The following is a 113027-nucleotide window of genomic DNA, read 5'->3' as shown; positions in this document are numbered from 1 at the left end:
ACGGCGGGACGGAGTCGGGGGCGAGCACGGCGGCCGTGTTCGGCGAGGTGCTGCGGCACTTCCGGGAGGCGGCGCTGCTCACGCAGGAGGGTTTGGCGCGGCAGATCCCGTGCGACCGCTCGCACGTGGCGCGGGTGGAGGCCGGTACGCGGGTGCCGCAGGACTCCTTCGCGAAGGCGTGCGACGAACTCCTCGGCACGGGTGGGGTGTTGGCGCGACTGTGGACCAGGATCGACTGGTATCCGCGGGTGGAGCATCCCGACTGGTTCCGGCGGCGGGCCGAGATGGATGAGGAGGCGGTCGCTCTCCGGGAGTACCAGGAGCGTGTCATGCCGGGCTTGTTGCAGACGGCGGACTACGCCCGTGCGTTGTTCTCCTTGCTCGTCAGCGGGGAGGAGGTGGAGGAGCGAGTGCGTGCCCGACTGAGCCGCCAGCAGCGCTTCTTGGCGGATGGGGGCCCGCTCTACATCGTCGTCCTGGATGAGAGCTGCCTGCGCAACATGATCGGCAGCTCGGCCGTGATGCGGGACCAGTGTGCGCACTTGCTCAGCGTCGGAAAGCGACCCAACATCCGCGTCCAGGTCGCCCCGGCGGGCCGCCTCGGCCTGTTTCGCCCCAGCGGATCCATGTCCCTCATCAGGCTTCCCGACGGGCACGAGTGGGTCTACTCGGAATCGCTGGACCAGGGCCATTTCAACGACAATCCAGCCCTCATCGCGAGGCACAGCCACACCTATGATGTGCTCAGGGCGGACGCCCTGTCGGCTTCCCAGTCCGCCGCTCTCATCCGCGAGACGATGGAGAGGTACGAGCAGCATGGACCGGAACGAGCTCACCTGGGTCAAGAGCAGCTACAGCGACGCCAACGGCGGCAACTGCATAGAAATAGCCCCCGGTTACGACGAAACCGTCCCCGTCCGCGACAGCAAGAACCCTGACGGGCCGGTCCTGGTCGTCACCCGGTCCGCCTGGTCCGCGTTCACAGCCGCTCTCTAGCCCTACGGCTCGTCCCGCTTGGGATCCTCGTCCCGCTTCTCGTCGTCGAGCGACTTCAGGAAGTCGGGGTTGTCGTCCGGCGCGACCCACTGCTGCCGCGCGCGGGCGCTCCGGACGCCGGACCAGCCCTCGGCGGCCGGGCTGCGCTTCTTTCCGGCGATCAGCCAGGAGATCGAGCCGACGAGCGGGAACAGCAGCACGAGGATCGCCCACAGCGGCTTGGGCATGTGACGGATGTCGTCGTCCTTGGTGCTGATGCAGTCGATGAACGCGTACACGCTCAGTGCCAGCGGCACGAGGAACATCAGTACCCGGAGCATGCGCGGCCTCTCAGCAAAGCGGTGGGTGGTTCCAGGCCAGCGTAGCCGCTCGGGGATACTGGACCCCATGGCTTACGACGATCTTCGCTCCCTGCTCAGGGCGCTGGAGCGCGAGGGCGACCTCAAGCGCATCAAGGCCGAGGTGGATCCGTACCTGGAGGTCGGGGAGATCGTCGACCGGGTGCAGAAGGCCGGCGGCCCGGCGCTGCTCTTCGAGAACGTGCGCGGTTCGCGCATGCCGCTCGCGATGAACGTGTACGGCACCGACCGGCGGCTGCTGAAGGCCCTGGGCCTGAAGTCGTACGCGGAGATCTCCGAGCGGATCGGCGGGTTGCTGAAGCCCGAGCTGCCGCACGGGTTCGTCGGCGTGCGCGAGGCCTTCGGCAAGCTCGGCGCGATGACGCACGTGCCGCCGAAGAAGGTGAAGGACGGCCCGGTGCAGGAGGTCGTCCTGACCGGGGACGACGTCGACCTCGACCAGCTGCCCGCCCTCTTCACCTGGCCCAAGGACGGCGGGTCCTTCTTCAACCTCGGGCTGACCCACACCAAGGACCCGGAGAGCGGCGTCCGCAACCTCGGGCTGTACCGGCTCCAGCGGCACGACAAGCGCACCATCGGCATGCACTGGCAGATCCACAAGGACAGCCGGAACCACTACCAGGTGGCCGCGCGCCGGGGCGAGCGGCTGCCGGTCGCCATCGCCTTCGGCTGCCCGCCCGCCGTGACGTACGCCTCCACCGCGCCGCTGCCGGGGGACATCGACGAGTACCTGTTCGCCGGGTTCCTCGCGGGCAAGCGGATCGAGATGGTCGACTGCAAGACCGTTCCGCTCCAGGTGCCCGCGCAGGCGGAGGTCGTGATCGAGGGCTGGCTGGAGCCGGGCGAGATGCTGCCCGAGGGGCCGTTCGGCGACCACACCGGCTTCTACACGCCGCAGGAGCCGTTCCCGGCGCTGAGGATCGACTGCGTGACGATGCGCAAGCGGCCGCTGCTCCAGTCGATCGTCGTGGGCCGGCCGCCGACGGAGGACGGGCCGCTGGGCCGGGCGACGGAACGCTTCTTCCTGCCGCTGCTGAAGATCATCGTGCCGGACATCGTGGACTACCACCTGCCGGAGGCGGGCGGCTTCCACAACTGCGCGATCGTCTCGATCGACAAGAAGTACCCGAAGCACGCGCAGAAGGTCATGCACGCCATCTGGGGCGCGCACATGATGTCGCTCACCAAGCTGATCGTGGTCGTCGACTCCGACTGCGACGTGCACGACCTGCACGAGGTGGCCTGGCGGGCGCTCGGCAACACGGACTACGCCCGGGACCTGAGCATCGTCGAAGGCCCCGTCGACCATCTGGACCACGCCTCCTACCAGCAGTTCTGGGGCGGCAAGGCCGGGATCGACGCGACGAAGAAGTGGCCCGAGGAGGGCTACACGCGCGACGGCGGCTGGCCCGACATGGTCGAGTCGGACCCGGAGACGGCGGCGAAGGTGGACCGCCGCTGGAAGGAGTACGGGCTGTGACCTCCGCCTCCGCCGCGATCCCGCAGCCGGGACGGACCAAGGCGTTCCTGCGGCTGGTGATGATCGAGCACTCGGTCTTCGCGCTGCCCTTCGCGTACATCGCCTCGCTCACGGCGATGTACCAGTGGGACAAGAACATCCACTGGGGGCGGCTGCTGCTGGTCACCGTCTGCATGGTCGGCCTGCGGACCTTCGCGATGGCGGTCAACCGGATCATCGACCGGGAGATCGACGCGCGGAACCCGCGCACCGCGCACCGCGAGCTGGTGACCGGCGCGATGTCGGTGAAGCACGCCTGGACGGGCGCGCTGATCGCCCTGGCGGTCTTCCTGGGCGCGGCGGCCCTGCTGAACCCGCTCTGCCTGGCCCTGGCCCCCATCGCGGTGATCCCGATGGTGGTCTACCCCTACGGCAAGCGGTTCACGAACTTCCCCCAGGCCATCCTCGGTCTCGCCCAGGCGATGGGCCCGATCGGCGGCTGGCTGGCCGTCTCGGGCTCCTGGTCCTGGGACGCCGTGATACTGGGTCTCGCCGTGGGCGTCTGGATCGGCGGTTTCGACCTGATCTACGCCTGCCAGGACGTGGATGCCGACCGTGAGATCGGCGTCATGTCCGTCCCGGCGCGCTTCGGCGTCCCGGCGGCGATCTGGGGCGCCCGGGTCTGCCACGCCGTGACGACGGCCCTGTTCGTCTGGTACGCCCTGGTCACCGGCGCGGGCGCCTTCTTCTGGCTGGGCCTGCTGATCGTCGCCGCCGCGTTCCTCTACGAGCACTCCATCGTCCGCCCCCACGACCTCTCCCGTGTGAACAGGGCGTTCTTCAGCGTCAACGGCTTCATCGGCATCGCCCTGTTCGTGTGCGCGCTGCTGGATCTGCTCGTGCGGGGTCTGACCGTGTAGTTACGGTGCGGCCTACCATCGGGTGCAGGATCCCAAGGAGGCCGCCATGACCGTCTCGGACATCGACCGCCTGCACTCGCAGCTCAGCAAGCTGGAGGACCTGTTCCCCGGCTATCTGACGGAGATTGTCGAGGGCAGCATCGTGATGAACCCGGTCAGGCCGTTCCACGGGAAGACCATCCAGCGGCTGTGGAACATCGTCGAGGGACAGCTGCCTGCCGAGTGGGCCCTGGTGAGCGACGTCGCCTTTCCGTTCGACGACGCCAACGAGTTCTGCCCCGACCTCGCCGTCATCCCTGCGGAGGCGGAAGACGAGAACCACAGCGCTTACCCGGCGGACTTGATCGAGCTCGTGGCCGAAGTGGTGTCACCGGAGAGCATTCGCCGCGACTACGAGGTGAAGCCTCGCTGGTACGCCTCCCGCGGCATCGCCAACTACCTGGTCCTCGACCCGCTCCAAGGGCACCTCGTGACCATGTGGAACCCCGGCCCCGACGGCTACCGCGGGCGGGACACCCTTCCGTACGGTCACGAACTGACCCTTGACTCCCCACTCGGCAAGCTGATCATCCCCACCACCCACCTTCCGGTCGACCGCAAGGCGCGCGACCGCGGCTAGGGGCGTTCCTCCCAGGTGAGGGCTCGGCTCGCGGCCCGGCGGCGGAAGGCGAACGCCGCCCCCACCCCCGCCAGCAACCCCAGCAGGTGGCCCTGCCAGCTGATGCCGGTCTGGGTCGGGGCCAGGCCCGACAGGATCGAGCCGCCCCAGATCGCGGCGACCAGGATGCCCGCCAGGATGCCCCAGGGGCGGCGCTCCACGAAGCCGGTGACCAGGAGGAAGCCGAAGAGGCCGAAGACCAGGCCCGAGGCGCCCGCCGTGTTCGTGTGCGCCGGGGATAGGAGCCATACGCCCAGGCCGTCGACGAGGACGATCAGCGCGCAGACCACGAGGAAGCGGCGCAGACCGGACAGGGCTGCCAGGAAGCCGAGGACCAGCAGCGGCAGCGTGTTCGACAGCAGATGCGCGAAGCCGAAGTGGACGAAGGCCGACGGGACGACGTCGACCAGCTCCGACGGCTCGCGCGGCGTGACGCCGAAGCGGTCCAGGGCGTGACCCGTCGCCACGTCGGCCACTTCCAGCAGCCACAGCAGCGCCACCCAGGCCAGCATCAGCTTGCCCGCGGCCAGCGCCCGGTCCCCCGTCGACCACCCTTCTCGCGGACCCGGCATGGCGACCCCCAGTGCTCGCTCGTCCCCTCCGTGCAACGGCCCGCCCCCCTTGGCCGGTTCCCACCCCGCGCCGCCGGATAGGCTCGGAGTCGTGAACCCAGTCAAGCCAGGCGAGACGCCGCGTACGCCTTGGATCGTAGGGGTGTCCGGCGCCTCCGGCACCCCGTATGCCGCTGCCGTGCTGCGGGCCCTGCTCGCCGCCGGCGAGAGCGTCGACCTCGTGGTGTCCCGGGCCTCCCGGCTCACCCTCCTCGACGAGACGGGGATCGCGTTCCGGGACGCCCACTGGCGCGACGACCTGCGCGCATGGCTCGCCCGGGGCGCCGACGGCAAGCCGGACACCTTCTCCGCCGACCTCGACGCCGTACGGTACTGGAGCGCCGGCGACCTGGCCGCCGGTCCCTCCTCGGGGTCGTACCCCACCAAGGGCATGCTCGTCGTGCCCGCCTCGACGGCGAGCGTGGCCGGGGTCGCGCTCGGGTTGTCGAAGGACCTGTTGCAGCGGGCGGCGAGCGTGACCCTCAAGGAGGGACGCAAGCTGATCGTGGCCGTACGGGAGACCCCGCTGAACGGCCAGACCCTGCGCCACCTGGTCACCCTCGACGACGCGGGCGCGACGGTCGTGCCCGCCTCACCCGCCTTCTACGCGGGCGCGACGCACATCCAGGACCTGGTGGACTTCGTCGCCGGACGCGTACTCGACGCGGCGGGCGTGCCGCACACGCTCTACCGCCGTTGGCAAGGTGAGCTCGGCGGCGGGGCACACCGCCCCGACTGAGCGGGCACACCGGAACTCATCGGACCCACAGACAACTTCAGCGGAAGGCTTCGATCGCAATGGACGCGGTGGACAGGCAGCTCATCCAGGCCCTGAGGGAGAACGGCCGGGCCTCCTACGCGGAGCTGGGACGCCTCGTCGGCCTGTCGGGACCCAGCGTCACCGACCGCATCAACCGGCTGGAGGCGGCCGGCGTCATCACCGGCTACCGGGCCACCGTCGACGCGGCCTCGCTCGGCCTCGGCGTCACCGCCCTCATCGGCATCTCCCTGTCCGACGCCACGGACCACGAGGACGTGGCGCAGCGGCTGCGGGACCTCTCGGAGATCGAGGACTGCTGGTTCATCGCGGGGGACGACTCGTACATGCTCAAGGTGCGGGCGGCGGACGTGGACGGCCTGGAGAAGATCATCCGGCGGCTCAGCGGGACCAAGGGCGTGTCCCGGACCCGTACCACCATCGTGCTCTCCACGAAGTGGGAGAACCGGGTCGGGGAACTGCCGGAAGAGGTCTAGTCGTACGGTGGGGACGTCTCCGTAGAAAGGTGTGGGCATGGATCTCGGGCTCAAGCGCGAGCTGGAGGAGAAGGTCAGGGCCGGTGAGCGCCTGACCCGTGAGGACGGCATCGCGCTGTACGAGTCGGACGACCTGGCCTGGCTCGGCGGCCTCGCGCACGAGGTGCGCACCCGCAAGAACGGCGACGTCGTGCACTTCAACGTCAACCGTCACCTCAACATGACGAACGTGTGCACGGCCTCCTGCGCGTACTGCTCCTTCCAGCGCAAGCCGGGGGAGAAGGACGCGTACACGATGCGCATCGAGGAGGCCGTCAAGCTCGCCAAGGCGATGGAGTCGGAGAACCTCACCGAGCTGCACATCGTCAACGGGCTGCACCCGAACCTGCCGTGGCGGTACTACCCGCGGTCGCTGCGGGAGCTGAAGGCCGCCCTGCCGAACGTGTCGCTGAAGGCCTTCACGGCCACGGAGATCCACCACTTCGAGACGATCTCCGGCATGAGCGCCTCCGAGATCCTGGACGAGCTGATCGACGCGGGTCTGGAGTCGCTGACCGGCGGCGGCGCGGAGATCTTCGACTGGGAGGTCCGGCAGCACATCGTGGACCACCGGACGCACTGGGAGGACTGGTCCCGCATCCACCGGCTGGCGCACGAGAAGGGCCTGAAGACCCCGTGCACGATGCTGTACGGGCACATCGAGGAGCCGCGCCACCGGGTGGACCACGTGCTGCGGCTGCGCGAGCTGCAGGACGAGACCGGCGGCTTCCAGGTCTTCATCCCGCTGCGCTACCAGCACGACTTCGTGGACATGAAGGACGGCAAGGTCCGCAACCGCCTCCAGGCGCGCACGCAGATGGCGACGGGCGCGGAGGCGCTGAAGACCTTCGCGGTGTCGCGGCTGCTGTTCGACAACGTGCCGCACGTGAAGGTCTTCTGGGTGATGCACGGCGTGCAGACCGCCCAGCTGGCGCTGCAGCACGGTGCCGACGACATGGACGGGTCGGTCGTCGAGTACAAGATCACACACGACGCGGACAACTTCGGGACGCCGAACAAGCTGACGCGGGAGGACCTGCTGGACCTGATCCGTGACGCCGGGTTCCGGCCCGTGGAGCGGAACACGCGGTACGAGATCATCCGGGAGTACGAGGGGCCTGACCCGGAGCGTCGCGAATCGCCCCAGCCGATGCGGGTGTGATCGTTTTCCGGTGCGGGTGCGTGGGGGCTGGCCGCGCGGTTCCCCGCGCCCCCGAGGTGGGTACCCGGCCGGCATGGTCGCCACCGGGGCGCCGGAAGACGCCTATACCGCCGAGCCCTTCGTTCCCGGTCGGGGCGGGCTTTCCGCCCTGCGCCGGGCCGCCGCCGGCTGCCGTGGGTGCCCGTTGCACCGGGACGCCACCCAGACCGTCTTCGGGGACGGGGACAAGGACGCCCGGGTGATGCTCGTGGGGGAGCAGCCCGGGGACCAGGAGGACCGGCAGGGGAAGCCGTTCGTGGGGCCCGCGGGCAAGCTGCTCGACCGGGCCCTCGCGGAAGCCGGCATCGACCCCGGCGAGGCCTACGTCACCAATGCCGTGAAGCACTTCAAGTTCACGCGGGCCGAGCCGCGCAAGCGGCGGATCCACAAGGCGCCGACCCTGCGCGAGATGACCGCGTGCGGGCCCTGGCTCGCCGCGGAGCTGGCCGTCGTGGAGCCGGAGCTGATCGTGGTGCTGGGGGCCACCGCCGGGAAGGCGCTGCTGGGGTCCTCCTTCCGGGTGACGCAGGTGCGCGGGACGGTGCTGGAGGAGGAGATCCACGGGCGGCCGGAGCGGCTGGTGCCCACCGTGCATCCCTCGGCGGTGCTGCGGGCCGACGACCGGGAGGCGGCCTACCAGGGGCTGGTCGCGGATCTGAAGGTGGCGGCGAGAGCCCTGTCGTAATAGCTACAATCCAGGCATGCCCCTTACCTTCACGCTGGATCCGGCCGTCACCCCGGAACTTCGCGACGGCATCCTCGACCTGTGGACCGACGTCTCCAACGCCGGCGGGGCCGTCGGCTTCGTGCCCCCGGTGACCCGCGAGGACATCCGGCCGCAGCTGGTCGCGCACTTCGCGTCCATGGCCGAGGGGCGGGTCCGGCTGCTCGTCGGGCACGACGAGGACGGACGGGTCGCGGCGACCGCGTTCCTCACCTTCAACACGCACCACCTGATGACGCACTGGCTGTGGCTGTACACCGTGATGGTGCACCCGCGGCACCAGGGCCGGGGGCACGGCCGCGAGCTGCTGGCCGCGGCCGCCGACGCCGCCCGCGGGATCGACGGGATCGAGGCGATCCGGCTGACCTGCCGCGGCGGACTCGGCCTGGAGCGGTTCTACGCCTCGTGCGGCTACAAGGAGGTCGGCCGGATCCCCGGCGCCATCCGGGTCGCGCCGGGCGACGACCGCGACGACGTGATCATGCTCCTCCCGCTGCACTGACCCCCCTGCGAGACCGGCCGTCCGGCGTGCTTCACTGGACGGTGCCCCTTTGGGTGTGTTCGTTCCGGCCGTTCGAAACGGAAGAGTGGATTGAGATGCTCCGCTACACGCTGATGCGCCTCGGTGTCTTCGTGGGCTGCCTCGTGGTCGTCTGGGGCGCCGTCTACTCGGGCCTCGCCCCGCGCGGCCTCGGCGACAGCAACGGCCTGTGGGTCGTGCTGCTCGCCCTGCTGATCTCCGCGCCGATCAGCTTCGTCGTGCTGCGCAAGGAGCGCGACCGCGCCTCCATCCAGGTCGCCCAGCGGGTCGACCGGATGAAGGCCAGCCTGGACGCCAACCGCAACCAGGAGGACGTCGCCGACGACACGGCCCGGGCCCAGGGGCAGACCTCGTAGGAGCCCTCTCGCAGGTGGGCAGCGCCCCGTTTCCGCACATGCGCGGACACGGGGCGCTTTGCCTTGTATGGGTGTGTGTGACCCGTCACCTGTCAAAGCCAGGCTTTGGGGTCCTCAAAGCTCCGGTGTTAAGGTCTGTGTATGAAGTCAGCAGTCGTGCCCCATTCGCCCCTGAGCGCTCCGCTCGTGGCGCGGCTGCACGTGGATCTCTGTCGGTGCGCGTCCGCTTTCTGTCGTCCCTGACGTAACGCAACCCCCGTCGTCTCCCACGTCAGTCCCCCCGTTACGCGTCCCCCCAACGGAGTCAGTCGCGTGTCCTCACACACGAAGTCCTTCAAGGTGCCCTTCTGGGCCCAGATACTCACCGGTCTCCTCCTGGGTGTGCTGCTCGGCTGGCTCGCCCGCAGCCAGGACCTGTCCTGGCTGGTCACGACCCTGGAGAAGGTCGGCGACACCTTCATCGGCCTGCTGAAGCTGGCCGTCGCACCGCTCGTCTTCTTCGCGATCCTGGTCTCGATCACCAACCTGCGGAAGGTCAACAACGCGGCCCGTCTGGCCTCGCGCACCCTCCTGTGGTTCATGATCACGTCGCTGATCGCGGTGAGCATCGGCCTCGTCATCGGCCTGGTGACCAACCCCGGCTCCGGCACCGGCCTCACGCCCAAGGACGGCGCGAAGCCCGAGACCACCGGCTCCTGGATCGACTTCCTGACCGGCATCGTGCCGACGGACGTCATCACGCCGTTCACCGAGCTGAACGTCCTGCAGATTGTCTTCATGGCCGCCGTCGCCGGTATCGCCGCCCTGCAGCTCGGCGAGAAGGCCCAGCCGATCCTCACCCTGAGCGAGTCCGTCCTCAGCCTGCTGCAGAAGGCCCTGTGGTGGGTCATCCGGCTCGCCCCGCTCGGCACGATCGGCCTGATCGGCCACGCCATCGCCACCTACGGCTGGGACCTGATCGGCAAGTACGCGACGTTCACCGCCGACATCTACGTCGGCTGCCTCATCGTGATGTTCGGCGTCTACCCGACGCTGCTCGCGGCCGTCGCCAAGGTCAACCCGGTCCAGTTCTTCAAGGGCGCCTGGCCCGCGATCCAGCTGGCCTTCGTCTCCCGCTCGTCCGTCGGCACCATGCCGCTGACGCAGAAGGTCACCGAGCGGCTCGGCGTGCCGAAGGAGTACGCGTCCTTCGCGGTGCCGTTCGGCGCCACGACCAAGATGGACGGCTGCGCCGCGATCTACCCGGCCATCGCCGCGATCTTCGTCGCGCAGATCTTCGACATCCAGCTGGGCGTCGGCGACTACCTGCTGATCGCGTTCGTCTCGGTGGTCGGCTCCGCCGCCACGGCCGGTCTCACCGGCGCGACGGTCATGCTGACCCTCACCCTGTCCACCCTCGGCCTGCCGATGGAGGGCGTGGGCCTGCTCCTCGCGATCGACCCGATCCTGGACATGATCCGCACCGCGACCAACGTCGCCGGGCAGGCGCTCATCCCGGTCCTGGTCTCCGCCCGCGAGAACCTGCTCGACCGGGACGCCTACGCCACGGCCGACGGTTCGGACCTCGCGCTGGACGACGAGCCGCGTGACGCGCGGCCCGAGCGGGTGCCCGCCGCCGCCTGACGCGCCGGACGCACTGACGCCACGGGCCCCCGGCCGCCCCTCCTCCGGTTCTTCCGGCGGAGGGGCGGCCTTTCGCGGCGGAGGGCCGGCTCTTTCCGGCGGAGGGCCGGCCGGGGGCCCGTACGCTAAGCGGTATGGGTGCCGTGAAGACGAAGCGGATGCCGCGTGCGGTCCGTGAGCAGCAGATGCTGGACGCCGCCGTGCGCATCTTCGGCCAACGCGGCTACATGGCCGCGTCGATGGACGAGATCGCCGAACTGGCGGGCGTGTCCAAGCCGTTGGTCTACCTGTACCTGAACTCCAAGGAAGACCTCTTCACCGCCTGCATCCGCCGGGAGGCCAAGGCCCTCGTCGAGGCGGTGCGCGCCGGTGTCCGCCGTGACCTGCCCGCCGACCGGCAACTGTGGGAAGGCCTGGGCGCGTTCTTCGCGCACACCGCCGAGAACCCCGACGCCTGGTCGATCCTGCACCTCCAGGCCCGTACGCACGGCGAGCCCTTCGCCGCCGAAGTCGCCGCGATGCGCGAGGAGATCGTCGCGTTCGTGACGCAGCTGATCCTCGCCGGGGCCCGCGAGGCCCACCGCGACCCGGACCTGCCCGAACGCGAGGTCGCCGGGCTCGCCGAGGCCCTGGTCGGCGCCGCCGAGTCCCTGGCGGCCTGGGCCAACGCCACCGACGGCGTCACGGCCCGCCAGGCCGCCGCCACCCTGATGAACTTCGCCTGGGCCGGGCTCGGCGACCTCATGGAGGGACGGCCCTGGTCGCCTCCGGAGGACGGGGCGGACGCCGGGACCGGGTAGGCGGGCGGCCAGCCCTTCCTCAGCAGGGGAGGACCTCTCCGCTCACGTGCACCCGGTCGCCCCCGCCCCGCAGTTCGAAGCGGGTGTCCTCCGCCGCGTAGGTCACCGTCCCCGGCAGCGGCACCGGTGCCCTGAAGTCCGCCCGGACGTGGCAGGAGTCCGGCGTGCCGTGCGCGGCGAGGCAGCGGGCCGCCGTCCACATGCCGTGCGCGATGGCCCGGGGGAAGCCGAACAGCCGGGCGGTGAGCGGGTGGAGGTGGATGGGGTTGCGGTCCCCGGACGCGGCCCCGTAGCGGCGCCCGACGTCCCCGGCGAGCCGCCACTCGGCGACGGCGGGCAGCGGCCTGCGCGCCTCCTCCGCCGCACGGGTCCCGGCGGGGCGCCCGGCGCCGTGGCGGGCGAGGTACGTGCTGCTCGACTCCCACACCAGGTCACCGCCGTCGCGTACCTCGGTGACGACCGTCGCCTGCGTGCCGCGCCGGTGCGGGGCCAGTCCCTCGACGTGGACGGCCAGTTCGTACGTGCCGGTGGCGGGCATCGCCGCGTGCCGCGTGATCGTGACCGACGTGTGGACGAGACCCAGCAGCGGCAGCGGGAAGTCCCGCCCGCTCATCAGCCGCATGGCCAGCGGGAAGCCCAGCACGTGCGGATAGGTCACCGGCAGGGCGTCCTCGCCGGTGGGGAAACCGCACACCCGCTCGTACGCCGCCAGCCGCGCGAGGTCGACGCGCAGGCCGGGCAGGACGAGCCGGGCGCGCGCGAACCGGGCGTCGGGCGACGGCCGTTTGAAGGGCGACAGCACGGCGCCGCGGGCCAGGAGCGGGGCGAGCGAAGGGGGCCCGGTGAGCACGACGGTGGCGCCGGTCATCAGGCCCCCAGCAGGCTCTGGCCGCAGACGCGCACGACCTGGCCGTTGACCGCGCCCGAGGCGGGATGGGCGAGCCAGGCGGTCGTCTCGGCGACGTCGGCCGGAAGACCGCCCTGCGCGAGGGAGTTCATGCGGCGGCCCGCCTCGCGGATGAACAGCGGGATCGCGGCCGTCATCGTCGTCTCGATGAAGCCGGGTGCCACCGCGTTCACCGTCACGCCGTGCTCGTCGAGCGCGCGCGGGGCGAGGGAGCGGACCAGGCCGACGACGCCCGCCTTGCTCGCCCCGTAGTTCGTCTGGCCCGCGTTCCCGGCGAGACCGGCGATCGAGGCCGTCGCCACGACGGAGCCGCCGCGCTTGAGCGTCCCCGCCTTCAGCAGGGCGTCGGTGGTGCGCAGCACGCTCGCCAGGTTCACCTCCAGCACCGAGGCCCAGCGCTCGGCCGGCATGTTCACCAGCCGCCGGTCGCGGGTGATGCCCGCGTTGTGGACCAGCAGGTCCAGGCCGTCCGGGAGGGCCTCGGCGATCCGCGCGCCCGCGTCGGCGGTGGTGATGTCGAGCGGCAGGGCGGTACCGCCGATCCGGTCGGCGACGCGCCGGGCGTCCTGCTCGGCCTGCGGCACGTCGAGGACGACGACCCGGGCCCCGTCCCGCGCGAGCGTCCCGGCGACGGCCTCACCGATGCCCCGGGCACCGCCGGTGACCAGGGCGGTGCGACCGGCCAGGGGACGGTCCCAGTCCAGGTCCGCGGGGGCCCGGTGGGCCGGTCCGACCTCGATCGCCTGGCCGCTGACGTAGGCGGACCTGGGCGACAGCAGGAACCGGAGCGTGGACTCGGCGGCGGCCGCGTCCGTCAGCCGGACCAGGTTCACCGTCCTGCCCCGGCCGATCTCCTTGCCGAGCGAGCGCGTGAAGCCCTCCAGGGCCTGCTGGGCCGCGGCCTGGTGGTGGTCGGCCGGGTCGAGCGGGGCGCCGAGCACGAGCACGCGCCCGCTCGGGACGACCGACCGCACGACGGGGTGCAGCGCCGCGTGCACCTCGGCCAGGCCCTCGACGTCCCGCACGCCGGTCGCGTCCAGCACGACGGCCGCCGCCCGGTCCGGCCCGGCCGGTCCGAGTCCCGTCCGGGCGAGGAGGGGGGCCAGGTCCAGTCGGGACGTCCCGGCGGTCAGGTGGCGCAGGCCGCCGTCCAGGGCGGGGTGCTCGGGGGACCAGCGGGCCAGCGCCGCGGGCTGCGGCAGCCCGAGCCGGCGGGTGAGGAAGCGGCCGGGCGCGGTACCCGTGAAGCGTAGATAGCGGTCGGCCATGCCAACTCCTGGTTCCGGCGAAGCAGTGGGCGGGGGCAAAGGTGCTTACTCTGGAGTAAGGTTACCGGAGGTAAGGCTATGTCACGGACGAGGAGCGGGTCGAGATGAGCTCTCAGCAGCTGTCGCCGTCGGTACGGCGCGTGGCGATCGTCGGCGGAGCCCGCATCCCCTTCGCCCGCTCCGACGGCCCGTACGCCACCGCCTCCAACCAGCAGATGCTCACCGCCGCCCTAAACGGCCTCGTCGAGCGGTACGGCCTGGACGGACCGGGCGCGGTCGGCGAGTTCGTCGCCGGCGCGGTCCTCAAGCACAGCCGCGACTTCAACCTCGCCCGCGAAACCGTCCTCGCCTCCAGGCTCCACCCGCGCACCCCCGCCTATGACATCCAGCAGGCCTGCGGCACCGGCCTCCAGGCCGTCATCGCCGCCGCCAACAAGATCGCCCTGGGCCAGACCGACGCGGCGATCGCGGGCGGCGCCGACACCGCCAGCGACGCGCCCCTCGGCGTCAACGACTCCCTGCGCCGCGTCCTGCTGGAGGCCCGCCGGGCGAAGACGCTCGGCGGACGGATGAAGGCCCTGGCGAAGGTCCGCCCGGGTCACCTCGTCCCCGACATCCCGCGCAACGCCGAGCCGCGCACCGGCCTGTCCATGGGCGAGCACGCCGCCGTCACCGCCCGCGCCTGGGGCATCGGCCGCGCCGCGCAGGACGAACTCGCCGCGACCAGCCACCAGCGGCTGGCGGCGGCGTACGAACGCGGCTTCTTCCAGGACCTCGTGGTGCCCTTCCGCGGGCTCGCCCGCGACCAGAACCTGCGCCCCGGCTCGACGGTGGAGAAACTCGCCACCCTCAAGCCGGTGTTCGGCCTCGACCAGCCCGAACCGACCATGACGGCGGGGAACTCGACGCCGCTGACGGACGGCGCGGCGACCGTGCTGCTGGCCAGCGAGGAGTGGGCCCGTGAGCGCGGGCTGGAACCGCTGGCGTACCTCACCGCGTACGAGACCGCGGCCGTCGACTTCGCCGGCGGGGACGTCGCGGGCGGCGAGGACGGCCTGCTCATGGCACCGGCCTACGCGGTGCCGCGCATGCTGGAGCGGGCCGGCCTCGGCCTCGACGACTTCGAACTCGTCGAGATCCACGAGGCGTTCGCCTCCCAGGTGCTGGCCACGCTCGCCGCCTGGGAGAAGCGGGGCCTCGGCACGGTCGACCGGGCGCGGCTGAACGTCGCGGGCTCCTCCCTCGCCACCGGGCACCCCTTCGCCGCCACCGGCGCCCGAATCGTGGCCACGCTGGCCAAGCTGCTCACCGAACGGGACGCGCCCGCACGGGGGTTGATCTCCATCTGCGCGGCGGGCGGCCAGGGCGTGACGGCGATCCTGGAACGTGCCTGAGCCCGCGGCGCGCGGCACGTGACGGCGATCGCGGAACGCGCCCGAGCCCGCCGCGTACAGAACCTGAAGGACCCTCACGTAACCTCCGAGCATGCACAGGCCTGGCCCCGGACCATCCCCGAACCCGCACAAGGTCACCACGTGAGCGCCGTACGATCCCGTTCCTACCGGCAGTAACCCCTTTCTGGGGGTTCGCCGGTTGAGCGCCTCGGCGTGCGAGGCACGTACGTCATGCAGCAAGCAGTCCTTCGCTGCACGCCCCAGGAGCCGCCCGTGTCCACTGCCTATCCACCCTCCGCCCACGGCGACGTGTACGGCGGACCGGTCCTGGTCGAGCCCGAGGTCAAGCGGCTCGACGGGGCGGTCCGGGAGGCGTCCGTGCCGCCGCTGGCACCGCCCTGGACGTACGGATCGCTCGCCGACCTGCCCTTCGACAACGCCGCCGCGTCTCCGGACGCCGTGGCGCTCAGCCGCAAGGACGCCGACGGGCGCTGGAGGGACGTCACCGCCGCGGAGTTCGCCGGGCAGGTCATGGCCGTGGCGAAGGGAATGATCGCCGAAGGGCTGGCGCCGGGCGACCGGGTCGCGGTGATGGCCCGCACGATCTACGAGTGGACCGTCCTGGACTTCGCCGCCTGGGCCGCCGGACTGGTCACCGTCCCGGTCTACCCCACCTCCTCCGTCTTCCAGGCCCGCTGGATCCTCCAGGACTCCGGCGCCGTCGCGCTCCTCACCGAGACGACGGCACAGGCCGCCGCCCTCGGCCCCGAACGCGAACGCCTGCCCGACCTCAAGCACCTGTGGGTCGTGGAGAAGGGCCACGTGGACCGGCTCGCGGAGGCCGGGGCGCAGCTGACCGACCAGGAGGTCGAGGTGCGGCGCGGCATGCTCGGGCCGGACACCCTCGCCACCCTCATCTACACCTCCGGCACCACCGGCCGCCCCAAGGGCTGCGCGCTCACCCACGGCAACTTCTTCGCCGAGGTCGACAACGCCATCGAGCTGCTCTACCCCGTCTTCAGGGCCAGGACCAGCGAAGAGGCCTCCGTCCTGCTGTTCCTGCCCATGTCCCACGTCTTCGGCCGCATGGTCGCGATCGCCTGCGTCCGGGCCCGCGTCCGGCTCGGGCACGCGCCGAGCATCAAGGCCGACGACCTGCTCCCGGACCTGGCCGGCTTCCGGCCGACCTGCCTGCTGGCCATCCCGTACATGCTGGAGAAGGTCTTCAACTCCGCCCGCGCCAAGGCGGAGGCGGCCGGCCGGGCGACGTCGTTCGACCGTGCGGTGGCCGTGGCGCAGCGCTACGGGGAGGCGATGGAGGCCCGGCAGACCGGCACCGGCCCCGGCCCGTCCCGCGCCCTGAAGGCCGCCCGGGCCTTCTACGACCCGCTGGTCTACCGCCGCATCCGCGGCGCCATGGGCGGCCGGGTCCGCTACGCGATCTGCGGCGGCTCCCCGCTCGGCCGCCGCCTCGCCGCGTTCTACGCCGGCGCCGGCATCGAGATATTCGAGGGCTACGGGCTGACGGAGACCACCGGCGCGACGACCGTCACCCCGCCCCTGAAACCCCGCCTCGGCACGGTCGGCTGGCCCCTGCCCGGCACCCGCGTCCGGATCGCCGCCGACGGGGAGATCCTCGTCGCCGGCGACCACGTGCTGCGCGGCTACTGGGACCCGGGGGCCGGCGGTGTGGTCCCCGCCGCGCCCGACGGCTGGCTCGCCACCGGCGACATCGGCGAACTCGACGACGAGGGCTACCTGACCATCACCGGCCGCAAGAAGGAACTCCTGATCACCGCGGGCGGCAAGTCCGTCGCCCCGGCCCCCCTGGAGAACTGGCTGCGTTCCCACCCCCTGATCTCCCAGTGCATGGTCCTGGGCGACGGCCGCCCCTACATCACCGCGCTGATCACCCTCGACGAGGCGGGCATCACCCACTGGCGCCGCATGCACGGCAAACACCCCGTGCCACCCGCCCTCCTCGTCGACGACGAGGAACTCCGCGCGGTCCTGCAACGCGCCGTCGACGAGGCGAACAAGCTCGTCTCCCGCCCCGAGTCCATCCGCCGCTTCACGGTCCTCCCCCAGGACTTCACGGAGGAGGAGGGCCACCTGACCCCGTCGATGAAACTCCGCCGCGAGACGGTGCTGCGCGCGTTCGCGACGCAGGTGGAGGCCCTGTACACGCGATGAGGCACCTTTGCGAGGTCTTCACACCTGGTCCTTGACGACGCACGGTGCCTCCCCGTTGGCTTTCTGCCACCTCGTCGCGATGCATCCCCATCGGAAGGCACCACCAGTGAAAGCGCGTAACACCCGCCGGGCCACCGTGCGTCATCTCTCCATAGGCCTGGCGGTCGCCGTGTCGGCCCTGTCCCTCGCCGCGTGCGGTGACGGCGGAAGCGACGACCCGGCCGGCGGGAAGAAGGGCAACGACATCACGGTCGGCCTGCTGCTGCCCGACCGGGACACGGCACGCTTCGAGAGGTTCGACTACCCGCTCATCAAGCAGGAGGTCGCCTCCCTCACCGAGAACAAGGGCAAGGTCCGCTACGCCAACGCCGAGGCGAGCGTCACCAGACAGAGCGAGCAGTTCCGGCAGATGATCGCCGACAAGGTCGACGTCGTCCTCGTCGACGCGCTGGACTCCAAGGCCATCGCCCCGGACGTGCGCAGGGCCAAGGACGCGGGCATCCCGGTCGTCGCCTACGACCGGCTCGCCGAGGGCCCCATCGACGCCTACGTCTCCCACGACAACGAACTCGTCGGTCAGGTGCAGGGCCGCGCCATCGTCGGCGAACTCGGCGGGAAGGCCGAAAGCAGCAAGGTCGTCATGATGAACGGCGACCCCGCCGACCCCAACACCGCACGGTTCAAGAGCGGCGCGCTGGGCGAACTCCAGGGCCAGGTCGACATCGTCCAGCAGTACGACACCAAGGAGTGGAAGCCCGCGATCGCCAAGGCCAACATGGAGAAGGCGATCAGGGCGGTCGGGCTGAACAACATCGCCGCCGTCTACTCGGCCAACGACGGCATGGCCGGTGCCGTCATCGAGGCGCTGGAGGAGGCGGGCGCCACGAAGATGCCGCCGGTGACCGGGCAGGACGCCAACCTGGACGCGGTGCAGCGGGTGGTGTCGGGGGAGCAGTACATGACCGTGTACAAGTCCTTCCTGCTGGAGGCGACCAACGCCGCGAAGATCGCCGTGGCCAAGGTGCAGGGACGCTCCATCGAGTTCGCCGCGCTGACCCGCGAGACGGTCGACAGCCCGACGCAGAAGAACATCCCGGCGATGCTCGTGCCGGTGGTCGCCCTCACCCGGGACAACATCAAGGAGACCGTCATCGCCGACGGCGTGTACACGGTGAAGGACATCTGCACCGCGAAGTACCGGGCGGACTGCAGGGCCATCGGCCTCCAATAGGCCGAGCCCCGCCCCGCACACGGGCCTTGACTTCTCCGGCCCGTCGCGCGACAGTCCCCTCCCTTCGTGTTCCTCGCCGGGCGGGAGCGGCCATGACCACCAGCGCGAACGAGGCAGGGACGGCCGGTGCCCCGTCCCGGAGACGACTGCTGACCGGGGCGGCGGGAGCCGGGCTCACGGTCGCCGCGGGAGCGCGGCAGCGTGCGCGAGCGGCGGACCTCCAGCCGCTCGGCACGTACGACGTCGTCGTCATCGGCTCCGGCGCCGCCGGGATGACCGCCGCGCTGACCGTGGCACGGCAGGGCCTGAGCTGCGTCGTCCTGGAGAAGGCGCCGGCCTTCGGCGGCTCGGCCGCCCGCTCCGGCGCCGGGATCTGGATCCCCAACAACGAGGTGATCCTGGCGGCCGGCGTCCCCGACACCCCCGCCAAGGCCGCCGCCTACCTCGCCGCCGTCGTCGGCCCGGACGTCCCCGCCGACCGGCAGCGCGCCTTCCTCGCCCACGGCCCGGCGATGCTCTCCTCCGTGATGGCCGGCAGCCCGCTCCGCTTCCGCTGGATGGAGGGCTACAGCGACTACTACCCGGAGCTGCCCGGCGGTCTGCCGGGCGGCCGCTCCATCGAGCCCGACCAGCTCGACGGCACCGTCCTCGGCCCCGAGCTGGAGCGGCTGAACCCGCCGTACCTGGACGTCCCGGCCGGCATGGTCGTCTTCAGCGCCGACTACAAGTGGCTCGCCCTGGCCGCCGTGCACCCCCGGGGCGCCGCGGTCGCCGCCCAGTGCCTGGCCCGCGGCGCGAAGGCGGCGCTGCTCGGCCAGCGGCCCCTGACCATGGGGCAGGCCCTGGCGGCCGGGCTGCGCGCGGGGCTGCGGTCCGCCGGAGTACCGGTGTGGCTGAACACACCACTGACCGATCTGCACGCCGAGAACGGCACGGTCACCGGAGCCGTCGTCACCCGCGGCGGCGCACCGGGCCTGGTCCGCGCCCGCCGGGCCGTCATCGTCGGCTCCGGCGGCTTCGAGCACGACGCGGCGATGCGCGACCGCTACCAGCGGCAGCCCATCGGGACCGACTGGACGGTCGGCGCGAAGGAGAACACCGGCGACGGCATCCGGGCCGGGCAGCGGCTCGGCGCGGCCCTCGACCTGATGGACGACGCCTGGTGGGGCCCGGCGATCCCCCTGCCCGGACAGCCGTACTTCTGCCTCGCCGAGCGCACCCTGCCCGGCGGGCTGCTGGTGAACGGGGCGGGCCGCCGCTTCGTCAACGAGGCCGCGCCCTACAGCGACGTCGTCCACACCATGTACGACGTCCACGGCACCGACCCGGCCATCCCGTGCTGGCTGGTCGTCGACCAGAACTACCGCAACCGGTACCTCTTCAAGGACATCGCCCCGGCCCTGCCGCTGCCCGGCGACTGGTACGACTCCGGCGCCGCCCACAAGGCCTGGACGCTGGACGCCCTGGCCACGTCGATCGGCGTCCCGCCCGCGGCCCTGCGCACCACGGTCGACCGCTTCAACACCCTCGCCCTGCGCGGCCGGGACACCGACCACCACCGCGGCGACAGCGCCTACGACCACTACTACACGGACCCCTCGGTCCTCCCGAACTCCTGCCTCGCCCCCCTCCGCCTGCCGCCCTACCACGCCTTCCGCATCGTCCCCGGCGACCTGGGCACCAAGGGCGGCCTCCGCACGGACGCCCGTGCCCGCGTGCTGCGCGAGGACGGCACGGTGATCCGCGGCCTGTACGCGGCGGGCAACGCGAGCGCGGCGGTCATGGGCCGCAGTTACGCGGGCGCGGGGTCGACGATCGGGCCCGCGATGACGTTCGGGTACGTCGCGGGGAGGGACGCGGCGGGGGTGCTGTGAGGGTGCCCGGGCATCAGGGCAGCGACGTTCCCCAGGCGCTCGGCTCACGGGACGCGCCGGGTTCGCCAGGCTCGCCGGGCCCGCCAGGCTCGCTGGGCCCGGCGGGCTCGCGGGGCTTGCGGGCCACCAGGGCCGCCTGGGGGACGGGCTCCCCGCGCTCCTCGTCCGCCTCCCGCACCGTCCGCGACCGGACGGTGAAACCGGCCCCCTCCACCAGCGCGGCCATCCGCTCGGGCCGGCGGCGGTGGAAGCTCAGGGACACCCGGTGGCCGAAGGCCTCCTCGTAGCGGCGGGGCTCCTCGCCGCACTGGAAGCCGAGGAGCAGGTGCCCGCCCGGGCGCAGGACCCGGTGGAAGCCGGTGAAGAGGGCGGGCAGGTGCTCCAGGGGCGTGTGGATGGTGGAGTACCAGGCCACGACGCCGTCCAGCGAGCTGTCCGGCAGGTCCAGGTCCAGCATCGAGCCCCGCTCGAACCGCAGCCCGGGATGCTCGCGCCGGGCGATCGCCAGCATCGACTCCGACAGGTCCAGCCCGAAGACCGACAGCCCCCGGGACGCCAGGTACGCCGTCACCCGCCCCGGCCCGCACCCCAGGTCGGCGACCTCGCCGCCCTCGCCCACGAGCTCCGCGAACCCGTACAGCAGACCCAGGTCCAGCGGTGTGGTGGCGTCCCGGAAGTGCTCGGCGTAGTCCTCGGCCACGGCGTCGTAGAAGGTGCGGGTCTCGCTCAGGAAGGCGGCGTCGGTCATGGGCCGTGACCCTACTGCGCAGCATTGACACCGCAGCGGCCCGTCCGGGTCTCCGCCGGTGGTCGGGCGGGCCGCGTGGCCTGCCGCCCGGCCGTTCACGGAGGGTGGTGCCGAGGGAACGGCCCCATCGCCGTGCCGAGGAAGGGCCGAGCCGCAGCCGGAGCGGCAGCCGGAGCGACGGCCCGGATGACAACCCGGATGACAACCCGAGAGGCGGGCCCGTCGCCGGGTGCCTGCGGCGGAGGCCGTACCGCATCCTCCCCGGTGTTCTCCTGATCTTTCCCCATCGGCCCGTCCTCGCACGGGCGGTATTCATCCCGAATTCATTCGGCGAAAGGGCCCGAAAAGGGCAGGAGCCCCGTCGCCTGGCGGCGCGGGGCTCCTTGGGTACTACTGATCAGACCGGCGTGACGTTCTCAGCCTGCGGGCCCTTCGGACCCTGCGTGACGTCGAAAGACACCTGCTGGTTCTCCTCCAGGGACCGGAATCCCTGCGCATTGATCGCGGAGTAGTGGACGAAGACGTCGGGGCCGCCGCCCTCCTGGGCGATGAAACCAAAGCCCTTTTCGGCGTTGAACCACTTCACGGTTCCGGTAGCCATAAGCCCTCCTTGGGCTCAAAAGGGTTGCCCTGCTCCAGAACCAGCAAGTGTGAAGAGTGAATTCTGCACAAGTGCGTATGTCTGAGAATGACGAGAGCCCGCGGTCACATGCTCCGCAGGCTCTGTACTGCAAGGGAAACCAAACTGCAACTTGCGACGAGCCTAGCACGCGGACCCCGGAATGCAATAGGGGTCAAGATCACGTCACCCGAATGTTTGAACATCCTGCGGCCGACCGGCGGTGTGGCCGTGACCGGCGGCCCGAGCGGCCGCGGCGGGGGCGGACGCGGGCCCGAACGCCGCGAGGGCTAGCCTCACGACGTGGACAATCCTCGCACCCGGCCGCGTGTCGGCCACATCCAGTTCCTGAACTGCCTGCCCCTGTACTGGGGGCTCGCCAGAACGGGCACGCTCCTCGACTTCGAGCTCACCAAGGACACCCCTGAGAAGCTCAGCGAGAAGCTGGTGCAGGGCGATCTCGACATCGGTCCGGTCACCCTGGTCGAGTTCCTCAAGCACGCCGACGACCTGGTCGCCTTCCCCGACATCGCCGTCGGCTGCGACGGCCCGGTCATGTCCTGCGTGATCGTCTCGCAGGTCCCCCTGGACCGGCTGGACGGCGCCCGGGTCGCCCTCGGCTCGACCTCGCGCACCTCCGTCCGCCTCGCCCAGCTGCTCCTCGCCGAGCGCTACGGCGTCCAGCCGGACTACTACACCTGCCCGCCCGACCTGAGCCTGATGATGAGGGAGGCGGAGGCGGCCGTCCTCATCGGCGACGCCGCGCTGCGCGCGAACATGCTCGACGGGCCCCGCTTCGGCCTGGACGTCCACGACCTGGGCACGCTGTGGAAGGAGTGGACGGGCCTGCCGTTCGTCTTCGCCGTGTGGGCGGCGCGCCGCGACTACGCCGAGCGCGAGCCCGTCATCACGCGCAAGGTGCACGAGGCCTTCCTCGCCTCCCGCAACCTCTCCCTGGAGGAGGTCGGCAAGGTCGCCGAGCAGGCCGCCCGCTGGGAGGCCTTCGACGAGGAGACCCTCGCCCGCTACTTCACCACCCTCGACTTCCGCTTCGGCGGGCCCCAGCTGGAGGCGGTCGCCGAGTTCGCCCGGCGGGTCGGCCCGACGACCGGCTTCCCGGCCGACGTGAAGGTGGACCTGCTCCGGGCGTGAGCGGGGCCCGCACGAAGAGGGGCCCGTTCCGGCCGTGAGTCCGGCGGCGGTCCGGCACTACTCTGCTGGGAGGTGCGGGCGTGCGGGCCGGGGAGCGCCCCCGCGCGCCCACGGGGGAGGGGTGACGCCATGCGGCCGCTCGACGTCGACGAACCCACGGCCGTGGGTCCCTACCGGCTGCTCGGCCGGCTGGGCTCCGGCGGTATGGGCCGGGTCTACCTGGGCCGCAGCGCCGGCGGCCGTACGGTCGCGGTGAAGATCGTGCATCCGCACTTCGCGCTGGACGAGGAGTTCCGGGCGCGGTTCCGGCGCGAGGTCGAGGCCGCGCGCCGGGTGGGCGGCGCCTGGACCGCGCCCGTCCTGGACGCGGACCCGGACGCGCGGGTGCCGTGGGTGGCGACGGCGTACGCCGCCGGTCCGTCACTGTCCGCCGCGGTCGCCGACGGCGGACCCCTGCCGGCCCACACCGTACGGACGCTCGGGGCGGGGCTCGCCGAGGCGCTGGCGGCGGTGCACGAGCTGGGGCTCGTCCACCGCGACGTGAAGCCGTCGAACGTCCTGCTCACCCTGGACGGCCCGCTGCTGATCGACTTCGGCATCGCCCGGGCCACCGACGGCACGGCGTCCCTGACCTCCACCGGTGTCTCCGTCGGCTCGCCCGGTTACATGTCGCCCGAGCAGGTCCTGGGCAAGGGCGTTACGGGCGCGGCGGACGTCTTCTCCCTGGGAGCGGTCCTCGCGTACGCGGCGACCGGCGAACCGCCCTTCCCCGGTGACTCCTCGGCGGCGCTGCTCTACAAGGTGGTGCACGAGGAGCCGGAACTGGGGCTGCTGGACGGGGAGTTGCGCTCCCTGACGGCGGCCTGCCTGGCCAAGGACCCGGACGCGCGGCCGGCCCCCGCCGACGTGGCCCGGCGGCTCGCTCCCGAGGGCGCGGCCCGGCTGGTGGCGGGCGGGTGGCTGCCGGGGCCGCTGGTGGAGCAGGTGAGCCGCGGTGCCGTGCGGCTGCTCAACCTGGAGGCGACGGGGGCGGGGGCGCCCTCGGGGCCGGTGGGGTTCAGCAGTCCGTCGGTGGGGGAGCCGGAGGCGGGCGGGGCGGCGCGGGCCGCGGGGGCCGGCGGGGCGGCGGAGGACAGGGGGGTGTTCGGGGCGGCCGAGGCCGTTGGGGTGTTCGGGGCGCCGCCGGTCATGGACGGCCCGTCGGCGGTACCTGCGCCAGCCGCACCGGCGTCGGCCGCACCTGCGCCAGCGGCACCGGCGTCGGCCGCACCGGCGTCGGCCGCACCGGCGTCGGCCGCACCGGCGTCCGTCGCCGTGCCCGAGCCCCGCGAAGGGGAGCGGCGGCCGGACGCGGCCGTCCCGTCAGGGCGCCGGTGGCCCGGCAAGGTCACCCTCTCCGTCGCCGCGGCCTCCGCGCCCGAGGGCGAGGGGCGGGCGAGGAGGCTGAGCTGCACCGTGGCACTGGCCCTCGCGGGGGCGATGGCGGCCGTGACGATCGGGTCGGTCCTCGTCCTCGACCTGCTGCCGGGCGAGGGAGGCCGGGACGGCGCGGGCGGTTCCGGTGACGACGCCTACTCACCGCCCGGGGCGACCGCGAGCTCCGCGCCCTCCGGAACGGTGCCCGCCGCCTACCTGGGCACCTGGGAGGGCCGGGGCACCGCCCTCGACGGCAGGCTGCCCCTCGGCACGTTCCGGCTCACCGTCCAGCGGGCCGCCGTCGGCCAGGAACTGGGCCGCCTCCGCCAGACCGACCAGCTCGGCGGCGTCTGCGTGGACGTCCTGACCCTGAAGCAGGTGACGAAGAAGGAGCTCGTGGCGACCTCGGCCGGTGCGCGGACCAACCACGGCGGCTGCAACCCGGCCCCCACCACCGTCCGCCTCACCCCGGAGGGCGACGACCTCCAGTACCGGTCGGAGAGCGAGGAGTCGGGCCGTCCCCAGGCTCGCCTGTCGAAGGTGCGGTGACGGGCGGCCCGCCCCTCCCGGGCGACCGGGCCGACGAGCGGCGTGATCACCACCGTGGCCGGGCCCCTCTTCGGACCGCGTCTCTTCGGACCGCGTCTCTTCGGACCTCGTCTCTTCGGACCTCGCCCCTTCGGACCTCGTTCGCGCCGGGCGGCACCCGCGGGGGGTGAGGAGGCCCGGGAACGCCGCACACCCCCGGGACGGCCCGCCGCCGCTGCCCCGCCTCACCCCGGCACGACGACCGTGCGCAGCTCCCCGTCGCCGAGGTGGAGCATGCCCTTGCCCGGGGCGACCTGCCCGCCCACCATGCCGCGGGACAGCCGTACGCCGATGAGGTCGCCGCTGGAGGAATCCTGCGGGGAGAGCAGGATGCCCCGGCGGGCCTTCTTCGCGTCCACCTGCCAGCCCGAGAAGCCGCTGCACACGTCCTCCTCGTCACCGGCGATGACGAGCGCGAGACCCCGTTCGGCGCCGCGCGAGACCAGCTTCTTCAGCTGGCTCTCGGCGTCGCAGTCCTCCAGGATCTCTCCGTCGTCGACGAGCACGGCGACCGGCTCCTCCAAGGACGCCTGGTCGACCAGCTCCTCGAACTCGTCCTCGTCGATGTCGTCGCCGGTGAAGACCTTCAGCACGCCCTCCGTGCCGTCGAGCCCGCGCAGCGGCGACTGGCGCGGTGCCGCGATCACCAGCCGCGTGCCCTGGGCCAGGAACGAGTGCGCGAAGTTCAGCAGCACCGTCGAGCGGCCGGACTTGGCCGGACCCGCGATGACGAACGCCGGTACGCCCTCGGCGAGATCGGGCCCGAAGCCGACGATCTCGTCGCCGCCGATACCGGCCAGACCGTACAGCCGTGAACGGGACGCCTCCGGGTCGCGCAGCTCCCACGCCTCCGGGAAGGAGATCCGGCTGGGCAGGCTGTCCACGCGGAACGGGCGCCGCGCGCGCGGCACGTGAGCGTCCCGCGCGGTGGCCGCCTCGCCGATCGCCGCGAGCGCCGCCGCCTGGCCCTGACCGCTCGTGTCCTCGGCCAGCAGCGCGAACTGCGTCTCCGTACCGGACTCGTTGCGGAAGGCACGGCCCGGCGGAATCTCCTCCGGCACCTTGCGCACCGGGATCCCGAGCGCCGAGAAGTCGCTGCGGTCCGCCAGCCGCAGGCCGTACTTGTCCTCGGTGAGCGTGGCGATCCGGCCCACCAGCAGCGTCCGGTCACCGGTGAGGACGAGGTGGATGCCGACGCTGGCGCCCTCGCGCATCATCGTCTGCAACTCGTCCGTCAGCGAGCCGTGGTCGATCTCGCCGAGCGTGGGCACCCAGCCCTCCCAGCGGTCCAGCAGCACCACGATGTGCGGCAGCCGCTCGTCCTCCGACACCGAGGCCCGCTGCTCGCCGATGTCCGCGAACCCCTTCTCGGACAGCAGGTCCTGGCGGCGGCCCAGCTCGCCCTTGAGCCGGTTGACCAGCCGCACCACCCGCTCGGTCTGGTTGCGGCCCACCACCGCCCCGCAGTGCGGCAGCCGCGTCAGGGCGTTGAGCGCGCCGTTGCCGCAGTCGATGCCGTACAGGTGCACGTCGGCGACGGAGTGCGTGCGGGCGATCGAACCGGCCAGGGTGCGCAGCACCTGCGAGCGGCCGCTGCGCGGGGCACCGCCGATCATCAGGTGCCCGAAGGCCGAGAAGTCCACCACGACCGGGCGGCGCGACTGGCTCGCGGGCAGGTCCTCGATGCCGTACGGGGCCGGGGGCAGCTTGCCCGGGCCGCCGGCGAACGCGGGCAGCTCGATCTCGTCCAGCAGCAGCGTCTCGTCCAGGGCGGGCAGCCACGGGCTGTGCTGGGGCGGGATGCCGAGCGAGCGGTTGGCGTCCCGGATCGTGTCGACCAGGACCTTCAGGTCGGTGATCTCCTCGTCCTCGCGCGCCTGGGACTTCGGCTTGGCCAGCGCCGCCCGGCCGAGGTCCTCCCAGGCCAGCGGCCCCACCCAGGGCATCAGCGTCGCCGGGTCGGCCGCGCCGGGCCGACGCCCGCCGACCCGCCCCGACTGGAACGGGACCAGCGAGGCGTGCCCGAGACGGGCGTACGCGCGGCCCGGGGTGCTCTTGGAGATGTGCCCGGCCTCGGGCGAGTCGATGACGTCGGTCGACTCGCCGCCGTCCGTCACGCGCAGCGCGATCCGCAGGTTGGTGTTGGCGCGGATCTCGGGGGAGACCACGCCGGACGGCCGCTGGGTCGCCAGCAGCAGGTGGATGCCGAGGGACCGCCCGCGCTGGGCGATGTTCACGAGCCCCGTCACGAAGTCGGGGAGGTCGCGCACCATCGAGGCGAACTCGTCGATGACGATGAGCAGCCGGGGCACCGGCCGGTGCGACGGATCACGGCGCACCAGGTCCTGGTAGTCCTCGATGTCCTTGGCGTCCGCGGCGGCCAGGATGTGCTCGCGCCGGTGCAGCTCCGCCCCGAGCGACTCCAGCGCCCGCTCCACGAGATGGGCGTCGAGGTCGGTCACCATGCCGACGGTGTGCGGCAGATGGACACAGTCCTTGAACGCCGCGCCACCCTTGTAGTCGACCAGCACGAACGTCATGTTCTCGGGCGTGTTCGCCACCGCCAGCGCCGCCACGATGGTCTGCAGCAGCTCCGACTTGCCGGAACCGGTCGTACCGGCGATCAGACCGTGCGGCCCGTCCTTGCGGATGTCGATCCCGAACGGCCCGTCGTACGACTCACCGATCACGGCCAGCGTCGACTGCCCGCCCGTCCGCCAGCGGGCCACGATCGCCTCACTCGTCGGCGGCTCCAGCTGCAGCACGTCCAGCAGCCGGCTGGAGGCCGGCAGCGCCGAGTCCTCGGTCTCGCCGCTGATGTCCCGCAGCGGCGACAGCGCCCGGGCCAGCCGCAGACACCAGGCGGGGGAGACGAAGTCGGGCCGCACGTCCGTCAGCCGCTCGGCACCGGCCTCCTCCAGGCGCAGCCGCAACTTCTCGACACGGCCCGCCTGTTCGGGCTGCGGGGCGGCGGAGTGCCAGGCCTGGAAGGAGGGGAACCCCCCGGCCACCGGCTGCGCCTCCTGCTGTCCCCGCCGCTGGAGCTGCCGGTCGGGCCCGAACTCCTCGGCCTTCGGCTCGGCGACGACGTACGCCTGGCACTCGCCGGGCAGGAACCGCTCCTCCGCGTCGAGGCAGAGGGCGAACATCGACACCGACGGCCCCTCCCGCAGCAGCCGTACGACCCCCGGCAGGGACCGCAGCCGCCGCGACCCGTCCCACACCACCACGATGTCCGGGTCGCTGAAGGTCGAGCCCTGCGACCTGTTCTGCTCGGCGGCCTTCTTGCGGGCGTCGAGGATCTGCGTCAGCTCGCCGATCCGGGCACCGACGGTCTCGGCGTCCGTCCCGATGAGCACGTTCACGTCCTGCCCGCCGGACGGCCGGGCGTGCGGCAGCCAGCGCACCCAGTCCCAGGACTCCCGCGCCGCGTGCTCGCTCAGCACGTAGAACTGCACGTCCATCGGGCTGTGCAGCGCCGCCGTCTGCGCGACGGCCCAACGCCCCAGCGCCCGCGCGGAGTCACCGGGCCCGGCCACGCCGATCACCCCGAGCGTGCGCAGGTGCAGCGCGACCGGTGCGTCCTCGATCTTCCAGGTCACCTGGCGGCGGTGGTCGTCCTGCTCGGGGTCGTCCAGCACGACCTCGGAGGGCAACCGGCCGGTCCCGAACCGCAGCAGCAGATGGTCACGGTCGGTACGCCGCCGCTCCCACAGCCGGGTGCGGGGCCCGGTCCCGAGGGCCAGCACGGTCGCCGGGTCGGGTATGGCGTGCCGCCGGTCGTTCCGCTCGGCGACGAGGGCGTCCTGCGCGTCCTTCTCGATCCGCTCCTTCTGCTCCTCGTACTCCTGGACCTGCTTGGCGTGCGACTTACGCCCGTGCTTCTTGTCGTTGTAGTAGTTGGCGAAGAGCAGGACCGGGCTCAGCGCGGCCATGATCAGGTAGTACCAGCGCTGGAAGATCATGACGGACACGACGGCACCGACCAGCGGCGTCAGCGCCATCAGCCAGGGCAGCGGCCGGGCCTCGTACTCGCGGGGCGCCGACGGCAGCCGGAAGCTGGTCTGCCGCTCGGGCGGGCGCAGCCGCGGGGGCCGGTTGTAGTCCAGCCCGACCCCGTCGTCCGACCACTTGAGCGCGGCGTTCGGGGGCGTGTAACGGGTGAGTTCGAGCAGGCTGTTGCCGATCCCGACCTGCGCCCCGAGCGCCCACTCGACGGGCCCGTCCCCGGCGTCTAGCTCCTGACCGCTCTTCTTGCTCTTGCCCTTGCTCTTCTTGCTCTCCTTGTTCTTCTTCCTCTTGGAGCCCTTGTCGCCGCCGGACTCCTCCTCGTCGCCGCCGGCGAGGGGAGTGCCGTCGAGGGTGACGTGCTCCTTGTCCGTGTGGACGGCCACCCGGCAGGTGCCGTCGGTGGCGACGGAGAGGGTCAGGGCCCGGGCGTCCACCTCGGGGTCGTCGATCCGGACGTAGGAGGCGGCGCCGCTGCCGATGTCGTACCGCCCGACACCGAGCCGGTGCACGGACCCGGCGGCCGGCCCGCCCACCACCCGCAACTCGACGAGCCCCGTGGGCTCACCCGGCAGACACCCGGAGGGATCCTGCAGACTGACGACGGCACCCTCCCGCAGGGGCGACCCGACGACGGTGGCGGCGGGATCGACGGCGTACCCGTCCACGTACACCAGGGGCGCGTTGCCGGCCGGCGCGTGCCGGTGCTGCCCGAACGGGATGACCTGCGCCCCGCTGAGCCCCACCTGCCGGGCGAGCTCCTGGGCGATGTCCCCCACGGTGGACTCAGGATCGGCATCGAGCACGACGTCGGCGGTGCCACCGCCGTACGGGTCGACGACGGTCAGAGTCAGGCGCACGACATGTCCTCCCCGTGCCACTGGGCCTGTGTGGCTCCGTGGCCGCTGTGGTCTCCGTTGCTGCGCCCGCTCCCGCCACGGGGCTCGCAGGGGTCACAGCGGTAAGGACGATATCCGTTCGGGGTGGCGGCGGGGCAATGGGGAGGCGCGGCGATGTTCCCGATGGCAATGTCGTGCACGCTTTTACGACGCCTCGTTCACAAGCCGAGGATGTGGCACCACAGGCCACACCCGTAAGCTGCATGCGCAAGAGCGGACGATCACACCGGTGCCACGTGCGATCGGCAACTCGGCTTACGGGCCGACGAGTCCGCAAACAGGGAGCCACGGGGGTTGGCCCTGCGGCGTTGCGAGAGGGAGCGGCTTCATGGCCAAGGACCTTGACATCACATATCAGGACATGCGGGAAGCGGCCAAGCATGTCGTGAAGGAGAAGGAAAAGCTCCAGGAGAGGCTGGAAGGCCTCCGCAAGTACATCAACAACCTCGTCCAGTCCGGCTATGTCACGAAGAGTTCGTCGAAGGCGTTCGACGAGAACTTCGACGAGTTCGTGCAGGGCACGAAGACGACGCTGGACGGGCTCGACGGCATGGGGGACTACCTGACCATGGCGGCGGACAAGTTCGAGCAGATCGACGAGGAACTGGCGAAGCAGGCACGGAAGTGACCTTCTGCTAGAAAAGGCACTGCGGTGGGGCGGGCCGTGCGGTCCGCCCCACGCATGTCGCGCCAGTACGACTCGCAGCGGGGGATCCGTGCCTGACCAAACTGCAGATATCGAACGCATCAAGGAAAGTGCCAAGTCTCTTTCGAAGATTCACGGAGAGTTCAAGAGGAACGCCAACCCGGCCGAAGGGCTGGGTGTGGTCACCCTGGGCGATAAAGGGCTTGTGGAAGTCTTCGATGACTTCGGTGACAACTGGAAGATTCACCGTGAGCGTCTCACGGAGGAGCTGGAGAATCTTTCCAAGCTGCTCTCCACGGCGGCGAAGACGTATGAGGACATCGATCACCAGCTTGCCGAGGCGCTCCGTAAATCAGGTAAGAAGAAGCCTGGCGCCGGGGGAGGCGCGAAGTGACGCGGCCGCGCACCGAAGAGTGGGCGGTGATTGATGAGGCCTCCGACCCGATCCCCGGTGATCCGGATGAGGTCGCCAGGCTGGGCCGGCAGCTCAGGAAAACCGCCGAGGCCATCAAGAAGCAGGCAGACGAAATCAAAGCGCTTGCGTCCGTCGATGAGTGGAAGAGCAAGACGGCCGACGAATTCCGTAAGGATGCTGAGGAGGCCGAGGGAAAGCTGCGGAAGGCGTTCAAGCGCTACGATGCCGCTGCTGATGCCCTCGGGGAGAAGGTCGTCGAGGGTGGCTGCTCAAGCCAGTACGCCTCAGAGCTTCATCGCGCCCAGACCATGGCCGATAAGGCGCTCCGCGATGCTCGAGAGGCGCATGACGAACAGAACGCCAGTAGCGCCGCGATTGGCAAGCTTCCCAAATCGTCAGGTGACGAAGATCCGGACCGCAAGAAGCTGGAGAAGCGCCAAGAAGCGGCGAGTGCGGCTCTGGAAAGGGCGAAGAAGCACTTGGAGGCAGCCAAGGATGTGCGTGATGCTGCCGCAAAGAGGGCACGTGATTCCATCCGGCACGCCATCGATCACGATGGCCTGAAAGACGACGCATGGGACAAGTTCAAGGATTGGGTCAACGACAATTCCGGATGGATAGAAACCGTCCTCAAGGTTTCCGGTTGGGTGTCGACCATCTGCGGGACGCTGGCACTCATGGTCGGCTGGATTCCGATTGTCGGGCAGGTCCTCGCCGGGGTCCTCGGCACCATCGCCTTGGTGGCCACCCTGGTTTCGTTCGTGGGACACACCCTCCTGGCGCTAGGAGGTAAGGGAAGCTGGTTCGACGTTGCCCTTGACGTCGTGGGCATCGCCACGTTGGGTATCGGCCGAGGCGCCCTCGCCGGTGCGAAGGGGGCATCGGCGGCCGCGAAGACCCTGGGACGATCGGCAAGAGCGAAGGCGCTCAGAGAAGGAATCAAGGCGAAACCCGGCTCTGCCGCGTACAAGAAGGCTGTCAATGATGCCTGGAAGCGTGCAAATCGGGAAAGCGGCGGAGCCTTGCGTGGCAAGGCCGGCGTCGAGGCGATCGCCAAGGCACCAAAGGGCTGGTTCCCTGGTGGCCAGCGGATGGCGGATGCCTTCAACCCGAAGTTAATCTACAGAGAATCATTGGACAGCTTCAAATCGGTCACAGATCTACGTTGGAGTAACCTCAGACAGCTTGGTCAGGCCGATACCTGGTCGGGGGTCCGACCGGGATTGAATGATCCCGGAATCACGAGCCTTCAGAGGAGCCTTGACCAGATGTCTGACGGTCTGCGCGCCGACGACGCGGTAAAGGCCGCAAGCGACGTATTCGAGACTCAGACCCGGATCTGGGCCGGCTCCACAGCTGTGGCGTCCACCACCGACTTGCTCGACAAGGGTGAGATCACGGGAAAGATGGGAGAGCTCGTGGGGGTGCAAGGATTGGACGACGGCGTCTGGTCGGCAACAGGGATCAAGGATGCCACCACAACGAGCGACGGATGAACAAGGTAACCAATGGCTGAGCAGCCTGGACTGAGTAGGTCGCTACCGCAACCGACCGAGCCGATTGCACGCCCCGCGGGCGCGCTGCCGCACCACACCCACGTTGTGCGTCGGGCCCGTCTCTATGCCGAAGGGCGCAGCCTGGTAGTGCGGGATGCTCGGCATGGGGAACGCCGGTACATGGTCGGTGTCGATGGTATTCGCCGCGCAGTCTTCCATCCGCCTGGTGATCTCTGGGAAACGGTGCAGAAGCGCCCCGCCAAACGCTGGGGCGTACTGACTTTCGTGGGGGAAGGGGAGCGGGACCTCCTGCAGGTACCGCTCGCAGCATGGTTGCCAGAGGCTGGTGTGGTCGGGGCCATGGACCTGGAGCCTTCGAAGTGTCTGGACCGAACCGGACTCAGGGACCTTGTCGCAAACCTCGGGCTAGCGCTCGAGGAGGGCTCACAGCCCAGCGACCGTGTGGAAGCTCGGGAAGGCAGAGCTGGAAGCCAACCGGATCGCGCTGTCCATCCCGACCTGCCCCGCTGGCACAGCTGGGTACGAGGGCTCGGCATGTTCGGGTGGTTCGTCGCTCTCGTCACCGCTTTCGCCGCTGATCTGACGTGGGCCCTGCCTGTCGCTGCCTGCGCTCTCCTCTTGATCCCTGCATCGGATAGCGCCGTGCGCGTCACCGCGTGGTGGCGGAACAGGACGACCGATGCGTTCGCCGGCGCCCTGGTGTTCAGTCCCTCGCCGGCAGGCGTTGCGACGCGACGGTTCTTGCGAACGGCCTCCGTACGTGTGCTTCCCGACGACGTGGTCCTAACCAATACCGTGGGGGAGGAGCGCTGGCTCGGAAGGTCCGGTATGCACGGTGTAACGCGATTGGCGCGACTCGTCGTTCCTGCGACGGGGGAGCCGCTTGCGGTGGAATTCCGGGACGGTAGAGGCGAAGCCCGTGCACTGCTGCCTTGGAAGCACTGGTTCGCGGGACAGCACGGACACGATCGATGGGACCAACTGCAAGCGGCGCTGGAGGTTCCTGTGGCGGATGAGAAACTGCGCCAGGCGAAGAACACCAGCGAATGGTGGCACGGACACGCGCTCAGCGCAGATGTCCGCAAGATGTCGCCTATGGGCGGGAAGGAAGCCCGCCGAGAGACTGATTGGCACCGCTCCGTCATCGGCAGGAACGAACTTCTCGCGCTTCCGCTCTTCAGCGCAGTGCTGCTCGCCGGACTTTTCAGCGAAGAGTTGCCGGCGTTCGTGGCGGGTCTGCTCTCCGCGCTGACCATCGCCGTGGCTTTGGTTCCGGCGGTGGCGACCTGGCTTGTCAGTCGTCTCTCGTATGACAAAGTGATCGAGAAGGCAGAGGTACACGTATGAGTGCAGCCGACCGAACCGGAGCACCCGTGAACACCTCTGGTGGTACTGGCAGCGTCGCTTCGCCGACTGATTACCGGCTGCTTCTGCCGGAGGGGTGGTTCCGGGTGCGCATCGAGCCGGAGCTCCGTGAGCGCTCGGTCGACGCGTTGATCAACCGACAGTTCGAGGGAGTGGACAACGCGCCCCACATCAAGCAGCAGTTGCGAGACAGCCTCTTGGCCCAAGCGACCGCAGCGTTCCAGGACGGTGGCATCGAGCTCTACTTGAGCCTGCAGAAGGCCGGCGCCCTGACCATCCCGGCTTCTTTGCTCATCACATTGCTGCCGCCGAAGAGTGATGGGCAGCTCACAGCGCAGGACATCGCTGTCCGCCTCTCCGTAGACGAGGACCTGGAAGTGTCCGTCGTCGAATTGTCTTCGGGTCCTGCCGTGCGCACTCGCAGATCAACGGGACAGTCCGACCGCCAAGCTCCTCCCAACATGCCGGGTGCGCCTGACGAGACTCTTCCGGCGGTCACCCTCGACTACCAACTGCCAATCCCGGCAGCCGACGCATGGCTGCTTCTGACCTTTTCGACGCCCTTGGTGCAGATTGCAGACGCGATGGTTGAGCTTTTCGACGCTGTAGCCGCCTCATTGGCGTGGGTGGGCGGTGATGGCAGTGAGTGACATCAGTGCCTGCGGCATCGTCGTACCGACGGACTGGGTGCCTATTCCGGTCGAGCCGTCGGACGACGTCAAGAGCTGGGCCAAGAGGGCCGCAGCGGACTTGCGTGACCGCAGTAAAGCCGCGGGATACGAACTGGATAGACGAACGCTGAGGAAGGAGCTGCTGGCTCGGGCCGAGGACTGTCGCAGCCGAGAGCCCTTCTATGCGTTTGCCTTCTTTCCCGACGGCTTCGACTCGGCTCTGGCGATTCTGGAAGTCGATCTAATTCACCCCGACGAGACGGTTCCCCGTATCACGCTGGACTGGCTGGCTGAGACCTTCAGCGCCGACGATTTCGGCCCGCCGCAGATCTCGTGTGCGGATCTACCGGTCGGCCGTGCCGTGCGCATCCGTCAGGATCTCGACGCCGCGTCGGCCTCAATTTCCGGACCCGGCGTGCTGATGGAGACACTGACGTACGGGATCCTGCCGACCGGAGCCAAGAGCGCCGTCATGGTGTTGGGGTCGTGGACAGTGCCCGGAATCTCTGAAGATATGGAAGCAGCAGTGGACAGCATCGCGCAGACGGTGACGGTGGATTTTTGAGCGCGTCGCGAGAAGACCTGCCTGATAGGACATGACGGTGAACGACGGTAACTCCAGCGGAAGGTGCTCGTGACGGCTCGAACAGCTCCACGAGGGTGTCGCGGAAAGCGGGATCCGGGCCGGGAGCGCTGTCCGAATCCGAGCGGAAACGTGTCCTAGCCAGGCGACGGCACCAGATTGAAGCCGCTCGGGGCCGGGCGGTGCTCAGTGGTGGTCATGGCGCTGCCGCATCGCCTCCACCGCGTGGGAGATGCCGACGAAGAGGGCCCACACCGGGGCAGCGATGATGCCCCGGCCAGAAGCCGAGATCAGAGAAGGCAGGAAGAAGCCGCCACCCATGGCGAGATCTCGGGTGAGTTAAGGCGGGCGATCCGCCTAGCGGGGGTGCTTGGGTGAAAATCCAGAAGTAGTGCGGGAATCAGCCGATAATGCCGGCCTGAGTCAGTTCGAGCCGCCGGTCGGGGCCGATACCGAGCCCCGTGCGGGCGGTTTCGGCAACTCGTGCCTGCCATCCGGTCCCTGCGGCATCTTGGACATCAGAGCCCCCACGTCGTCCGTGATGGCTTTGACGCCCGTGAGTCCTCTGCTCAGGCCGACGGTCCGAGCCGACTGAGCGGCCCCCACAGTGGCCTTGGCGCCGCTGGCGAGCTTCGCGGCGGGCCGGAGACCGCCCAAGACGAGCAGCCCACCTACGACGTCGAAGATGACATCTGTCCAGGGTGGTCAGTGCTAGCCGCTCGACTTGTCGTCCCCGCTGCGCAGCCGTCATCCGGAGTGCCGCCGTCGCTGACAGCGTGGCGAGGACGGGCAAGGTGCGGCGCTTCACACTGGCTCATCGGAAAGACAGAAGTGCAGTAGAGCACCGGCGATAGTGGTGAGGTGTTCGTTCGTTAGCGTGAAGCTCCCGGTTACCGCCCGACTGCGCGGGAGCGAGCGAAGTTGCGATCCGCGCTAGCGGCGCGCTATCAGGGGACGCCGGTTAATGGGCCCTGCCGGGAAGTCGGAGCGTCCGTGCGAAGTCGTCCAGGGCCTCCATGGCCGCAGCCAGCACTTCGGGGTCGTCGTGATGCCCGCGGAGGCTCACGTCGGGGACGCCTGGCGGGGTGTGCCAGTGATAGGTCACCGACGTCATCATGATGGTGCTGTCCGCCGGGTAGGAGCGGGTGACCCTGATGCCGTCCTCGCCCAGATGCGGAGAGGCGAAAGGAATGCTGCCGGTGCGTTGCTGCCACTCGGGGATGTCCTGGTGAGGCACGGTCGGCGCACTGAACCCCTCACACGAGGACGCGTCAGGGGCTTCGCAGTGGATGCGGGTGGCGTGCACCACCAGGGGCATGTAGGTGAGGGGAACGGGGTGGTAGATGAACGCCTCGTCGGCTTGGAGCTTGTCCCGCAGGATGACGATCGTCTGCTCGTAGAAGTTCTTGTGGAAGCATCGGAGCTTGCGGGTGAGTTCGATGTTGTGAAAAGCGGCCAGACCGATCAGGTGCTGGTCCAGCCATTCCTTGAAGGTTCGTCTGTCGATCTGGAGATGGAGATAGCCCCAGAGGCGCGGGTCGGCATCTGTGTCGATGTGGAGCGGGGCGCCGAGGTCGGAGCTCCAGAGGGTGCCATCTGACATGAGCTGTCGTCTTGGTGCCGGCGACGAGCTTGCCGACCGATTCGAGCGATTCGACGAGCCGGGTGCGGTAGTCGTCCCAGTTGTCGACGAAGTCCTTCATCACCTCGGCCATCACACTGGATCCCCAGTGCTTGTCCATGTCGTCGCGTCGGTTCTCGATATCCTCGAAGGTCTTCTTGAGCTGTCCGAGCTTGCGCTCGCAATCCGCGAGGAACTCATAGTCGACCGTCAGGTCCGAGTCGCTCATGAATGATCCTCCCCCGTGTGTACTGCTGCTTTGCGGCCGTCAGCGGTTGATGGCTTGAATCTCCTGGACCGTGACGGCCTGTTCGTTGCCGAACGTGCCGTTCGGGAGGTCGTCGCCGGTGCCGCCGGTGCCTGTCCAGGCGATGTCCCAGGTGATGGTGGCCTGGAGCTTGAAGGTGCTGTTACCGGAGGAGCGGAGGTACTTGAGGCCGCACGGCGGGGTCTGATCGGCCTTGCCCTTGGCGTAGGGCTCGCCGATGGAGCCGTCGGCGTTGATGACGCACTCGCCGGAGGCGGGGTAGGTCTCGGCGTCCTCGGTGCCCGGTTGCAGTTTGAGGGAGACCGGCTTGGCGGTGGTGGTGGCCTGGATGTTGAAGCCGGGGACGTTGATGGCCGCTGTGGCCTGGACCTCGTCGAAGACGGTCTTGTCCAGCCAGGCCCACGTCGGCAGGTTTACCTTGGTTTCCGCCTCGGGCGCGAGTGTGACCTTCGTGTCGGGCAGTTCCATGTGCTGGTATGCGAGGGCGGCGAGTATCTCGGGTTTGATGGCTTCTTCGTACCGGGCCGGTGGCGCCTCGCCGTTCTCGACCCAGAAGGGCAGGTCGGTGCACGAGGTGCGCTTGAGGTAGTCCGGTTCGTTGGGGTTCTCGACGCCGGCCCAGAACATGCCTTTGCCGTCGTTCTCGATGTTGTAGTCCTTGTAGCCGGGGCTTCCGTCCCAGCCGAACCCGTCCTCGTAGTGCCGCTTGGTCTGGCCCAGCGCAGAAGCCGCGGTCCCGCCCATGCCGGGTGTGTTCAGCTGGCGATCGAGGTCCTCGGACATCTTCTTCTTGAAGTCCTTGGCGCCCAGGTACGGGGCGTACCAGCAGGGCGGAGGCGACCAGTTGACGTCCGTGGACGCCACGTTCCCGGTGCTGCCGTCCTTGGTGACGGATCCGGAGTACTGGATGCGGGCAGCGGCGTAGATTCCCGTCTTGTCTCCGCCGCCTTCTTGTTCTGTGCTGCCGCCCTCGTCGTTCGGCATCGGCTCCCCCGCGTGGGCCAGTCCCGTCAGACTGAGAGTGCCGAAGGCCAACGTCAGGGCGAGCGCGCTCACTCGAAGGGCGGTGCGTGGCGCCCCATTCACTGGCATTTCGCCACCTTGGTCTCCACGAAAACCTTGGAGGCCTGCCAGAGGTTGTCACTCGTGGGGAACTTGACCATCACGATCTTGAAGTAGTCGAAGTCTGAGATGCTGGGCTTGCTCGTCAAGACCTTCCCTGTCTTGACCTCTTTGCCGTAGAACTTGCTCGAATCCACGCAGAAGGCGACTTCGACCGACTTGCCGTTCGGGGCCGAGCGCGTGGTGGCCTGGTAGTGGCGCCGCGTGCCGACGGCCGTCCAGCCGCCGTCGATCCGGCCGTCGATCTGAGTCTTCGCGTAGTGCAGTCCGTCGCCCGTGGAGTAAGCGGTCACGGCTGCGTCATTCGACGTGCGCTTGTCGACGCCCCGGTAGATTGCCCGGACGAAGTTCGCCGCGTCATCCATCGCAGCCGCCTCGTTCTCGTCCTTCGGCCTCTTCCAGTCGAAGACGAGGTTCATGTCCTTCGGCAGGGACACGTCCACACCGTCCGGCTTGTCGCCGGCCTCGGCCGCTGGCGGCTCGGCGGACTTCGTCGGTGTCTCCGCCCCCTGGTCCGCTCCTGCGATCTTGTCGTTGCCGGCCGGCTTGTCGTCCCCGCTGCCGCAGGCCGTCAACAGCAGTGCCGCTGTCGCTGTCAGTGCGGCGGCAACGGGCAAGGTGCGGCGCTTCACAGTGGCTCCCCGTGAAAGAACAGAAGTGCAGTACGAGCACTGACGGTACCGGTGGGGTTTTCGGTTTCACCAGTGCGAACAACCGAGTGATCAGGGGCAAGCCGGTAGGTATGGGGCTCTTCGGCACCCCCAGCCGATTCCGTCCATGAGGGCGTCAACGGGCCCGGCCCAGCCCGTCCGGCACCGGCATCAGCGCCCCATACCCCGTCGCCGCCCACGCGCTCCTCTCCGCCGCAACCTGGAGAAACGATCTTGACGCGCAGGCCGGTGCCTCGGATCCGGTCCGTCAACTGCCGTTGTGGCGCGGGCGGTACGGCAGCGGCGTAGGCGTCGTCGACGCGGACGGGCGAGCCGCGCAGGGCTTGCGCGATGCGTTGACCGGGGCTGGAGGGGCATGCGGGGCTCGCGGGACTGGCGGGGACTGGCGCGGCTGGCGGGGCTGAAAGGGCGGGCAGGGCTGGCCGGGCCGCCGATGCCGTCAAAGCCGCCTGCCGCGCGGGCCGGTGTGACGGCGCGGGCCGGTGTGGCGGCGAGGGACGTCAGCGGCAGCGCCGCGCGAGCGGTGAGCACGTGCCGGACGTCAGTGGACACTCGCGGTCTCCCTCACCTTGTCGACGAGCCGGGCGATTCCCCTGGGCACGGCGGACAGCGGGCCGTCGGTGGCGTCGTAGTAGGGGAGACGGCCGCCACCGGCCGGGGCGGGCAGTCGCAGCAGGCGGGCCGGGGTGCCGAGGGGATCGACGATGGCGGTGTCGCGGCACAGTTCGCAGACGGGCAGCAGGCGCCGGCTGGTGTTCTCGGCGCTGACCCGGACGTGGGAGAGCCGTACGCCCGCCCCGTGCAGGGGGTTGACGCCGCAGCACAGGTCCTCGTCCTGGCCGGTCAGCGCGGCGCGGCCGGCCCGGGCCAGCACGATCATGGCGACCAGGGTCGCCGGGTCCGTCCCCGGCCGGCGGGCCCGGCCGGGGTCACCGTCGAGGAGGAGCAGCGCGGCGTCGAGGCGGTCCCGGGCGAGGGGTTGCTCGTCGCGCTCGGTGAACTCCCGGAGGAACGCGCTGATCTCGGCGTACGCGGTGCGCCGCAGCCAGGACGCCGACGGTTGCGTGGGTGCCGTGAGGGGCAGGTGGGGGGCCGCTTCCGTCGCCGGGCGCATCCGGCGCAGCACGAGCGCCGTGACCCCGGCCGACACGGCGGACAGCAGCAGGGCCGCGAAGGCGCCCACCACCAGCCCCGGCCAGAAGTCGGTGGCGAACAGCGGGGGCAGGGCGTCGTCCTCGGCGGGGCTCGGGGCCGGCGCGGGGGAGGGGCCCTCCACCGGCCGGTCCGTGCGCGGCGTCCGGTCGAGGAAGGTCATCAGCGCGTCGAGGCGTTCACCGAGGAGGTGGTCGTCGTGGTCGTCCGCCCTGCGGTCGCCGAGCGTGATGCCGTCCGGCAGGCCGAAGAGCAGGCGGTCGCCGTCCAGCCGCAGGCCGTGGTTGAACGCGTCGATCGTGCCGTCGCCCGGGTCCGCGACGACGTACACCCCGGCCCGGCCGAGCCTGACGTGCACCGCCGCCGCGAACAGCTCCGTGTCACCGGCCGACTCGTTCTCGGACGTCTGCGGCACGAGCGCGACGTACACCGGGCCGCCGCCGTCGGAGCGCCGGAAGGCCTCGATCCGCTGGTGCAGGCGGTCGAGCCGGCGGGCGTCGAGGACGCGCGGGCTCTCCGGGTCGGTGTAGACGGGGTCCTGGCGCAGGCCCGCGGCGACGCGTTCGGCCCGGGCGGACATCTCGGCCGGGGTGGGCGGCTTGGTCCCGCTGGAGGCGGTCTGGTCGAAGACGGCGGTGGCGGTGAGGGCGACCGCGACGGCGGCGAGGGCGGCCGAGGCGACGACGGCGACGGCGGGCAGCGCGGACTGCATCCGGCGTGCCGCGCGGTCCGCCTTCCGGGCGGAGCCCGCGGAGCGGCGGCGCGCTCGGCGCCCGTACGCCGCCAGCAGCAGGATCAGCAGGGGTACGCCCGTGAGCAGGATCCCGGTGAGGAACGACTGGTTGCGGCGGTCGGCCTGACCGATGTACATGGGGTCGGGCTCGTCGTCCCCGTACTTCTCACGCGCCGCCTCCGCCCGGGCGGAGGCCTTCTCCGGGCCTTGGGCGACGACCTCCGTGAACCGCTCGAAGCTCAGCAGGGGGCCCGCGTCGTAGGGGAGTTCGTAGAGCTGGGCGGTCCAGGCGTCGTCGGCCGGAGCGCGTACGCCATAGGCCGTGGCGTCCGTCACCGCGTGGTCGTCGACGAGCACGTACAGCCCGTCCCGCCCCAGCCGGTCGTGGACCGCGCCGAGCAGCGCCTTGCCGTCCCGTACGGCCTCGGCGGGCAGCACCAGGACGTAGGTCGGGACGCCGGTCCTCTGGGCGAGCCGCGCGAAGTCGGGCGCCGTGGAGCGCGGGACGGCACGCGGCAGTTGGTCCGTGACGTACACCGGGTTCTCCCGGAGACGGTCGGCGAGGTAGGCCGCCTGGGTGGGCGGTTCGGCAGTCTCGGCCCGGGCGGGTGTGGCGGTCGCGAAGAGAGCCGCCAGTGCGAACAGGGCCAGGAGCAGGCGCAGGACGTGGCCGCGGCCGCCTCTCCTCGCCGTTGTCAGCCCTGCGTGCACGTGGTTCGACGACACTGCTTCCACCGGTGAGCCCCCCGCGGTCCGATCGCTGTCCGCGCGGCACTCTACTCAGGGCTTCGCGAGTGCTACAGGTCGACGGTGCCCCGTCGGTCCGTCGGCCCAACCGGCCAGCGTCGTCAGGGCGTTCACCGCCTCGGCCGGTCCCGCGTCTGGGCAGGTGGCTGACCGTGACGAGGCGATCCCGACTTCGTGAGTGAATCGTGCAGACGTGATGGTCGGCACGTGACCAACCCGGCCCGCGAGCACCGGGGTTGGGCTTCTCCCGGATTCGCTGGCGCACAGGTGCCGGTGCGGCACGGGGCCGGTTCCGGCCGCGTGCGACGGGGCGGGCGTTGCAAAGGGATAACGGGCCGCACCCCGGGATTCATGAGCCCGGACGCGCCTTGAGGGGCTTATGTGCGGCTGATACGGTGCCATGGCTTGACACTCGCTTCGGCGCTGGCTATTCGGCCAGCTCAGGCACCGTTCGAGGGGGCCGAGAAGTGCTGAGTGTCCCATTTTGTAGATAACTTCTTGGGTGTACGGGGAGCGGTTGCGTGAAGATCCAAGAGCGTACGGGGGCGGGCGCCGGTCGTGCCGCCGCTCCGGCTCAGCCACCGGTCGGTGACCGGCTTCCCACACCGCCTCGCGAGCGCAAACCGGCACTGGCCGCGCTCGCCGTGCTCCTCATCCTCGTGGGCGCGCTGGGCGCGACGATGCTCGTGCTCCAGGCCGGGGACCGGATCGAGGTCGTCAAGGTGAAGAAGGAGATCCAGGCCGGGGAATCCCTCAAGGACAGTGACGTGACCTCCGTCATGGTCGCCAAGGACGACAGCATCCACTACATCGAGTGGACGCAGCTCGACACCATCAAGACGTACAAGGCGAAGTCCACCATCTACCCGGGCACCATCGCCGTCGGTGAGATGTTCGCGAAGAAGGCCGACCTGCCCGCAGGCAAGGCCTCCGTCGGTCTCGCGCTGAAGGAAGGCCACTACCCCTCCGACATCAAGCCCGGTGACACCGTTACCGCCTACCGCGTCGGCACGACGGGCTCCGGCTCGAACAACTCCGGCGGCAACTCCGGTGCGGGCGGCAGCTCCTCCTCGTCCTCTGCCGGTGCCCTCGTCGACGAGGCGCGCGTCAACACCGTCGTGGAGAACGACGACGCCACCGTGAGCACGGGCAACCTCTCGCTCACCCTCCTCGTCGACCAGGCCGACGCGGCAGCGCTCGCCTCCGCGGCGGCCGCGGGCGAGGTCGCCATCGTGCACGTCCCCGGCAACTAGAAGGCGGCACCCACCCCATGGCGCTCATCGCTCTCGCCGCCGACAAGGGTTCCCCCGGCGTCACCACCGCGGCCGTCGCCCTCGCGGCGGTCTGGCCGCGGCGCGTCCTGCTCGCCGAGACGGACCCGGCGGGCGGTGACCTCGTCTACCGCAGCGCGGCCGCGCACGGCGGGCCGCTCAACCCCAACACCGGCATGCTCTCCATCGCCGCGACCGCGCGGCGCGGGCTGGTGCCGGACCAGCTGTGGGACCACGTCCAGCCGCTGAGCGGAGGGCTGGAGGTGCTCGTCGGGCTCGGGATCGCCGAACAGGCCGCGGGTCTCGCCGGGTTGTGGCCCACCCTCGGGCACGCCTTCGCCTCCCTCGCCGACTCCCCGCACGCCGCCGCCGACGTCATCGCGGACTGCGGACGCATCAGCGGCGACACCCCGGCCGTCGAACTGTTCCCGCACGCCTCGCTGGTGCTGCTGCTCTCCCGCACCGAGCCGGAGTCCCTCGCGCGGGTGCGCGACCGGGCCGCCGCCCTCGCGGGCAAGCTGCACGGCGGGCCGCGCGGCGCCGCCTCCCTCGCCAACCCGGTCATCGGCGTGGTCCTGGTCGCCGACACCGGCACGGCCGGCAAGCTCGCCTCGCAGGTCAACGACATGCTGGTGCACGCCCAGACCGGCGCCCGCGTGGTCGGCACCATTGCCGACGACCCCGCCGGAGCCGACCAGCTGGCCGGCCGCAGGCGCGGCCGTCTCGACAAGTCGCTGCTGATCCGCTCGGCCCGCAAGGTCGCCGCCGACATCAACCAGCAGTACGGCGCCGCCTGGGCCGCCTCCGCACAGGCGAACCAGGCCCCGCAGGCCCCGCACGCCCAGCAGGGCAACCACATCCAGCAGGGCAACCACGCCCCGCAGGCCCAGCAGCCCGAGCAGGTTCACCACGCCCAGCAGGCCCACCACGCGCACCAGGGCAACCACGCCCAGCAGGCCCCGCACGTGCCGCACCAGCAGCCGGGCCGGACCCAGGGCCACGCGGGGGCCGGCACATGACCGCTGTCGACCACCAGTTGGTCAAGCGGTTCCGCCAGGACGCCGGCGACCGCATCGCCGAACAGCGCAGGCAGGACCAGCTCAACAACGTCACGCCGATGTCCACGGAGGACGAACGGCAGTACGCCCGCGCCGTCATAGCCCAGATCCTGGAGGAGTACGCGCGCGCCGAGATCAACGCGGGCCGTACGCCGCTGGACGCCGAGACCGAGGAGCAGTACGCGGCCGCCGTGCACGCCGCCCTGTTCGGCGTCGGCCGGCTCCAGCCGCTGCTGGACGACCCCGAGGTCGAGAACATCGACATCAACGGCTGCGACCAGGTCTTCGTCGGGTACGCCGACGGCCGCGAGGTGAAGGGCGACCCGGTCGCCGAGACCGACGAGGAGCTCATCGAGCTCATCCAGGTCCTCGGCGCCTACTCGGGCCTGTCCTCCCGTCCCTTCGACTCGGCCAACCCGCAGCTCGACCTGCGGCTGCCCGACGGGTCGCGCCTGTCGGCCGTGATGGACGTGGCCCGGCGCCCGGCGCTCTCCATCCGCCGTGCCCGCATGGGCAAGGTGTTCATCTCCGACCTCGTCGGCAACGGCACGCTCACGCCCGAGGTCGCCCACTTCCTGGCCTGCGCGGTCCGCGCCCGCAAGAACATCATGATCGCCGGCGCCACCAACGCCGGCAAGACCACCCTGCTGCGCGCCCTCGCCAACGAGATCCCGCCGCACGAGCGGCTCATCACCGTCGAACGGGCCCTGGAGCTCGGCCTCGACACCTTCCCCGACCTGCACCCCAACGTCGTCGCCTTCGAGGAGCGCCTGCCCAACTCCGAAGGACAGGGCGCCATCTCGATGGCGGAGCTGGTGCGCCGGTCGCTGCGCATGAACCCCTCCCGCGTCATCGTCGGCGAGGTCCTCGGCGACGAGATCGTCACCATGCTCAACGCGATGTCCCAGGGCAACGACGGCTCGCTGTCCACGATCCACGCCAACAGCTCCAGCGAGGTGTTCAACCGCATCTCCACCTACGCGCTGCAGGCCTCCGAGCGGCTGCCCATCGAGGCCAGCCAGATGCTGATCGCCGGTGCCGTGAACTTCGTCGTCTTCATCCAGCGGCGCAACAACTTCGGCAACGGCGGCCGCCTCCAGCGCATGGTCACCTCCGTCCGCGAGGTCAACGGCGTCGACGGGCGCGTCCTGTCCAGCGAGGTGTTCGCGGAGGCTCCCGACGGCCGGGTCGTGCCGCACGCCCCCCTTGCCTGCCTGGAGGAACTGATGGCACACGGCTACCGGCCGACCGGGACCTGGGGGTGAGCCGGGGGTGACCACGACGACCCTCGCCGCGCTCGGCCCGCTGGGCTCCATGGGCGGCCTGTTCTCCACCGAGGTCCTGTACTCGATCGGCAGCGGCGTCGCCGTCGGCGGCGGCCTCGCCCTGCTGCTCGTCGCCGTGCGCGGACTGCCCGTCAAGCCCGACCACGAGAAGCAGAAGGCCGCCCAGCGGGCGGGCGAACTGATCCGCTTCGCCGGGCAGCGCGGCTCCCTCGCCGCGATCGCCGGCCTCGTCGTGCTGCTGCTGACCCGCTGGGCGGTCGCCGGCATCGCGGCCGGTGTCCTCGTCTTCTTCTGGGACCGCCTCTTCGGCGGCGCCGGCGAGGAGCGGGCCGCCATGCGCCGCGTCGAGGCCCTGGCCTCCTGGACGGAGTCCCTGCGCGACACCATCGCCGGCGCGGTCGGCCTGGAGCAGGCCATCCCGGCCTCAGCCCGCGCCGCCGCCCCCGTCCTGCGCCCGCACCTCGACGCCCTCGTCGACCGGCTGCGCGCCCGCACCCCGCTGCCCGAGGCGCTGCAGCAGCTCGCCGACGAGATCGACGACGCCTCCGCCGACATCATCGTCGCGGCCCTGATCCTCAACGCCCGTCTGCGCGGCCCCGGTCTGCGCCAGGTACTGGGCGCCCTGGCCAAGTCGGCCCGCGAGGAGGTCGACATGCGCCAGCGGGTCATGGCCCAGCGCGCCTCGACCCGCCGCTCGGTGCAGATCGTCGTCGCGGTCTCCATCGCCTTCGTCCTCGGCCTGTCCATCTTCAACCGCGACTTCGTGGAGCCGTACGGCACGGCGGTCGGCCAGCTCGTCCTCGCCTGCGTCTGCGGCCTGTTCGCGCTCGGGTTCTGGTGGCTGCGCAAGCTGTCCACCATCGAGACGCCCGAGCGGTTCCTGGTCCGCGACCAGGCGGGCGTCCAGTTCGTCCGGCCCAGGACACCGTCGCAGCAGTCGCAGCCGCACCAGCAGCTGCCGCAGGAAGAAGGGGCACGCCGGTGAACCTCACGATGCCGCTCGTCGTCGGCGCCGTCATCGGCCTCGGCCTCTACGCCCTCGTCCGCGCCCTCATGCCCGGCAAGCGCAGCGCGCTCTCGCAGGTCGCGCGGATCGACGCGATGCGGGCGCGCGGTTCGGCGTACGAATCGGCGCGGGTGGCGCGCGAGCAGGGCCGGCTGGGCGGGCTGCGGGCCGAAGTGGGCCTGCGGGTCAGCGAGTTCTACCTCCAGCAGGGCTGGGAGCAGCGCTCGCTGCGCGCGGACCTCGCCGTCCTGGAGCGCAGCTGGGAGAAGTTCCTGGCGACCAAGGTGCTGCTGGGGGTGGCGGGCCTGTTCTTCGGCCCGTTCCTCTTCGCCGTCGTCTGGACCCTGGGCGTGGGCACCAGCCCCATCGTCCCGGTGTGGCTGGCGCTGCTGTGCGCGGTGGTCTTCTTCTTCCTGCCCGACCTGGAGGTGCGGCGGGACGCCGCCGAGAAGCGGCGCGACCTGCGACGCGTGATCGGCGCGTACCTCGACCTGGTGTCGATGAGCCTGGCCGGCGGACGCGGTCTGCCCGAGGCCCTGATGGCGGCGGCCGAGGTCTCCGACGGCTGGGCCAACCAGCGCATCAGGAACGCCCTGTCCGACGCCCGCATCACCGGTGTCAGCCAGTGGCAGGCGCTCGGCCGGCTCGGTGAGGAGATCGGTGTGGAGGAGCTCAAGGACCTCTCCGCCTCCCTGGCCCTGGTCGCGGACGACGGTGCGAAGGTGCGCGAGTCCCTCGCCTCCCGTGCCGAGACCATGCGCCACCGCGAGCTCGCCGAGATCGAGGGCAGCGCGGGCGAGAAGTCCCAGTCGATGCTCGTGGCACAGCTGCTGCTGTGCGCCGGGTTCCTGGTGTTCCTGATCTTTCCGGCGGCGATGCGGGTGTTCCAGGTGCAGTGAGCCGGCCTCCCAACTGAAGAACCTCCCGAACGGATCTCGAAAGGACAAGACGTCATGAACGGACGTACCTTCCACACCGGCATCCCCGCCGTGGACTTCCTGGTCACCTTCCTCCGGGCCCGCACCGAGCGGGCCCGCTCCGGCGAGCTGGACCGCGGTGCCTCCGCGGTCGAGTGGGTCATCATCTCGGCGGTCGTCGTGGCGATCGTCGGTGTCGTGGCCGCCATCATCAACGCCGCGCTGAGCGAGGGCGCCAACAAGGTCGGCGACTGCATCAAGGGCGCGGACGCGGGCAAGACCTGCTGACGTTCTCGGGGACGACGGGGAGCACGGGGATCACGGGGATGCCGGCAGCGCTGGGCAGACGGATACGCCGCAGGGTGGAGGCCGCACGGGGACGGGCGGCCGCCGGCGGCGACTCGGGCATGACCGCGATCGAGTTCGTGCTGCTCACCCCGGTGCTGTTCTTCATGATCTTCGCGACCGTGCAGTTCGCCCTGTACTTCTTCGCGGACCACGTGGCCCAGGCGGCGGCCCAGGCGGGCGCGCGCAAGGCGCGCGCCACGGCCGACGAACAGCCGGGCGCGTGGCGGGGCGAGGCACGGGACGTGGTCGACCGCTACATCCGGCAGCTGGGACCGCAGCTGGTCCTCTCGCCGGACGTGACGATGCTCCAGCCGGAGCAGAACACCGTGGGTGTGGAGATCGAGGCACGCGTCCCCACGGTCTTCCCGGGGCTCGATCTGACGGTGCACGCCCAGTCGGTGGGACCGGTGGAGCGGTTCGTCCAGGAGGAGGGGAACTGATGCCCGGCCTTCCTTCCCTGCCGGGGACCCGCCGGCAGGCCGACGACAGCGGCCTGTCCACCGTCGAGGTCGTGATCCTGGCACCGGTGATGATCCTGTTCATCCTGGTCCTGGTGGCCTTCGGCCAGCTCGTGGAGGGCCGCGGAGCCCTGGACGGCGCCGCCCGGGACGCGGCCCGCGCGGGCTCGATCCAGAAGAACCACGCCCTGGCCATGGCCGAGGCGAAGAAGGCCGCGGAGGCCAACCTGGCGGACGTCTGCTCGGGCCCGGTCACGGTCGTCCAGACGAGCCAGGGTTTCGAGCCGGACACCCTCTTCACCGTCGAGGTGAGCTGCCAGGTGCGGGGCCTGGCCATGCTCGGACTGGACGTCCCCACGCGGCTGTCGGCCAGCTTCAGCTCCCCGCTCGACCCGTTCCGGAGGTCGGCGTGAGACACCTTCCGCGGGCCGCGCGGTCCTGGGGGGCCGCGCGCCGGAGGCATCTGGACGACCGCGGCTCGGGCGCCGGCGCGGTCATCATCTTCGCGCTGGTCTTCCTCTCCCTCTCCGCGTTCGTCATCGACGGCGGCCTGTCCATCTCCAAGCGGGAACGCGCCGCCGACATCGCCGAACAGGCCGCCCGCTACGCCGCCCAGGACATCGACCGCGAGGCCCTCTACGAGAACGAGGGCGGCCCTGCCCCCATCAACTTCGCGAACTGCGACGCCCGCGTGAAGGCCTTCGCCCGCGAGATGGACCTGACGGGCGCGGACATCGCGGCGACCCACTGCGTGGCGGCGAACGCCGACGCGGTCGAGGTCGAGGTGCAGCTCACGTACTCCCCGGTCTTCACCGGCATGTTCTACGGCGGCGACGTGACCGTGCGCGGGCAGGCGGTGGCGGAGAACCAGGTCGGCTGAGACCCGGCCGGAACCTTCGAGGGATCTGCACACCGTTCACCTCCAGGCCGCGGAAAACCCCGGCGGGGACGGAACCCGGGCTGTTTCTCCCGCCGTACGTCACCTGCGTGCACCGCGATCGGGCGGAACTGTGAAGGGAACGGCCCGGGCCGTGACCGAACAACCACACACATGAATACGCACCCCGGAACGCACCGCAGCCCCATCAGCGCAGAGTGGCCGTCCGTTCTCCCCGCGTGCTTTGATCGGTCGCGCTCGAGCACGTCGAATTCTTCAGAACGAAGGGAACAGCCTCCCATGGCCTTCACCCCGCAGATCGCGACCGCCCAGATGTCCGACGCCGAGCTGGACGGCATCGCCGGCGGCCAGGCGGGTGTCGCCGCGGGTGCCGGCGCCGCTGCCGGTCTCTACGTCGAGACCACGGCCGCGGGCCTGACCGCCGGTGTCGGTGGTGGCGCGGGCCTCGCGGTCTCCCCGCAGGGCATCGCGGCGGACCTGCACCTCAACGCCGCCGTCGCTTCCTGAACCACGCGACGCGCGTACGACGAAGGCCCCGGTTGTTCAAAACCGGGGCCTTTTTCGCAACCTCGTGGACAACGGCTACTTGGTTTTCCGCTTGTCCTCCGTCTTCATGGCGTCGTTCACCTTCTTGGTGAGTTCGTCGTCGAGTTTCTTGAACTCGCGCACCACGGCGTCGGACATGCTCGCCAACGCGTCGAGCTGCTGCGTGATGTCCTCGCGCCCGTCCTCCCAGTTGGATTCGAAATCGCCGAGCGCGTCATTGACGCTGCCGTCGCCGATGTCGTCCTGGTAGGACTCGAAAAGCTTCTTGGTGTGATTCAACCGGGTCTTGAGGGAACGCAGTCGCCGCCCGAACCCCTCCAACTCGGTCAGCGGGAGCGCGAGATCGCTCTTGCCCTGGCCCATACGGCAGTCCCCCCACGTCCAGTACGTCCTGCACCCGGTCGCCCAGCACCGTATCCCGGCCCTGATGTGCCTCCCAAGGATCGGTCCATAAGATCTCTGTAGGCTCAGCACACCCACACCCCCCAGCCCGGCCTCACCGCCCTCCACACCCGACCCCAGGACACCCGCCATGCCGCGACGCCGCACCCCAAGCTCGTCAAGCCCGACGGGAGACACGACGGGAACGACGGCCCCGAGGAACCGGACGCCGCAGCCGGTGCGGATCCGGCGGCGGTCGTTCGGGGACTTCGTCAAGGCCTTCCTCGCCTTCGTCGCGCTGGCCGTGCTCCTCGTCGGCGTGCCCCTCGCGCTCGCCACGCGGATCGGATGGCCGCTGCCGAACGGCGTGCCGAGCCTGGACTGGCTGCAGCGAGAGATCACCGTCCACACGTTCCTGAACATCCTCACCGTCATCGTGTGGCTGGCGTGGGCGCAGTTCACCGCCTGCGTGCTCGTGGAGATGAAGGCCGCGCTGTCGGGCGTCGGCGTGCCGGGGCGGGTGCCGGGGGCCGGGCCCAGCCAGTTGCTGGCGCGGCAGCTCGTCGCCGCGCTGCTGCTCGTCGGTGCCACCGCGGCCGGCCTCACGCCCGGTCTGTCGCAGCTCGGGCAGGGGTACGACGCCCACCAGAAGCCGGCCGTGGCGGCGGCGCAGGCGACGCCGGGGCTCTTCGCCCAGCAGCAGGAGCAGGCCTCCGGTGCCGCGGCGGCCCTCGCCGAACAGGCCTCGCACGCCGCCGCCCACGCCGGACCCGGCGCCCCCACCGCCCGGCAGGGCGACACGAAGTACTACCGCATCCAGCCGCCCGAGGGACGTCACCACGACTCGCTGTGGGAGATAGCCGAACGCCACCTCGGTGACGGGCGCCGCTACAAGGAGATCTTCGAGCTCAACAAGGACCGTGTGCAGCCGGACGGGTCGAAGCTCTCCGAGGCCAGCCTCATCCGGCCCGGCTGGATCATGGAGATGCCGGGCGACGCGCGCGGCGGCGAACTCGTCGAGATGCCCGACGAGGCGCCGGGCGTCTCGCCCGACGTGCGGCAGCAGATCGCCGACTACGCCCGGACCGGCGACCACGCCCAGGGTGGCGGCGGATCCGCTGCCCGGGACGGCGGGGCCACGGGAGGCCGGGACGGCGCCCTGGGCGGTGGCCACGGGCAGGCCGGCGGTGGCGCCGCCCAGGTGTCCGCCCCCGGGCAGCGGCCCGCCCCCGACACCGGTCGGCAGCAGGCCGCGGGTGCCGAGTCGGACAGCTCCTTCGGCCTCCCCGAAGCCCTCCTGGCCGCACCCTTCCTCGCCGCCGGCCTCCTCGGCGCCCTCGGGCGGCGCCGCCGGCAGGCGCTGTGGCAGTCGGCGTTCGGCTCCGCCGGCGGGCGGCGCGGCATGGAGCCGCCCACGCCGAGCGGGGACGCGCAGGACGTCCAGGACGCGCTGCTCGTCGGCGCCGACCCGGAGGGCGTCCGGCTGCTCGACCGGTCGCTGCGGGGGCTCGCCGCCTCCCTCGCCGAGGAGGCGCGGCCGCTGCCGGTGGTGTACGCGGCCTGGCTCAGCAACGGCGACCTGCACCTCCAGCTCGCCCAGCCCGCCGGGAAACCGCCCGCGCCCTGGCAGCAGGGGCAGGACCAGACGTTCTGGATGCTGGCCCGCGCCGACGCCGAGGGCTACGGCGACGCCGACACGGCCGCGCCCTACCCGGGGCTGGTCAGCCTCGGCACCATGGACGACTCGCGGCTGCTGCTCAACCTGGAGGCCGTGCCCGGCATCGTGTCGCTGAGCGGGCGCGAGGCCGACCGGGCCGCCGTCTTCGCCTCCGTCGCCGCCGAGCTGGCCACCAACGGGTGGTCCGACCGCATGACCATCACGCTCGTCGGCTTCGGCGAGGACCTCACGCCGCTGGCCCCGAACCGGATCCGGCACCTGGAGGACGTCGAGGCGCTCGTCGAGACCATGGAGGCCGAGACGCGGCAGCGGCGCGGGGCGCTCGGCGCCGCCGGGCACGACTCGGTGCTCACCGGGCGCACCGGGCCCGCGCAGCACACCCGTTGGGCGCCGCACCTGGTCCTGCTCGCCGCCCAGCCGTCCGCCGAGGACGCCGTCAAGCTCGCCGAACTCGCCGCCGACGCGAGCCGGCTGGGCATCGGCTACCTCGTCGGCACCGAGACCGGCGATCTGCCCGGCGCCGCCTGGGAGATGGAGATCACCGCCGGGGGCAAGCTGCTCGCGCCGCTCCTCGGCCTGGAGCTCGACGCCCAGGTGCTGCCCGCCGCCCAGCGGCGCGCCGTCGTCGAGCTGTTCGTCGAGGCCGACCCGGAGCGCCGGCCCGAGGGCGACCCGGCCCACCGGCCGCCGTTCCTGGTCGACATCAGCGAGCAGGGACGCCCGGCCGTCTACGCCCGGCTCGTCGGGCCGTACGAGATCATCGGCCTGGACACCCCGGACGGGGACCGCAGCGCCCTGCTGCACGAGGCGCTGGCCCTGCTGCTCCTGCACCGCGAGGGCGTGCACCCACGGGTGCTGTCCTCGGCGCTGTGGCCGCGCGGGGTCACCGACGACGTGCGCGACGCGCTGCTGGACCGGCTGCGCGACTGGCTCGGCACCGACCCCGACGGCACGCCCCGCCTGGGCACCGACGGCAGCGGGCGGCTCACGCTCGCCAAGTCCGTCGTCTCCGATCTGGACGTGCTGCGGTCGCTGTACCACGAGGCCACGCAGGGCCGGGGCGTCGACAGCCGGGCCGTGCGCGGGCGGCTGCTCACCGACGCGCTCGTGCTGGTGCGCGGGCCGCTGCTCGCCGACCGGCCCGAGGGCCGCTACCGGTGGCTCACGCACGAGATCGTCGACGCCCAACTGCCGCTGCTGGTCGCGGACACCGGGCTCGCGCTGAGCGCGTTCCACATGGAGAAGGGCCGCGCGGAGAAGGCCATCGAGGCCCTCGGCGCGGCGCTGCGGACGGCCCCCGCGGACGAGCGTCTGTGGCACGAGCTGCTGCGCGCGACGCACGCCACCGGCGACACGGACCGGCTGACGGCCCTCGCCACCGACCTCGTCGGCCGCAACGGGGCCCGCGGGCTGCCGCCGCGCACGGAGGCGCTGCTCGACGAGCTGCTGCCGACGTGGCGTGACGCGATCGCCGCGGCCGGATGAGCACCGGGCTGCTGGTCCTGGCCGCCGCGCTGTGGGGCGCGGCGGCGGGAGCGTCGCTGCCGCGCGCGGCCTACCGGTTCTCGGCGCCCCCGGGGGAGCCGTGGCGGCAGGAGTGCCCCGGCGGGCACGCGGTCGGCGGCTGGCTGGGGCCGGCCTGCTGCCGGCACTGCGAGGGGACCGGGTACGGTCCGCGTGCGGCCCCCCTGGTGATCGCCACCGCCGCCGTCTGCGCCGCGCTCGCCGCCGCGACGGGCACCCGCCCCGAGATCGCGGTCTGGCTGCTGCTCGCCCCCGTGGGGGTGCTGCTGACGGTCGTCGACTTCCGGGTCCGGCGCCTTCCCGATCCACTCACCCTCCCCTTCGCCGCGGCCGCCCTGGTCCTGCTCGGCCTCACCGCCCTGGTCCCCGAGCACGCGGGGGAGTGGACCACCGCCCTCCTCGGCTCCCTGGCCCTCGGCGGCGGCTACCTCGTCCTCTTCCTCGTCAACCCGGCGGGCATGGGCTTCGGCGACGTCAAACTCGCCCTCGGCGCGGGCGCGGTCCTCGGCTGGTACGGCTGGTCCACGGTGATGCTCGGCACCTTCGCCGGCTTCCTCCTCGGCGCCCTCTACGGCGCGGCCCTGGTCCTGACCCGCCGGGCCACCCGCAAAACGGCCATCCCCTTCGGCCCGTTCCTGATCACCGGCGCGCTGCTGGGCCTGCTGGCGGGCGCGTACACGGCCTGACACCGGCGGACGCCGTCCGGCCCGGGCGCATCAGCCGGCACCGCCGACGACCCGGTACACCACGAACAGGCCGTACCCGGCGAGCAGGGCACCGAGCACGGCGACGGCCGCGAACGCCCAGAACAGCCCGGGCCTTGTGGTGATCCTCTCGTCCACGGCCTGGCGTCCGGCCCCCGGGGCCCCTGGCGTACGCTGGGCGGGTCCGTCCACAACCCTTACGAAAGGGACGCCCGGTGACCGAGAAGGCCGACCTTCAGCCCATCCTCGACCGTGCTGCCGCCGGTGGGCGGATCACCCCGGACGAGGCGCTCGTGCTGTACCGGGACGCCCCGCTGCACGCCCTGGGCGCCGCCGCCGACGCCGTGCGCCGCCGCCGGTACGCGGGCACCGAGCACATCGCGACGTACATCATCGAGCGCAACATCAACTACACGAACGTCTGCGTCACGGCCTGCCGCTTCTGCGCCTTCTACGCCGCGCCCAAGGACACCGCCAAGGGCTGGACGCGCGATCTCGACGACATCCTGCGCCGCTGCGCCGAGACGGTCGAGCTGGGCGGCACCCAGATCATGTTCCAGGGCGGTCACCACCCGGACTACGGCGTCGAGTACTACGAGAAGCACTTCGCCGCGATCAAGAGGGAATTCCCGCAGCTGGTCATCCACAGCCTGGGCGCGTCCGAGGTCGAGCACATGGCCCGGATCTCCAAGGTGAGCGTGGAGGAGGCCATCCAGCGCATCCACGCCGCCGGTCTCGACTCCTTCGCGGGCGCCGGCGCCGAGCTGCTGCCGGAGCGGCCCCGCAAGGCCATCGCCCCGCTGAAGGAGTCCGGCGAACGCTGGCTGGAGATCATGGAGATCGCGCACAACCTGGGCGTGGAGTCCACCTCCACCATGCTCATGGGCACCGGCGAGACCAACGCCGAGCGCATCGAGCACCTGCGCATGATCCGCGACGTCCAGGACCGCACGGGCGGCTTCCGCGCCTTCATCCCGTACACCTACCAGCCCGAGAACAACCACCTGAAGGGCCGCACGCAGGCGACCCTCTTCGAGTACCTGCGGATGATCGCCGTCGCGCGGCTGTTCATGGACAACGTCGCCCACATCCAGGGCTCGTGGCTGACCACGGGCAAGGAGGTCGGCCAGCTCTCCCTGCACTACGGCGCCGACGACCTCGGCTCGATCATGCTGGAGGAGAACGTGGTCTCGTCGGCCGGCGCCAAGCACCGGTCGAACCGCATGGAGATCATCGACCTCATCCGCAAGGCGGGCCGGGTCCCGGCCCAGCGGTCCACCACCTACGAGCACTTGGTGGTGCACGACGACCCGGCGAACGACCCCGTCGACGACCGCGTGGTCTCGCACATCTCCTCCACGGCCATCGAGGGCGGCACGGCTCACCCCGAGCTGAAGCTGCTCGCCTCCAACTGAGCCCGGCCGGCCCCGCCGTGCTGACGATCCACGCCGCCCCGCTGGTCCTGCCGGCGGACGCCGAACCCGTCGTGGACGGAGCCGTCGCGGTCGACGGCGACCGGATCACGGCCGTCGGACCGTACGAGGACGTCGCCGAGGAGGCGCCCGGCGCGCGGGTACGCCGCTGGCCGGGTGTCCTCACGCCCGGCCTGCGCCAGTGGCACCCGCTGTGGCTGCTGCGCCAGTGCTACCACCCCGACCCGCGCGAGGCCGGCGAACTGGGCGAGCGGCCCCTGTGGGGCGAGCGGCTGGCCGCCCTCGGCGAGCTCGGCGAGACCCGCTGGGCGGGCAGCGTACGGCGCGGTGTGCAGCGGATGCTGCGGTACGGCACCACGGCGGTCGCCTCACCCGGCGCCCGCTTCCGGGACCCCCTGGTGGCCATGGCCGTCGCCCGGTCCGGGCTGACCGTCGTGGGGACCACGAACGCCCCCGGCACACTGCTCGGCGAGCGGCCCGACCTCGACCCGTTCGCCGAGGGCCACGAGCTGCGGGGCACCGTCCACGGCCCGCTGACCATCGGCGGCCGGGCCGACCTGGCGGTGTTCGACGTGCCCGACGAGGCGGCCCTGCGCGAGCGCGGCGCGGTCACGTGCGTGGCGACCGTGCTGGGCGGACGGCTGGTGTACCGGGCCCGCTGAAAGCCGGGGCTCAGCCCGCGAAGGCCTCGCTGAACGCGCCCGGACTCTGCTTCACCCCGCTGCAGTCGGTCGCCGCCCGGCCGGTCGTGGAGCCGGCCGCGCACTGCCGGTCCCGGGCCGTCGACCACATCGACACCCAGGCGATGCCCTTGTCCTCGGCGAAGGCGCGGACCTCCGCCGCGTCGGCGAGCGTGAAGGTCTCGCCCTCGACGTCGTTGACACCGATCATCGAGGTGAGGGCCATGCCCCGCCAGGCCTCGTCGTCCGACGTGCCGAAGACCTTCCTCAGCTGCGGGTGCGCGGCCTTCGCGGCGGCGAGCGCGTAACCGCCCATGTCGCCGCCGAAGGAGGGGCCGTAGTTCATCGTCATGAGGTTGACGGTGGAGACCTGCACGCCGTGGTCGTTGGCGGAGGCGAGCAGCGCCAGGCCGTCCTCGTCCAGGCCGGAGGGCATCACCGGGAGCGTGAACGAGACCCGGAGGTCCTCCCGTTCCTCCTGCAGGCGCGCGATCGCCCGGGAACGCAGCGCGACGGACGCGGCGTCGGACAGGTCGTCGCCCTCGATGTCGAAGTCGGCCAGGGTGGCGCCGGCCGCGTCCAGGGCCTTGCCGTAGGCCGTCGCCAGTGCGGAGACGCCGGCGCAGTTCGCCGCGAGTTCCTTCCCGGAGGCGCCGCCGAAGGAGACCCGGACGCGGGCGCCGTCCTCCTTGAGCGCCGCGACGCGCGAGGCGACCGCCGCGTCGCCGAGGGCGTGGGTGCCGTTCCAGCGCGGGGTGCAGTCGTCGCCCTCGGCTATGACGAAGGCCAGGTTGTACGTCGTGGGGGAGCCGGCCGTGTCGGTGCCGGCGGCCTCGGTGGCGCTGACGTACGGGGCGTACGAGGTGCCGGGCGCCGCCGTCGCCGAGGGAGCCGCGCGAGCCGGGCCGTCCTGGTGCGAACAGCCCACGGCGGCCAGGGCGATCAGACAGCCGACGACGGCGGCCGGCGCGTTCCGGCGGGATTCCCGGGAACTCTCAGGGAAGGGACGGCCTGGGTCGTTTCTCATGGCCCTCTCACATGAAAACCCGAGTTTATGGCACACGAAGCCGCTCTGGTGTGCGGGGAATGCATTCCGAGCCCGCCATCGACAGCCCCTCCTCGGGGCCGTCTGCCTCGGGCGTACTGCAACAATGGGCCCGTGACCCGCGCATCCCTGGACAAGCAGCCGCACGAAGTCGCCTCGATGTTCGACGACGTGGCGGAACGGTACGACCTGACCAACGACGTGCTGTCCCTCGGTCAGGACCGGCGATGGCGCAAGGAGGTCGCCAGGGCCGTCGACGCGCGCCCGGCGCAGAAGATCCTCGACCTGGCGGCGGGCACGGGCACCTCCTCGCTGCCCTTCGCCCGCACCGGCGCCTACGTCGTCCCCTGCGACTTCTCCCAGGGCATGCTCAAGGTCGGCAAGCAGCGGCAGCCCTGGCTGCCGTACACCGCCGGGGACGCGACGCGGCTGCCGTTCAAGGACGACAGCTTCGACGCCGTCACCATCTCCTTCGGGCTGCGCAACGTGCAGGACACCGACGCCGCGCTGCGCGAGATGCACCGGGTGACCCGGCCCGGCGGGCGGATCGTGATCTGCGAGTTCTCGCACCCGACGTGGGCGCCGTTCCGCACGGTGTACACGGAGTACCTGATGCGCGCGCTGCCCCCGGTCGCGCGGGCGGTCTCCTCCAGCCCCGACGCCTACGTCTACCTCGCCGAGTCCATCCGCGCCTGGCCCGACCAGCCCGCCCTGGCGCGGCGGCTGGGCGGGGCCGGCTGGTCGCGGGTGGCCTGGCGTGACCTGAGCGGCGGCATCGTCGCCCTGCACCGGGGCTTCAAGCAGGACTGACGCCCCGGGCCCCTAACGGTCGCTGAGCACCATGGAGGGGTCGCCCGGCTCGTCCAGCTCGCGTCGCAGTCCGCCCCGGGGCGGTCCCGGGACGCGCGGCTCGTGCACGCCCCCGCCGCCCTCGCCCGGCCCGAAGTCGAACCACACGTAGACCATCGAGTCCCGCGGCACCTCGGCCCCGGGCTGCGGGTACTGGCGTACGACGTAGTCGACCACGGCGAGCTGGAAGTCGGGCCGGTCCGGCGCGCTGAGGAGCAGCCCCCGGGCCCGGGCCGTCTCGCGCGCGTCCACGGCCATCAGACCGACCAGGCGCGGTACCCGCACCTCGGGTGTCTTGCGGGATATGTGCACAGATGTCACCCCCAGCGGTACAGGAAGGGTAACTCCCGCCCCGCGGCGGCCGGAAGCGACAAGTGTCTTTCTGTGACAGTCGACTACCGAGCGTCACTGATCGCACCGCGTCGGGGGCGGCCCTCGGCCGGGTGATCAAGCGCGCTGAATAGACTGCCCGTGTCCTGTGCCGGTCGGCACGCAGCATTCGAACCTTGGGGAGATCCCGCCGTGACCGAGCCCCTCTCCGAAAACACCGCCGATGTCATCGTCGTCGGCGCGGGGCCAGCCGGCTCCACCACCGCGTACCACCTCGCCAAGGCCGGACTCGACGTACTGCTCCTGGAGAAGACCGAGTTCCCGCGCGAGAAGGTCTGCGGCGACGGCCTCACCCCGCGCGCCGTCAAGCAGCTCGTGGCGATGGGCATCGACATCTCGGAAGAGGCGGGCTGGCTGCGCAACAAGGGCCTGCGGATCATCGGCGGCGGAGTGCGCCTCCAGCTCGACTGGCCGGATCTCGCCTCCTTCCCCGACTACGGCCTGGTCCGCAAGCGCGACGACTTCGACGAGCAGCTCGCCCGGCAGGCCCAGAAGGCCGGTGCCCGGCTGTTCGAGAAGTGCAACGTGGGCGCGCCGGTCACCGACGACCGCACGGGCCGCATCACCGGCGTGCACGCCAAGCTCGGCGAGGACAAGCGCGAGGTCACCTTCCACGCCCCGCTGGTCGTCGCCGCCGACGGCAACTCCACGCGGCTCTCCCTCGCGATGGGCCTGCACCGCCGCGAGGACCGCCCCATGGGCGTGGCGGTCCGCACCTACTTCACCAGCCCCCGCCACGAGGACGACTACCTGGAGTCCTGGCTCGAACTGTGGGACCGCCGCGGCCCCCAGGACCGCCTGCTGCCCGGCTACGGCTGGATCTTCGGCATGGGCGACGGCACCTCCAACGTCGGCCTAGGCGTGCTCAACACCTCCGAGTCCTTCAAGGAACTGGACTGGCGCGAGGTGCTGAAGGCCTGGTGCGCCTCCATGCCCGAGGACTGGGGCTACACGCCGGACAACATGACGGGGCCGATCCGCGGCGCCGCGCTGCCCATGGCCTTCAACCGCCAGCCCCACTACACCAAGGGCCTGCTGCTGGTCGGTGACGCCGGCGGCCTGGTGAACCCCTTCAACGGCGAGGGCATCGCCTACGCCATGGAGTCCGGCCAGATCGCCGCCGACGTCATCGTCCAGGCGCACGCGCGCTCCACCCCGGCCGGCCGGGAGATGGCCCTCCAGCGCTACCCGCGCGTGCTGAAGGACACCTACGGCGGCTACTACACCCTCGGCCGCGCCTTCGTGAAGCTCATCGGCAACCCCAAGGTCATGCAGATCGCCGCCCAGCGGGGCCTCACGCACCCGCTGCTGATGAGGTTCACGCTGAAGCTGCTGGCGAACCTCACCGACCCGACGGGCGGCGACGCGATGGACCGGATCATCAACGGGCTGAGCAAGGTCGCGCCCAAGGCCTGACGGGCGCCCGGGCGGCTCAGCCGCTCAGGGCCTCGGTGCCGGCGGCCCGGCGCGCGTACTCGTCGCGCCGGTCCGCCATCTGCCGCAGCGCGTCCCCGCGCTCGCGCTGCGAGAGCCGGTCCAGGCAGAGCCGCCCCTCGCGGTGGCCGGCCTCGTGCGCCGGGCAGCGGGCGAAGTACCCGGTGCCCTCGATCACGAGCGGCTCGCCGTCCCGGTCGAACCCGCGCACCACGGCCCGGTCCGGGCACGGCACGTCCTTCGTGGCGCCCGGCACGGACAGGCAGCCCCCGGCACGGACAGGCAGCCCCCGGCGTCGTCGAGCAGCCGCCGCCGGGCCGCGTCGAGCGGCTTTAGGACCGGGTCGACGATGTGCCCGACGTGCCGGACAGGCCGTGCCGGGACACCTCACCGAGTTCGGGCCGGACCTCGCCGCGCTCATCGACGACATTTCCTGACCATGCACGTCGCGGACGGGGCCGTTTGCTCGCGGCCTGCCAGGTCGGGGTCGATCTGCGGGTGTTCGGGTACGACTGCCCGGACGACGACGGCGAGAGTGACCCGTCAAGCGCCGCCGGGCGCGGATGATTCGGGCATGAGGTGCCGCCCGGCCCGGACGCCGCGCCGGCCGCCGGAACCGGAGCCCCTGAAGCGCGTGGACGGGCCGCGGCACCGGCCCGGGCCCCGCCGGCACGTTCGACCCCGGCGAGGCGCTCACAGGGCCCCTGGAGGGTCGTGTGGGCGCGCCGGGGCGCACGGGGAGGGCCCGGACAGGCGGGGAGGGCCGCTGCCGACCGGTGGCAGTGGCCCTCTTGCCCGTTATGCGTGTATCAGGGGTGAGGTGGCGTCAGAGGACGCGCACCGCGCCCGACGCCGGGTAGCCCGACAGGTCCTGGATGACGACGCCCTTGGACGGGTTGGCCGCGTCCAGGTACTGGCCGTTGCCGATGTAGACGCCCACGTGGTACGCGGAGCCCTTGCCGCCCCAGTAGAGGATGTCGCCGACCTGGATGCTGGAGAGCGGCACGTCCGTGCCGGCCATCGACTGGTCCTGCGAGACGCGCGGCAGGTCCACACCCACCTGCTTGTACGCGGCCTGCACGAGGGAGGAGCAGTCCCAGGCGTTGGGACCGGTGGCGCCCATGACGTAGGCGTCGCCCACCTGTGCCTTGAGGAAGGCGATGACGGTGGCGACGCTGCCGCTGGAGGGCGCCGAGACCGACGTGGAGGTGGAGGCGGAGGCGGAGGTGGAGGTGGAGAGGGTGGCGCGCTCGGCGCTGCGCTCGGCGCGCTCGGCGGCGGCCTTGCGGGCGGCCTCGGCGGCCTTCTTCTTGGCCTCGGCCTTCTTCTTCGCCTCGGCGAGGTCCTTCTTGGCCTCCGCGGCGGCCTTGGCGGCGGCGGCGTCACGCTCTGCGCGCAGTTCGTAGTTCGCGGCGGCCTGCTGCGTGGCGGCCGCGGACTGGGCGACCGCGGCGGACATGTCGGCCGTCAGGGTGGGCAGTTCGATGGTCTGCGTCACCGGCTCGGCGGCGTTCGCCGAGGCCGACGCACCCGCCGCTGCCATGCTGAGAACGCCACCGGCAACTCCGGCACGCATGGCGATCGTCGAGGTCGCGCTGCGGCGGGGCTTCCGGTGGCTGCGTATGTGAGCGGTGTGGGACATGGGAACAACCGGTACCAGGGGCTCCTTCATATCTTCAAGAAACGTGTGCTGCGCCACAGTTGTTCAACCGAGGGCCCAAAACCCCCGAACGAGGCTCTTTATTGACGCCGTAACGGACATTGCGGGCGCCCTGTGACCGGCCTGTGATCACGGTGTTTGATCAATACGCCCGAATTGCCCCGCGCCTACCACTGGTTGGACTGATTGGCCAAGCCCCGTTCTCATGGGCCCCTTATCGATGTGGCGGAGGTCACGGAACGATTGCCCCGGCGGCCGCGTCCCCAACGTGTTGATCACGGCCGGATCACGGCCCCACGGAGATCGTGAACGGATGCACGCGTCCACACCCCGCCCCGCGCGACCCCGGAGGTGTGAACGCGCCTCTATCAGGAGATCGACTCCCTCGCCAATTTGCATGCATACGAACACTCTTGATATTGAGACGCGCCCTCCGAGCTGCGCTGACGAGCCAAAATGTCACCTCTGGTGATCACTCGGACGCTTCGCGTGTGAAGATCACCGCTCATCCGACTTCATGATCGATCGTCAGGTGGTGGAGATCACAAAGCTTGTGCAATACCCCGTGTCGCAGATCACAGAGCGTCGGGCATAAGATGCTCGCGGTTGGGCTTGTGACCTGCTTCACATGTTCCCGATCTTCGCCGGGGCGTGCGGGGTTCGCGGGACAGGTGGGGCGGCTGTGAGTCCAACGCCAACCGCCAGCAGTCAGTGCCGACTGAGAGGAGCGAGGAGCGGTGAACGCTTATGCGCCCATCCTCGTACTGGGAGCCCTCGGGGCAGGCTTTGCGATCTTCTCCGTGGTCATGGCCACGTTGATCGGGCCAAAGCGGTACAACCGGGCCAAGCTCGAGGCCTACGAGTGCGGTATCGAGCCGACCCCCACGCCGGCCGGTGGCGGGCGCTTCCCCATCAAGTACTACCTGACGGCGATGCTCTTCATCATCTTCGATATCGAGATCGTCTTCCTCTACCCCTGGGCCGTCAGCTTCGACGCCCTGGGGATTTTCGGGCTCGTGGAGATGCTGCTCTTCGTGCTCACCGTCTTCGTCGCGTACGCGTACGTATGGCGGCGCGGCGGCCTGGAATGGGACTGAGGGGCCACTAGTCATGGGACTCGAAGAAAAGCTGCCGAGCGGCTTCCTGCTGACCACCGTCGAGCAGGCCGCGGGCTGGGTGCGCAAGGCGTCGGTCTTCCCCGCCACGTTCGGCCTCGCCTGTTGCGCCATCGAGATGATGACCACCGGCGCCGGCCGCTACGACCTGGCGCGCTTCGGCATGGAGGTCTTCCGGGGCTCGCCGCGCCAGGCGGACCTGATGATCGTCGCCGGCCGGGTCAGCCAGAAGATGGCGCCGGTGCTCCGGCAGGTCTACGACCAGATGCCGAACCCCAAGTGGGTGATCTCCATGGGGGTCTGCGCCTCCTCCGGCGGCATGTTCAACAACTACGCGATCGTCCAGGGCGTCGACCACATCGTGCCGGTCGACATCTACCTCCCCGGCTGCCCGCCACGGCCGGAGATGCTGATGGACGCCATCCTCAAGCTCCACCAGAAGATCCAGTCCTCCAAGCTCGGCGTGAACGCCGAGGAGGCCGCCCGCGAGGCGGAGGAGGCGGCGCTCAAGGCCCTGCCCACGATCGAGATGAAGGGGCTGCTGCGATGAGCGACGCGAACGGCGCGAACGGCGCGGGTGGCGCCAACCCCGAGAAGGACCTCAGCGCGTCGAACCTCCCGGGCCAGCGCGGCCAGGGCGGCGAGGAGATCCGCGTCCAGCGCGGCATGTTCGGCGCGAACAACGGCGGCGACACCTCCGGCTACGGCGGCCTGGTCCGCTCGGTCCGCCTCCCGGGACCGGCGACCCGCCCCTACGGCGGCTGGTTCGACGAGGTCGCCGACGAACTGGAGGGGGCCCTGGAGGAACAGGGCCTGCTTCCGGAGAACGCCATCGAGCGGACGGTCGTCGACCGCGACGAGCTGACCTTCCACATCGAGCGCGAGCACCTGGTCCGCGTCGCCCGCACCCTGCGCGACGACCCGGCCCTGCGCTTCGAGCTGTGCACCGGCGTCAGCGGCGTGCACTACCCGAACGACAAGGGCCGCGAGCTGCACGCCGTCTACCACCTGCGCTCGATCACCCACAACCGGGTGATCCGCCTGGAGGTCAGCGCCCCCGACAGCGACCCGCACATCCCGTCCCTGTTCTCGGTCTACCCGACCAACGACTGGCACGAGCGCGAGACGTACGACTTCTTCGGGATCGTCTTCGACGGCCACCCCGCCCTGACGCGGATCATGATGCCGGACGACTGGCAGGGCTTCCCGCAGCGCAAGGACTACCCCCTCGGCGGCATCCCCGTCGAGTACAAGGGCGCCCAGATCCCGGCTCCGGACCAGCGGAGGTCGTACTCGTGAGCACATCGCACGCATCCCCTCGCGAGACCACCGAGGGCACCGTCTACACCGTCACCGGCGGCGACTGGGACGAGGTCGTCCAGTCCGCGGCCCGCGCCGACGACGAGCGCATCGTCGTCAACATGGGCCCGCAGCACCCGTCCACGCACGGCGTGCTCCGCCTGATCCTGGAGATCGAGGGCGAGACCGTCACCGAGGCCCGCTGCGGCATCGGTTATCTGCACACCGGCATCGAGAAGAACCTCGAGTACCGGACGTGGACGCAGGGCACCACGTTCGTGACGCGCATGGACTACCTGACGCCGTTCTTCAACGAGACGGCGTACTGCCTCGGCGTCGAGAAGCTCCTCGGCATCGAGGACCAGATCCCGGACCGCGCCTCGATCATCCGCGTGCTCCTGATGGAGCTGAACCGGCTCTCCTCGCACCTGGTGTGCATCGCCACCGGCGGCATGGAGCTGGGCGCCACCACGATCATGATCTACGGATTCCGTGATCGTGAACTCATTCTCGACATCTTCGAGCTGATCACCGGCCTGCGGATGAACCACGCGTACATCCGCCCCGGCGGCCTCGCCCAGGACCTGCCGCCCGGCGCGGTGGACCAGATCCGCGAGTTCGTGAAGAAGATGAACAAGAACCTCCCGGAGTACGACAAGCTCGCCACCGGGAACCCCATCTTCAAGGCCCGCATGCAGGACATCGGCTACCTCGACCTGGCCGGCTGCATGGCCCTCGGCGCCACGGGCCCGATCCTGCGCTCCACCGGCCTGCCGCACGACCTGCGCAAGGCCCAGCCCTACTGCGGCTACGAGACGTACGACTTCGACGTCCCGACCGCCGACACCTGCGACGCCTACGGCCGCTTCCTGATCCGGCTGGAGGAGATGCGCCAGTCGCTGCGGATCGTCGAGCAGTGCCTGGACCGGTTGCAGCCCGGCCCGGTCATGGTCGCCGACAAGAAGATCGCCTGGCCCGCCCAGCTCGCCCTGGGCCCCGACGGGCTCGGCAACTCCCTCGACCACATCAAGAAGATCATGGGCACCTCCATGGAGGCCCTGATCCACCACTTCAAACTGGTCACCGAGGGCTTCCGCGTCCCGCCGGGCCAGGCCTACGTGGCGGTCGAGTCGCCCAAGGGCGAGCTCGGGGTGCACGTCGTGTCCGACGGCGGCACCCGCCCCTACCGGGTCCACTTCCGCGACCCGTCCTTCACCAACCTGCAGGCGATGGCGGCGATGTGCGAGGGCGGCCAGGTCGCCGACGTCATCGTCGCCGTCGCGTCCATCGACCCCGTGATGGGAGGCGTCGACCGGTGACCACATCGTCTTCCGAGCGGGGCGTCGGCCTGGGCATGCCCGAACTGCCTCCACCCGCCTACCCGGACGACGTCCGGGCCCGGCTGGAGACCGACGCGCGCGAGATCATCGCCCGCTACCCGGACTCCCGGTCCGCCCTCCTGCCGCTGCTGCACCTGGTGCAGTCGGAGGAGGGCCACGTCACGCGCACCGGCATGCGGTTCTGCGCGGACGTGCTCGGCCTGACCACGGCCGAGGTCACCGCCGTCGCGACCTTCTACACCATGTACCGGCGCAAGCCGAGCGGTGACTACCAGGTGGGCGTGTGCACCAACACCCTGTGCGCGGTGATGGGCGGCGACGCGATCTTCGAGGAGCTCCAGGAGCACCTCGGCGTCGGCAACGGCGAGACCACCGACGACGGCAAGGTCACCCTGGAGCACATCGAGTGCAACGCGGCCTGCGACTTCGCGCCGGTCGTGATGGTCAACTGGGAGTTCTTCGACAACCAGACCCCCGCCAGCGCCAAGCGCCTCGTCGACGACCTGCGCGCGGGACGCCCGGTCACCCCCACGCGCGGGGCGCCGCTGTGCACCTTCAAGGACACCGCCCGGATCCTGGCCGGCTTCCCCGACGAGCGGGAGGGCGCGGTGGAGTCCGGGGGCAGCGCCGGACCCGCCTCCCTGGTCGGTCTGAAGCTCGCCAAGGGCGAGGCGTCCCCGGCGCGCGTGGTGCACCCGCGCGGTGAGGCCGCCCGCACCGGGGCACCGCACGACCCGTCTCCGACGGAGCACTTGAGCTCGCACGACGCGCCGCAGGACACGTCGGCCTCCGACCCGGCCCACCCGGCCGGGCCGACCGCCGAGGAGGGGGAGTGATGACCTTGGCAGCCGAACTGAAGGACATGAGCCCGGAGAAACTGCTCGCACCGGTGCTGTCGGCCTTCTGGGACGAGGACAGGTCCTGGACGCTGGACGTGTACCGGCGGCACGACGGCTACGAGGGGCTGCGCAAGGCCCTCGCCATGTCGCCGGACGACGTGATCGCGTACGTCAAGGAGTCCGGCCTGCGCGGGCGCGGCGGCGCCGGCTTCCCGACGGGCATGAAGTGGCAGTTCATCCCGCAGGGCGATGGAAAGCCGCACTATCTCGTTGTCAACGCCGACGAGTCGGAGCCCGGGACGTGCAAGGACATCCCGCTCCTCTTCGCGAACCCGCACAGCCTCATCGAGGGCATGATCATCGCGTGCTACGCCATCCGGTCGTCGCACGCCTTCATCTACCTGCGGGGTGAGGTCGTCCCCGTCCTGCGGCGGCTGCACTCGGCCGTACGCGAGGCGTACGCGGCGGGCTTCCTCGGCGAGAACATCCTGGACAGCGGACTCGACCTCGACATCACCGTGCACGCGGGCGCGGGCGCGTACATCTGCGGTGAGGAGACCGCACTGCTCGACTCGCTCGAAGGCCGCCGGGGCCAACCGCGGCTCCGTCCCCCCTTCCCCGCCGTCGCGGGCCTCTACGCGTGCCCGACTGTGGTGAACAACGTCGAATCCATCGCGTCGGTTCCCGCGATCATGAACCGGGGCAAGGACTGGTTCCGTTCGATGGGGAGCGAGAAGTCGCCCGGCTTCACCCTCTACTCCCTCTCCGGCCACGTCGCCAGCCCCGGCCAGTACGAGGCGCCGCTCGGGATCACGCTCCGCCAGCTGCTCGACATGAGCGGCGGGATGCGCCCCGGGCACCGCCTGAAGTTCTGGACGCCGGGCGGCTCCTCGACCCCGATGTTCACCGACGAGCACCTCGACGTCCCCCTCGACTACGAAGGAGTGGGCGCCGCCGGTTCCATGCTCGGCACGAAAGCGCTCCAGTGCTTCGACGAGACGACCTGCGTGGTCCGCGCCGTCACCCGCTGGACCGAGTTCTACGCCCACGAGTCCTGCGGCAAGTGCACGCCCTGCCGCGAAGGGACGTACTGGCTCGTGCAGCTGCTGCGCGACATCGAGGCCGGCAAGGGACGGATGTCCGACCTCGACAAGCTGAACGACATCGCCGACAACATCAACGGCAAGTCCTTCTGCGCCCTCGGCGACGGCGCCGCCTCGCCGATCTTCTCCTCGCTCAAGTACTTCCGCGAGGAGTACGAGCAGCACATCACGGGCCGGGGCTGCCCCTTCGACCCGGCCAAGTCGACGGCCTGGGCCGACCGCACGGAGGTGAACGCATGACCGTGACCACCAACGCTCCCTCCGGCGGGGGAGAGGCGGCGGTCCCGCCGGAGGACCTCGTGTCGCTGACGATCGACGGCGCCGAGATCAGCGTGCCCAAGGGCACCCTGGTCATCCGGGCCGCCGAACAGCTCGGCATCGAGATCCCCCGGTTCTGCGACCACCCCCTCCTGGACCCGGCCGGCGCCTGCCGCCAGTGCATCGTCGAGGTGGAGGGCCAGCGCAAGCCGATGGCCTCCTGCACCATCACCTGCACCGACGGCATGGTCGTCAAGACACACCTCAGCTCCCCGGTCGCGGAGAAGGCCCAGAAGGGTGTGATGGAGCTCCTGCTCATCAACCACCCGCTGGACTGCCCGGTCTGCGACAAGGGCGGCGAGTGCCCGCTGCAGAACCAGGCCATGTCGCACGGCGACGCCGAGTCCCGCTTCGACGGCCGCAAGCGGACCTACGCCAAGCCCGTCCCGATCTCCACGCAGGTGCTGCTCGACCGCGAGCGGTGCGTGCTGTGCGCCCGCTGCACCCGGTTCTCCAACCAGGTCGCGGGCGACCCGATGATCGAGCTGATCGAGCGGGGCGCGCTCCAGCAGGTCGGCACCGGCGAGGGCGACCCGTTCGAGTCGTACTTCTCCGGCAACACCATCCAGATCTGCCCCGTGGGAGCGCTGACCTCGGCGGCGTACCGGTTCCGCTCCCGCCCGTTCGACCTGGTCTCCTCCCCGTCGGTGTGCGAGCACTGCTCCGGCGGCTGCGCCACGCGCACCGACCACCGGCGCGGCAAGGTCATGCGGCGGCTCGCGGCCAACGACCCGGAGGTCAACGAGGAGTGGATCTGCGACAAGGGGCGGTTCGCCTTCCGGTACGCCCAGCAGCGCGACCGGCTGGACACGCCCCTGGTGCGCAACGCCGAGGGTGAGCTGGAGCCGGCCTCCTGGCCGGAGGCGCTGCAGATCGCGGCCCAGGGACTGCTGGCCTCCCGGGGCCGTACCGGCGTGCTGACCGGCGGCCGCCTCACCGTCGAGGACGCCTACGCGTACAGCAAGTTCGCGCGCGTGGCGCTCGACACCAACGACATCGACTTCCGCGCGCGCGTGCACAGCGGCGAGGAGGCCGACTTCCTCGCCGCGCAGATCGCCGGGCGCGGCCGGGACCTCGACGGCACGGGCGTCACCTACACCGCGCTGGAGAAGGCCCCGGCCGTCCTGCTGGTCGGGTTCGAGGCGGAGGAGGAGGCGCCCGGCGTCTTCCTGCGGCTGCGCAAGGCCTGGCGCAAGCACGGGCAGCGGACCTTCGCGCTCGCCACCCACACCACCCGGGGTCTGGAGAAGGCCGGCGGCACCCTGCTCCCGGCGGCTCCCGGCACCGAGACCGAGTGGCTGGACGCGCTGGCGAGCGGGGCCGGCCTGGAGGGCGACGGCGCGCGCGCTGCCGAGGCGCTGCGCACCGAGGGCGCGGTGATCGTGGTCGGCGAGCGGCTGGCCGCCGTGGCCGGTGGCCTGACCGCCGCCGTCCGCGCCGCCGCAGCGACCGGCGCCCGGCTGGTGTGGATCCCGCGCCGGGCCGGGGAGCGCGGCGCGGTCGAGGCGGGCGCGCTGCCGTCACTGCTGCCGGGCGGGCGCCCGGCCACCGACCCGCGCGCGCGGGACGAGGTCGCCGCCGTCTGGGGCGTCGCCGGCCTGCCGCACCGCTACGGCCGTGACACCGGCCAGATCGTGGAGGCCGCCGCGTCCGGTGAACTCCAGGCCCTCCTCGTGGCGGGCGTCGAGATCGCCGACCTGCCCGACCCGGCACGCGCGCGTGCCGCGCTCGACGAGGTCGGCTTCCTGGTCTCGCTCGAACTGCGGCCCAGCGAGGTCAGCCGCAAGGCCGACGTGGTGCTGCCCGTCGCGGCGGTCGCCGAGAAGGCCGGCACGTTCCTCAACTGGGAAGGCCGGGTCCGCTTCTTCGAGGCGGCGCTCAAGCCGGACCAGATGACCCGCCGCATCGCGCCGACCGACGCGCGCGTGCTGCAGATGCTCGCCGACGCCATGGACGTCCACCTCGGACTGCCGGATCTGCGCACCGTGCGGGCGGAGATCGACCGGCTCGGCGCCTGGGACGGCCCGCGCGCCACCGAACCCCTGGAGACCGCGGCGGCGCTGCCCCGCCCGGCCGCCGGGGAGGCCGTGCTCGCCGGGCACCGGCTCCTGCTCGACCAGGGCGTCCTGCAGCAGGGCGACGAGGCGCTCGCCGGGACCCGGCACGCCGCACGCGCGCGTGTGTCGGCCGCCACGGCCGCCGAGGCGGGCGTCAAGGACGGCGACCTCCTTACGGTCACCGGCCCGGAGGGGTCCGTCGCCCTCCCGCTGCAGATCAGCGACATGCCCGACCGGGTGGTGTGGCTGCCGCTGAACTCCACCGGCGGCGGCGTCGCCTCCGACACCGGGGCGCGGCCCGGCTCCCTCGTCCGCATCGGCCCGGCGGCCCCCGCCGGCGAGGCCCCCAAGGAGGTGGAGGCATGAGCCCGTCCCTCGCCGCTGAAGACCTCTCGATGTTCGGCACCGACCCCTGGTGGCTGGTCGTCATCAAGGCGGTGTTCTGCTTCGCCTTCCTGATGGTGACCGTGCTGGTCTCCATCGTCATGGAGCGCAAGGTCGTCGCCTGGATGCAGTTGCGCATCGGGCCCAACCGGCACGGCCCCTGGGGCATGCTCCAGTCGCTCGCCGACGGCATCAAGCTGATGCTGAAGGAGGACGTCGTCGTCAAGCGCGCGGACAAGGCGGTCTACGTCCTCGCGCCGATCATCGCGGCCATCCCGGCCTTCATGGCGATCGCGGTGATCCCCTTCGGCCCGGCCGGCAACGAGATCTCGATCTTCGGCCAGCGCACCACGATGCAGCTCACCGACCTGCCGATCGCGATGCTCTACATCCTCGCGGTCGCCTCGGTCGGCATCTACGGCATCGTCCTGGCGGGCTGGAGCTCCGGCTCGACCTACCCGCTGCTGGGCGGCCTGCGCTCCTGCGCGCAGATGATCTCCTACGAGATCGCGATGGGCGCCGCCTTCGCCTCCGTGTTCCTGTACTCGGGGTCGATGTCGACGTCGACGATCGTCGAGGGGCAGACCGACCGCTGGTACATCCTGCTGCTGCCGGTCTCCTTCATCCTCTACATCGTCACCATGGTCGGCGAGACCAACCGCGCCCCCTTCGACATGCCGGAGTCCGAGGGCGACCTGGTCGGCGGTTTCAACACCGAGTACTCGTCGATCAAATTCGCGATGTTCATGCTCGCCGAGTACGTCAACATGGTGACCGTCTCGGCCGTCGCCACCACGCTCTTCCTCGGCGGCTGGCGGGCGCCCTGGCCCGTCAGCACCTTCTGGGAGGGCGCCAACCACGGCTGGTGGCCGCTGCTGTGGTTCACCGTCAAGGTGCAGCTGCTGCTGTTCATGTTCATCTGGATCCGCGGCACCCTCCCGCGCGTCCGCTACGACCAGCTGATGAAGCTCGGCTGGAAGGTCCTCATCCCGGTCTCGCTGGTGTGGCTGATGCTCGTCGCGAGCGTCCGGGCCCTGCGCAACGAGGGCTACGACTTCGCCGACATCGCCCTCTACGTCGGCGGCGCCGTGCTCGCCCTGCTGCTGCTCTCCTTCGTCGCCGACATGTTCCGCGAGAAGGCCAAGCAGGCCGAACCGCCGGCCGAGGCCCCGGCCGCCTTCGACCCGATGGCGGGCGGATTCCCCGTACCGCCCCTGCCCGGGCAGGAACTCCCGCCGGTCCCGCGACGGCCCTCGCGCCGTGACCGGGAGTTGATTGTCAGTGGCGGACCCGATACTCACAGTGACGGACCTCTGGGCGGATCCACGGAGGGAAAGGAGGCGTCCGATGGCTGAGGAACTCGAGCGTTCGCAGGCCGAGGAACCGAAGGACACCAAGCCCGGTTTCATGAACCCGGTGGCCGGCTTCGGCGTGACCTTCAAGGCCATGTTCAAGAAGCGGCTGACCGAGCAGTACCCGGAGCAGCCGAAGACCACGGCCCCGCGCTTCCACGGACGGCACCAGCTCAACCGCCATCCGGACGGCCTGGAGAAGTGCGTCGGCTGCGAACTGTGCGCCTGGGCCTGCCCCGCCGACGCGATCTACGTCGAGGGCGCGGACAACACGGACGAGGAGCGCTACTCGCCCGGCGAGCGCTACGGCCGCGTCTACCAGATCAACTACGCCCGCTGCATTCTGTGCGGCCTGTGCATCGAGGCGTGCCCCACGCGCGCGCTGACGATGACCAACGAGTTCGAGCTGGCCGACTCCAGCCGCGCCAACCTCATCTACACCAAGGAGCAGCTGCTCGCGGGCCTGGAGGAGGGCATGGTCGACACGCCCCACGCCATCTACCCGGGCACGGATGAACAGGACTACTACCGGGGCCTGGTGACGGAGGCCGCGCCCGGCACCGAGCGGCAGGTCGCCCACTCCAAGGGCGAGGTGGTGCAGGAGGCCGACTCGACCTTCGGCGGGACGGAACCGGCGTCGGAGAAGGTGATCGGCCGATGACCGCCCAGCTCGCCGCCTACTCCACCTCCACCGGAGAGGCCGTCCAGTTCTGGATCCTCGGCACGGTCGCGGTGATCGGCGCCCTGTGCACCATCCTCATGAAGAGGGCCGTGCACAGCGCGCTGTGCCTCGCCGGGACCATGATCATCCTGGCGGTGTTCTACCTCGCCAACGGCGCCTACTTCCTGGGCGTCGTGCAGATCGTCGTCTACACCGGCGCGATCATGATGCTGTTCCTGTTCGTGGTGATGCTGGTCGGCGTCACCGCGGCGGACTCCCTGAAGGAGACCATCAAGGGCCAGCGCTGGCTCGCCCTGCTGTGCGGACTCGGTTTCGGCATCCTGCTGATCGCCGGGATCGGCAACGCCTCCCTGCAGGAGTTCAACGGCATCGGCCAGGCGAACGCCGGGGGCAACGTCGAGGGCCTCGCCGCCCTCCTCTTCACCCGGTACGTCTTCGCTTTCGAGATCACCGGTGCCCTGCTGATCACGGCCGCCGTCGGCGCCATGGTGCTCACCCACCGCGAGCGCACCGAGCGCGCCAAGACGCAGCGCGAACTCGCCGAGGAGCGCGTGCGCGAGGGCAAGTACCTGCCGCCGCTGCCGGCGCCCGGCGTCTACGCCCGGCACAACGCGGTCGACATCGCGGGCCTGCTGCCCGACGGCACCCCCTCCGACCTCACCGTCAGCAAGACGCTGCGCGAACGGGGCCAGGTCCGGGACGTGTCGCAGGAGGCGCTCAACGACCTCAAGGCCCTGGAACAGCGGGCCGAGGAGCGCCTGGAGCGCAAGGCCGTCGAGCCGGCCACGTTCAAGCGGCCCGAGGAGGCGTCGAAGTGAACCCGGTCAACTACCTCTACCTCGCGGCCCTGCTGTTCACGATCGGTGCCACCGGCGTGCTGATCAGGCGCAACGCGATCGTGGTGTTCATGTGCATCGAGCTCATGCTCAACGCCTGCAACCTCGCGTTCGTCGCCTTCTCCCGGATGCACGGCAACCTCGACGGCCAGATCATCGCCTTCTTCACGATGGTCGTCGCCGCCGCGGAGGTCGTGGTGGGGCTCGCCATCATCGTGTCCCTGTTCCGTGCCCGCCACTCGGCCTCGGTCGACGACGCCAGCCTGATGAAGCTGTAAGGGGTCGGGAGAAAAGTGGAGAACCTGATTGCGCTGCTGGTGGCGGCGCCCCTGCTCGGAGCGGCGGTCCTGCTGTGCGGCGGACGCCGGCTGGACGCCGTCGGCCACTGGCTCGGCACGCTGCTCGCGGCCGTGTCCTTCGTGCTCGGCCTGGTGCTGTTCAGCGACATGCTCGCCCAGGACGCCGACCAGCGCCTGATGAGCCAGCACCTGTTCAGCTGGATCCCCGTCGAGGGCTTCCGGGCGGACGTGGCCTTCCAGCTCGACCAGCTGTCCATGACGTTCGTGCTGCTGATCACGGGCGTCGGGACGCTGATCCACCTGTACTCCGTCGGGTACATGGAGCACGACGAGCGGCGCCGCCGCTTCTTCGGCTACCTGAACCTGTTCCTCGCGGCGATGCTGATCCTCGTCCTCGCCGACAACTACCTGCTGCTGTACGTCGGCTGGGAGGGCGTCGGACTCGCCTCCTACCTGCTGATCGGCTTCTGGCAGCACAAGCCCAGCGCCGCCACGGCCGCCAAGAAGGCCTTCCTGGTCAACCGCGTGGGCGACATGGGCCTGTCCATCGCGATCATGCTGATGTTCCTGTGGTTCGGCACCTTCGCCTTCGGGCCGGTGCTCGGCGGCCACGGGGAGGCCGGACTGGCCGGTGCCGCCGGTGAGGACAAGCTGACCGCCATCGCCCTGATGCTGCTGCTCGCGGCCTGCGGCAAGTCCGCCCAGGTGCCGCTGCAGTCCTGGCTCGGGGACGCGATGGAGGGCCCGACCCCGGTCTCGGCCCTCATCCACGCGGCGACCATGGTGACGGCGGGCGTCTACCTGATCGTCCGCTCCGCAGCCGTCTTCAACGGCGCCCCGGACGCGCAACTGGTCGTCACCATCGTCGGCGCGGTCACGCTGCTGTTCGGTGCGATCGTCGGTTGCGCGAAGGACGACATCAAGAAGGCCCTGGCGGGCTCGACCATGTCGCAGATCGGCTACATGATCCTCGCCGCCGGGCTCGGCCCGATCGGCTACGTCTTCGCGATCATGCACCTGGTGACGCACGGCTTCTTCAAGGCCGGTCTCTTCCTCGGCGCCGGTTCGGTCATGCACGGCATGAACGACGAGGTCGACATGCGCAGGTACGGCGGTCTGAGGAAGTACATGCCGGTCACCTTCGTCACCTTCGGCCTCGGCTACCTGGCGATCATCGGCTTCCCGGGCCTGTCCGGCTTCTTCTCCAAGGACAAGATCATCGAGGCGGCGTTCGCCAAGGGCGGCACCGAGGGCTGGATCCTCGGCGCGTGCGCCCTGCTCGGCGCGGCCATCACCGCGTTCTACATGACGCGGGTGATGCTGATGACGTTCTTCGGCGAGGAGCGCTGGCGCCACGCGCCGACGCCGTCCCCGGCCGAGCCGGACGTGGAGCCCGCGGCCGAGACGCGCGGCGCGTACACCCCGCCCCACCCGCACGAGTCGCCCAAGATCATGACGATCCCCATGATCGTGCTGGCCGTCGGATCGGTCTTCGGCGGTGCGTTCTTCAGCATCGGCGACCGGTTCGTGCACTGGCTGGAGCCGATCACCGGACACGACCACGGCCACCCGCCGGTCAGCGCCCTCACGGTCACGCTGTCCACGGTCGCCGTGATGGTCATCGGCGTCGCCCTCGCCTGGGCGCAGTACGGCCGCCGCCCGGTCCCGGCCGTCGCCCCGCGCGGCTCGCTGCTCACCCGGGCCGCCCGCCGCGACCTGCTCCAGGACGACTTCAACCACGTCGTCCTGGTCCGCGGCGGCGAGCACCTGACGCGGTCCCTGGTCTACGTCGACCACACCCTGGTCGACGGCGTCGTCAACGGCACGGCGGCCTCGGTCGGCGGCCTCTCCGGGCGGATGCGCAAGCTGCAGAACGGCTTCGCCCGCTCCTACGCGGTCTCGATGTTCGGCGGCGCGGCGGTCATCGTCGCCGCGACCCTGCTGATGAGGGCGGTCTGATACCGATGTCCTTTCCCCTGCTGACAGCGACGGCGGCGCTCCCGGCCGTCGGGGCGATCGCCACGGCCGCCGTACCGGCCGCGCGGCGCACCGCCGCCAAGTGGCTGGCGCTGCTCTTCTCGCTCGCCACGCTCGTCCTGGCGATCGTCGTCCTGGTCCGCTTCGACCCGGGCGGCGACCGCTACCAGCTCACCGAGTCCCACGCCTGGATCGCCGACTTCGGCGTCCGCTACGAACTGGGCGTGGACGGCATCGGCGTGGCGCTGATCGCGCTCACCGCGCTGCTCATCCCGTTCATCATCCTCGCGGGCTGGCACGACGCCGATCCGCTGGAGACCGGCAGCAGCCGGTGGCGGCCGACGCAGGGCTTCTTCGCCCTGATCCTGGCCGTCGAGGCGATGGTGATCCTCTCCTTCGAGGCCACCGACGTCTTCCTCTTCTACATCTTCTTCGAAGCCATGCTGATCCCGATGTACTTCCTCATCGGCGGCTTCGGCGACCGTGCCCACGAGCACGGCGAGAAGGCGGCGGCGACCCAACGCTCCTACGCCGCGGTGAAGTTCCTCCTCTACAACCTGGCCGGCGGCCTGATCATGCTGGCCGCGGTGATCGGCCTGTACGTGGTCGCCGGGAACTTCTCGCTCCAGGAGATCGCCGAGGCCCGGGCCAACGGCTCGCTGGACATGGCGACCAGCACCGAACGCTGGCTGTTCCTCGGCTTCTTCTTCGCCTTCGCGGTGAAGGCGCCGCTGTGGCCGCTGCACACCTGGCTGCCCAACGCGATGCAGGAGTCCACGGCCCCGGTCGCCGTCCTCATCACGGCGGTCGTCGACAAGGTCGGCACGTTCGCGATGCTCCGCTTCTGCCTCCAGCTCTTCCCGGAGGCCAGCAAGTGGGCCACGCCGGCGATCCTCGTCCTGGCGCTGATCAGCATCATCTACGGGGCGCTGCTCGCGGTCGGCCAGCGCGACATCAAGCGGCTGATCGCCTACGCGTCGATCTCCCACTTCGGCTTCATCATCATGGGCATCTTCGCGATGACCAGCCAGGGCCAGTCCGGCGCGACGCTCTACATGATCAACCACGGCATCTCGACGGCCGCGCTGATGCTGGTCGCGGGCTTCCTGATCTCCCGGCGCGGCTCGCGGCTCATCGCCGACTACGGCGGGGTGCAGAAGGTCGCCCCGGTGCTCGCCGGCACGTTCCTGATCGGCAGCCTCGCCACCCTGTCCCTGCCGGGACTGGCGCCGTTCGTCAGTGAGTTCCTGGTCCTGGTCGGCACGTTCACGCGCTACCCGGTGATCGGCATCATCGCCACCTTCGGCATCGTCCTCGCCGCGCTCTACACCCTCGTCCTCTACCAGCGGACGATGACGGGCCCGGTGAAGGCGGAGGTGTCCGCGATGCCGGACCTCAGAGTCCGTGAGCTCGTCGTCGTCGCGCCGCTCGTCGCACTGCTGATCTTCCTGGGCGTCTACCCGAAGCCCGTCACGGACATCGTCAACCCGGCGGTCGAGCAGACCATGTCCGACGTACAGAAGAAGGACCCCCAGCCCGAGGTGGAGGCGGCCAAGTGAGCGCATCAGCCGTCCACAGCCTGTGGACAACCGCGGCCGAACCGATCACCAAGATCGACGCGCCCAAGTTCGAGTACGGACAGATGGCGCCCATCCTGATCGTCGTGGGAGCGGCGATCGTCGGGATCATGGTCGAGGCGTTCGTACCGCGCAAAACCCGCTACTACGTCCAGATGTTCGTGTGCGTCGTCGCCCTCGCGGCCGCCTTCGCCGCGGTCGTCGCCCTCGCGGCCGACGGCTACGGCACGACCAAGGCGCGCATCGCGGCGATGGGCGCGATCGCCGTCGACGGACCGGCGCTGTTCCTGCAGGGCACGATCCTGCTGACGGCCCTGGTCGGCCTGTTCACCTTCGCCGAGCGGCGCCTGGACCCGGCGGCGCACGGCAACCGCGTCGACTCCTTCGCCGCGCAGGCCGCCTCCGTGCCGGGCAGCGAGAGCGAGAAGGCCGCGGTCAGGGCCGGGTTCACCACCACCGAAGTGTTCCCGCTGCTGATGTTCGCCGTGGCCGGCATGCTGATCTTCCCGGCGGCCAACGACCTGCTGACGCTGTTCGTCGCCCTGGAGGTCTTCTCCCTCCCGCTGTACCTGCTGTGCGCCCTGGCCCGCCGCAAGCGGCTGATGTCGCAGGAGGCGGCGGTCAAGTACTTCCTGCTCGGCGCCTTCGCCTCCGCGTTCACCCTGTTCGGCATCGCGATGCTGTACGGCTACGCGGGCTCGATGTCGTACGCGACGATCGCGCAGGTCGTCGAGGGCACCGTCCAGGACGTCGACCCGGCGCTCGCCGGCACCATGGGCAACGACGCGCTGCTCCTGGTCGGCGCCGCGCTGCTGGTGATGGGTCTGCTGTTCAAGGTGGGCGCGGTGCCGTTCCACATGTGGACCCCGGACGTCTACCAGGGCGCGCCGACCCCGGTGACCGGCTTCATGGCCGCGGCGACCAAGGTGGCGGCGTTCGGCGCGCTGCTGCGGGTGCTGTACGTCGTCCTGCCGGGACTGCGCTGGGACTGGCGGCCGGTGATGTGGGCCGTGGCGATCGTCACCATGCTGGGCGGCGCGATCGTCGCGATCACGCAGACCGACATCAAGCGGCTGCTGGCGTACTCGTCGATCGCGCACGCCGGGTTCATCCTCGCGGGTGTCATCGCGACCACGCCCGACGGCGTCTCGTCCGTCCTCTTCTACCTGGCCGCGTACTCGTTCGTGACGATCGGTGCCTTCGCGGTGGTCACGCTGGTGCGCGACGCGGGCGGTGAGGCGACGCACCTGTCCAAGTGGGCCGGGCTCGGCCGCCGCTCGCCCCTGGTGGCGGCCGTGTTCGCGGTGTTCCTGCTGGCGTTCGCCGGCATTCCGCTGACGTCCGGCTTCGCCGGGAAGTTCGCCGTGTTCAAGGCGGCGGCGGAGGGCGGGGCCGCCCCGCTCGTCGTCATCGGTGTGATCTCGTCGGCGATCGCGGCGTTCTTCTACATCCGCGTGATCGTGCTGATGTTCTTCAGCGAGCCGCGGCCGGAGGGCCCGACGGTGGCCGTGCCGTCGCCGCTGACCATGACCGCGATCGGTGTCGGGGTGGCGGTCACGCTGGTGCTCGGTGTGGCGCCGCAGTACTTCCTGGATCTGGCGGGGCAGGCGGGCGTGTTCGTCCGCTGACGCGCGCCCGCCGTCACGGCCGCGGCCCGGCACCCCGTTGGGGGGGCCGGGCCGCGGTGCTCGGCGTGGTGGCGGTCACTCACCGCCGGTGCGGCGCGGCCTGATGCCGTGAGATCGAGGTCCACGGGGAAGGGGGCGCTGACCTTCCTCCGCTCCCGGAAGATCCCGGTGCTGGTGTACGCGCCGGTGGTGGATTCCAGTTCGAAGGCGTGTACGGCGGCGAGCCCTCTTCCTGCACCGGGAGGGTGGCGGCCTGTGGACAACTTCAAGGGCTGTCGGTGCCGCCCCCTATCGTGGACGCAGTGGTCGAGGGACGACGTACGGGGGACACGACGATGGGTGGGACAGGCGGTATCGCCGAGATGACAGCGACACAGAGCGAGGCGCTGGCCGCGCTGCACCGGGTCTTCGGGTACGAGGCCTTCCGGGGTGAGCAGGAGGCGGTCGTCGAGCATGTGGTGGCCGGCGGTGACGCCGTCGTGCTCATGCCGACCGGAGCCGGGAAGTCCCTGTGCTACCAGATCCCCGCCCTGGTCAGACCCGGCACGGGCGTGGTCGTCTCCCCGCTCATCGCCCTCATGCAGGACCAGGTGGACGCGCTGCGGGCCCTGGGCGTGCGGGCCGGGTTCATGAACTCCACGCAGGACTTCGACGAGCGCCGGATGATGGAGGCCGAGTTCCTGGCCGGCGAGCTGGACCTGCTGTACCTGGCGCCGGAGCGGCTGCGGCTGGAGAGCACGCTCGATCTGCTCTCGCGCGGCAAGATCGCCCTCTTCGCGATCGACGAGGCGCACTGCGTCTCCCAGTGGGGCCACGACTTCCGCCCCGACTACCTGGCGCTGTCGCTGCTCGGCGAGCGCTGGCCGGACGTACCGCGGCTCGCGCTCACGGCGACGGCCACGCACGCGACCCACCGGGAGATCACCGAGCGGCTGAACATGCCGGCGGCCCGCCACTTCGTGGCCAGCTTCGACCGGCCCAACATCCAGTACCGGATCGTGCCCAAGGCCGACCCGAAGAAGCAGCTGCTGGCCTTCCTGCGCGAGGAGCACCCGGGCGACGCGGGCATCGTCTACTGCCTCTCGCGCAACTCCGTGGAGAAGACCGCCGAGTTCCTCAGCCGCAACGGCATCGAGGCCGTGCCCTACCACGCGGGCCTGGACGCGGGGACGCGCGCGGCCCACCAGTCCCGCTTCCTGCGGGAGGACGGCCTGGTCGTGGTGGCGACCATCGCCTTCGGCATGGGCATCGACAAGCCGGACGTCCGCTTCGTCGCCCACCTGGACCTGCCCAAGTCGGTCGAGGGCTACTACCAGGAGACCGGCCGGGCCGGCCGCGACGGACTGCCGTCGACGGCCTGGATGGCCTACGGGCTCAACGACGTCATCCAGCAGCGCAAGCTGATCCAGTCCGGCGAGGGCGACGAGGCCTTCCGGCGGCGCGCCCAGGCCCACCTCGACTCGATGCTGGCGCTGTGCGAGACGGCCCAGTGCCGCCGCGGCCAGCTCCTCGCCTACTTCGGCCAGGACCCGGACCCGGCCGGCTGCGGCAACTGCGACACGTGCCTGACCCCGCCGGAGACCTGGGACGGCACGGTCGCGGCCCAGAAGGTGCTGTCCACGGTGGTACGGCTCCAGCGGGAGCGCGGGCAGAAGTTCGGAGCGGTGCAGATCGTCGACATCCTGCTGGGCAGGCGCACCGCCAAGGTCATCCAGTTCGACCACGACCAGCTCTCGGTCTTCGGCATCGGCGAGGACCTGACCGAGGGCGAGTGGCGGGGCGTCATCCGGCAGTTGCTCGCCCAGGGGCTGCTCGCGGTGGAGGGTGAGTACGGCACGCTGGTGCTCACGGAGGCCAGCGGGGCGGTACTGCGGCGGGAGCGGGAGGTGCCGCTGCGCAAGGAACCGAAGAAGCCGGTGACCTCCCGGTCCGGGTCGCCGTCCGCGGGCTCCGGGCGGGGCGAGCGCAAGGGCGGGGCCGTCGCCGCCGAGCTGCCCGAGGAACTGCTGCCGGCGTTCGAGGCCCTGCGTGCCTGGCGGGCCGAGCAGGCGCGCGAGCAGGGCGTCCCGGCGTACGTCATCTTCCACGACGCCACGCTGCGGGAGATCGCCCTGGCGTGGCCGGCGTCGGTGGGCGAGCTCGGCGGGATCAGCGGAGTGGGCGAGAAGAAGCTCGCGACCTACGGCGCAGGGGTGCTGGGCGTGCTCGCGTCGCTGGGCGGGCCGCCCGGTGCGAGCCCGGCGGCCGACTCGCCCCCGGCGCCCCAGGCACCGGCCCGGGCGTCCGGCCAGGGCGGGCAAGAGCCGTACGACTGGCCCGAGACGGACGCGGAACCGGAGCCCGACGACTGGATATAGGGCCGGGCTCTGGCCGGGTCCCCCGAGCACGGCAGGAGGACCGCTCACCAGGAGCCTTCGGCGGGGCCGCTCACCGGGAGCCTTCGGCGGGGCCGCTCACCGTGCCCGCGCCGCGTACGCCCTGACGTCCGCGTCGGAGTCCGTCGCCGCCGTGGCCAGGGCCGCTCGCGCCTCGGCCGAGGACCGGTGGCGGGTCAGGGCCGGCACGGCGGCCAGGGAGAGCGCTTTCGAGAGCGACCTGGGCGTTCGCGCCATCGGCGGGCAGATCCGCCACTGGCCGCCGACTACCGAGCTTGCGGTGGTCGGCCAACCGAGCTACCGGGCCGGGACCACCGCCCACCATGGGTTACCGCCCACCGGGCTACCGGCCACCGGCCGTTGGCCACCGAGCCACCGGCCACCACCCGCCCGGCCGCCGCCGCACCCGCCTGGCCGCCGCCGCACCCGCCCGGCCGCCGCCGCACCCGCCTGGCCGCCGCCGCACCCGCCCGGCCGCCGCCGGACCCGGCCCGGGCGTCGCCCTCCGGCTGGAGGGGGAGCCGTTGCGGCTAGGACAGCGCGGTCAGGCCCGGGGCGAAGGCGATCAGCAGGGGCAGCAGCGGGACGAGCGCTGCCGTGGTGGTCGTCAGGGCGCGGTGCCTGCGGCCGAGCCGGGGCGGCGGTTCCAGGAGCCGGTCGACCCGCTCGCCGAGCAGCCGGTGGCTGGAGGCGCAGGACAGCACGCCGCGGTGCTGGTTCAGCTCGATCAGGGCCAGGGCGGTGGTCAGGTGGCCGCAGCGGCGGGAGGCGGTGTCGTCGGCGGCCAGTTCGACCAGGCGGTGGGTCTGGTCGCAGAAGTGGGCGAACAGCGGGATGCGGGGGAAGCCGGTGGCCAGGGCGGTGGAAAGGTGCAGCAGCCAGTCGTGGCGGGCCCGGGCGTGGCCGCGCTCGTGGGTGAGGACGGCGTCGAGCTGGTGCCCGGTGAGGCGGTGCAGGGCGCCCGTCGTGACGATCAGTTGGGGCGGGCTGCCGGGCATCCACCAGGCGTCCGGGTACTCGTCCTCCAGGACCAGCAGGGGCCCCTTGGCGGCGGGCAGGCCGGCCGGCAGGTCCGGGGCGCGCTCGCGCAGGTGCGCGCGGGCCTGGGCGCGGCGCCGGCGCGCCTCGACGAGTTCCCGCGCGAGCATCGCGGTCGTCCAGGCGGCACCGCAGGCGAGCAGCAGGGTCAGGGCGGCGGCCCAGGGCGGGGCGGCGGACAGGTCGTACGCCGCGGTCACCGCCGGCGGCGCCGGGGCGAACAGCTGCGCGCGGACCGTGCCGAACACGGCGGCGGCGCCCAGCGCGAGGGCCGTCACGCAGCACAGCAGGACGGTGGCGACCAGGCACTGCCACACCCACAGGCCGACCACCGGCTCCCGCTCCGGCCACGACGCCCGGGTCAGCGCCCGGGGGACGGGGACGGCGGCCGTCACGGCGACAACGCTCAGCAGGAGCAGGCAGACGGTCATGGCCACGGGCTCCGGTTCCTGGTCGGAAAAGGGGCGGCTACGGGTCGTGCGGGGCAGGGCGGTCGCCGTGCGCGCGAACGCCGCGGCTGCCGTGCGCACCAGCGACGTGACCGCCGTGCGCACCGGCGGCGCGACCGCCGTGCTCGCCTGGGATCCGCTGCCGTGCGCACTCCTTGCCGCGACGGGCGCGGCCGGTGTGCCGTGCACCGCGCGTACGGGCGCACCGCCCGACGCCCAGTATGACGGGCCCGGGCGGTGTGCGTCAGGAGCCGGACGGCATCGGAAGGGCCGCGCGGGACGATCGCGGACCGGCCCGGGCCGTGCGGACCGCCCCCGTGGGTCAGTCCGCGACCACCCGCCCCGTCACCTCGCCCAGTCCCACGCGGACCCCGTCGGGCCCGGGGGCCCAGGCCGAGAGGGTCACGACGTCGCCGTCCTCCAGGAACGTCCGCTTGCCGTCCGGGAGTTCGAGCGGATCGCGGCCGTTCCAGGTCAGCTCCAGCAGCGAGCCGCGCTCGCGCTCCGACGGCCCGCTGACCGTACCGGAGCCGTAGAGGTCGCCGGTGCGCAGGGAGGCGCCGTTGACGGTCATGTGGGCCAGTTGCTGGGCGGCCGTCCAGTACATGGTGGAGAAGGGCGGCTCCGAGACGACGTGGCCGTTGACGGCGACGCTGATCCGCAGGTCGTAACCGCCGGGTTCCTCGTCGCTGTCGTCGAGGTACGGCAGCAGCTCGTGCGTCCGGGCCGGAGGCGCCACGAGAGCCTCCTCCAGGGCGTCCAGCGGGGTGATCCACGCCGAGACCGAGGTGGCGAAGGACTTGCCGAGGAACGGGCCGAGCGGTACGTACTCCCAGGCCTGGATGTCACGCGCGGACCAGTCGTTCAGCAGGCACAGTCCGAAGACGTGCTCGCGGAAGTCGCCGAGCGCCACCGGCCGGCCCATGCGGGACGGCACGCCGACGACGAAGCCGACCTCGGCCTCGATGTCCAGCCGGACGGACGGGCCGAAGACGGGGGCGGCGTCGGACGGCGCCTTGCGCTGGCCCGAGGGCCGTACGACGTCGGTGCCGGAGACGACGACCGTGCCGGAGCGGCCGTGGTAGCCGATCGGCAGGTGCTTCCAGTTGGGGGTGAGGGAGTCCTCGGCGTCGGGCCGGAAGATCTGGCCCACGTTCCTCGCGTGGTTCTCCGAGGCGTAGAAGTCGACGTAGTCCGCGACCTCGAACGGGAGGTGCAGGGTCACCGAGGACAGCGGGTGGAACAGCTTCTCGACGGTGTCGCGGTGGGACGGCACCGTCACCCAGGCCGTCAGCGCCCGCCGCACGTCCGACCAGGCCGTGCGGCCCGCCGCCAGCAGCGGGTTGAGGCTCGGCTGCGCGAGCAGGGAGGCGTACGGGGAGCCGAGCGCGTGGGCCGCCGCGCCCGCGTCCAGCACGTGGTCGCCGAGCCGGACGCCCACGGTCCGGTGGGCGGAACCGGGAAGGGAGAACACGCCGTACGGCAGGTTGTGCGGACCGAAGGGGTCGCCCTCGGGGACATCGAAGGGGGGCATCGGGTGCTGCCTCGCTTTCGGGTGCGCCATGTCGTCGCCACGTGTCCGTGGTCGTGCCACACGTTACGGGTGACGCACCGGTCCTGGGCAGGGTCCGAGGAGGTCAGCGGGAAGAACGGGGCAGGTGGGCCCGGGTGCGGCCGGACGAACCCGCCGGCGGTGACCGGCGCGGCGGACGGGACCGCACATGTGTACGTGCCGGAAGTTATCCACAGGACGCGACGCAATCTTGACGGAGCGGTGCGAACGGGGCGACTCTGGGCGGGTGCCGGAAGGCCTCGGGGAGGGGGCGTTCCTACGGCACACCAGGGGGGCGGATGGCCATTGGGGAGGCCGGTCCGGGCTCGGTGCGGCATGGTTCACGGCCGAAGCGGCTGGAAGAGACCATGCGCCTGCGGCTCGGCCGGGAATGTGTGTACGTACCGTCGTGCCGCTTCGGGCTGTACGTGGCGCTGCGTCACTGGTGCCCGCCCGGCGGACGCGTGCTGATGTCGCCGGTCAACGACGACGTGATCTTCTTCGTGGTGCTCGCCGCCGGACTGCGCCCGGTGCAGGCTCCCCTGAACCCGCTCGACGCGTCCATCGACGTCGATGCCGTGCCGGACGAGACGTGGCGCTCGGTGTCGGCCGTGCTCACCACGAACCTGTACGGGAACCCGGACCCCGCACCCCGTCTGCGGCGCATGTGCGACGCGTGGGGCATCCCGCTGTTCGAGGACGCGGCGCACGCCATCGGGAGCCGGGTGGGGGACCGGCCGGTCGGGGCGTGGGGCGACGCCTCCGTGTTCAGCCTGTCCAAGCACGTCGGCGCCCAGGCCGGAGGCATGCTGTCCCTCGCCGACCCGGGACTGCGCCGGGCCGTGGAGGAGACCCGCGACGGCCTGCTCGCACCGGGCCGGCTCGGCTCCGAACTGGCCTTCGCGCTGCGGCCGTACGCGGAGGCGGCGGTGCGCGGGCTGCGGCTGCGGCGGGCCGCCTGGGCCGCGGCGCGGCGGCTCGGGCTGGCCGACCGCGAGGAGATCCGGATGCCGCTGCGCCCGGACGAACTCGCGCTGGCCGCCCGTGAGGCGCCCGGGCTCGACGCCCACCACCCGTGGCTGCGCGTCGACATGCACGACTACCGCCTGGAGTCCGGCCGGCTGAGGCTGGGCCGCATCGCGCGCGGGCTCGACCGGCTGGACGAGGTGCTGGACGCCTGCCGGGCGGGCACGGAGCTGCTGCTGGCCACGCCCTGGGCCAAGCCGCGCGAGGGGCACGGGACGCAACCGCTGTTCCGGGTCCCGCTGTTCGTCGAGGACCGGGACGCGGCGATCGCCGCCCTGGCGGACCGGGGCGTGGTCGTCGGCTACGTCTACGACCCGCCGCTCGACGACTACGCGGGCGCGGAGTTCACCGACCCCTCGCCGGCCCCCGGGGCGGCCCGCTGGTTCGCGCGGCACGCGCTGCCCGTGGACCCGCTGCGGGCGCGCACGGTCGTGGAGGTGCTGGAGCGGTCCGGCGCCCGGCCGGTCGGCGCTCCCGGACGGCCGGCCCGGAGCGGACCGACACCGGGAGGGCTGGGGTAGTCCCGTGGCTGAGACCCAGGTGCACGAGCCCGCCACCGCGCGCGCCGGCGGCGGACCGCGGCCTGCCGACAGCGAGCACACGCACGACTCACTGTTCAAGAACGCCTACTTCCTCATGCTCAGCACGGGCGTCTCGGCCGTGCTGGGCCTGGGGTTCTGGCTGGTGGCCGCCCGCTACTACACGGAGGAGGCCGTCGGCCAGGGTTCCGCCGCCATCGCCGCGATGCGGCTGCTGGCCAGCATCACGGCGACGACGATGATCGGCGCCGTCGTCCGCTTCGTCCCGCGCGCGGGACGGGAGACCGGGCGCCTGGTGGGGGGCACGTACGCGGCCAGCTCGCTGATCGTCGCGCTCGCCGCCGCCGTCTTCCTGCTCACCCTCGACGCGTGGGGCGCGTCCTACGCGCCGCTCGGCACGCCCGTGGCGGGGGCGGTGTTCGTCGCCGCGTGCGTGGCCTGGGCGCTGCTGACCCTCCAGGACGGGGTGCTCACGGGACTGCGCAAGGCCGAGTGGGTGCCCGCCGGGAACGCGGTGTTCTCGATCGGGAAGCTGGCCCTGCTGGCGGCCTTCGCGGGCACGCTGCCCGTCCTCGGCATCTTCGTCTCCTGGGCGGTGGCGATCGCCTTCTCCACCCTGCCGCTGGGCTGGCTGATCTTCCGCAGGCTCATCCCGCGCCAGGCGGAGGCCGACCGCGACAAGGAACCCCCGAGGATCCGGGACATGGGCCGCTTCCTGGCCGGGGACTCGCTGGGCGCGCTGTTCAGCCTGGCGATGATCAACCTGCTGCCGGTGATGGTCGCCGTCCGCTTCAGCGCCGCCGAGAACGGCTACTTCTACGTCGCGTACACCGTCGGCGGCACGATGGAGTTCATGGCCATCAACATGGCCTCCTCCCTCACCGCGCACGCCTCGCACGACCCGCGCCAGCTGGCCGACGGCGTCCGGGGCGCCCTGCGGCGCATGACGCTGCTGCTGGTTCCGGTGGTGCTGGTCCTCGTCCTCTTCGCCCCCTACATCCTCACGCCCTTCAGCCCGGACTACGCCGAGCACGGCTCGACCGTGCTGCGGCTGCTCGCGCTCGGCGCGCTGCCCCGGGTGGTGGTGGAGCTGTACATCGGCGTGCTGCGCGTGCAGGGGCGCACCGGTGTGCTCGCCGCGCTCCAAGGGGCCATGTGCGCCCTGGTGCTGGGCAGCGCGGCCGTGCTGTTCACACCGGCCGGGATCGCCGGCGCCGGCTGGGCCGTGCTGCTCAGCATGACCCTGATCGCCGCGGTCTCCACGGCCGGGCTGCGCGCGGCCCTGCGCCGAGGCGACGGCGCGCCCGCCGTCCACACGCCTTCCGATCCCCCGTACGGCACCCGCTGGGCGAAACTGAACGCCACCGCCGGGTACGGCACGACCTGGGCCCGCAAGGCCGCCTACCAGCCCAGGGACGGTGACGGCGACCAGGACACGGTCACGCTGTTCATAGGGCGCCCCGGATACGAACGCGAAGCGCTCCAGGCGGACACACTGGCCCTGATCGTGCGGCCGGAGGGGCCCACCCGCGAACCGCCGCAGGGACCCGCGGAGCCGTCCCCGGACCAGGAGCGGCGGCTGCGGGGCGCCCTGTGGAGCCTGCTCGGCGTGGCCGCGGTGTTCTTCCTCGCGCCGCTGCGGGACCTGCCGTGGCTGGAGCGGGCGTCCGACGCGGCGCTGACCGGACGTCAGCTGCTGGCGGGCCTGCCGCTGCCGTCGCTGGCCGCGGGGGGCCTGCTGCTCGTGGTGTTCGCCGCCGCGGTCACCCTGTGCGCCCGGCGCGACCCCTGGCTGCCGGGCACGGCGCTGTACGCCGCCCTGCTCGCCCTGTACACCGCGCCGGTCGCCCTCGGACGGGAACCGCGGGCGGTGGACGGGGCGTTGCACGAGAAGACGGCCGGTCTCCTCGCGGACGCGCTGGGGCTTCACGGGCCCGAGCCGCTGCTGCGCTGGGCGCCGCCGGTCTGCCAGCTGCTGTGCCTCGTCCCGCTGTGGCTGCTGCTCGCGAGCGCGGGCCGACGGCTGACCTGGCCGGGGCGCTGGGGGGTTCTGTATCTCGCCGCGGTCGGCGGCTGGGTGTGGCGCGAGGCGCTCGCCCCCCTCGCGCCGCCCCTGCTCGCCGTGCTCTGCCTACTCGCCCTGCTCCTGTCGCTGGGCCGCCGCGCCGCGTCGGCCCGGGACCGGGGCCGCCTCACCCACGCCACGGCCGGCCGATCAGCCGACCGCACGGCCGACCGAACAGCAGACCGTCCGGCCGAGCCTCCAGTCAACCGGCCAGCCGACCGTCCGGCCGAGCTCCCAACCGACCGACCGGCCGACCCCACGGCCGAGCGTCCCGCCGCCCGCCGCGCCGCCCACCGCACGGCCGACGGAACAGCCGGCCGCACGGCCGACCACCCAGCCGACCGTCCGGCCGCACCGCCATCCGACCGTCCGGCCGTGCCTCCATCCGACCGTCCGGCCGCACCGCCAGCCGGCCGCACGGCCGGCCACCCAGCCGACCGTCCGGCCGCACCGCCATCCGACCGTCCGGTGGCGCCTCCAGCCGACCGCACGGCCACCCGCCCCGCCGACCACACAGCCGCCCGCCCTCCCGGGCGAACCGCCGAGCCCGCAGCCGACAGACGGCCCACCGACTGACCGAAGCCAGAGCCCAGCCGGCCGACAGGGCCGCCGAGAGCCGAACCGCCAGGGGGGAACCACCGTGCGTCCGCCAGTAACGCCGAAGGAGAGATCCACGCCAGAACCCATACCGGCACGGGACGGCGCGACCACCCCCGGAAGCACTCCCGAGACCGCCAGCCAGTCCTCCAGCCCGTCGTCCTCGGAGTCGTCGAGCGCGGCCCCCGAGCCCGTCACGGACCTGTCCGACCTGAGCCCGCTCCGGCCCGGGCGCACCGCGCTCGCCTGGCCCGGCCTCCCGCTGCTCGCCGCGCTCGGGCTGTGGGCGTACGCCGTACGGCACACGGACGTCTCGCGGCTCGACGACTACGGCCTGGTCACCGCGCTGCACCCGGCGTTCTGGGCCGGACTGGCGGTGCTCACGGCCGGGTTCTGGTGCACGGTCCGCGATCCGCGCCGGCCCGGCGCCTGGGCGGCGGCGTACGTCCTCGGCCTGCTGGTCATGGAGCGGGCCACCCAGGCCGTGCTCTACCCGACGCCGCTCTACGCCTGGGCGTGGAAGCACGACGCGGTCATCGACCACCTGCTGACGGCCGGTGGTCTGCAGACGGCCGACCAGGTCGGCGACATGGCCGTGTACGACCAGTGGCCCGGCTTCTTCGCCGCCCAGGCCGCCCTGGTGCGGCTGCTGGGCGTGGAGTCGTCGGCGATGTTCATGGCCTGGTGGCCCCTGGTCTCCAGCCTGATGCTGCTGCTCCCGCTGCTGCTGATCTACCGCACCTTCACCGAGGACCGGCGGCTGATCTGGACCGCGGTGTGGCTCTTCTACGTCGCCAACTGGGTGGGGCAGGACTACTTCTCGCCGCAGTCGGTGGCCTACGCGCTGCACGTCGGGGTCCTCGCCGTCGTCCTGCGCCGCTTCGGCCGGTCCGCCGAGCTGCGCGGGCGGCCCCGGCAGGCGGTGTGGACGGTGGTGATCACGCTTCTGATCACGGCGATCGTCATCTCCCACCAGCTCACCCCGGGGATGCTGGTGGTCTGTCTGGTCGCCCTGTGCCTCAGCCGCCGCTACCGCGACTGGGTGCCGGTGGTCACCACGGTCGTCATCTTCCTGGCCTGGTGCCTGACGGCCGCGCTGCCGTTCCTGTCCGCCGCGATGCCCGACATGATCCGCGCCGTGGGGGACGTCGGCGCCAACGTCGAGACCGGCTACGGCGCCACCCCGACCGGCACCGGAGCCATCGTGACCTCCTGGGCGGCCCGGCTGCTGTCCGGCTCGGTCCTGCTGCTGGCGGCCGTCGGGGTGCTGCGCCAGCGGGTGCTGCGCCACCGGGCCCGGCCGCTGCTGCTGATCGCGGCGGCCCCGCTGCCGATGTTCGCGGCGAGCAGCTACGGCAGCGAGATGATCTTCCGGGTGCTGCTGTTCATGCTGCCGGGAGCCGCCTTCTTCGCCGCCGCCGCGATCCTGCCCAGGGTCCGCACGCTCGCCGCCGACGCCGCCGCCCAGGCGGCGGACGGCACGAGCGCCGCCCCTGCCCGGCCCGGCCGCGGCCGGGCCGCCGCCTGGGTGCCGCTGGCCGCGCTGCTCGGCGGCACCCTGGCCTTCGTCCCGGCCTACTCGGGCAAGGACCGGATCAACTACTTCCCGCCGCAGGAGGTCGCCCTCGTACGGCAGCTGTTCGACCAGGCGCCCGAGGGCTCGCTCGTCGTGGCCGCCAACCGCAACTACCCGCTCGCCTACGACTCCTACGGGAGCGTCGACCACTACTGGTTCCTGGACGACGCCCGCAGCCACGTCGACCGGATCGTCCGGGACCCGGCGGCCACGCTCGCCAGTGACATGTCCGGGGTGGAGCGGTCGGCCCGGGCCTACTTCCTGCTCACACGGGGGCAGCTGGCCAACTCCGAGATGAACGGGCAGCTCACCCGGGCGCAGCTGGACCGGATCCGGGACTCGGTCGCCGCCTCGCCGCGGTTCCGGCTCGTCGCGGAGAACGGCGCCGGATGGCTCTACGTACTGAGGCAGGCAGGGGGAGCGCAGCGATGACACCGCAGGATCTCGTGGTCCGGATGCTGCCGCCGTTCGGCGGCTGGCTGGCGCTCGCCGCGCTCGCCCTGCCCGGTGGATCGCCGCCGCGGGGCGCCGCGGTCGTGCTCTTCCTCGCGGCGGGCCCGGGCGCGGCCCTGGTCAGGATCTGCGCCCCGGCGTTCGCGGCGCGCCCCGCGGAAGGACCCGTCGAGCGACGCGCTCCCGGCTTCGCCCGCCACTCCGACCTGCTGGAGCGGCTGATGCTGACACTGTTCATGAGCATCGGCGCCGTGATGCTCGTGGCGACCGTACTGATCGCCGCGCACGCCTTCAGCGCGCAGCGCGTGCTGCTGACGCTGACACTGCTGACCACACTCGCCGCGTTCTGTCCGCCGCTGCGCGCCTCCCCGCCGGCGCGGACGACGCCGAGGACACCGAAGGGTTCCGCTCAGTGAGGTTCAACCGTCCCCACCGCCCCTTTCGCCGCGGGCACCACCCGACCGGACAGCACAGCGGGCCACCGCAGGAGGAACGGCGGCCCGCCGGCCCGTTCGCGTCGAGCCGGCGCCGGCTGCTGATCACGTCGGCGACGGTCGTCAGCGCGGTCCTGGTCGCCGTCCTCGCCCTGCGGAACGCCTCCGGGCCGCAGGAGCGGGGAGCCGCCGGTGCCAAGGCGGACTGCCGCCCCACGGAACTGCTGGAACCGCCCTGCGGCGCCTGGTTCGGCGCCTTCGTGCCGCACGAGCGGGACGACCTGCCGCAGAAGGTGCGCGCCTACGAGGAGCGCGTCGGCCGCCCGCTCGACATCGTGTACACGTACCACGACATGTCCCTGCCCGAGGGCACCCGCCGCGAGGGCCAGCTGCTCACACCGGAGGAGCGGCGCGTCGGCGAGGACCATCTGCTGCTGCTGTCCTGGGAGAGCAAGTGGTGGGGCGGTACGAAGCGGCAGCAGCCGACCTGGAAGCAGATCGCGGCCGGGGAGCTGGACGAGAAGGTCATCGACGTCCAGGCCCGGCGCATCAAGGACTACGGCAGGAAGGTGTTCCTCTCCTTCGACCTGGAGATGGACACCCGCACCCCGGCCAACGGCACGCCCGCCGAGTTCGTGGAGGCGTACCGGCACATCCACGACCGGTTCCGCGAGCTGGGCGTCGACAACGTGGTGTGGACGTGGATCACCACGGGGTACCTCGACCACGCCGACGTGATCAGGAAGATGTATCCCGGCGACGAGTACGTCGACTGGATCGGCTACAACCAGTACAACTACTACCGCTGTCACAACACCGGCTGGCTCACCTTCGCCCAGACGCAGGACGCCACGCACGAGTGGATCCGGACGAACATCTCCGACGACAAGCCGCTGATGCTCTCCGAGTTCGGCACGGCGGCGGACCCGGCCCGCCCGCAGCGGCAGGCCGAGTGGTACGCGCAGGTGCCCGGGGTGCTGAAGGACCTGGAGGGCGTCAAGGCGGCCCTCCAGTGGAACTACCGCGACCCCGGACCGCACTGCAACCTCGCCCTGGCCAACGACGCGGCCTGGGACAGCCTGCGCAAGGCGGTCGCCGACCCGTACCTCAACCAGCCGCTGAAGTAGCCGGGTCAGCCGGCGAACTCGGGCCCGCGCACCCGCGCGCGGGCCCGCCGGTACCACCGCCAGGCGATCGTCCTCGGCCCGTCCCGGTACGGAGCGACCCGCGCGCCCGTCCCGGCCAGCCAGCCCTCGACGTCGGCGACGGTGTGGCTGCGGCGCACGATGAGCCGGGCGATGCGGTACCGCTCGTCGCGGTCGGAGCTGAGCGCGTGGCGGACGGCGGTCGCCGTCTCGTAGCCGGCCCGGGCCGACACGGCCCGCACGCGCGGGCTGTTGTAGCCGTGCGGATAGGCGAGGTGCCGGACCTCGTGCCCGAGGGCGTCCTCCAGGACGGCCTTGGAGGCGCGCAGTTCGTACGCCAGGTCCTTCGCGGGCAGCGTGTCGAGCTGCGCGTGGGTGACCGTGTGGCTGCCGATCTCCATGCCGGAACGTTCCAGCTCCGCCACGTCCGCCAGCTTCATCATCGGGGCGGGCGGCAGCAGGCTGCGGCCGCCCGGGGCGATGGCGCCGGTGGTGAGATAGGCGGTCGCGGGCAGCGCCCGCTCGGCCAGCGCATCGGCGGTGGGGCCGGGCAGATCGGCGAAACCGTCGTCGAAGGTGAGCAGCACGGGCCGGGGCGGCAGGGGCGCCCGCCCGGCCAGGTGGTCGGCGACCGCGCTGATCGTGACGGGCGTGCGCCCACTGCGCACCACGGCGTCGAGATGCGCCCCGAACTGCTCCGGCGTCACCGTGAACTCGGCGATCCAGGCGGGCGGGTCGTCCATCACGGAGTGGTAGAGGAAGACGGGGATGGCAGGGGAGCCGGCGGCCTCGGCCACGTCGGCCCGGGCCGCCCTCCCCGGATCCGCACCGCCCGGCCGGCCGCCGGTGGCCGCCGGGGCTATCGGTCCCTCACCGTCCCGCGCCTCCCGCTCCCTGCCGCCTCTGCCGTTGCCCCGGCCCTTGCCGCGCGTACTCGTCGACGTCCTCATCTCGCCCCCCGCACACTCGCGCGCAGCGCACGCCGCGCCTTCAGGTAGCCGATCGGTCCGTACGCCATCCCCCTGCGCTGCAGGCGCGACAGCCGCCGCGGCCAGGGGTGGGCGCGCGCGTCGTGGTCCCCCGGCAGGCCGCCGCCGGCCGTCCCCTCCGTCTCGCGGACCGCCGTCAGGGACCGGGCGTGCGCCAGCCCGCGCGGCAGCCGCGCCAGGAACGCCGGCAGCAGCCCGGGCCGGTTCACCAGGACCGCGGTGAGATACGCCGTGAGCCCGGCACCGTAGCCGTACGCCTGGGTCTCCAGGTCCCGCCAGGTCTCCCGGTGGTGGTGCCAGACCAGGGCGGACGGGGTGTAGCGCAGGCGGTGCCCCTGGGCCAGGACCCGGACGAAGCCGTACAGGTCGTCCCCGCCCCGGGCGGCCGTGCCCGCACCGGTCGCCGGGTCGAAACCGCCGACCGCGCGCAGCACCTCGGTACGGAACGCCATGTTCGCGCCCGAGCCGAACCGCCCCGCCGTGAACGGGAACAGCGGCTCGTCGCCCGGCGGGTCCGCCGGGTCGTACGTCCTTGGAGTGAAGCCCTTGGCGAAGCCGCCGTGGCTCTCCAGCAGCACCTGGGCCGGTGTCGTCAGCCGCGCGGGCAGGATCAGCCCGGTGCTGCACCCCAGTGCGGCGTCGGCGGCGAAGGGCGCGGTCAGCTCGGTGAGCCAGCGCGGGTCGGCCACCACGTCGTCGTCCGTGAAGGCGACCACCTCGCCCCGCACGGCCGCCAGGCCCGTGTTGTGCGCGACCGCGAGGCCCGGCACCGGCTCGCACACGTACCGCACGCGCTCGGCGTACTTCCGCTCGACCAGCTCCCGCGTCCCGCTCGTCACGGGCGCGTTGTCGACCACGACGATCTCGAACCGCGGATGGTCCTGCGCGAGCAGCGAGTCCAGCGCCCGGGCCAGCTGCCCGGCACGCTCCCGGGTGGCCACGACGACACTGGCCCACGGCGGCCCCACCGACACCCCGGCTCCCGCGCCGACGGACTCCGCCGACGGACCGGTTCCCCCGTCGAGTCGCTCCACCGGCGAACCGGTGCGCTCCGCCGGCGAACCGGCTTCCGCGTCGGCGGGCTGCGTCGACGCACCGGCTTCCGCGTCCGCGAACTCCACCCGCGCCCGCCCGGCCAGCACGGTCCGCGGATCCGCCCCCGGCGGCACCCGCCCGAGCAGTGTGCCCACCGGGCGGCCACGTCGTCTGACCAGGACGAACACCTCGCCGTGCGTCACGGGCGGACTGCCCGGACCGGGCCTGAGCACCGCATCCTCGCCGTCCAGGTCCAGCTCGGCGACCTGCACCGCCCCGATGGCCAGGAACCGCCGTATCTCCTCCTGCGCACGCGCCGAACGGGTCATGCGCCCTCCCCCCTCGTCGTCAGGTACGGCGCAGCCGGGCCGCGCCCTTCAGGGTCCGCGCGGCCAGCGCGGCGAGCCGCGGCCGGCTGCGGACGAAGCTGTGCGCGCGGCGCGCCGGCTCGCGGCCCAGCCAGTGCAGCGCCGCGCCCGCCCCCGGCCGCGTCACCGCACCCTCGTACACGGGCAGTTCGCCCGTCTTCAGCGCGTCCTTGTACTCGGCCGCGCCCCGCCCCAGGTCGAGCGTGCCGATGCCCGCTGCGGCGGCCGCCTCGGCCATGCGCAGGTGCAGCACCAGGCCGGGCGAGAACTTCGCGAACTCCGGCTCGTAGGCCGGGAACCAGCAGGCCAGCACCGAGGCCGAGCGCAGCCCGAAGTGCGCGGCGACGGGCCGTTCGCCCGCGTACAGCACGGACAGCGTGCCGCTGCACTCCGGTGCCCGGGTGCGGGCCAGGTGCCCGACGAGCCGGGTTATCCACTCCTGCGCGAACCGGTCGCGGCGGCCGGTCCTGCGGTACTGCGCGGACTTCCACTCCATGAGCGTGCGCAGCGCGGCAGGGTCGCGTTCGTCGAACACGAACCGCACCTCACCGGCCTGCCGGCCCAGCCTGCGCTCCTTGGCCAGGGTGGTCTTCAGGAACTTCGGCGACTGGGCCCGCAGCACCGACTCGTAGGTCTCGTAGCCCTTCTCCACGTCGACCAGGTGAGTGGCGTGCTCCTCTGCCGCGTACCGCACGAACAGCCGCTGCTCGGCCTCCAGGTTGTCGAAGACGAAGGACGACAGCGAGCACGCCCGCAGCAGTTCGCCCGGCTCCAGGTCCAGGCCGGGCCGCAGGACCGCGCCCTGCGCGTCGGAGACCCCGAGCCCGATGGCCCGGCCCTGTCCCAACGGGCCGCTTCGTAGGGCAGGAAGCCGGCCGGCTCCGGGCCCTCGTAGACGACCGCGACCCGGGCCCGGGGCCTCACCCGACCGACGGCCTCGGTGAACTCCGGTTCCATGAAAGGGTTGCGTGGTGCCTTGGAGGCGGCGCGCAGCGCGCGCCAGCGCTCCCTTTCCCCTTCGCCGAGCTCCCCGGGCCCGGCCACGCGAATGCGCCCACTGTTCAACCTGACCCCCCGATCAAGTCCCCCCTGGACACTTGGAAGGTACCGCTCGATGCGGCCCCTCGGGTAGGTAGCGGACCATGTTGTTGCCAACCGGTGCAGAGGCCCTCAACCGGGCAATCGGCGTGCGCCGTGCGATGAAACGAACGGGCGCGTTGTCCGTATTCTCTGATCATGGCCGCACCCCTCGCATATTCCCTCATCGCCACCGACCTGGACGGGACGCTGCTGCGCGGCGACGACACCCTGTCCGACCGGTCCCTGACCGCGCTCGCGCGGGTGGCGGACGCCGGTGCCCAGCACCTCGTGGTGACGGGCCGCCCGGCGCCGAGAGTGCGGCCGCTCCTGGACGACCTGGGGTGCACGGGGCTCGCGGTGTGCGGGCAGGGCGCGCAGGTGTACGACGCCGGCGCGCACCGGCTGCTGTGGTCGGTCACCCTGGACCGGGAGCTGGCGGAGACCGCCCTCGGCAAGATCGAGGCCGAGGTGGGGGAGGTGTACGCGGCGGTCGACCAGGACGGGGTCGACGGGCTCACGCTCATCGAGCCGGGCTATCTCATGCCGCACCCGACGCTGCCCGCGGTGCGGGTCCACCGGCGCGACGAGCTGTGGGGCGAGCCGATCAGCAAGGTGCTGCTGCGCCACCCCTGCCTGTCGGACGACGAGCTGGCGGCGACGGCCCGCTCGGTGGTGGGTTCACTGGCGACGGTGACGATGTCGGGGCCCGGCACGGTCGAGCTCCAGCCGTGCGGCGTCACCAAGGCGACGGGCCTGGCGCTGGCCGCCGAGCACCTGGGGCTGCGGCCGGCCGACACCATCGCCTTTGGTGACATGCCCAACGACATCCCGATGTTCGACTGGGCGGCGCACGGCGTCGCGATGGCCAACGGTCATCCCGAACTCAAGGCCGTGGCCGACGAGATCACGCTGTCGAACGAGGACGACGGCATCGCCGTCGTCCTCGAGCGACTGCTGGGCGGGGCGGCTCAGTACGGGCCGTTGACGTTGTCGATCGAGCCGTAGCGGTCGGCCGCGTAGTTGCAGGCCGCCGTGATGTTGGCGACCGGGTCGTACGGGTCGTAGGGGGTGCCGGGCACGTGGTAGGCGGCGAAGGTCGGGTCGATGACCTGGAGCAGGCCCTTGGAGGGGGTGCCCTTGGCGGCGTTCGAGTCCCAGTTGTTGATCGCCTGCGGGTTGCCGGACGACTCCCGCATGATGTTGCGGTAGATGCCGTCGTACGATCCCGGAATGCCCTTCTGGGCCATGATGTCCAGCGCCTCGCGGATCCATCCGTCGAGGTTGTTCGCGTAGGTCTTCGCGGCGACCGGGGTGGCCCGCGTCACGCCACCGGCCGGCTTGGCCGGGGCGGACGACTGCGTGGCCTTCTTCTCGTCGGCGGCCTTGGCCGTCGCCACCTTGAGCTTCAGACCCGCGTGGATCACCCTCGGGTCGTCGCCGACGGCGGCGCGGTTGGCCTTGTACAGCTGCTTCCAGCCGCCGGACACGTCGTACTTCTCCGCGATGCCGTAGAGCGTGTCGCCCTTGGCCACGGTGTACGTGAGCGACGTGGCGGGCTGGGCCGCCTGCCGCACGGTCTGCGCGGCGGGCGCGCTCTGGGGCTCGGCGGCGTTCGCGTGCGTGGCGCCGAGGAGCGGCAGGGTCAGTGCCGCTCCGCCGGTGCCGACGGCGACGACACCACGGGTGATCGGGTTCCTGCTGGGGCGACGGTGCTTACCTCGTCCGGGCATGGCGATGTTCCTCTCCGGCGCCTGCGAGGTGAGCTGTCGGGTTCGGGCCGGGAGGTGCCCGGCCGCACACGGCGTGGTGCTGTCGTGCGCGGCTTCACCCCGAGCCGGTCCTTGTCGCGGACCGGCGACTTACCTGGGTCCCCCGCTCCTGCCCTGCGTGAGTGAGTCGGTGTGTGTGGGGAGTCCGGGCGGCGGCAGGATTCGGCGGTCCGCCGGACTGCGCCGGAACGTATGCGACAGCACATGCCGGGAACAAGCGCCGGAGTCACACAGGGTGCCGGATGACCTTGGTCAGAGGGCAAACGGCCGCTTGATCCTTTGCGCGAGCCAAGGCTCAACTCGCTTTCCGCGGAAGGAGGGAGCGTTCGGCGCCCGGGGGCGGCCGCGAAGCGGACGAAGTGATTCAATTCACTGATCACGACCTCGGGCGCAATGTTCCGTAAAGGGTGTTCGCTTCGTCAATGTCGCAAATCCCACATAGGTCGCGAATTCCTGGTAAGTCGGAACATGTCCATTCTTATGAGCCGATCGAAAACATAGCGGTCGTGATCGGATACCACCCGGCCTGTAACCATGGGCGCTGGCGGTGATCGAAACGTGACCGGATACGCTGACTCGAGTGATGTCAGCGACCTATCGACAATCCGCGTAAGCACCGGCAGACACCAGCAGACAGGAGACCCCTCGTGACCGACGTCGGGCCGTTCGGGCTGAGCGTGCGGGACCAGGCTCTGGAAGCCGATGTCCAGGCCGGACTGGCGGCTGTCGAGGAAGGCCTGCTAGAGGCCACCAAGAGTGAGGTGCCCTTCATCACGGAGGCCGCCCAGCACCTGGTGCGGGCCGGTGGCAAGCGGTTCCGGCCGCTGCTCGTGATGCTCGCCGCCCAGTTCGGCGACCGGTACGCACCCGGCATCGTGCCGTCGGCCGTCGTCGTGGAGCTGACCCACCTCGCCACGCTGTACCACGACGACGTCATGGACGAGGCCGCCGTCCGCCGCGGGGTGGACAGCGCCAACACCCGCTGGGGCAACTCGGTCGCGGTCCTCACCGGTGACTTCCTCTTCGCCCGCGCCTCGCACATCCTGGCCGACCTCGGCCCGGAGGCGGTGCGGGTGCAGGCCGAGGCGTTCGAGCGGCTGGTGACCGGGCAGATCCTGGAGACGGCCGGACCGCAGGACGGCCGCGACCCGGTCGAGCACTACCTGGACGTGCTGGGCGGCAAGACCGGCTCGCTGGTGGCCGTCTCGTGCCGGTTCGGCGCGATGATGTCCGGCGCCGACGAGACGGTGGTGCACGTGCTGACCCAGTACGGCGAGCGGCTCGGCGTCGCCTTCCAGCTCGCCGACGACGTCCTCGACATCGCCTCCGACTCCCACGAGTCCGGCAAGACCCCCGGCACCGACCTGCGTGAGGGCATCCCGACCCTGCCGGTGCTGCGGCTGCGCGAGCGGGCGGCCCGGCTCGGCCTCGCCGAGGACGTCGCCCTGTGTGAACTGCTGGACTCCGACCTCACCGACGACGACCGGCACGCCGAGGCCCTGCGCCTGCTGCGCGCCCACCCGGCGCTGGAACAGGCCCGCCGGGACACCGTCCGCTACGCCGAGGACGCCCGCTCGGCGCTGGCGCCGCTGCCCGAGTGCGCCGCGAAGACGGCGCTCGTGGAGCTGTGCGACGCGGTGGTGCACCGGGCCGGCTGACCGCCCCGCCGCCCCCGACCCCTACGGGTCGGGGGAGAAGCCGCCCTTCCGTGTCATACCCCAGCAGTACGCGGAGTTGAGTCCGGGGTCTGACGTATCCGCCCGCCCGATTTGGTCAGATGGAAACCACGGAAAACACCACTCCTCACCAGTTCGGGTGAGAATGGCGGCTCAGGGACGAGTGCGTGCACGACACGGACAGCCGCCGCCGACCACGGAGGTAGGGCACACATGGCACCGTACGCATCCGACGACAGCACGACCGGCGGGGAGGTCGACGAGCAGCACTCCCGGCGGCGCAGGGCCGCCCGGTACGTCGTCCCGGTCACGGTGGTGGGGGTGGCGGCCGCGACGATCGGCCTGGTCCCCGCACTCGCCGACTCCGGTGACCCCGACCTTCCGAAGATCACCGCCCAGCAGCTCATCGAGAAGATCGCCGCGTCCGACACCGAGCAGCTCTCCGGCACGGTGAAGATCAGCACCGACCTCGGCCTGCCGAACCTGGGGGGTCTGGAGTCCGGCCTGATGTCCGGCGCCGCGGGCCGGGGCGAGGGCGGCTCCTCCGCCGACCCGAGCGCCAAGCTCACCGAACTGGCCTCCGGCACGCACACCCTGCGCGTCGCCGTCGACGGCCCGGACCGGCAGAAGCTGTCGCTGCTGGAGAACGCCGCCGAGTACAGCCTCATCCACAACGGCAAGGACGTGTGGGCCTACGACAGCAAGTCCAACGAGGTCTACCACGGCACCGCCTCCGGCGGCCCCGAGCACGACAGGGAGCAGCAGCCGCCGGCCACGCCGAAGGGTTTCGCCGAGGAGGCCCTGAAGGCCGTCGACGACACGACCTCCGTGACCGTGGACGGCACCGCCCAGGTCGCCGGCCGGGACGCCTACAAGCTGCTCGTGAAGCCGAAGCAGTCCGGCTCGACGGTCGGCGCGATCACCGTGGCCGTGGACGCGGAGACGGGCACGCCGCTGAAGTTCACGCTGACCCCGTCGAGCGGCGGCGCCGCCGTCGTCGACGTGGGCTTCACCCAGGTCAGCTTCGCCAGGCCGGCCGCCTCGACCTTCGACTTCACCCCGCCGAAGGGCGCGAAGGTCACCGAGGAGGAGGACGCCGGCAAGGAGACCGGCAGGGACTTCGAGAAGGGCTTCGGGAAGGGCTTCGACAAGGGCGGGCCCCGCGGGCACGCCCCCGAGGCCGGGAAGGACCGCGGCGCGGGACCCGACGGCATGAAGACCATCGGCGAGGGCTGGAACGCCATAGCGACCTTCGACACCGGCGGCGAGGGCGTGCCCTCCGGCGAGGCGGCCGGCGCGTTCGGCGGCTTCCTCGACTCGCTCGGCGACAAGGTCACCGGCGAGTTCGGCAAGGGCACGGTCTTCTCCACCCGCCTGATCAACGCCCTGGTCACCGACGACGGCAAGGTCTACGTGGGCGCCGTCACCAAGGACGCGCTCGTGAAGGCGGCCGACGCCGGGAAGTAAGTCCCGTGCCCGCACCGGGCGTCGGCCCGGTGCGGGACGCCGAGAGAACGAGGAAGCCGATGGGCGAGCCGTCCGCCACGGAGCCGGAGCAGCCGGGCGAGCAGGCCGGGGAGCCGGTCATCGCCACCCGCGCGCTCACCAAGCGCTACCGCGGCGGGCAGCTCGCCGTCGACCACCTGGACCTCACCGTCCCGGCGGGCAGCGTCTTCGGCTTCCTCGGGCCCAACGGCTCGGGCAAGACCACCACCATCCGCATGCTGATGGGCCTGATCGAGCCCACCTCCGGCACGGCGCGGGTCCTCGGGCAGCCCATGCCCGAGGCCACCCGGGCCGTGCTCCCGCACGTCGGCGCCCTCATCGAGGGCCCGGCCCTCTACGGCTTCCTCTCCGGCCGCGACAACCTGCTGCGCTACGACGCGGCCGACCCGGCCGCCGATCCGCGCACCCGGCGGGCCCGGGTCGCCGCCGCCCTGGACCGGGTGGGCCTGACGGCCGCGGCGGGCAAGAAGGCCAAGGCGTACTCGCTCGGCATGAAGCAGCGCCTGGGCCTGGCCGCCGCACTGCTCCGGCCGCGCGTGCTGCTGGTCCTGGACGAGCCGACCAACGGCCTGGACCCGCAGGGCATGCGCGAGATCCGCGCCCTGGTCCGCGAACTCGCCTCGGACGGCACGACCGTCTTCCTCTCCTCCCACCTCCTCGACGAGATCGAGCAGGTCTGCACGCACGCGGCCGTGATGGCCCGGGGGCGGCTCCTCACCCAGGGCCCGGTCGCCGAGCTGGCGGCAGGCGCGCGCGGCCGGCTGGTGGTGACCACGCCGGACGGGGCGGAAGCGGCCCGGGTGTTGAAGGAACAGGGCGCCGGCGACCTCGCCGTCACCGGCGACCGGGTGGCCGGCGATCCGCCGGACCGCGACCTGGCCGAGGTGAACGCCGCGCTGGTCGCGGCGGGGGTGCGGGTCCGCGGCTTCACGGTCGAACGGGCCTCGCTGGAGGACGCGTTCGTGGCACTGACCGGGGAGGGCTTCGATGTCGCGGGCTGAAGTGGCGCCGACCGCGCGGCCGGTGAGCGGGCTGTGGACCTTCGGGTTGCTGCGCAACGAGCTGGCCACCACCTTCCGGCGCTGGCGCACCCTGGCGCTGCTGGCCGTGCTGGCGGGCGTGCCGGTCCTGGTCGGCATCGCCGTCAGGATCGAGACGAGCGACGGTTCCCCGCCCGGCGGCGGGGGCGGGGCAGGCCCGGCCTTCATCGCGCAGATCACCAACAACGGCCTGTTCCTGGTCTTCACGGCCCTGGCCGCGACGCTGCCGTTCTTCCTGCCGATGGCGGTCGGTGTCGTCGCGGGCGGCGCGATCGCCGGCGAGGCCAACGCCGGGACCCTGCGCTACCTGCTGGTGGCCCCGGCCGGCCGCACGCGCCTGCTGCTCACCAAGTACGCGACGGTCGTGCTGTTCTGCCTGGCGGCCACGCTTGTGGTCGCCGTCTCGGCCCTGGCCGTCGGCGCGCTGCTCTTCCCGCTCGGCGACCTGACGACGATCTCCGGAACGCGGATCGGCTTCGCCGAAGGCCTGGGCAGGGCCCTGCTGATCGCCCTGGCCGTCGCCGCGTCACTGATCGGCGTCGCGGCGCTCGGCCTGTTCGTGTCGACGCTGACCAACAGCGGCATCGGGGCGATGGCGACGACGGTGGGCCTGCTGATCACCGTGCAGATCCTCGACCAGATCCCGCAACTGCACGCCGTCCACCCGTACTTCTTCTCGCACTACTGGCTGTCCTTCGCCGACCTCATGCGCGAGCCGGTCTACTGGGACGAGCTGACGAAGAACCTCGGCCTGCAGGCCCTGTACGCGGCCGTGTTCGGCACGGCCGCCTGGGCGCGCTTCACGACGAAGGACGTCACGGCCTAGGCGGACCGGCCGGCGCCGGACCTCACCGCTCGTACGGGAACCGCGCGAGCGGTGCTTCCTGGTCGAAGAACGTCTTGGCCCGGGTCAGGGCTGCGGTGTCGTTCAGCACGTCACCGGGCTTGCTGCCGTTGCCGAGCAGCACACCGCCGAAGCGCATCCCCATGTAGGCGGCGGAGTTGCTGAGCGTGCCGACCAGCGGGTCGGCGACGACCTCCTCCTCGTGCGCCAGGGCGGTCACCCCCCACAGGGTGCGTCCGGCCAGGGTCGCCTTGAAGTCGATCCCGGGCGTGCGCAGCCAGCCGGACCAGTGGTCCAGGTAGCGCTTGGTCTGCGCGGAGACCGAGTACCAGTACAGCGGTGAGGCGATCACGATGTCCGTCGCGGCGAGCGTGGCGTCGAGCAGCAGGGCCGTGCTGCCCTCGGTCGGGCGGACGTGGTCGCTGTCGTGCCGCAGGTCCTCGAACTCGGGGAGCGGGTGCTCGGTGAGGTCGATCCACTGCTGTTCGACGCCCGGCGGCAGCTGCTCGGCGGCCCGGCGGGCCAGCAGCTCGGTGTTGCCGTCGGCGCGGGCGCTGCCCAGGACGAAAAGGAAGCGGCGGGTCATGGCTGTCCCCCTTGAACACTCGGCGTACGTCAATTACACGCGCTTGCATCATATGTATATGCAAGCAAGTCTGCCAAGTGGTGCCGGTCCGTGCGGCGGGGAAGCCCTCGCGTCCTCGTCAGACCTCCGTGTGAGCCTCTGCCTCCCGCGCCACGGCGAGCAGCAGCGCCTCCCGCCCGTGTGGTGCCACGAGCTGGAGCCCGGCCGGGCAGCCGTCGCTGCCGAAACCCGCGGGCAGGCTCAGCGCCGGGTGCCCGCTGAGGTTGAAGGCCCAGGTGAGTGAGGTGGAGTAGCGCTCACCCGGCCCGTCGTGGCCGTGCGGGGCGGTCGGGGCCGTCGGCGTCAGCAGCAGTGACGCCTCGGCGAACACGCCGGCCAGCCGCCGGTCGTTGACGGCCCGGACGTGAGGGGCCGCGTCGAGGCCCGGTGCCGGCCCGCTCCCGGACGGACCGGCACCGGGTGCGCGCAGGGTGAGCCAGGCGGGCCCGGGGTCCGTCAGCCGCACCGGCGCCCGCGACCGCACGAGCCGTACGACACCCGCCGCCGCGAGCCGCTCGGCCAACGCCCGGGCCAGGGCGACGGGCTCCGGGTCGGGCTCGTCGAAGCCCAGGTCGGGCGACCAGACGGCGGGAAGGGGGAGGCGCGGACGCGCGGCCGCCGGTTCGCCCGACACCGCCTGCCACCACACCGCCGCGTCCGACGCCGAGCGGGCGAGCACGCCCGGTGCGGCCAGGCCCGTGCGGTCGGCGCAGCGGAGCCGTCCGTTGGTGGTCTTCAGTCCGAGCACCCCGCACCAGGCCGCCGGGATGCGCACCGACCCGGCCCCGTCGGCGCCCGTCGCCAGCGGCACCAGCCCGGCCGCCACCGCGACCGCGGCCCCGGCCGACGAGCCGCCCGGCGTCCGGTCGGCCCGCCACGGGTTGACGGTCCGGCCCCGGGCCCCGAGCCCCCAGGTCTGCCACGCGGTCCCCGGCCCGGGCACGGAGGTCGCCCCCACGGCGACGGCACCGGCGGCGAGCAGCGGGCCCGCCGCGCGCAGCCCGTGCCGCCCCTTCACGGCGACCGGCACACCGGCCAGCGGCAGCGCCCCGCCCCCGCCGGAGCCGGCGCCCGCCTCCGCGTTCGCGTCCAGCAGCGCGTCCAGCTCCGCCGCCCGGCGCAGCGCCTCCTCGTGCCACACCTCGGCGAACGCGCACAGCCGCGGATCGGCCCGGTCGATGCGTTCCAGAGCCGCCGCGACGACGTCGGCCGCGCGCAGCCGCCGGGCACGGACGCCCGCCGCGAGCTCCCCGGCCGAGGGCCGGACGGTCGTCAGCGCACCACTCCCGTCAGCCGGGCCAGGGCCTCCGTCCCGCGCGGCGGACGGCCGAGCTCACCGAGCCGCCACGCGGGCACCCAGGGCACGCGGTACACGTCGACGACCGACTCCAGCGACTTCACGCGCTGGGCGAGCGGACGCGGCAGCCGGCCCGGGGCGTCCGCCACCAGGACGACGGCGTCGAGGTCCAGTTCCCCAGGGGCCTGGCCGCGCCGGAAGGCCTCCACCGCGCCGGCGGCCGAGTCGAGACCGGCCGCGTGCGTCCGGGCGACCAGCAGCACCGAGGGCGGTGCGCCGGCCCCGGGCCAGGAGCGGCCGCTGTCATGGCCGCCGTACACCGCCGCCAGCGTGGAGACGCCCGCCCCGCCGTGTGTGCCGACCCAGGAGAAACGCCGTGCCGCGGCACGGTCGTGCGCGGGCCCGGGACCGGTCGGGGCCGGGCCGGTCACCGGGGGCCGGAGCCAGATCTCCGGTCCCTGTCGCATGCCTGTGTGCATGCCCTTCTCCTCCCTCGTGCACCCGGTCCCCATGCCCTGCGGAAGGGTGCGTTCCGGGGTGGACGGGGCTTGGGACGAGCCTGTGACACCCCGGTGACGTGAGAAACGGGGGCGAGCGGACACACTCGACACTAGGTGTACGACACCCAGTGAGGGGACGATGTCGCGACTCAGCCGCGAGAAGAAGCGGGAACAGAAGCAGGCCGCGCGCGCGGCGACCCCGGCGGCGCCGATCGACGTCCATGTCCCCGGGGCCGGAGCGGACGCGGGAGCGGGAGCGAGCGGGGTGTCCGAGGGCGCCTCGGTCGGCGGTGTCCGCGTCTTCGCGGCCCCCGGCGAGGAGATCCAGCAGGCCGTTCTCGGCCGCCTCCACCACATCGCCCTGGCCACGGGCCACTCCGTCCTCGCCACGATCCACGACGAGCGGATCGGCTACGTCGTCCCGCTCCGGGTCGACCCGGACGGCTCCAGCCACTTCACGGCCGAGCCGACGCTCATGTCCCCGGCCGGGCCGACGCGCACGTCCCCCGCGGGGCCGGAGAGCCCGGCTCCGGCCGGGCCGGTGCACACGTTCCCGGCCGAGCCCGGCGCCATGCCGCCCGCCGGGCCGGTACAGGCGCCCCCGGCCGGACCGGTACACGCGCCCCCGGCCGGACCGGTACACGTGGCAGCTCCGGCCGAGCCGTCAGGCCCGGCTCCCGCACGGCCCGCCCACCCGTCTGCCGGTGAGCCGGTGCCCATGCCTCCAGCGCGGCCGGGGCACGCGGCAGCTCCGGCGGAGCCCTCGCCCGGGGACCCCGCCCAGCCCTCGCGCCCCCACCTCGCCCAGCCCTCGCGCTCCCGCCCTCCCGGACCCGTGCACACGCCCCCGGCCGGGGCGGAGCGGCCCGCGGGTGACCGGGCCACGCACGTCCTGGGTCCCGTGTCGGAGCCGGAGCGCGGCACCGCCCCGACGTTCCCGCTGCGCGCGGCGGCCGAGCCGCAGCCGGCGGACGAGCCCGTGCCGACCTTCGAACTGCGCACGGTCCAGGAGCACGCACCGCGGGACAGGCCCCCGGCCACGCCGGAGGACGCGGCACCGGCGACGCCGCAGGACAGGCCCCTGGCCACGCCGCAGGACGCGGCACCGGGCGTGCGGACGCCGCCCGGCACCGTCGCACCGCCCACCGGGGCGTTCGGCCCGCCGCCCCCAATGGACGCCCGGCCGCTGCCGCTGCCGGAGTCGGGTCCCGGGCCTCGGCCCGGGCCGGTCCCGGAAGCCGCCCTGCTCGCCGCCGACCCCGACCCCAAGCCCACCCCCGCCCGCGGTTTCGACGCCGTCGCGGAGGCCGTGCTCGGGGACGAACCCCTCGGCGCCCCGGGCGACTCCGCCACGCCCGCGCTCCTCGCGGAGCCGGTCGCGCGGATCAACGAGGCGGTGAAGGAGGGCCGGATCGAGGTGGCGGCCGGCCTGGCCGACCAGACGGTCGCACAGGCCTCCGGAACGCTGGGGCCGCAGCACCCGGAGGTGCTCCGGCTCCGCGAACTGACCGCGTACATCGCCTACTTGGGCGGCGACCCGCTGCGCGCCTTCCACCTCTCGCTCGACCTGGCCGGTGCCCGGCGCAGGGCCGGTGACGCGGAGGGCGCCTACGGCAGCGTACGGAGCGCGGCCACCGCCTGGCGTGCCGTGCGCGATCCGGCCCTGGGGCTGGAGCTGGGGAGCGACCTGGTCGGCCTGTGGACCGAGCTCGCCTCCGAGGGCGGTCCCGCCGCCGAGGAGATCGAGGAGCTGGAGTCGGCCCGCGCCCGCATGGGTCGTCTCACCGCGCGCGCCCGCACCCGGTGAGCGAGCCCGGGGGCTACTCGGACAGCTCCCACACGGCGTGCGCCAGGGCGTCGCTGTTGCGGTCGAGGGCCGTGTCGTTGATGTTGGCGGTGGTGTCGCAGGAGGAGTGGTAGCAGCGGTCGAACGCCTGCCCCGCCGTCCCGCCCCACTTGGCCGCCTGCGCCGCCGTCTTGGTCCGGCCGGCCCCGGTGAACAGGCCCCCCACCGCGATCCCCGCGCTCTTGAAGGGCGCGTGGTCGGAGCGGCCGTCGCCCTCGGTCTCGATCTCGGTCGGGACGCCGATGCCGGTGAAGTAGTCCTTGAAGGTCTTCTCGATCGCCGGGTCGTCGTCGTAGACGAAGTAACCCGGGTTCGGGGAGCCGATCATGTCGAAGTTCAGGTAGGCGCTGATGCGTGAACGGTCGCCGGTGGTCAGGCGGTTGACGTAGTGGCGGGAGCCGACGAGGCCGAGTTCCTCGGCGCCCCACCAGGCGAACCGCAGGTGCTTGGTGGGCTTGTACTGCGCCCGGGACACGGCGAGGGCGGTCTCCAGGACGGCGGACGAGCCGGACCCGTTGTCGTTGATGCCGGGCCCGGAGGAGACGCTGTCCAGGTGTGAGCCGGCCATCACGACCCGGTTCGTGTCACCGCCGGGCCAGTCGGCGATCAGGTTGTAGCCGGTGCGGCCGGAGGCGGTGAACTGCTGGACGGTCGTGGTGTATCCGGCCGCGTCCAGCCTGGCCTTGAGGTAGTCGAGCGAGGCCTTGTAGCCGGCGCGGCCGTGCGCCCGGTTGCCGCCGTTGGCGGTGGCTATGGACTGCAGCTGGGACAGGTGGGCCTTGACGCCCGCCAGGGGTATGTCCGGCGCGGCGGCCGCTCGGGAGGGTGCCGGGGACGCGGCGTCGGCCACGGCACCGCCGGTCAGCAGCATGGCGGTCGCCATGCCGCCCGCCGCGGCGGCGCGCGCGGAAACGGAGAGCTTCATGTGGGGGCTCCGGATTCCCTTGGGGCCGCTCGTGGGGTGTCCACGGGCGGCCCACAGTGAATGGGGTGCCTGGATGGTGAAGCTGGTACTGACTCTCCGTCAAGACTGCTATCCGGCCACGGCGTTGCCGCACCCGCCCGGCCCGTCCGCCGGGCCCGCCGCGTCAGCCGGACCGGTCCGGGGCGACCGTCGTCACTGCACGCAGAACTCGTTGCCCTCCTGGTCCGCCATCACGAGCCACTCGCCGCCCTGCTCCTTCACCCGCCGCAGCACTCTCGCCCCGAGCGTCTCCAGCCGGGCGGCCTCCTGCTCACGCCGCCCCCCGCCCGGGTGCAGGTCGAGGTGGAGCCGGTTCTTGCCCGTCTTGGCCTCCGGCACCCGCTGGAACAGCAGCCGCCGCCCCAGCCCCGTCCCGCTCTCCTCCTCGAACGGGTCCTCGGGGTGCCGTACGGCGACCAGGTCCCGGAAGGCGCGGCGGCCGTGGAACTCGACGGTCGCCTCCTCGGGCAGGATCCCGGTTCCGAGCAGCCTCTCGATGAGGGCGCTGTTGTCCTCGACCTCGTACCGCAGCGCCGCGGCCCAGAAGTCGGCCTGCGCGTGCGGGTCGGCGGCGTCGATGACGACCTTGAAGTGCACGGGGGTGGGTGATGCCGGTGTCTGTGTCATGTCACCACTTGTACGGGTCAGGGGAGGGGGCGTGCGGGGAAAACGCCGGCCGGCGCGGTGGAGTGCTGCGGCGACCGCGAGAGGGCGCGGGCGCACCGGGCCCGCCGGGACCTTCGAGGCGCCTAGGACGCCGTAGCCCGAGCCGCCTCCGCCTCGCGCGCGTCGTAGGCGGTACGGGCCGCCGCGATCTCCTCCTGGTGCTCCTCGGTCCAGGTCACCAGGGACTGGATCGTGGTGTGCAACGTCCTGCCGAGGGAGGTCAGTTCGTACTCGACGCGCGGCGGCACCACCGGATGCACCGTGCGCTTCACCAGCCCGTCCCGCTCCAGCGAGCGCAGCGTCACGGTCAGCATCCGCTGGCTGACCCCGTCGATCTCCCGGCGCAGCTCGGTGAAGCGCAGCCGCCGGTTCTCCAGCAGCGCGATGACCAGCAGGGACCACTTGTCGGCGATCCGGTCGAGGATCTGCCGGACCTGGCAGTCCTCGCGGGTGTCCCACTGGAAGGGGTCGGCGTCGCCGTAGTCGACGGTGCTCGCGCAGTTACTCGGTGACTTCGAAGTGCCTTCTTCCATGTCCGTCGATGCTGCCGCAGGGTGGTCGGGGTTACAAGAGGGAACCGACCCTCGGTTGCGTAACCTCCCTTTCCCGGAGGAGTGTTGATTCATGGGCACGCGTGCCTGGGCGTTGCTGCTCGTCCTGTGCGGAACGATCTTCCTGGAGGGCGCCGACGTCGCGATGATGGCGGTGGCCGTCCCGGCCATCCGCTCCGATCTGGGCCTGGCCACCGGCACAGCGGCCTGGGTGCTGAGCGCCTACGTGCTCGGATACGCCGGCTTCACCCTCCTCGGCGGCCGTGCCGCCGATCTGCTCGGCCGGCGCCGGATGTTCCTGCTCTGGCTCACCGTCTTCCTCGCCTTCTCCGGACTCGGCGGCCTCGCGACGGAAGGCTGGATGCTGATCGTCGCCCGGTTCGTCACCGGCGTCGCCGCCGCGTTCATGACCCCGGCCGCCCTCTCCCTGATCACCACGTCCTACGCGGAGGGCCCGCGGCGCAACAAGGCCCTGCTCGTCTTCGCCGGGACCGGCGCGGCCGGCTTCTCCCTCGGCCTGGTCATCGGCGGCCTGCTCACCGAGCTCGGCTGGCGCTGGGTGTTCTTCGCGCCCGTGCTGCTGACCGCCGCGCTGCTCGTCGCGGCCGTGCGCCTGGTGCCCCGGCAGGACACCCCGCCCGCGCGGCGGCGCACCTTCGACCTGCCCGGCGCGATCACCGCCGCCGGCGCCATGCTGCTGGCCGCCTACACCGTCGTGCGCCTGGAACACGGCCTGCGCGGCTGGCCGCTCACCCTGGCCTGCGCGCTCGCGGCCCTACTGCTGGCCGGTGCCTTCGTCGGGTGGGAGCGCCGCTGCCCGGACCCGCTCGTCCGCCTCGGGATCCTGCGCCGGGGCCCGGTCGTCCGTGCCGACCTGGGGGCGCTGCTCTTCCTCGGTGCCTTCTTCGGCTTCCAGTTCGTCGTCACGCTCTACCTGCAGGAACTGCGCGGCTGGTCCTCCCTCCAGACCGCCGTCGCGCTGATCGTCATGGGCGTCGACGCGGTCCTCGCGCCGACCCTCACCCCGAGACTGGTCGCCCGCTTCGGCAACGCCCGGGTGATCCTCGGCGGATTCCTCCTGGGAGTCGCCGCCTACGCCCTGTTCCTGCCGGTCGGCATGGACTGGTCCTACGCGATGATGTTCCCGACCCTGCTGCTGTCCGGCCTCGCGTTCGCCCTGGCCTACGGGCCGCTGACCATCGCGGCGACGGACGGCGTCGACGAGTCGGAACAGGGCCTGGCCGGCGGGCTGCTGACCACGGCGACGCAGTTCGGTTCCGCGATCGGCATCTCGGCGGTGACCGCGGTCTACGGCCTGGCGTCCACCGGGTCCGGCCCCGAGGCCACGCTGTCGGCCTTCCGCGCCGCACTGGTCGTGCCGGTGGTCCTGGCGGTGCTGGGCGCGCTGATCTCGGTGGTCAGCGCGCGGGAGGACCGGCGGGCGGTGCGCAGCGCGTCCCCGGTGAGCAGCGCCAGCGCCAGCCACACCAGCGCGAACCCGGCCCAGCGCTCCGGCGGCATCTCCTCGTGGAAGTAGAGGACGCCGAGCAGGAACTGGAAGACGGGCGTCATGTACTGCAGCAGGCCGATGGTGGACAGGGGCACGCGGATGGCGGCCGCGCCGAAGCAGACCAGCGGGAGCGCGGTGACGATGCCGGCCGAGGCGAGCAGCGCCGCGTGCCCCGCGCCCTCGGCGGCGAAGGTGGCCTCGCCCCGCGCGCCCAGCCACATCAGGAAGGCGAGCGCGGGCAGGAACTGGATCGCGGTCTCGGCGGCCAGCGACTCGGTGCCGCCGAGGTTCACCTTCTTCTTCACCAGCCCGTACGTGGCGAAGGAGAAGGCGAGGCAGAGGGAGATCCAGGGCAGTCGGCCGTAACCGATGGTCAGCACCACGACCGCCGCGCAGCCGGTCCCGACCGCCGCCCACTGCGCCGGCCGCAGCCGCTCCTTCAGCAGCAGCACGCCCATGGCGATGGTGACCAGCGGGTTGATGAAGTACCCGAGCGAGGCCTCGACGACGTGCCCGGAGTTCACGGCCCAGATGTACAGGCCCCAGTTGACGGTGATCACCGTCGCGGCGACCGTGATCAGGCCCAGCCTGCGCGGCTGCCGCAGCAGCTCGCCCGCCCAGGCCCAGCGGCGCAGCACGAGCAGGGCGGCACCGACGAAGACCAGCGACCACACCATCCGGTGGGCCAGGATCTCCGTCGCCCCGGCCGGCTTCAGCAGGGGCCAGTAGAGGGGCACCAGGCCCCACATGCCGTAGGCCGCGAAGCCGTTCAGCAGTCCTATGTGCCGCTCACCCCTCGGCTTGCGCGTCACGGGCCCCTCCTTCGCACGTCCTGTCCGCGTGCTCGACGGTAACGCCGAGGGCCCCCGGCTGTCATGCCCGTATCGGCATACGGTCATGACAGCCCGGGGGCGGGGGGTGCGCGTGCTCCCGCCGGGCGTCAGCCCTTGAGCGCGGCGGCGACGGCCTCGGAGAGCGGGGTGGTCGGACGGCCGGCCAGGCGGGACAGGTCGCCGGTGGACACGACGAGCTCGCCCTTCTCGATGGAGGCGTCGACGCCCGCGAGGATCCGCGCGAACGGCTCGGGCAGCCCCGCGCCGGCCAGGATGGAGACCAGGGCCTCGGTGGAGACGGGCTGGTAGGCGATCTCCCTGCCGGTCTGCCGGCTCAGCTCGGCCGCGTACTCGGCGAAGCTCCAGGCGGTGTCGCCGCCCAGTTCGTAGGTCTTGTTCCCGTGTCCCTCGCCGGTCAGCACGGCGACGGCGGCGGCGGCGTAGTCGGCGCGGGAGGCGGAGGAGACCCTGCCCTCGCCGGCCGCGGCGACGACCGCGTCGTGCTCCAGCACCGGGGCGAGGTTCTCGGTGTAGTTCTCGTGGTACCAGCCGTTGCGCAGCAGGGCGTAGGGCACGCCGGAGTCCAGCAGGAGCTCCTCGGTGCCGCGGTGGTCGTCGACCAGCGAGGCGGTCAGGGTGCCCGGGGCGCTGGTGTAGGCGAGCAGGGCGACACCGGCCGCCCTGGCCGCGTCGATGACGACCTTGTGCTGCCGCACACGGCCCTTGTCGAACTCGTTGCCGGAGATCAGCAGCACCTTGTCACCGGCGGAGAACAGGCCGTCGAAGGTGGCGGGGGAGTTGTAGTCGGCGCGGGCGACCCGGACGCCGCGCTCAGCGAAGCCGGCGGCCTTCCCCGGGTCGCGGACGACCGCGGTGATCTGCTCGGCCGGGACCTTCTCCAGCAACTGCTCCACGACGTGACGGCCGAGGTGTCCGGTGGCTCCGGTGACGACGATGCTCATGGTGTGGACTCTCCTTGGTGGGATGCGATGGTACTAACCATAGGAGAAGCGCTAACTATCGGAAAGTACCCACCTTGAAGTAAGGTACTGGCATGGCAGTAAGTGAGTTCGAGGCGCTGTGTCCGTACCGGCTCGTCCTGGAGCACGTCACCAGCCGCTGGGGCGTGCTCGTGCTGATCGAGCTTCTGGACCGCCCGCAGCGCTTCAGCGAGCTGCGCCGGGCGATCGGCGGCTACGGGGGCCGCGGCGTGAGCGAGAAGATGCTCACCCAGACCCTCCAGACCCTGGAGCGCGACGGCCTGGTCCACCGCGACGCCAAGCCCGTCATCCCGCCCCGCGTCGACTACTCGCTCACCGGCCTGGGCCGCGAGGCGGCCGAGCAGGTCCGCGCCCTCGCGCAGTGGACGCGCCACCGCATGGACGACGTGGAGCGGGCACGCCGGGCGTACGACGAGGCCCGGGCCGCCTCGTAGCGGTCCCGGGCCCGTGGTGTGACGCGGCGGGTCAGCCGACGACCGTCCAGGTGTCGCCGCCCGACAGCAGCGCGGCCAGGTCGCCCTTGCCGTGCTGCTCGACGGCGTGGTCCAGCTGGTCGGCCATCTGCGTGTCGTAGACGGGCCGGTCGACCGAGCGGAACACGCCGATCGGGGTGTGGTGCAGGGTGTCCGGGTCGGCGAGCCGGGACAGGGCGAACGCCGTGGTCGGCGACGGGGAGTGCGCGTCGTGGACGAGGATCCGCCCCTCGTTCTCCGGCGTCACCGCGACCACCGTCAGGTCCCCGGTCAGCTGGTCCCGCACGACACCCTTGGACTGGTCGGCGCCGAAGCGGATCGGCAGGCCGTGCTCCAGGCGGATCACGGCCTCCTCGGCCTGCTGCTTGTCCTTCAGGGCGTCGAAGGCGCCGTCGTTGAAGATGTTGCAGTTCTGGTAGATCTCGATCAGCGCCGTGCCCTGGTGGGCGGAGGCCTGACGCAGCACCTCCGTCAGGTGCTTGCGGTCGGAGTCCACCGTCCGCGCCACGAACGACGCCTCCGCGCCGATCGCCAGCGACACCGGGTTGAACGGCGCGTCCAGCGAGCCCATCGGCGTCGACTTGGTGATCTTCCCGACCTCGGAGGTCGGCGAGTACTGGCCCTTGGTCAGACCGTAGATCCGGTTGTTGAACAGCAGGATCTTCAGGTTCACGTTGCGGCGCAGGGCGTGGATCAGGTGGTTGCCGCCGATCGACAGCGCGTCGCCGTCACCGGTGACCACCCACACCGACAGGTCGCGGCGCGAGCTGGCCAGACCCGTGGCGATGGCCGGGGCGCGGCCGTGGATGGAGTGCATCCCGTAGGTGTTCATGTAGTACGGGAAGCGGGAGGAGCAGCCGATGCCGGAGACGAAGACGATGTTCTCCTTCGCCAGCCCCAGCTCGGGCATGAAGCCCTGCACCGCGGCGAGGATGGCGTAGTCACCGCAGCCCGGGCACCAGCGCACCTCCTGGTCGGACTTGAAGTCCTTCATCGACTGGCGGCCCTCGGCCTTGGGGACCAGGGACAGCGCTTCGACGGTGCCGGTGCCTTGCGTGGACGTCTCAGCCATCGATGGCCTCCTTCAGAGCCGCGGCGAGCTGCTCCGCCTTGAACGGCATGCCGTTGACCTGGTTGTACGAGTGCGCGTCGACCAGGTACTTCGCCCGGATGAGCGTGGCGAGCTGCCCGAGGTTCATCTCGGGCACCACCACCTTGTCGTAACGCTCCAGCACGGAGCCCAGATTCCGCGGGAAGGGGTTGAGGTGGCGCAGGTGGGCCTGCGCGACCGACTCCCCGGCCCTGCGCAGCCGCCGCACGGCCGCCGTGATCGGCCCGTAGGTGGAGCCCCACCCGAGGACCAGGGTGCGGGCGCCGTCGGGGTCGTCGACCTCGACGTCCGGGACGTCGATGCCGTCGACCTTGGCCTGCCGGGTGCGCACCATGAAGTCGTGGTTGGCCGGGTCGTAGGAGATGTTGCCCGA

General features: G+C 71.8%; 101 protein-coding genes, 7 pseudogenes and 1 riboswitch (1 of these 109 running past the window's edge). Of the genes and pseudogenes, 72 read left to right on the top strand and 36 right to left on the bottom strand.

The features are described from left to right. Both AC07DA_RS26320 and AC07DA_RS26315 read left to right on the top strand, forming a co-directional pair. Window positions 1-938, top strand: partial view of a helix-turn-helix domain-containing protein gene (locus tag AC07DA_RS26320; RefSeq protein WP_479130661.1) — the 3' portion only. The gene continues 13 nt to the left of window position 1, outside the view; only the last 938 of its 951 coding nucleotides appear in the window; the start codon falls outside the window, past its left edge; it ends in the stop codon at window positions 936-938. Then, the gene (locus AC07DA_RS26315) at window positions 886-996 is read left to right on the top strand and encodes a DUF397 domain-containing protein (RefSeq protein ID WP_479130724.1); all 111 of its coding nucleotides are present in this window, start codon (window positions 886-888) and stop codon (window positions 994-996) included. The genes AC07DA_RS26320 and AC07DA_RS26315 overlap by 53 nt, the downstream gene beginning before the upstream one ends. A gap of 2 nt (window positions 997-998) precedes the next feature. Here the strand turns inward: AC07DA_RS26315 and AC07DA_RS26310 are convergent, their stop codons facing one another. Further along, entirely contained in the window at window positions 999-1316 is a 318-nt protein-coding gene (locus AC07DA_RS26310; RefSeq protein ID WP_479130660.1) for a PLD nuclease N-terminal domain-containing protein, read from the bottom strand. A gap of 67 nt (window positions 1317-1383) precedes the next feature. Here AC07DA_RS26310 and AC07DA_RS26305 point away from each other — a divergent pair, with 67 nt between their 5' ends. The 3 genes from AC07DA_RS26305 to AC07DA_RS26295 are packed head-to-tail and all read left to right on the top strand — an operon-like array spanning window position 1384 to window position 4353. Beyond that, window positions 1384-2835 (top strand): menaquinone biosynthesis decarboxylase, encoded by a 1452-nt coding sequence (locus AC07DA_RS26305; RefSeq protein WP_479130659.1) that lies wholly within the window; start codon window positions 1384-1386, stop codon window positions 2833-2835. Next, a complete protein-coding gene (mqnP, locus tag AC07DA_RS26300) occupies window positions 2832-3734 on the top strand; it encodes a menaquinone biosynthesis prenyltransferase MqnP (RefSeq protein ID WP_479130658.1) in 903 nt (300 codons plus the stop codon). Before AC07DA_RS26305 ends, mqnP begins: the two co-directional genes overlap by 4 nt. A gap of 46 nt (window positions 3735-3780) precedes the next feature. Further along, complete coding sequence (locus tag AC07DA_RS26295) at window positions 3781-4353, top strand: Uma2 family endonuclease (protein ID WP_479130656.1); 573 nt, start codon at window positions 3781-3783, stop codon at window positions 4351-4353. Here the strand turns inward: AC07DA_RS26295 and AC07DA_RS26290 are convergent. After that, window positions 4350-4964, bottom strand: a complete 615-nt coding sequence (locus AC07DA_RS26290; RefSeq protein ID WP_479130655.1) for a rhomboid family intramembrane serine protease — start codon at window positions 4962-4964, stop codon at window positions 4350-4352. The two genes, AC07DA_RS26295 and AC07DA_RS26290, sit on opposite strands and share 4 nt — an antisense overlap. A 91-nt stretch (window positions 4965-5055) precedes the next feature. Here AC07DA_RS26290 and AC07DA_RS26285 point away from each other — a divergent pair, with 91 nt between their 5' ends. From AC07DA_RS26285 to AC07DA_RS26245, 9 genes are all read left to right on the top strand, one after another. Continuing rightward, window positions 5056-5742 carry a UbiX family flavin prenyltransferase gene (locus tag AC07DA_RS26285; protein WP_479130654.1) on the top strand — a complete coding sequence of 229 codons (687 nt, stop codon included), beginning with the start codon at window positions 5056-5058 and terminating at the stop codon, window positions 5740-5742. 59 nt (window positions 5743-5801) lie between these two features. Further along, on the top strand, window positions 5802-6257 hold the full coding sequence (locus AC07DA_RS26280; protein ID WP_094056892.1) for an Lrp/AsnC family transcriptional regulator: 456 nt from the start codon (window positions 5802-5804) through the stop codon (window positions 6255-6257). A gap of 37 nt (window positions 6258-6294) precedes the next feature. Beyond that, complete coding sequence (gene mqnE / locus AC07DA_RS26275; protein ID WP_479130653.1) at window positions 6295-7458, top strand: aminofutalosine synthase MqnE; 1164 nt, start codon at window positions 6295-6297, stop codon at window positions 7456-7458. A gap of 73 nt (window positions 7459-7531) precedes the next feature. Next, entirely contained in the window at window positions 7532-8182 is a 651-nt protein-coding gene (locus tag AC07DA_RS26270; protein ID WP_479130652.1) for a UdgX family uracil-DNA binding protein, read from the top strand. 16 nt (window positions 8183-8198) lie between these two features. Further along, on the top strand, window positions 8199-8723 hold the full coding sequence (locus tag AC07DA_RS26265; protein ID WP_479130651.1) for an N-acetyltransferase family protein: 525 nt from the start codon (window positions 8199-8201) through the stop codon (window positions 8721-8723). A 95-nt stretch (window positions 8724-8818) separates the two neighbouring features. Further along, a complete protein-coding gene (locus tag AC07DA_RS26260; protein ID WP_365088672.1) occupies window positions 8819-9118 on the top strand; it encodes a DUF4229 domain-containing protein in 300 nt (99 codons plus the stop codon). Window positions 9119-9259: 141 nt separating this feature from the next. Continuing rightward, complete coding sequence (locus AC07DA_RS26255; protein WP_311241034.1) at window positions 9260-9361, top strand: putative leader peptide; 102 nt, start codon at window positions 9260-9262, stop codon at window positions 9359-9361. Between the two features lie 69 nt (window positions 9362-9430). Continuing rightward, window positions 9431-10741, top strand: coding sequence for a dicarboxylate/amino acid:cation symporter (locus AC07DA_RS26250; RefSeq protein ID WP_479130650.1), 1311 nt, complete (start codon window positions 9431-9433; stop codon window positions 10739-10741). Window positions 10742-10875: 134 nt separating this feature from the next. After that, entirely contained in the window at window positions 10876-11541 is a 666-nt protein-coding gene (locus tag AC07DA_RS26245) for a TetR/AcrR family transcriptional regulator (RefSeq protein WP_479130648.1), read from the top strand. A 19-nt stretch (window positions 11542-11560) separates the two neighbouring features. Here AC07DA_RS26245 and AC07DA_RS26240 read toward each other — a convergent pair whose 3' ends face one another. Both AC07DA_RS26240 and AC07DA_RS26235 read right to left on the bottom strand, forming a co-directional pair. Then, window positions 11561-12409 carry a MaoC family dehydratase gene (locus tag AC07DA_RS26240; RefSeq protein WP_479130647.1) on the bottom strand — a complete coding sequence of 283 codons (849 nt, stop codon included), beginning with the start codon at window positions 12407-12409 and terminating at the stop codon, window positions 11561-11563. Continuing rightward, window positions 12409-13716, bottom strand: a complete 1308-nt coding sequence (locus AC07DA_RS26235; protein WP_479130646.1) for a 3-oxoacyl-ACP reductase — start codon at window positions 13714-13716, stop codon at window positions 12409-12411. Before AC07DA_RS26235 ends, AC07DA_RS26240 begins: the two co-directional genes overlap by 1 nt. 104 nt (window positions 13717-13820) lie before the next feature. Here AC07DA_RS26235 and AC07DA_RS26230 point away from each other — a divergent pair, with 104 nt between their 5' ends. From AC07DA_RS26230 to kstD, 4 genes are all read left to right on the top strand, one after another. Continuing rightward, the gene (locus AC07DA_RS26230) at window positions 13821-15110 is read left to right on the top strand and encodes an acetyl-CoA C-acetyltransferase (protein WP_479130645.1); all 1290 of its coding nucleotides are present in this window, start codon (window positions 13821-13823) and stop codon (window positions 15108-15110) included. 273 nt (window positions 15111-15383) lie between these two features. Then, on the top strand, window positions 15384-17303 hold the full coding sequence (locus AC07DA_RS26225) for an AMP-dependent synthetase/ligase (protein ID WP_479130644.1): 1920 nt from the start codon (window positions 15384-15386) through the stop codon (window positions 17301-17303). A 106-nt stretch (window positions 17304-17409) separates the two neighbouring features. Beyond that, window positions 17410-18534: a sugar ABC transporter substrate-binding protein gene (locus tag AC07DA_RS26220; protein WP_479130643.1), complete on the top strand. Its 1125-nt coding sequence runs from the start codon at window positions 17410-17412 to the stop codon at window positions 18532-18534. Between the two features lie 92 nt (window positions 18535-18626). Continuing rightward, window positions 18627-20408, top strand: a complete 1782-nt coding sequence (gene kstD, locus AC07DA_RS26215; protein ID WP_479130642.1) for a 3-oxosteroid 1-dehydrogenase — start codon at window positions 18627-18629, stop codon at window positions 20406-20408. 13 nt (window positions 20409-20421) lie between these two features. Here kstD and AC07DA_RS26210 read toward each other — a convergent pair whose 3' ends face one another. Next, window positions 20422-21156, bottom strand: a complete 735-nt coding sequence (locus AC07DA_RS26210) for a class I SAM-dependent methyltransferase (protein WP_479130641.1) — start codon at window positions 21154-21156, stop codon at window positions 20422-20424. Between the two features lie 397 nt (window positions 21157-21553). Further along, window positions 21554-21757, bottom strand: a complete 204-nt coding sequence (locus AC07DA_RS26205; RefSeq protein ID WP_003974443.1) for a cold-shock protein — start codon at window positions 21755-21757, stop codon at window positions 21554-21556. A 321-nt stretch (window positions 21758-22078) separates the two neighbouring features. Here AC07DA_RS26205 and AC07DA_RS26200 point away from each other — a divergent pair, with 321 nt between their 5' ends. Both AC07DA_RS26200 and AC07DA_RS26195 read left to right on the top strand, forming a co-directional pair. Further along, window positions 22079-22927, top strand: a complete 849-nt coding sequence (locus AC07DA_RS26200; protein ID WP_479130640.1) for a menaquinone biosynthetic enzyme MqnA/MqnD family protein — start codon at window positions 22079-22081, stop codon at window positions 22925-22927. A 129-nt stretch (window positions 22928-23056) separates the two neighbouring features. Next, window positions 23057-24892, top strand: a complete 1836-nt coding sequence (locus tag AC07DA_RS26195; protein WP_479130639.1) for a serine/threonine-protein kinase — start codon at window positions 23057-23059, stop codon at window positions 24890-24892. 224 nt (window positions 24893-25116) lie between these two features. Here the strand turns inward: AC07DA_RS26195 and AC07DA_RS26190 are convergent, their stop codons facing one another. Next, window positions 25117-29799: an FtsK/SpoIIIE domain-containing protein gene (locus tag AC07DA_RS26190; RefSeq protein ID WP_479130637.1), complete on the bottom strand. Its 4683-nt coding sequence runs from the start codon at window positions 29797-29799 to the stop codon at window positions 25117-25119. A gap of 367 nt (window positions 29800-30166) precedes the next feature. On the opposite strand from AC07DA_RS26190, the gene AC07DA_RS26185 reads away from it, so the two are divergent. The 6 genes from AC07DA_RS26185 (at window position 30167) to AC07DA_RS26160 (ending at window position 35017) form a co-directional block, all read left to right on the top strand. Beyond that, the gene (locus tag AC07DA_RS26185) at window positions 30167-30466 is read left to right on the top strand and encodes a WXG100 family type VII secretion target (protein WP_208637025.1); all 300 of its coding nucleotides are present in this window, start codon (window positions 30167-30169) and stop codon (window positions 30464-30466) included. Window positions 30467-30554: 88 nt separating this feature from the next. Then, window positions 30555-30878, top strand: coding sequence for a hypothetical protein (locus tag AC07DA_RS26180; RefSeq protein WP_479130636.1), 324 nt, complete (start codon window positions 30555-30557; stop codon window positions 30876-30878). Continuing rightward, on the top strand, window positions 30875-32395 hold the full coding sequence (locus tag AC07DA_RS26175; protein ID WP_479130635.1) for a putative T7SS-secreted protein: 1521 nt from the start codon (window positions 30875-30877) through the stop codon (window positions 32393-32395). The genes AC07DA_RS26180 and AC07DA_RS26175 overlap by 4 nt, the downstream gene beginning before the upstream one ends. 180 nt (window positions 32396-32575) lie before the next feature. Continuing rightward, a complete protein-coding gene (locus AC07DA_RS26170; protein ID WP_479130634.1) occupies window positions 32576-33763 on the top strand; it encodes a hypothetical protein in 1188 nt (395 codons plus the stop codon). Next, window positions 33760-34431 carry a hypothetical protein gene (locus tag AC07DA_RS26165; protein ID WP_479130633.1) on the top strand — a complete coding sequence of 224 codons (672 nt, stop codon included), beginning with the start codon at window positions 33760-33762 and terminating at the stop codon, window positions 34429-34431. Before AC07DA_RS26170 ends, AC07DA_RS26165 begins: the two co-directional genes overlap by 4 nt. Continuing rightward, a complete protein-coding gene (locus AC07DA_RS26160; protein ID WP_479130631.1) occupies window positions 34424-35017 on the top strand; it encodes a hypothetical protein in 594 nt (197 codons plus the stop codon). Before AC07DA_RS26165 ends, AC07DA_RS26160 begins: the two co-directional genes overlap by 8 nt. A gap of 204 nt (window positions 35018-35221) precedes the next feature. Here the strand turns inward: AC07DA_RS26160 and AC07DA_RS26155 are convergent, their stop codons facing one another. Further along, window positions 35222-35356 (bottom strand): hypothetical protein, encoded by a 135-nt coding sequence (locus AC07DA_RS26155; protein WP_479130630.1) that lies wholly within the window; start codon window positions 35354-35356, stop codon window positions 35222-35224. A gap of 640 nt (window positions 35357-35996) precedes the next feature. Then, window positions 35997-36638, bottom strand: a complete 642-nt coding sequence (locus tag AC07DA_RS26150) for a hypothetical protein (protein ID WP_479130629.1) — start codon at window positions 36636-36638, stop codon at window positions 35997-35999. Here AC07DA_RS26150 and AC07DA_RS26145 point away from each other — a divergent pair. Then, a complete protein-coding gene (locus AC07DA_RS26145) occupies window positions 36637-36891 on the top strand; it encodes a hypothetical protein (RefSeq protein ID WP_479130628.1) in 255 nt (84 codons plus the stop codon). The two genes, AC07DA_RS26150 and AC07DA_RS26145, sit on opposite strands and share 2 nt — an antisense overlap. Before the next feature lie 33 nt (window positions 36892-36924). On the opposite strand, the gene AC07DA_RS26140 is transcribed toward AC07DA_RS26145, so the two are convergent. From AC07DA_RS26140 to AC07DA_RS26130, 3 genes are all read right to left on the bottom strand, one after another. Then, a complete protein-coding gene (locus tag AC07DA_RS26140; protein WP_479130627.1) occupies window positions 36925-38016 on the bottom strand; it encodes a hypothetical protein in 1092 nt (363 codons plus the stop codon). Then, window positions 38007-38678, bottom strand: coding sequence for a hypothetical protein (locus tag AC07DA_RS26135; protein ID WP_479130626.1), 672 nt, complete (start codon window positions 38676-38678; stop codon window positions 38007-38009). Before AC07DA_RS26135 ends, AC07DA_RS26140 begins: the two co-directional genes overlap by 10 nt. 580 nt (window positions 38679-39258) lie before the next feature. Next, window positions 39259-41313: a hypothetical protein gene (locus AC07DA_RS26130; RefSeq protein WP_479130625.1), complete on the bottom strand. Its 2055-nt coding sequence runs from the start codon at window positions 41311-41313 to the stop codon at window positions 39259-39261. Between the two features lie 557 nt (window positions 41314-41870). Here AC07DA_RS26130 and AC07DA_RS26125 point away from each other — a divergent pair. The 10 genes and pseudogenes from AC07DA_RS26125 to AC07DA_RS26080 all read left to right on the top strand — a co-directional run bounded on the left by AC07DA_RS26125 (window position 41871) and on the right by AC07DA_RS26080 (window position 49098). Next, window positions 41871-42602 carry a hypothetical protein gene (locus AC07DA_RS26125; protein ID WP_479130624.1) on the top strand — a complete coding sequence of 244 codons (732 nt, stop codon included), beginning with the start codon at window positions 41871-41873 and terminating at the stop codon, window positions 42600-42602. Between the two features lie 17 nt (window positions 42603-42619). Continuing rightward, window positions 42620-43450: pseudogene (locus tag AC07DA_RS26120) on the top strand (hypothetical protein); the annotation flags it as partial. Window positions 43451-43635: 185 nt separating this feature from the next. Next, window positions 43636-44943, top strand: a complete 1308-nt coding sequence (locus tag AC07DA_RS26115; protein ID WP_479130623.1) for a CpaF family protein — start codon at window positions 43636-43638, stop codon at window positions 44941-44943. Between the two features lie 49 nt (window positions 44944-44992). After that, window positions 44993-45949 (top strand): type II secretion system F family protein, encoded by a 957-nt coding sequence (locus AC07DA_RS26110; RefSeq protein WP_479130723.1) that lies wholly within the window; start codon window positions 44993-44995, stop codon window positions 45947-45949. After that, window positions 45946-46869: a type II secretion system F family protein gene (locus AC07DA_RS26105; RefSeq protein ID WP_479130622.1), complete on the top strand. Its 924-nt coding sequence runs from the start codon at window positions 45946-45948 to the stop codon at window positions 46867-46869. Before AC07DA_RS26110 ends, AC07DA_RS26105 begins: the two co-directional genes overlap by 4 nt. Before the next feature lie 54 nt (window positions 46870-46923). Continuing rightward, entirely contained in the window at window positions 46924-47175 is a 252-nt protein-coding gene (locus tag AC07DA_RS26100; protein ID WP_283973369.1) for a hypothetical protein, read from the top strand. 38 nt (window positions 47176-47213) lie between these two features. Continuing rightward, a complete protein-coding gene (locus AC07DA_RS26095) occupies window positions 47214-47675 on the top strand; it encodes a TadE family protein (RefSeq protein ID WP_479130621.1) in 462 nt (153 codons plus the stop codon). Continuing rightward, entirely contained in the window at window positions 47675-48106 is a 432-nt protein-coding gene (locus tag AC07DA_RS26090) for a TadE/TadG family type IV pilus assembly protein (protein ID WP_479130620.1), read from the top strand. Before AC07DA_RS26095 ends, AC07DA_RS26090 begins: the two co-directional genes overlap by 1 nt. Continuing rightward, on the top strand, window positions 48103-48573 hold the full coding sequence (locus tag AC07DA_RS26085) for a TadE/TadG family type IV pilus assembly protein (protein WP_479130619.1): 471 nt from the start codon (window positions 48103-48105) through the stop codon (window positions 48571-48573). The genes AC07DA_RS26090 and AC07DA_RS26085 overlap by 4 nt, the downstream gene beginning before the upstream one ends. A gap of 297 nt (window positions 48574-48870) precedes the next feature. Further along, on the top strand, window positions 48871-49098 hold the full coding sequence (locus AC07DA_RS26080) for a hypothetical protein (protein ID WP_479130618.1): 228 nt from the start codon (window positions 48871-48873) through the stop codon (window positions 49096-49098). A 75-nt stretch (window positions 49099-49173) separates the two neighbouring features. On the opposite strand, the gene AC07DA_RS26075 is transcribed toward AC07DA_RS26080, so the two are convergent. Next, window positions 49174-49500, bottom strand: a complete 327-nt coding sequence (locus AC07DA_RS26075) for a hypothetical protein (RefSeq protein ID WP_479130617.1) — start codon at window positions 49498-49500, stop codon at window positions 49174-49176. A gap of 169 nt (window positions 49501-49669) precedes the next feature. Between AC07DA_RS26075 and AC07DA_RS26070 the strand changes: the two genes are divergently transcribed. Both AC07DA_RS26070 and AC07DA_RS26065 read left to right on the top strand, forming a co-directional pair. Beyond that, a complete protein-coding gene (locus AC07DA_RS26070) occupies window positions 49670-52681 on the top strand; it encodes a BTAD domain-containing putative transcriptional regulator (protein WP_479130616.1) in 3012 nt (1003 codons plus the stop codon). Then, the gene (locus AC07DA_RS26065; RefSeq protein ID WP_479130615.1) at window positions 52678-53406 is read left to right on the top strand and encodes a prepilin peptidase; all 729 of its coding nucleotides are present in this window, start codon (window positions 52678-52680) and stop codon (window positions 53404-53406) included. Before AC07DA_RS26070 ends, AC07DA_RS26065 begins: the two co-directional genes overlap by 4 nt. A 30-nt stretch (window positions 53407-53436) precedes the next feature. Here AC07DA_RS26065 and AC07DA_RS26060 read toward each other — a convergent pair whose 3' ends face one another. Further along, window positions 53437-53562 (bottom strand): hypothetical protein, encoded by a 126-nt coding sequence (locus tag AC07DA_RS26060; RefSeq protein WP_479130614.1) that lies wholly within the window; start codon window positions 53560-53562, stop codon window positions 53437-53439. 77 nt (window positions 53563-53639) lie between these two features. On the opposite strand from AC07DA_RS26060, the gene mqnC reads away from it, so the two are divergent. Beyond that, window positions 53640-54839: a cyclic dehypoxanthinyl futalosine synthase gene (gene mqnC, locus AC07DA_RS26055; RefSeq protein ID WP_479130613.1), complete on the top strand. Its 1200-nt coding sequence runs from the start codon at window positions 53640-53642 to the stop codon at window positions 54837-54839. A 17-nt stretch (window positions 54840-54856) separates the two neighbouring features. Then, on the top strand, window positions 54857-55519 hold the full coding sequence (locus tag AC07DA_RS26050; RefSeq protein ID WP_479130612.1) for an imidazolonepropionase-like domain-containing protein: 663 nt from the start codon (window positions 54857-54859) through the stop codon (window positions 55517-55519). Between the two features lie 10 nt (window positions 55520-55529). Here the strand turns inward: AC07DA_RS26050 and AC07DA_RS26045 are convergent, their stop codons facing one another. Beyond that, entirely contained in the window at window positions 55530-56564 is a 1035-nt protein-coding gene (locus AC07DA_RS26045) for a chitinase (protein ID WP_479130611.1), read from the bottom strand. Window positions 56565-56696: 132 nt separating this feature from the next. Between AC07DA_RS26045 and AC07DA_RS26040 the strand changes: the two genes are divergently transcribed. Beyond that, window positions 56697-57392 carry a demethylmenaquinone methyltransferase gene (locus tag AC07DA_RS26040; RefSeq protein WP_479130610.1) on the top strand — a complete coding sequence of 232 codons (696 nt, stop codon included), beginning with the start codon at window positions 56697-56699 and terminating at the stop codon, window positions 57390-57392. Between the two features lie 12 nt (window positions 57393-57404). Here the strand turns inward: AC07DA_RS26040 and AC07DA_RS26035 are convergent, their stop codons facing one another. Continuing rightward, window positions 57405-57716 (bottom strand): PASTA domain-containing protein, encoded by a 312-nt coding sequence (locus AC07DA_RS26035; RefSeq protein ID WP_479130722.1) that lies wholly within the window; start codon window positions 57714-57716, stop codon window positions 57405-57407. Between the two features lie 237 nt (window positions 57717-57953). Between AC07DA_RS26035 and AC07DA_RS26030 the strand changes: the two genes are divergently transcribed. Further along, entirely contained in the window at window positions 57954-59237 is a 1284-nt protein-coding gene (locus tag AC07DA_RS26030; protein WP_479130609.1) for a geranylgeranyl reductase family protein, read from the top strand. Window positions 59238-59253: 16 nt separating this feature from the next. Here the strand turns inward: AC07DA_RS26030 and AC07DA_RS26025 are convergent. Beyond that, window positions 59254-59624: pseudogene (locus AC07DA_RS26025) on the bottom strand (peptide deformylase); the annotation flags it as partial. On the opposite strand from AC07DA_RS26025, the pseudogene AC07DA_RS26020 reads away from it, so the two are divergent. Next, window positions 59616-59786 (top strand): annotated as a pseudogene (locus tag AC07DA_RS26020) (peptide deformylase); the annotation flags it as partial. The pseudogenes AC07DA_RS26025 and AC07DA_RS26020 overlap by 9 nt on opposite strands. A gap of 295 nt (window positions 59787-60081) precedes the next feature. On the opposite strand, the gene AC07DA_RS26015 reads toward AC07DA_RS26020, so the two are convergent. Beyond that, window positions 60082-60927 carry a C40 family peptidase gene (locus AC07DA_RS26015; protein WP_479130608.1) on the bottom strand — a complete coding sequence of 282 codons (846 nt, stop codon included), beginning with the start codon at window positions 60925-60927 and terminating at the stop codon, window positions 60082-60084. A gap of 725 nt (window positions 60928-61652) precedes the next feature. Between AC07DA_RS26015 and AC07DA_RS26010 the strand changes: the two genes are divergently transcribed. The 14 genes from AC07DA_RS26010 to nuoN are packed head-to-tail and all read left to right on the top strand — an operon-like array spanning window position 61653 to window position 77721. Further along, complete coding sequence (locus AC07DA_RS26010) at window positions 61653-62012, top strand: NADH-quinone oxidoreductase subunit A (protein WP_019755222.1); 360 nt, start codon at window positions 61653-61655, stop codon at window positions 62010-62012. A 13-nt stretch (window positions 62013-62025) separates the two neighbouring features. After that, complete coding sequence (locus tag AC07DA_RS26005; protein WP_007383964.1) at window positions 62026-62580, top strand: NuoB/complex I 20 kDa subunit family protein; 555 nt, start codon at window positions 62026-62028, stop codon at window positions 62578-62580. After that, the gene (locus AC07DA_RS26000; RefSeq protein ID WP_479130607.1) at window positions 62577-63329 is read left to right on the top strand and encodes an NADH-quinone oxidoreductase subunit C; all 753 of its coding nucleotides are present in this window, start codon (window positions 62577-62579) and stop codon (window positions 63327-63329) included. The genes AC07DA_RS26005 and AC07DA_RS26000 overlap by 4 nt, the downstream gene beginning before the upstream one ends. Further along, the gene (locus tag AC07DA_RS25995; protein ID WP_479130606.1) at window positions 63326-64648 is read left to right on the top strand and encodes an NADH-quinone oxidoreductase subunit D; all 1323 of its coding nucleotides are present in this window, start codon (window positions 63326-63328) and stop codon (window positions 64646-64648) included. The genes AC07DA_RS26000 and AC07DA_RS25995 overlap by 4 nt, the downstream gene beginning before the upstream one ends. Next, window positions 64645-65505, top strand: coding sequence for an NADH-quinone oxidoreductase subunit NuoE (nuoE, locus tag AC07DA_RS25990; RefSeq protein ID WP_479130605.1), 861 nt, complete (start codon window positions 64645-64647; stop codon window positions 65503-65505). Before AC07DA_RS25995 ends, nuoE begins: the two co-directional genes overlap by 4 nt. Next, a complete protein-coding gene (gene nuoF / locus AC07DA_RS25985; protein ID WP_365741659.1) occupies window positions 65502-66851 on the top strand; it encodes an NADH-quinone oxidoreductase subunit NuoF in 1350 nt (449 codons plus the stop codon). Before nuoE ends, nuoF begins: the two co-directional genes overlap by 4 nt. After that, window positions 66848-69352: an NADH-quinone oxidoreductase subunit G gene (locus tag AC07DA_RS25980; RefSeq protein WP_479130604.1), complete on the top strand. Its 2505-nt coding sequence runs from the start codon at window positions 66848-66850 to the stop codon at window positions 69350-69352. The genes nuoF and AC07DA_RS25980 overlap by 4 nt, the downstream gene beginning before the upstream one ends. Continuing rightward, window positions 69349-70725, top strand: coding sequence for an NADH-quinone oxidoreductase subunit NuoH (nuoH, locus tag AC07DA_RS25975; protein WP_479130603.1), 1377 nt, complete (start codon window positions 69349-69351; stop codon window positions 70723-70725). The genes AC07DA_RS25980 and nuoH overlap by 4 nt, the downstream gene beginning before the upstream one ends. Further along, a complete protein-coding gene (gene nuoI, locus AC07DA_RS25970; RefSeq protein ID WP_479130602.1) occupies window positions 70718-71383 on the top strand; it encodes an NADH-quinone oxidoreductase subunit NuoI in 666 nt (221 codons plus the stop codon). Before nuoH ends, nuoI begins: the two co-directional genes overlap by 8 nt. Then, a complete protein-coding gene (locus tag AC07DA_RS25965) occupies window positions 71380-72222 on the top strand; it encodes an NADH-quinone oxidoreductase subunit J (RefSeq protein ID WP_479130601.1) in 843 nt (280 codons plus the stop codon). The genes nuoI and AC07DA_RS25965 overlap by 4 nt, the downstream gene beginning before the upstream one ends. Next, the gene (gene nuoK, locus AC07DA_RS25960) at window positions 72219-72518 is read left to right on the top strand and encodes an NADH-quinone oxidoreductase subunit NuoK (RefSeq protein ID WP_003992252.1); all 300 of its coding nucleotides are present in this window, start codon (window positions 72219-72221) and stop codon (window positions 72516-72518) included. The genes AC07DA_RS25965 and nuoK overlap by 4 nt, the downstream gene beginning before the upstream one ends. Before the next feature lie 15 nt (window positions 72519-72533). Then, complete coding sequence (gene nuoL / locus AC07DA_RS25955) at window positions 72534-74498, top strand: NADH-quinone oxidoreductase subunit L (protein WP_479130600.1); 1965 nt, start codon at window positions 72534-72536, stop codon at window positions 74496-74498. 5 nt (window positions 74499-74503) lie between these two features. Then, window positions 74504-76075 (top strand): NADH-quinone oxidoreductase subunit M, encoded by a 1572-nt coding sequence (locus AC07DA_RS25950; RefSeq protein WP_479130599.1) that lies wholly within the window; start codon window positions 74504-74506, stop codon window positions 76073-76075. Next, window positions 76072-77721 carry an NADH-quinone oxidoreductase subunit NuoN gene (gene nuoN / locus AC07DA_RS25945; RefSeq protein ID WP_479130598.1) on the top strand — a complete coding sequence of 550 codons (1650 nt, stop codon included), beginning with the start codon at window positions 76072-76074 and terminating at the stop codon, window positions 77719-77721. Before AC07DA_RS25950 ends, nuoN begins: the two co-directional genes overlap by 4 nt. Before the next feature lie 75 nt (window positions 77722-77796). Here the strand turns inward: nuoN and AC07DA_RS25940 are convergent. Beyond that, window positions 77797-77951, bottom strand: a pseudogene (locus AC07DA_RS25940) (Uma2 family endonuclease); the annotation flags it as partial. A 105-nt stretch (window positions 77952-78056) separates the two neighbouring features. Here AC07DA_RS25940 and recQ point away from each other — a divergent pair. Further along, on the top strand, window positions 78057-80078 hold the full coding sequence (recQ, locus tag AC07DA_RS25935) for a DNA helicase RecQ (RefSeq protein WP_479130597.1): 2022 nt from the start codon (window positions 78057-78059) through the stop codon (window positions 80076-80078). A 96-nt stretch (window positions 80079-80174) separates the two neighbouring features. Here the strand turns inward: recQ and AC07DA_RS25930 are convergent, their stop codons facing one another. From AC07DA_RS25930 to fahA, 3 genes are all read right to left on the bottom strand, one after another. Beyond that, window positions 80175-80333, bottom strand: coding sequence for a hypothetical protein (locus AC07DA_RS25930; protein WP_479130596.1), 159 nt, complete (start codon window positions 80331-80333; stop codon window positions 80175-80177). Window positions 80334-80626: 293 nt separating this feature from the next. Continuing rightward, window positions 80627-81565 (bottom strand): M56 family metallopeptidase, encoded by a 939-nt coding sequence (locus AC07DA_RS25925; RefSeq protein ID WP_479130721.1) that lies wholly within the window; start codon window positions 81563-81565, stop codon window positions 80627-80629. 340 nt (window positions 81566-81905) lie between these two features. After that, a complete protein-coding gene (fahA, locus tag AC07DA_RS25920; protein ID WP_479130594.1) occupies window positions 81906-83117 on the bottom strand; it encodes a fumarylacetoacetase in 1212 nt (403 codons plus the stop codon). 317 nt (window positions 83118-83434) lie between these two features. Here fahA and AC07DA_RS25915 point away from each other — a divergent pair, with 317 nt between their 5' ends. The 5 genes from AC07DA_RS25915 (at window position 83435) to AC07DA_RS25895 (ending at window position 90952) form a co-directional block, all read left to right on the top strand. Continuing rightward, complete coding sequence (locus tag AC07DA_RS25915) at window positions 83435-84682, top strand: DegT/DnrJ/EryC1/StrS family aminotransferase (protein ID WP_479130592.1); 1248 nt, start codon at window positions 83435-83437, stop codon at window positions 84680-84682. A 4-nt stretch (window positions 84683-84686) separates the two neighbouring features. After that, window positions 84687-87341 carry a lipopolysaccharide biosynthesis protein gene (locus AC07DA_RS25910; protein WP_479130591.1) on the top strand — a complete coding sequence of 885 codons (2655 nt, stop codon included), beginning with the start codon at window positions 84687-84689 and terminating at the stop codon, window positions 87339-87341. 64 nt (window positions 87342-87405) lie between these two features. Further along, on the top strand, window positions 87406-89370 hold the full coding sequence (locus tag AC07DA_RS25905; RefSeq protein ID WP_479130590.1) for a glycosyltransferase: 1965 nt from the start codon (window positions 87406-87408) through the stop codon (window positions 89368-89370). After that, the gene (locus tag AC07DA_RS25900; RefSeq protein ID WP_479130589.1) at window positions 89367-89807 is read left to right on the top strand and encodes a hypothetical protein; all 441 of its coding nucleotides are present in this window, start codon (window positions 89367-89369) and stop codon (window positions 89805-89807) included. Before AC07DA_RS25905 ends, AC07DA_RS25900 begins: the two co-directional genes overlap by 4 nt. After that, window positions 89804-90952, top strand: a complete 1149-nt coding sequence (locus tag AC07DA_RS25895) for a glycosyl hydrolase (protein WP_479130588.1) — start codon at window positions 89804-89806, stop codon at window positions 90950-90952. The genes AC07DA_RS25900 and AC07DA_RS25895 overlap by 4 nt, the downstream gene beginning before the upstream one ends. A 5-nt stretch (window positions 90953-90957) precedes the next feature. On the opposite strand, the gene AC07DA_RS25890 is transcribed toward AC07DA_RS25895, so the two are convergent. The 3 genes and pseudogenes from AC07DA_RS25890 to AC07DA_RS25880 form a co-directional block, all read right to left on the bottom strand. Then, complete coding sequence (locus tag AC07DA_RS25890) at window positions 90958-91713, bottom strand: polysaccharide deacetylase family protein (protein WP_479130720.1); 756 nt, start codon at window positions 91711-91713, stop codon at window positions 90958-90960. Window positions 91714-91916: 203 nt separating this feature from the next. Next, entirely contained in the window at window positions 91917-93323 is a 1407-nt protein-coding gene (locus tag AC07DA_RS25885; protein ID WP_479130587.1) for a glycosyltransferase family 2 protein, read from the bottom strand. A gap of 19 nt (window positions 93324-93342) precedes the next feature. After that, window positions 93343-94427 (bottom strand): annotated as a pseudogene (locus tag AC07DA_RS25880) (GNAT family N-acetyltransferase). 171 nt (window positions 94428-94598) lie between these two features. Here AC07DA_RS25880 and AC07DA_RS25875 point away from each other — a divergent pair. After that, a complete protein-coding gene (locus AC07DA_RS25875) occupies window positions 94599-95447 on the top strand; it encodes an HAD family hydrolase (protein WP_479130585.1) in 849 nt (282 codons plus the stop codon). On the opposite strand, the gene AC07DA_RS25870 is transcribed toward AC07DA_RS25875, so the two are convergent. Beyond that, the gene (locus AC07DA_RS25870) at window positions 95411-96172 is read right to left on the bottom strand and encodes a transglycosylase SLT domain-containing protein (protein ID WP_479130584.1); all 762 of its coding nucleotides are present in this window, start codon (window positions 96170-96172) and stop codon (window positions 95411-95413) included. The two genes, AC07DA_RS25875 and AC07DA_RS25870, sit on opposite strands and share 37 nt — an antisense overlap. 3 nt (window positions 96173-96175) lie before the next feature. Further along, window positions 96176-96354, bottom strand: a riboswitch (cyclic di-AMP (ydaO/yuaA leader). Window positions 96355-96858: 504 nt separating this feature from the next. Between AC07DA_RS25870 and AC07DA_RS25865 the strand changes: the two genes are divergently transcribed. From AC07DA_RS25865 to AC07DA_RS25850, 4 genes are all read left to right on the top strand, one after another. After that, window positions 96859-97869: a polyprenyl synthetase family protein gene (locus AC07DA_RS25865; RefSeq protein WP_479130583.1), complete on the top strand. Its 1011-nt coding sequence runs from the start codon at window positions 96859-96861 to the stop codon at window positions 97867-97869. Window positions 97870-98100: 231 nt separating this feature from the next. Continuing rightward, complete coding sequence (locus AC07DA_RS25860) at window positions 98101-99354, top strand: LolA family protein (RefSeq protein ID WP_479130582.1); 1254 nt, start codon at window positions 98101-98103, stop codon at window positions 99352-99354. Between the two features lie 59 nt (window positions 99355-99413). Beyond that, on the top strand, window positions 99414-100394 hold the full coding sequence (locus tag AC07DA_RS25855; protein ID WP_479130581.1) for an ABC transporter ATP-binding protein: 981 nt from the start codon (window positions 99414-99416) through the stop codon (window positions 100392-100394). Beyond that, entirely contained in the window at window positions 100381-101259 is an 879-nt protein-coding gene (locus AC07DA_RS25850; protein ID WP_479130580.1) for an ABC transporter permease, read from the top strand. Before AC07DA_RS25855 ends, AC07DA_RS25850 begins: the two co-directional genes overlap by 14 nt. Window positions 101260-101281: 22 nt before the next feature. Here the strand turns inward: AC07DA_RS25850 and AC07DA_RS25845 are convergent, their stop codons facing one another. From AC07DA_RS25845 to AC07DA_RS25835, 3 genes are all read right to left on the bottom strand, one after another. Then, the gene (locus AC07DA_RS25845) at window positions 101282-101863 is read right to left on the bottom strand and encodes a flavodoxin family protein (RefSeq protein WP_479130579.1); all 582 of its coding nucleotides are present in this window, start codon (window positions 101861-101863) and stop codon (window positions 101282-101284) included. A 118-nt stretch (window positions 101864-101981) separates the two neighbouring features. Further along, complete coding sequence (locus AC07DA_RS25840; RefSeq protein ID WP_479130719.1) at window positions 101982-103178, bottom strand: amidase family protein; 1197 nt, start codon at window positions 103176-103178, stop codon at window positions 101982-101984. Further along, window positions 103175-103678, bottom strand: a complete 504-nt coding sequence (locus AC07DA_RS25835) for a DUF6668 family protein (RefSeq protein ID WP_479130578.1) — start codon at window positions 103676-103678, stop codon at window positions 103175-103177. The genes AC07DA_RS25840 and AC07DA_RS25835 overlap by 4 nt, the downstream gene beginning before the upstream one ends. A 160-nt stretch (window positions 103679-103838) precedes the next feature. Between AC07DA_RS25835 and AC07DA_RS25830 the strand changes: the two genes are divergently transcribed. Then, entirely contained in the window at window positions 103839-105506 is a 1668-nt protein-coding gene (locus AC07DA_RS25830) for a tetratricopeptide repeat protein (protein WP_479130577.1), read from the top strand. 13 nt (window positions 105507-105519) lie between these two features. Here the strand turns inward: AC07DA_RS25830 and AC07DA_RS25825 are convergent, their stop codons facing one another. The 3 genes from AC07DA_RS25825 to AC07DA_RS25815 all read right to left on the bottom strand — a co-directional run bounded on the left by AC07DA_RS25825 (window position 105520) and on the right by AC07DA_RS25815 (window position 107708). After that, entirely contained in the window at window positions 105520-106470 is a 951-nt protein-coding gene (locus tag AC07DA_RS25825) for a M28 family metallopeptidase (RefSeq protein WP_479130576.1), read from the bottom strand. A 192-nt stretch (window positions 106471-106662) separates the two neighbouring features. Further along, window positions 106663-107136, bottom strand: coding sequence for a VOC family protein (locus tag AC07DA_RS25820; RefSeq protein ID WP_479130575.1), 474 nt, complete (start codon window positions 107134-107136; stop codon window positions 106663-106665). A 122-nt stretch (window positions 107137-107258) separates the two neighbouring features. Further along, the gene (locus AC07DA_RS25815) at window positions 107259-107708 is read right to left on the bottom strand and encodes a winged helix-turn-helix transcriptional regulator (protein ID WP_479130574.1); all 450 of its coding nucleotides are present in this window, start codon (window positions 107706-107708) and stop codon (window positions 107259-107261) included. 91 nt (window positions 107709-107799) lie between these two features. Here AC07DA_RS25815 and AC07DA_RS25810 point away from each other — a divergent pair. Next, window positions 107800-108954 (top strand): annotated as a pseudogene (locus tag AC07DA_RS25810) (MFS transporter); the annotation flags it as partial. A gap of 80 nt (window positions 108955-109034) precedes the next feature. Here the strand turns inward: AC07DA_RS25810 and rarD are convergent. After that, window positions 109035-110048, bottom strand: a complete 1014-nt coding sequence (rarD, locus tag AC07DA_RS25805; protein ID WP_479130573.1) for an EamA family transporter RarD — start codon at window positions 110046-110048, stop codon at window positions 109035-109037. 128 nt (window positions 110049-110176) lie between these two features. Beyond that, a complete protein-coding gene (locus AC07DA_RS25800; protein WP_479130572.1) occupies window positions 110177-111031 on the bottom strand; it encodes an SDR family oxidoreductase in 855 nt (284 codons plus the stop codon). A gap of 92 nt (window positions 111032-111123) precedes the next feature. Here AC07DA_RS25800 and AC07DA_RS25795 point away from each other — a divergent pair, with 92 nt between their 5' ends. After that, on the top strand, window positions 111124-111504 hold the full coding sequence (locus tag AC07DA_RS25795) for a winged helix-turn-helix transcriptional regulator (protein ID WP_479130571.1): 381 nt from the start codon (window positions 111124-111126) through the stop codon (window positions 111502-111504). A 31-nt stretch (window positions 111505-111535) separates the two neighbouring features. Here the strand turns inward: AC07DA_RS25795 and AC07DA_RS25790 are convergent, their stop codons facing one another. Both AC07DA_RS25790 and AC07DA_RS25785 read right to left on the bottom strand, forming a co-directional pair. Next, complete coding sequence (locus tag AC07DA_RS25790) at window positions 111536-112615, bottom strand: 2-oxoacid:ferredoxin oxidoreductase subunit beta (protein ID WP_479130570.1); 1080 nt, start codon at window positions 112613-112615, stop codon at window positions 111536-111538. Next, window positions 112608-113027: pseudogene (locus AC07DA_RS25785) on the bottom strand (2-oxoacid:acceptor oxidoreductase subunit alpha); the annotation flags it as partial. The pseudogene AC07DA_RS25785 and the gene AC07DA_RS25790, both read right to left, overlap by 8 nt.

The sequence above is a fragment of the Streptomyces sp. NPDC044921 genome, from assembly GCF_056432865.1.
Note: the sequence above shows the minus strand (reverse complement) of the source record. Positions and strands in the feature narration are given on the sequence as shown.

Excerpts from the sequence above, each read along its gene's own strand:
- AC07DA_RS26150 (WP_479130629.1), bottom strand. The coding sequence starts at position 36,638 with ATGTCAGATGGCACCCTCTGGAGCTCCGACCTCGGCGCCCCGCTCCAC.
- AC07DA_RS25825 (WP_479130576.1), bottom strand. The coding sequence starts at position 106,470 with ATGAAGCTCTCCGTTTCCGCGCGCGCCGCCGCGGCGGGCGGCATGGCG.
- fahA (WP_479130594.1), bottom strand. The coding sequence starts at position 83,117 with ATGCCCCCCTTCGATGTCCCCGAGGGCGACCCCTTCGGTCCGCACAAC.
- AC07DA_RS26260 (WP_365088672.1), top strand. The coding sequence starts at position 8,819 with ATGCTCCGCTACACGCTGATGCGCCTCGGTGTCTTCGTGGGCTGCCTC.
- AC07DA_RS26170 (WP_479130634.1), top strand. The coding sequence starts at position 32,576 with ATGGTCGGTGTCGATGGTATTCGCCGCGCAGTCTTCCATCCGCCTGGT.
- AC07DA_RS25950 (WP_479130599.1), top strand. The coding sequence starts at position 74,504 with ATGTCCTTTCCCCTGCTGACAGCGACGGCGGCGCTCCCGGCCGTCGGG.
- AC07DA_RS26100 (WP_283973369.1), top strand. The coding sequence starts at position 46,924 with ATGAACGGACGTACCTTCCACACCGGCATCCCCGCCGTGGACTTCCTG.
- AC07DA_RS25885 (WP_479130587.1), bottom strand. The coding sequence starts at position 93,323 with ATGACCCGTTCGGCGCGTGCGCAGGAGGAGATACGGCGGTTCCTGGCC.
- AC07DA_RS25875 (WP_479130585.1), top strand. The coding sequence starts at position 94,599 with ATGGCCGCACCCCTCGCATATTCCCTCATCGCCACCGACCTGGACGGG.
- AC07DA_RS25900 (WP_479130589.1), top strand. The coding sequence starts at position 89,367 with ATGACACCGCAGGATCTCGTGGTCCGGATGCTGCCGCCGTTCGGCGGC.
- AC07DA_RS25965 (WP_479130601.1), top strand. The coding sequence starts at position 71,380 with ATGACCGCCCAGCTCGCCGCCTACTCCACCTCCACCGGAGAGGCCGTC.
- AC07DA_RS26240 (WP_479130647.1), bottom strand. The coding sequence starts at position 12,409 with ATGACCGGCGCCACCGTCGTGCTCACCGGGCCCCCTTCGCTCGCCCCG.
- nuoI (WP_479130602.1), top strand. The coding sequence starts at position 70,718 with ATGGCTGAGGAACTCGAGCGTTCGCAGGCCGAGGAACCGAAGGACACC.
- kstD (WP_479130642.1), top strand. The coding sequence starts at position 18,627 with ATGACCACCAGCGCGAACGAGGCAGGGACGGCCGGTGCCCCGTCCCGG.
- AC07DA_RS25870 (WP_479130584.1), bottom strand. The coding sequence starts at position 96,172 with ATGCCCGGACGAGGTAAGCACCGTCGCCCCAGCAGGAACCCGATCACC.
- AC07DA_RS26155 (WP_479130630.1), bottom strand. The coding sequence starts at position 35,356 with ATGGGTGGCGGCTTCTTCCTGCCTTCTCTGATCTCGGCTTCTGGCCGG.
- AC07DA_RS25925 (WP_479130721.1), bottom strand. The coding sequence starts at position 81,565 with ATGACCGTCTGCCTGCTCCTGCTGAGCGTTGTCGCCGTGACGGCCGCC.
- AC07DA_RS26070 (WP_479130616.1), top strand. The coding sequence starts at position 49,670 with ATGCCGCGACGCCGCACCCCAAGCTCGTCAAGCCCGACGGGAGACACG.
- AC07DA_RS25815 (WP_479130574.1), bottom strand. The coding sequence starts at position 107,708 with ATGGAAGAAGGCACTTCGAAGTCACCGAGTAACTGCGCGAGCACCGTC.
- AC07DA_RS26065 (WP_479130615.1), top strand. The coding sequence starts at position 52,678 with ATGAGCACCGGGCTGCTGGTCCTGGCCGCCGCGCTGTGGGGCGCGGCG.
- AC07DA_RS26045 (WP_479130611.1), bottom strand. The coding sequence starts at position 56,564 with ATGAGAAACGACCCAGGCCGTCCCTTCCCTGAGAGTTCCCGGGAATCC.
- AC07DA_RS25820 (WP_479130575.1), bottom strand. The coding sequence starts at position 107,136 with ATGACACAGACACCGGCATCACCCACCCCCGTGCACTTCAAGGTCGTC.
- AC07DA_RS26145 (WP_479130628.1), top strand. The coding sequence starts at position 36,637 with ATGAGCTGTCGTCTTGGTGCCGGCGACGAGCTTGCCGACCGATTCGAG.
- AC07DA_RS26245 (WP_479130648.1), top strand. The coding sequence starts at position 10,876 with ATGGGTGCCGTGAAGACGAAGCGGATGCCGCGTGCGGTCCGTGAGCAG.
- AC07DA_RS26255 (WP_311241034.1), top strand. The coding sequence starts at position 9,260 with ATGAAGTCAGCAGTCGTGCCCCATTCGCCCCTGAGCGCTCCGCTCGTG.
- AC07DA_RS26015 (WP_479130608.1), bottom strand. The coding sequence starts at position 60,927 with ATGAAGGAGCCCCTGGTACCGGTTGTTCCCATGTCCCACACCGCTCAC.
- AC07DA_RS25855 (WP_479130581.1), top strand. The coding sequence starts at position 99,414 with ATGGGCGAGCCGTCCGCCACGGAGCCGGAGCAGCCGGGCGAGCAGGCC.
- recQ (WP_479130597.1), top strand. The coding sequence starts at position 78,057 with ATGGGTGGGACAGGCGGTATCGCCGAGATGACAGCGACACAGAGCGAG.
- AC07DA_RS26080 (WP_479130618.1), top strand. The coding sequence starts at position 48,871 with ATGGCCTTCACCCCGCAGATCGCGACCGCCCAGATGTCCGACGCCGAG.
- AC07DA_RS26090 (WP_479130620.1), top strand. The coding sequence starts at position 47,675 with ATGCCCGGCCTTCCTTCCCTGCCGGGGACCCGCCGGCAGGCCGACGAC.
- AC07DA_RS26280 (WP_094056892.1), top strand. The coding sequence starts at position 5,802 with ATGGACGCGGTGGACAGGCAGCTCATCCAGGCCCTGAGGGAGAACGGC.
- AC07DA_RS26110 (WP_479130723.1), top strand. The coding sequence starts at position 44,993 with ATGGGCGGCCTGTTCTCCACCGAGGTCCTGTACTCGATCGGCAGCGGC.
- AC07DA_RS26140 (WP_479130627.1), bottom strand. The coding sequence starts at position 38,016 with ATGCCAGTGAATGGGGCGCCACGCACCGCCCTTCGAGTGAGCGCGCTC.
- AC07DA_RS25850 (WP_479130580.1), top strand. The coding sequence starts at position 100,381 with ATGTCGCGGGCTGAAGTGGCGCCGACCGCGCGGCCGGTGAGCGGGCTG.
- AC07DA_RS25830 (WP_479130577.1), top strand. The coding sequence starts at position 103,839 with ATGTCGCGACTCAGCCGCGAGAAGAAGCGGGAACAGAAGCAGGCCGCG.
- AC07DA_RS26265 (WP_479130651.1), top strand. The coding sequence starts at position 8,199 with ATGCCCCTTACCTTCACGCTGGATCCGGCCGTCACCCCGGAACTTCGC.
- AC07DA_RS26095 (WP_479130621.1), top strand. The coding sequence starts at position 47,214 with ATGCCGGCAGCGCTGGGCAGACGGATACGCCGCAGGGTGGAGGCCGCA.
- AC07DA_RS26290 (WP_479130655.1), bottom strand. The coding sequence starts at position 4,964 with ATGCCGGGTCCGCGAGAAGGGTGGTCGACGGGGGACCGGGCGCTGGCC.
- nuoH (WP_479130603.1), top strand. The coding sequence starts at position 69,349 with ATGAGCCCGTCCCTCGCCGCTGAAGACCTCTCGATGTTCGGCACCGAC.
- mqnE (WP_479130653.1), top strand. The coding sequence starts at position 6,295 with ATGGATCTCGGGCTCAAGCGCGAGCTGGAGGAGAAGGTCAGGGCCGGT.
- AC07DA_RS26075 (WP_479130617.1), bottom strand. The coding sequence starts at position 49,500 with ATGGGCCAGGGCAAGAGCGATCTCGCGCTCCCGCTGACCGAGTTGGAG.
- AC07DA_RS25845 (WP_479130579.1), bottom strand. The coding sequence starts at position 101,863 with ATGACCCGCCGCTTCCTTTTCGTCCTGGGCAGCGCCCGCGCCGACGGC.
- AC07DA_RS25980 (WP_479130604.1), top strand. The coding sequence starts at position 66,848 with ATGACCGTGACCACCAACGCTCCCTCCGGCGGGGGAGAGGCGGCGGTC.
- AC07DA_RS25915 (WP_479130592.1), top strand. The coding sequence starts at position 83,435 with ATGGCCATTGGGGAGGCCGGTCCGGGCTCGGTGCGGCATGGTTCACGG.
- AC07DA_RS25930 (WP_479130596.1), bottom strand. The coding sequence starts at position 80,333 with ATGGCGCGAACGCCCAGGTCGCTCTCGAAAGCGCTCTCCCTGGCCGCC.
- AC07DA_RS26295 (WP_479130656.1), top strand. The coding sequence starts at position 3,781 with ATGACCGTCTCGGACATCGACCGCCTGCACTCGCAGCTCAGCAAGCTG.
- AC07DA_RS26165 (WP_479130633.1), top strand. The coding sequence starts at position 33,760 with ATGAGTGCAGCCGACCGAACCGGAGCACCCGTGAACACCTCTGGTGGT.
- AC07DA_RS26305 (WP_479130659.1), top strand. The coding sequence starts at position 1,384 with ATGGCTTACGACGATCTTCGCTCCCTGCTCAGGGCGCTGGAGCGCGAG.
- AC07DA_RS25835 (WP_479130578.1), bottom strand. The coding sequence starts at position 103,678 with ATGCACACAGGCATGCGACAGGGACCGGAGATCTGGCTCCGGCCCCCG.
- AC07DA_RS26210 (WP_479130641.1), bottom strand. The coding sequence starts at position 21,156 with ATGACCGACGCCGCCTTCCTGAGCGAGACCCGCACCTTCTACGACGCC.
- AC07DA_RS25795 (WP_479130571.1), top strand. The coding sequence starts at position 111,124 with ATGGCAGTAAGTGAGTTCGAGGCGCTGTGTCCGTACCGGCTCGTCCTG.
- AC07DA_RS26230 (WP_479130645.1), top strand. The coding sequence starts at position 13,821 with ATGAGCTCTCAGCAGCTGTCGCCGTCGGTACGGCGCGTGGCGATCGTC.
- AC07DA_RS26205 (WP_003974443.1), bottom strand. The coding sequence starts at position 21,757 with ATGGCTACCGGAACCGTGAAGTGGTTCAACGCCGAAAAGGGCTTTGGT.
- AC07DA_RS25890 (WP_479130720.1), bottom strand. The coding sequence starts at position 91,713 with ATGGACGACCCGCCCGCCTGGATCGCCGAGTTCACGGTGACGCCGGAG.
- AC07DA_RS26310 (WP_479130660.1), bottom strand. The coding sequence starts at position 1,316 with ATGCTCCGGGTACTGATGTTCCTCGTGCCGCTGGCACTGAGCGTGTAC.
- AC07DA_RS26235 (WP_479130646.1), bottom strand. The coding sequence starts at position 13,716 with ATGGCCGACCGCTATCTACGCTTCACGGGTACCGCGCCCGGCCGCTTC.
- AC07DA_RS26185 (WP_208637025.1), top strand. The coding sequence starts at position 30,167 with ATGGCCAAGGACCTTGACATCACATATCAGGACATGCGGGAAGCGGCC.
- AC07DA_RS25860 (WP_479130582.1), top strand. The coding sequence starts at position 98,101 with ATGGCACCGTACGCATCCGACGACAGCACGACCGGCGGGGAGGTCGAC.
- AC07DA_RS25790 (WP_479130570.1), bottom strand. The coding sequence starts at position 112,615 with ATGGCTGAGACGTCCACGCAAGGCACCGGCACCGTCGAAGCGCTGTCC.
- AC07DA_RS26115 (WP_479130623.1), top strand. The coding sequence starts at position 43,636 with ATGACCGCTGTCGACCACCAGTTGGTCAAGCGGTTCCGCCAGGACGCC.
- AC07DA_RS25800 (WP_479130572.1), bottom strand. The coding sequence starts at position 111,031 with ATGAGCATCGTCGTCACCGGAGCCACCGGACACCTCGGCCGTCACGTC.
- AC07DA_RS26005 (WP_007383964.1), top strand. The coding sequence starts at position 62,026 with ATGGGACTCGAAGAAAAGCTGCCGAGCGGCTTCCTGCTGACCACCGTC.
- AC07DA_RS26270 (WP_479130652.1), top strand. The coding sequence starts at position 7,532 with ATGGTCGCCACCGGGGCGCCGGAAGACGCCTATACCGCCGAGCCCTTC.
- AC07DA_RS26195 (WP_479130639.1), top strand. The coding sequence starts at position 23,057 with ATGCGGCCGCTCGACGTCGACGAACCCACGGCCGTGGGTCCCTACCGG.
- AC07DA_RS26000 (WP_479130607.1), top strand. The coding sequence starts at position 62,577 with ATGAGCGACGCGAACGGCGCGAACGGCGCGGGTGGCGCCAACCCCGAG.